Source organism: Bradyrhizobium sp. AUGA SZCCT0176 (assembly GCF_018130145.1).
Classification (GTDB): Bacteria; Pseudomonadota; Alphaproteobacteria; order Rhizobiales; family Xanthobacteraceae; genus Bradyrhizobium.
Genome location: NZ_JAFCMB010000001.1, coordinates 395,457 through 510,799 on the forward strand (window position 1 = coordinate 395,457; position 115,343 = coordinate 510,799).

Here is a 115,343-nt window from a genome sequence, read left to right on the forward strand (position 1 = left end):
CCCGAAATGAAAAGGCGTCCGGGATGGCGTCCGACGCACGACGCGCCGAACGCCATCTCGTCTCTTGATCGATTCAGAATAGAACCGTCTTTGTGGGCACCGGCATCGTCGGCGTCGGAAATCTGCCGAAGATGGTGATATCCTTGATGATATCGCCCAGCGATCCGCGGTTGATCGCAGCCCTGAAACCGGCTGCGACGATTTCAAGCTGTTCCGGGGTGAGCTGAACCGGTGCTTCGAGCTCGGACTTCGCAGGCTCGACTGCGTTGATGTCGGACTTCTTCATCTGTCTTCTCCTTGTCGCGAGACGAAGGGGCCATCCGCTTCGGCTGCTACAGGAGGCTAGGGACAGATTGGATGAGTTACCGTGATTTTGCTCACGGAACCCTCGCGCCCCGGCGAATGGGGGCGCGAGGAACTCGTGCGGTTGCATTCAGGCCCGCTTCTTCTCGCTGTCCAGATGCGCCATTTGCTCCGTCGCATAACGCGTGCCGGCGGCTGCATCCGGCGGGAATGCCTTCGCGAGCTTGTCCAGATGCGCCGCCGAGAGCTTCACATCGAGCGCGCCAAGCGCTTCGGTCAGCCGGTCGCGGCGGCGGGCGCCGACCAGCGGCACGATGTCATTGCCCTGCGCCGCCACCCAGGCAATCGCGACCTGCGCCACCGATACGCCGAGATCGGCGGCGACCTCGCGCAGCGGCTCGACCAGCGCCAGATTGGCGTCGAGATTGGCGCCCTGGAAACGCGGGGTCATCTGCCGGAAGTCCTGTCCGCCGGACTTGTCTTTCGACCAGTGTCCGCTGATCAGGCCGCGCGACAGCACGCCATAAGCGGTGACGCCGATACCGAGTTCGCGGCAGGTCGGCAGGATATCGTCCTCGATGCCGCGCGAGATCAGCGAATATTCGATCTGCAGATCGGCGATCGGATGCGCGGCATGGGCGCGACGGATGGTGTCGCAGCCGACTTCGGACAGGCCGATATGCCTGACATAGCCAGCCTTGATCATGTCGGCGATGGCGCCGACCGTGTCTTCGATCGGCACCGCCGGATCGAGCCGCGCCAGCCGGTAGATGTCGATGTGATCGACGCCGAGTCGCTGCAGCGAATAGGCGATGAAATTCTTCACCGCCGCGGGGCGGCCGTCCATTCCGATAAAGCCGCGCGCGGGATCGCGCAACGCGCCGAACTTGACGCTGATCTGCACATCGTCGCGGCCGCGGCCGGCGAGCGCCTCGCGGATCAGCAATTCGTTGTGGCCCATGCCGTAGAAGTCACCGGTGTCGAGCAGGGTGATCCCCGCGTCGAGCGCGGCATGAATGGTGGCGATGCTCTCGCCGCGGTCGGCCGGACCATAAAAGTCCGACATGCCCATGCAGCCGAGACCGATGGCGGCGACGTTGGGGCCGGTTTTGCCGAGTTTGCGGTGTTGCATGGTGGTGCTCCTCGTATTGGCGGCGGGATTCCCGTGCCGGGTTGACGAGGCTGGTATGGCCGATCGCGATTAGAGCGATAAGCTGGACAATGCTAAATAGTTTGTTCAGTATACCGAACAATGAACGATGTTGATCTCCGCGATCTCGATGCCTTCGTCGCCGTGGCGCGCACCCGGAATTTCCGGCGCGCCGCGATCGAGCAGCGCGTCTCCGTCTCGAGTCTCAGCCAGCGGCTGCGCGACATGGAGGAGCGGCTTGGCGTCCGTCTGATGAACCGCACCACCCGCAGCGTTGCGCTGACGGAAGCCGGCGAGCTGCTGCTGGCCCGGGTCGGGCCGGCGATGTCGGATGTCGGCGCCGCGCTCGATCAGGTGCGCGGACTGCGTGACGTGCCGTCGGGCCGCCTGCGCATCAATGCGCCGCCGCCGGCGATCGATCTGGTGCTGGCGCCGATGGTCGCGCCGTTTCTTGCAAAGTATCCGCAGATCGAACTGGAGATCGTCGGCGAGAGTGCATTCGTCGATATCGTCGCCGGCGGTTTCGACGCCGGCGTGCGCTACGGCGAGCATCTGGCACAGGACATGATTGCGGTTTCGCTCGGGGCGCCGCAGCGCTACGCGGTGGTGGCATCGAAGGAATATGTGGCGCGACACGGCAAGCCGATGCATCCGAAGGATCTGCTCGATCACGCCTGCATCCGCACCCGGTTCGGCAGCGGCGCCATGCTGGATTGGGAATTCGAGAAGGCGGAACGTGTCGTGGTGGTTTCGCCGCCGGCAAAACTGGTCGCAACCTATCTCGGCCTTGCGCTGCGCGCCGTCCACGATGGGATCGGCTTCTGGTTGACGTTTGAAGGTTATGTGCGCTTTGGCATCAAATCGGGTGCGCTGGTCAGCGTGCTCGACGACTGGTGCGCGCCGTTTCCCGGACCGTTTCTGTACTATCCGAGCCGCCGCCAGCCGCCGCCGGCGCTGGGCGCGTTCGTCGCGTTTGTCGGGGAATGGCGCAAGCAGGAGAGACGGAAGGGCCGGGGCGGCTCAACTGGGTGAAGCACGCCACTTCAGTATTTTTGGCTCCCGCAGATCATTGTAGCCGATGACAATATCGGCATGCTCTTCCGGGGCGCACTCACGCAGATATCGCTGCTGGCCGCCGACATAACGCTGGTTCGGCGGCGCAGCAGGATCGGGCGCGCCAAAATCCGGGCCGCGCTGCGCGCCGCGCGGCACGGAGACATTGAAGTCGACCTTCAGAAAGATCGAGATGTCCCAACAGGCCCGAAGCTCGGGGCGGTGCAGGAAGATGCCGTCAACGATCAGCGCGGCGGTTGGCGGCGCCTGCTGCGTGACCGGTTCGAACGGCCGGTCGTTGTCGAGATCAAAATGCCCTGCGACGTATCGACCGGAGCCACCGGGACTCAAGGGATCGAGCAACAGTGTCCGAAATGAATCGTAGTCGTACGAGTCGAGAAAAAAGCCATCAGGTGAATACCGGCCACGCGCGTATCGTACCGAGCGTGGATGATGGAAATCATCGACGGAAGCGCGGATCGTCGGGCGGCCTTGTGCTGCCACGAGCGGCGCCAGCGCATCCGCCAGCGTGGTCTTTCCCGCGCCATCGACGCCATCGATCGCGACGCGGATGATCCGCGTGGGATGTAGTGCGACGACGGTGGCGGCGAGGCGGTTCAGCAGCGATGCGTGGGCTTCGCTCACATCATCCTCGGTGGCCGCCTCACAGCATGCTGGGCAGCACGCGGTCCGGCGGCTTGTGGTTGTCGAGGAAGGTCCTGATGTTGATGATCACCTTCTCGCCCATCTCGACACGGCCTTCGATCGTGGCCGAGCCCATGTGCGGCAGCAGCGTGACCTTGCCGGCCTTGGCCAGCCGAACCAGTTTTGGATTGACGGCGGGCTCATGCTCGTAGACGTCGAGCCCGGCGCCGCCGATCTCGCCACCTTCGATCAGCTTGATCAGCGTGTCCTCGTCGATCACCTCGCCGCGCGCGGTGTTGACGATATAGGCCTCTTTCCGGATCAGTTTTAAGCGCCGCGCCGACAGCAGGTGGAACGTCGCTGGGGTGTGCGGACAGTTCACCGAGATGATGTCCATCCGCGCCAGCATCTGGTCGAGGCTTTCCCAATAGGTCGCGCCCAATTCGTCGGCGATCACGGGCGCGACGGGACGGCGGTTGTGATAGTGGATCTGCAGGCCGAAGGCGCGGGCCCGGCGCGCCACCGCCTGGCCGATGCGGCCCATGCCGATAATGCCGAGGCGTTTGCCGCCGATGCGATGACCGAGCATCCAGGTCGGCGACCAGCCCGGCCAGTGCTTGCCATCGGTGAGAATCGAGGCGCCCTCGATCAGCCGCCGCGGCACCGCGAGAATCAGCGCCATGGTCATGTCGGCGGTGTCTTCGGTCAAGACTTTCGGCGTGTTGGTCACGGTGATGCCGCGCGCATGCGCCGCCGTGACGTCGATATTGTCGACGCCATTGCCGAAATTGGCGATCATCCGCAGCTTGCAGTCGGGCTGCTTGAGAATTTCCTCGTTGACCAGGTCGGTCACGGTCGGCACCAGCACGTCGGCGGTACGGACCGCCTCGGCGATCTGTTCCGGCGTCATCGGCGTATCGTCGAGATTTAACCGCGCATCGAACAGTTCGCGCATCCGGGTCTCGATCGAGTCCGGGAGTTTGCGGGTGACGACGACGAGAGGCTTTTTCTTAACCGACATGTCCTGCTCTCATGAGGCAATGGCTCGTCCAACCTTTGACGAGTCAGAAGCTTCGCCGTTGAGGCCTCATTAACCTGGTTGTTCGACACTGCATTCGCTGCGCGGTTCGAACGGCTACCTGGTCGTTTCCTTAGGTTTCCTTAGCGCTTCCTCGGGTTCCCCGATCCTTACCTCGGGGTTGCCAAGGGAAGGGTCAAGGTAATCAGGGAAATTCGGGCGTTCTGGTTCTCAAGCGTTCCGTCCTCTCTAGCAGAAGGCCGGGCCAAGACAAGAACCCCTCGGGAACGACAATCCGAGTTGCGACCGAGGCGGGCACAGGGGGACTCAGGTTTAAGGGTCTTGGGTTTCAGGCGTTGAGTGGATTGTTTCAACTCGAAGAATTCGAGTTGAGAGGTTCTCGGCAGGAGACGAGTTGATGGCGTTGGGGCGTTTCTGTTCGATGGCGGTGCTGGCAGGGTGCATGCTGGGTGCGTCGGTCAGCACAGGTTTTTCAGCCAAGGAAGCAGGCTCCACCACCAGCGGCCTCCCGGTGCCGCGTTATGTCAGCCTCAAATCCGATCATGTGAATGTCAGGGCCGGTCCGACCAAGGACAATGACGTCGCCTGGGTTTACACCCGCTCCGGCCTGCCGGTCGAAATCACCGCTGAATTCGAGAACTGGCGCCGGGTGCGCGATTCCGAAGGCGCCGAGGGCTGGGTCTATCATTCCCTGCTGTCGGGCCGCCGCACCGCCGTCGTCACCATGAAGACCAAGGACGAACTCGCGCCGCTCTACGATCGCGCCGATCCGTCCAGCGCGGTCGCCGCGCGCCTGCAGGCCGGCGTCGTCGCCCAGGTCAAGAAATGCGCGGCCGGCTGGTGCCGCGTGATCGGCAACGGATTTGACGGCTGGATCGAACAGCAGCGGCTGTGGGGCGTCTACGCCGACGAGAAGGTGGATTGATTGCGCCGTTGACGACCAATTGTCGTCGTCCCGGCCTAGTGCGCAATTGCGCGCGGGGGGCCGGGACCCACCCATACCCCGCGGCTCCGCGTTAGCCACGAATGGCCGACGCCGTCCTCAACAATAAACATTTGTGGTTATGGGTCCCGGCTCAAGGCCGGGACGACGGGCTGATAGAGCTCAGCGCTTCTTGCGCAGCCGCACGACCATGTCGACGCGGGCGATTTCGTAACCTTCCGGCACGTCGGGCATCCGCGACAGCACCAGATGCGGATCTGGAATGTCGACCAGCTCGTGGTTGTTCTCGAGATAGAAGTGGTGATGCGCCGTCACGTTGGTGTCGAAATAGGTCTTGGTGCCGTCAACGCTGACCTGGCGCAGCAGGCCGGCATCGGTGAGCTGGTTGAGCGTGTTGTAGACGGTGGCGAGCGAGACCGGCACCTTGGCCAGCGTCGCTTCCTCGTAGAGCATTTCAGCGGTCAGATGCCGCGCGCCCTTGCCGAACAGCAGCCAGCCGAGCGCCATGCGCTGGCGGGTCGGCCGCAGGCCGGCAGCTTGCAGCATTTCGTTGACGTCATGCCAGGGACAGCCGGTCAACGCCGGTTGATGTCCGGCGGCATGGGCGGCCGGATCCATCGCGGCTAAGTCAGCGGCGTCGTCGTTCACAGTCGAGACCTGGTCGTTCATTTCCACTTCGGTACCACGCTGACAAACTTGGGCAATATTCTTGCCCAATATAAAAGGAAATCCTTTAGATGCAAGTTTTTCGCAACTAGAACGATCCCAAGGTAAAGGCGGAACCCGCGATGGGACAGGGTGCTTTTAGGCCCTATCCAGTGCTTTGCCGCCCGCCAAGGCCTATGTTACAGAGCGCGCGGACCACATATGCATATTCGGCAGGGACATTTGCCGGTGGCACCCAAGTAGCGCCAATTTGCGGGAAACAGGCATTCTTCCGCGGGAAACCGGTCCGGTTCGCTCGAAAGCGCGACCAGGATACTTTTGCGGGACATCTTAGAGAGGCTGAAACGATGCTGGATCGCCGCGGCGGTTACGAATACGAGGATTTGCTGGCGTGCGGCCGTGGCGAGCTATTCGGCCCGGGAAATGCGCAATTACCGCTGCCGCCGATGCTGATGTTCGATCGCATCACCGAAATTTCCGAAACCGGTGGGGAATACGGCAAGGGCATCGTTCGCGCCGAACTCGACGTGAACCCGGATCTCTGGTTCTTCGGCTGCCATTTCAAAGGCGATCCGGTGATGCCGGGCTGTCTCGGCCTCGACGCGCTGTGGCAGATGGTCGGCTTTTATCTCGGCTGGACCGGCGGCGAGGGCCGCGGCCGGGCGTTGGGCCTCGGCGAACTGAAGTTCTCCGGTCAAGTGATGCCGAATGTCCGCAAGATTGTGTACAACGTCGATATCAAGCGCGTGATGCGTCTAAAGCTCTGGCTGGGTATCGCCGACGGCTGGCTTTCGGCCGACGGCGAGATTATCTATCGCGCGAAGGATCTGAGGGTGGGGCTGTTAAAGCAGGGTGCCGCATTGCCGGGAGCGTAAGTTACCCGCTCTCCAATAGGCGGAATTCGGTTTGACGGCGGCCATCACACAAAACGCAAACGACAGGACGAGGCGATCATGAGGCGGGTTGTCATCACGGGGATGGGCATCGTCTCATCCATCGGAAATAACACCCAGGAAGTGCTTGCGAGCCTTCATGAGGCGAAATCGGGGATCACGCGCGCGGAAAAATACGCCGAACTCGGCTTCCGCTCGCAGGTGCAGGGCGCTCCGTCCCTCAATCCCGCCGATGTCATCGACCGGCGCGCGATGCGCTTTCTCGGCGAGGGCGCGGCGTGGAATCACATCGCGATGGAGCAGGCGATCCAGGATTCCGGTCTCAGCCCGACCGAGGTTTCCGACGTCCGTACCGGCATCATCATGGGCTCCGGCGGACCGTCCGCGCGCACCATCGTCGAAGCGGCCGATATCACCAGGACCAAGGGTCCCAAACGCGTGGGGCCGTTCGCGGTGCCAAAGGCGATGTCGTCGACCGCCTCAGCCACGCTGGCGACCTGGTTCAAGATCAAAGGCGTGAACTATTCGATCTCGTCGGCCTGCGCGACCTCCAACCATTGCATCGGCAACGCCTATGAGACGATCCAGATCGGCAAGCAGGATGTGATCTTCGCCGGCGGCTGCGAGGAACTCGACTGGTCGCTGTCGGTGCTGTTCGACGCCATGGGCGCGATGTCCTCGAAATACAACGCCACGCCCGCCACCGCGTCGCGTCCCTATGACGTCAGCCGCGACGGCTTCGTCATTGCGGGCGGCGCCGGCGTGGTGGTGCTGGAAGAGCTCGAACACGCCAAGGCGCGCGGCGCGCGCATCTACGCCGAAGTGGTCGGCTATGGCGCGACGTCTGACGGCTACGACATGGTGGCCCCCTCGGGCGAAGGCGCCGAGCGCTGCATGCGGATGGCGATGGAGACCGTGAAGACGCCGATCGACTACATCAATCCGCACGCCACCTCGACGCCCGCCGGCGATCCGCCGGAAATCGAGGCGATCCGCAGGGTGTTCGGCACCGGCGAAAAATGCCCGCCGATCTCGGCGACCAAGGCGCTGACCGGACATTCGCTCGGTGCCACCGGCGTTCAGGAAGCGATCTATTCGCTGTTGATGATGAACAATGGTTTCGTGTGCGAGAGCGCCAACATCACCGAGCTCGACCCGGTGTTTGCCGACATGCCGATCGTGCGCAAGCGCATCGACAACGCCAAGCTCGGCACCGTGCTGTCGAACTCGTTCGGCTTCGGCGGCACCAACGCCACGCTGGTGTTCAAGCGCATGGATGCGTGAGCGTTTGTCATGCCCCGCGTATGCGGGGCATCCAGTACGCCGCGGCTTGTCGATTCAAGCACTGATGTCTCTGGAATACTGGGTCACCCGCTTTCGCTTTCGCGGGTGACGACAGTTGGGCCTATCCCGCCGCGATCTTCTCTGCGCGCTGGAACGCCGGGCGGGCCGCGCATCGATCGATGTAGGCGTCGAACGAGGGCCGTGACGGCACCATCTTGAACAGCCGCACGGCGAAATTCAGCCCGGAGCCAATGATGATGTCGGCTGCGGAAAAATTCTCGCCGAGAATCCACGGACCTTTCTCCAGTGCGTTGTCGAGCACGTCGATCACGCGTTGCGAATCGCCCCAGCCGGCCGCGACCGGATTCATTTCGATCTTGGTCGCGAGCTGCACGATCGCAGGCTCGATACAACCGGGGCTGAAGAACAACCAGTAGAGATACTTTGCGCGCAGCGGATCTCCGAGCGGCGGCGCCAGCTTCGCTTCCGGATAGCGCTCGGCGACATAGGCCGCGATCGCGGCGGCTTCGGCAAGCGTGGCCTCGCCATCCCGGAGCGCCGGCACCTTGCCCATCGGATTGATCGCCAGATATTCGAGCTTGCGCTGTGCGCCGGTCGAGATGTCCGTCAGCACGCGTTCATAGGGTTGTCCGGTCTCTTCGAACAGCCATAGCGAGGAAAACGAACGCGAGCGGGGCGACCAATAAAGCTGCATCATGGCGGAACCTTTCATCGGCGGGGGCGGACAATGCCATCTTCATTGCGCGTCTGACGCGAATTGGCAACGCACTACGCCTAGGACGAACGGTTCAACGTCGAGCGATATGTTGGTCAACTTTATTTCGTGCGGTCGACTGGCCGGCGATTTCGGGCGAATCGCGGAGAGCCACGCTCAATTGTCTTTGAGGTAGTTGGGCAGCAGGAGGCATGGCTAGCAAAAAACTAAGCGCGGCCGTGAGGCCTTCGCTCATCACGCCCGCGATTCGCGGCGAGGGTTTCGGCTTGCGCTGTTCGCGCATCCTTTGCGTTATTGTCCAAGCGTGGCCGACAATGCCTTGTCGAGATGCGTAGCAAGCAATGCCCGGGTACCGTCGCGCAATGTCGCGCTCGTCGCCGCCGCTGCTGCCGGCTCTGGAAACGCAGAATTTTCGAGTTTGGTAAGCGGGTCCTCGACTCCAAAACCCCTGGCAAGTGCCAAGCCAAGATTGAGGTTAAAAGGCTTTTTGCTGACCTCGTAGGTCTGTCCGTCAAACACCGTGACCTGAATGTTGGAGTACAAGCGGGTATGGCCGACGAGGCTGCCGATGCCGCGGTGATAAACGCCGATGCCGCGCAGGGTCTGGTTGGTTCCGTCCAACTTGCTGTCAAGTTTTGTAACCGCCACATAACGCGCGCAACCAGCGTTCGCGGTGATCTGCCGCACAATGGTGGTCAGATCGCTCTCAGGATTGCGAAACAGCGCCGGGGCAGGACGGTCGTAAGGCGCGAACGCCTGCTTCGAGTAGGCTATTCGCCGGACACCGGCGCCGGAACCCGTCACGGCGCGAACGCGCGCGACCACGAGATCGTCGAGACCCCAGCTCTCGATCGGTACATCCGCATAATCGTTGTTGAATACGGTGAGGCCGATTTTCTGAACCGCGAACTGGTCGCCGACCGCTGGAATAACGCCGATCTGACAAGGACCGCTTTCCGTCGGCGCGGCTTGCCTCGCGCTGGTCTTGGTCTTTGCCGCCGCCTTCTTGGCGGGCTTCGGCGCGGATGGCGCGGCTATAGGCGCGGGCTGGGCTTGCGCCCATGCGGGTGTGACGGAGCACGACAGGATAAGTGCAACGGCCAGGACGCGGATCATGAAAACTCGGGAACGGGATTGGTGCGCAGGGATGCGTCTAACTAGAGCGCACCGCGGGCATCCGCAAGTTGTTTTGCGCCTCTTCGTCTATCGTGCGGAGCTCTTCCATCGATAATACTTCATCACATATCCCGTCATCGGCGGGACCTTGTCGCGTTGCTGATCACCCCCGCGATTTCCGCGGCGAGGGTTTCGCCTTGCGCTGTTCGCGCAAGGCATCGGCGGCGAGGCAGACCACTTCCGAGATTTGCTGCAGCTGTGCGGCCAGCGGGCTTGTCTTGCGCCAGACCATGCCGATGGTCCGCGACGGTTGCGGGTTGCTGAACCGCGCGACCGAGACCTGTGCCGAACGGGTTTCCACCGTGACCGCCATTTCCGGAATCAGGGTGACGCCGATGCCGGCGCCGACCATCTGAACGAGCGTGGACAGCGAGCTTGCGTCCAGCACCTCGCGCGGCGGCGACTGCATGTTGCAGAACGACAGCGCCTGGTCGCGGAAACAATGCCCCTCTTCGAGCAGCAGCAACCGCATCTCGCGCAGCGTCTCGTGGCTTGGCACCGGTGTGCCCTCGTCCTCGCCCGGCCGCACCAGCAGGAAATTCTCGGAAAAGCAGGCGACCTCGGTCAGCGATGGCTCCGATACCGGCAATGCCACGATCGCCGTATCGAGCCGGCCTTCGGTCACTTCCTTGATCAGCTTCGGCGTCAGCGTCTCGCGCACGTGGATGTCGAGTTCCGGATGCATGCGCGCGAGGTTCTCGATCACTTTCGGCAGCAGATAGGGCGCGATGGTCGGGATCATGCCGATGCGCAGCCGTCCGGCAAGCCGGTCCTGTGCCGCGCGCGCGAAATCGCCGAGTTCATCGACCGAGCGCAGGATGTCGCGGACACGCTGGACGATCTCTTCGCCGAATTCCGTCAGCGTGATCTGTCGCGCGCTTCGTTCCAGCAGCGCGCCGCCGAGCGCTTGCTCCATTTCCTTGATTTGCATCGACAGGGCCGGCTGCGAGATCGAGCAGGCTTCCGCCGCGCGCCCGAAATGGCCGTGACGGGCCAGCGCATCAAAATAACGAAGCTGTCTGAGCGTCATCTGTATCATCAGAATATCTTATCGGTTCGATCATTAAAATCAACTTCCCCTGATGGAAAGCGGCTCTTAGAGTGCTTCCAATCTGACTGGAAGCGGCCCTTAGGAGGCAATCATGGACGACAAAACAAAATGCCCGTTCTCGGGCGGAAAAGGCGGACACTCGAACCGCGATTGGTGGCCGGACGCGCTGGACGTTTCGCTGCTCCACCGCAATTCCACTCTGTCCGATCCGATGGGCGAGGCGTTCGATTACGCCAAGGAGTTCAAGACCCTCGACCTCAATGCCGTGGTCAAGGACCTGACCGCGTTGATGACGGAATCGCAGGAGTGGTGGCCGGCCGATTTCGGTCACTATGGCGGTCTCATGATCCGCATGGCGTGGCACAGCGCCGGCACCTACCGCATCACGGACGGCCGCGGCGGCGCCGGGGCCGGTCAGCAGCGCTTCGCGCCGCTGAACAGCTGGCCTGACAACGCCAATCTCGACAAGGCGCGCCGGCTGCTATGGCCGATCAAGCAGAAATACGGCCGCAAGATCTCGTGGGCCGACCTGATGATTCTCGCCGGCAACGTCGCGCTCGAATCGATGGGCTTCAAGACGTTCGGCTTCGCCGGCGGCCGCACCGACGTCTGGGAGCCCGAGGAGCTATTCTGGGGCCCCGAAGGCACCTGGCTGGGCGACGAACGCTACAGTGGCGAACGCGAACTCTCCGAGCCGCTCGGCGCCGTGCAGATGGGTCTCATCTACGTCAATCCGGAAGGCCCGAACGGCAACCCGGATCCGCTCGCAGCGGCGAAAGACATCCGCGAAACGTTCTTCCGCATGGCGATGAATGACGAAGAGACCGTTGCGCTGATTGCCGGCGGCCACACCTTCGGCAAGGCCCATGGTGCCGGCGATCCGTCGCTGGTGGGGTCAGACCCGGAAAGCGGCGCTCTCGAGGATCAGGGCCTCGGCTGGAAGAGCAAGCACGGTACCGGCATCGGCGCCGATACCATTACCGGCGGTCCGGAAGTCACCTGGACGCAGCAGCCGACGCAGTGGAGCAATCTGTTCTTCAAGAACCTGTTCGAGAACGAATGGGAGCTGACCAAGAGCCCGGCCGGTGCCAAGCAGTGGAAGGCGAAGGGCGCGGAAGCGACGATCCCGGACGCCTTCGACAAGTCGAAGAAGCATGTGCCGATGATGCTGACGACCGACCTGTCGCTGCGCTTCGATCCGGCTTATGAGAAGATTTCGCGGCGCTTCTACGAAAACCCGGACCAGTTCGCGGACGCGTTTGCGCGTGCCTGGTTCAAGCTCACGCACCGTGACATGGGTCCGGTCGTGCGTTATCTCGGCCCGCTGGTGCCGAAGGAAACGCTGATCTGGCAGGATCCGATTCCGGCGGCGGATCATCCGCTGATCGGAGACGCGGATATCGCCGCGCTGAAGACCAAGATTCTCAGCTCGGGTCTGTCGGTGTCGCAGCTCGTTTCGACCGCATGGGCGTCGGCGTCGACGTTCCGCGGCTCCGACAAGCGCGGCGGCGCCAATGGCGCGCGTATTCGTCTCAGCCCCCAGAAGGAGTGGGAGGTCAACCAGCCCGCCGAACTGAACACGGTGCTGCAGAAGCTGGTGGCGATCCAGAAGGAGTTCGGCAAGAAGGTTTCGCTTGCCGACCTGATCGTTCTCGGCGGCTCCGCGGCGGTCGAAAAGGCCGCAAAGGACGCCGGCGTCGACGTCAAGGTGCCGTTCACGCCGGGGCGCATGGATGCGTCGCAGGATCAAACCGACGTCGCTTCCTTTGCTCCGCTCGAACCGCGTGCCGATGGCTTCCGCAATTATGTCAACGGCAAGAAGCATCAGTTCCTGGGGCCGGTGGAAGCGCTGATTGACCGCGCGCAATTGCTGCGGTTGACGGGACCCGAACTGACGGCGCTGGTCGGCGGCCTGCGCGTCCTCGGCGCGAATGCCGGCGGATCAAAGCACGGCGTCTTCACCAGCAAGGTGGGGACATTGACGAACGATTTCTTCGTCAATCTGCTGAGCATGAGCACGGAGTGGCAGCCGTCGGGCGATGCCTACGAGGGCCGAGATCGGAAGACAAAGGCGGTCAAGTGGACCGCCACCGGCGTCGACCTGATCTTCGGTTCGCATGCGCAGCTTCGCGCCTTCGCTGAGGTCTATGCCTGCGCGGACTCCAAGGAGAAGTTCGCCAAGGACTTCGCCGCCGCCTGGACCAAGGTGATGAACCTCGATCGGTTCTGATCAGCTGAGCGCTGGACGAACGCTACACTGACAAAAAAGGGCGGCTCAAGAGCCGCCCTTTCGCTTTTCAAGATGGAGCGCGCGATCAAACGCCGAGCGTACCGGCCTTCGCCGCCGCAAAACGCTCGGCGACCTTGGTCCAGTTCACCGTGTTCCACCACGCCTTGAGATAATCGGCGCGGCGGTTCTGGTAGTTGAGATAATAGGCGTGCTCCCAGACGTCGTTGCCAAGCAGCGCGCGCTTGCCGTCCATGATCGGATTGTCCTGGTTCGGACGGGTCTCGATCGCGAGCTTGCCGTCCTTGGCAACGGTCACGAACACCCAGCCGGAGCCGAACTGACGTCCGCCCGCGGCATTAAAGTCGTTCTGGAACTTCTCCAGGCCGCCGAGGTCCTTGTCGATCGCGGCCAGCACCTCGCCTTCCGGCTTGCCGCCGCCCGGGGCCATGATTTCCCAGAACATGGTGTGGTTGGCATGGCCGCCGAGATTGTTGCGCACACCGAATTTGATGTCGTCGTTCAGGGCGTTCAAATTGCCGAGGATGTCCGTCACCTTGCTGGTGCCGAGCTGCGCATTGGTCTTGGCGAGGGTGTTCAGATTGTTGACGTAGGCGGCATGATGCCGACCATGGTGGATTTCCATGGTCTTGGCATCGATATGCGGCTCAAGCGCGTTGAAGGCGTAAGGGAGCGGCGGCAGCGTGAACGGGCCTGCCGCGGCCGGGGCAGGCGCCGGTGCGGCGGCCTGGGCAAAGACGACACGCGGTGCCGCCGCGACGGCTACGAGGCCGGCGGCGGCGCTGAAAAAATGACGGCGCGAAAGTGCGGACATAAGTCTCTCCCTGCGTGACGAGCCTGCTGCTCGGTTCGGACGATCGTAACGGGTCCAGCTTCCAGCTGCGAAGTCAGCCCCATTCCGGTTTCATTTTAAATGGGTTAGGCGCTGCGGCGTAAGAGCGCACGATCACATCTGCGGCAAATAAAAAGGGCGGCTTTGCAGCCGCCCCTTCTGATTTTCGATGTCGAGGCGCTTACTCGCCGGCCGCTTCGCGGGGCGCCGAGGCCTCCGCCGCCTTCTGCTTGGCTTCGAGGTCCTCGCCGGTCGCCTGATCGACCACCTTCATCGACAGCCGCGTCTTGCCGCGATCGTCGAAGCCGAGCAGCTTGACCTTGACCTTGTCGCCTTCCTTGACGACGTCGGAGGTCTTCTGCACCCGGGCCCCGGCGAGCTGGCTGATGTGGACGAGGCCGTCCTTGGCGCCGAAGAAGTTCACGAACGCGCCGAACTCCATCACCTTGACCACGGTGCCTTCGTAGATCTGGCCGATCTCCGGATCGGAGGCGATCGATTTGATCCACTTGATCGCGGCCTTCATCGCCTCGCCGTCGTTGGAGGCGACCTTCACGGTGCCGTCGTCCTCGATGTTGACCTTGGCGCCGGTCTTCTCGACGATCTCGCGGATCACCTTGCCGCCGGTGCCGATCACTTCACGGATCTTGTCGGTCGGGATCTTGAAGGTCTCGATGCGCGGCGCGTACTCGCCGAGCTCGGCGCGCGCATTGGTGAGCGCCTTCGACATTTCGCCGAGGATGTGGATACGCCCATCCTTGGCCTGGCCGAGTGCCACCTTCATGATCTCTTCGGTGATGCCCTCGATCTTGATGTCCATCTGCAGCGAGGTGATGCCCTGGTCGGTGCCGGCCACCTTGAAGTCCATGTCGCCGAGATGATCCTCGTCACCGAGAATGTCGGACAGGACCGCAAAGCGCGAACCTTCCAGGATCAGGCCCATCGCGATGCCCGCGGTCGGCCGCTTCAGGGGAACGCCCGCATCCATCAGCGCCAGCGAAGCGCCGCAGACCGACGCCATCGACGACGATCCGTTGGATTCGGTGATCTCGGACACCACGCGCACCGTGTAGGGGAATTCGTGGTGCGGCGGCAGGACCGGATGGATCGCGCGCCAGGCGAGCTTGCCGTGGCCGATTTCGCGGCGCTTGGTGCCGCCGAGGCGTCCGGTTTCACCGACCGAGTAGGGAGGGAAGTTGTAGTGCAGCAGGAACTGCTCCTTGTAGGTCCCTGACAGCGAGTCGATGTACTGCTCGTCCTCGCCGGTGCCGAGCGTGGTCACGACCATCGCCTGGGTTTCACCGCGGGTGAACAGCGCCGAACCGTGGGCGCGGGGCAGCACGCCGACTTCGGCGATGATGCTGCGCACGGTCTTGGAATCGCGGCCGTCGATGCGCTTGCCGGTGTCGAGGATGTTCCAGCGGACGATCTTGGATTCGAGTTCCTTGAACACGCCGGCGATGCGCAGCTTGTCGTATTGCGGCTCCTGCCCTTCCGGGAAGTAGTGAGCCATCACCTTTTCCTTGGCCTTGCCGACCGCCGCGTAGCGGTCCTGCTTGATCGGGATAGCGTAGGCCGAGCGCAGCTCCTGCTCGATCAGGCCGAGCATTTCCTTCTCGAGCGCGCTCTCGTCGACGACCTTGACTTCGCGCGGCTCTTTCGCGGCCTTCTCGGCCAGCTCGATGATCGCCTTGATCACCGGCTGGAAGTGCCGGTGTCCGAACATCACAGCACCGAGCATGATGTCTTCGTTGAGTTCCTTGGCTTCCGATTCCACCATCAGCACGGCGTCGGCGGTGCCGGCGACGACCAGATCAAGCTGGGTCTCGAGCATTTCGTCGAGCGTCGGGTTGAGCACATATTCGTCGTTGGCGAAGCCGACGCGGGCCGCCCCGATCGGGCCCTTGAACGGCGCGCCCGAGATCGTCAGCGCCGCGGAGGCCGCGACCAGCGCCAGAATGTCGGGATCGTTCTCCATGTCATGCGACAGCACGGTGACGATGACTTGGGTTTCATTGCGCCAGCCGTCGACGAACAGCGGACGGATCGGACGGTCGATCAGGCGGGAGACCAGCGTCTCCTTTTCGGTCGGCCGGCCCTCGCGCTTGAAATAACCGCCGGGAATGCGGCCCGCGGCATAGGTCTTTTCCTGGTAGTCGACGGTCAGCGGCAGGAAGTCGACGCCTTCGCGCGGGTTCTTGGCGGCGACGACCGTGGCGAGCACGATGGTCTCGCCATAGGTCGCGAGCACGGCGCCGTCGGCCTGACGGGCGATCTTTCCGGTTTCAAGCTTGAGGGGACGTCCACCCCAGTCGATCTCGACTGAATGAGCATTAAACATTTCGATTTCTTTCATGGTTTAGCGAAAGCAGGGACGCCTGAAACACAAAGACCATGCGCAAGATTGCGAGACACTGATCGCAACACGAGATCAGCGTCCGGCGATCCTGCCATGGTCTTTATATTTCGGATGGCGTCCATCCTCTCGGTAGTCCGGGCACCTTGCCCTGCCCAGCGGCCGGATTGCTGCTGGACGTCTATTGAGCATGAGTTTCTTCATGCCCTTGCGCATGATCGTCTCCGAAAATCCGGAGTCCGGGTTTCTTCCGGAAGACCATACGAAAACGCGCGCAACAGGCGCGCGCGTACTCTGGGATCAACGACGAATGTTGTGCTTTTCGAGCAGCGCCTTGTAGCGCGCCTCGTCCTTCCGCTTGATGTAATCGAGCAGGGAACGGCGCGTGGCGACCATCTTCAAAAGACCCCGGCGCGAATGATTGTCCTTCACGTGGGATTTGAAGTGCCCGGTGAGGTTGTTGATGCGTTCCGAAAGGATCGCAACCTGAACCTCGGGCGAGCCGGTGTCGCCGGTCTTGTTGGCATTCGTCTTGATGACTTCCGCTTTGCGTTCGGCGGTAATCGACATCGTCAAACTTTCTCGTTGTTACGACCGGAACTGGCAGTCAGTCCGGTCAGGTTGAACACACGCTTGGGGATGAGTTCGCCATTGCCAATTTCGGCGAGGGCCAGAAGCCGGCCTGCCACCGTGACATAGACTGTGCCGCTACAATTGGGCGCATCCCGTCCGCGCAACAAAACGGCCTGGCCCCGGTGGAGCCTTGCCGCATCAGCCCGTGTGACGGCCAGTGCCGGGATGTCGTCCAGCGCGGTCTCAACGGGCAAAAGCGCGTCGGCGAGGCTGCCCTCGCCCGACGCGGCTCTATTACACAAAGCCTCCAACTGTTCCAGCGGAATCATGTCCGTTTCGCGGAATGGACCGACCAGGGTCCGCCGCAAGGCGCTGATATGGCCGAAACAGCCCAGAATCCGGCCGATATCGCGGGCCAGCGCCCGGACATAGGTTCCCTTGCCGCACTCGGCCTCGAACACGGATTGGCCGCTATCTGTATGTTCTACAAGGGTTAATTCGTGAATCTCGACCGGTCGCGGCTTCAATTCGACGGTTTCGCCGTCTCTGGCCAGGTCATAGGCCCGTTCGCCCTGGACCTTGATCGCGGAATATTGCGGCGGGATCTGCTCGATCAGGCCGGTGAATTGCGGCAGCAGCGCCCGGATCGCCTCGGCGGAGGGCCTGAGATCGCTGGTCCTGGTCGCCCGGCCCTCGGTGTCGTCGGTATCGCGTTCCTCGCCCCAGCTCACGGTGAAGCGGTAGCGCTTGCGGCCGTCCATCACGAACGGGACCGTCTTGGTGGCTTCGCCCAGCGCGATCGGCAAACCGCCGGAGGCGAGCGGGTCGAGGGTACCGGCATGGCCGGCGCGCTTGGCCTGGAACAGGCGCTTGAGCACCGCGACCGCGTGCGTCGAGGTCATGCCGATCGGCTTGTCGAGAATCACCCAGCCATGGACGTCGCGCTTGTCGCGGCGCGGCTGATTATTCTGCCGCTGCTGTTTGCCTTGATGCTTGTTCTGGCGCGGATCGTTATTGCCGCGCCGCGTATCGTCGCCGCGTCGGGAATCTTCGTTGCGTGTTTCGGTAAAAATATTTTTTTCGGCGTCATGCGATTCGGCATTTTGCGAATCGATGACGCTGTTTGCAGTGTTCACAACCATCACTTGTCGTCCGAATCGGGTGCGAGGTCTCTTTGCACCGCAGGTGTTCTCAGTAATTTCTCGATCCGTTCCGCTTCATCGAATCGTTCGTCGACGCGAAAGCGAAGGTCAGGCGCAAATTTTAGGTTAACGCGGTGCGCGATCTCGCCGCGCAGGAATTTCTTGTGGCGCGCGAGCGCTGCGATCACGACATCGGTGTCGCGTCCGCCGAGCGGCATCACATAGACGGTTGCAAGCTTCAGGTCCGGTGACATGCGCACCTCCGGAACCGTGATGATGTGACCCTCGAGATCGGGGTCATGCACGCTACCTTGCGACAGAATATCGGCGACCGCATGGCGCACGGTTTCGCCGACGCGCAATTGGCGTTGCGAGCCGCCGGGGGCGGAACTCTTGCTGTGGTGGCGGGGCATGGCCGTCTCTCAAAAACAAATCCGTCATGGCCGGGCTAATCCCGGCCATCTACGTCTTTCTTGCTGCTGAATTCTCTGGGACGTGGATGCCCGGAACACTAATGCGAAGACGCGCTTCGCGCTTTTGTCCGGGCATGACGTCGAACTATTACAATGTCTTCCGACGAAGCCGTAAGGTTCAGACTTACAGGCTCCGCTGGATCGTCTCCACGCGATAACACTCGATAACGTCGCCGGCGCGCATGTCGCCGTAATTCTCGAACGCCATGCCGCATTCCTGGCCGGACTGCACTTCCTTCACTTCGTCCTTGAAGCGCTTCAGTGTCGAGAGCTTGCCTTCATGCACAACCACGTTGTCGCGAATGAGGCGTACATTGGCGCCGCGTTCCACGGTGCCGTCGGTGACGCGGCAGCCGGCGACCTTGCCGACCTTGGAAATGTTGAACACTTCCAGGATCTGCGCATTGCCCAGCATGGTTTCGCGCAGCGTCGGCGCGAGCAGGCCGGACATCGCCTTTTTGATGTCGTCGACCAGATCGTAGATGATGTTGTAATAGCGGATCTCGATGCCGTTGCGCTTGGCGGCGGCCGCCGCTTCCTTGTTGGCACGAACCGAGAAGCCGATGATGGCGGCGTTGAAACCTTCCGCCAGCGTCACGTCCGATTCGGAGATGCCGCCGACGCCCGCATGCAGGATGCGCGCGGCAACTTCGTCGGTGCCGAGCTTTTCCAGCGATCCCAAGATGGCTTCGAGCGAACCTTGCACGTCGGCCTTGATGATCAGCGGGAATTCCTTGCGGCCCGACGTCTTGAGCTGCGACATCATCTGTTCGAGCGAGCCGCGCATGCCGGAAATCGAGGCAGCCGCGTTTTCGCGCTTCTGGTGGGCGCGATAGCTCGTGACCTGGCGGGCGCGGGCTTCGTTCTCGACCACCGCGAGGCGGTCGCCGGCTTCCGGCGGACCGTTGAAGCCGAGCACCTCGACCGGCACTGAAGGTCCGGCCTCGTCGATGTTCACGCCCTGATCGTTGATAAGGGCGCGGACGCGGCCCATTTCGGCGCCGGCCACGATGATGTCGCCGATGCGCAAGGTTCCGCGCTGCACCAGCACGGTCGCAACCGGACCCCGGCCGCGATCGAGCCTGGCTTCGATCACGGTACCTTCGGCGGGACGTTCCGCGTTGGTCTTGAGGTCGAGCAGTTCGGCCTGCAGCGCGATCATTTCCAGCAGCTTGTCGAGATTGGTCTTGTTCTTGGCTGATACCTCGACGTCGACGACGTCGCCGCCGAACGACTCGACCTGAACCTCGTGCTGCAACAGCTCGGTGCGCACGCGCTCCGGCTTGGCGTCGGGCTTGTCGATCTTGTTGATCGCGATGATCATTGGAACCTTCGCCGCCTTGGCGTGGTTGATCGCCTCGATGGTCTGCGGCATGACGCCGTCATCGGCCGCCACCACCAGGATCACGATATCGGTGACCTTGGCGCCGCGCGCACGCATCGCGGTGAACGCGGCGTGGCCGGGCGTATCGATGAAGGTGATCTTCTTGCCGCTTTCCGGTGAAGTCACCTGATAGGCGCCGATATGCTGGGTGATGCCGCCGGCTTCGCCCGAAACCACGTTGGCATGGCGGAGCGCGTCGAGCAGCGAGGTCTTGCCGTGATCGACATGGCCCATCACGGTCACGACCGGCGACCGCGGTTCGGTGTCGGTGGAATCGTCGACGATGTCGAACAGACCCTCTTCGACGTCGGACGCGGCCACGCGCTTGACGGTATGGCCCAGTTCCTCGGCGATCAGCTGCGCGGTGTCGGCGTCGATCACGTCGGTGATCTTGTGCATCGCGCCCTGCTTCATCAGCAGGCGGATGACGTCGACCGCGCGTTCCGACATGCGGTTGGCGAGTTCCTGGATGTTGATCGCTTCCGGGATCACCACTTCGCGGATGATCTTTTCCTTCGGCTCGTTCGAGGCGTGTCCCTTCAGGCGCTGGGTGCGGCGGCGGAACGAGGCGATCGAACGCTCGCGCACATTGTCGGCGTCCAGGGCGGTGACCAGCGTCAGGCGGCCGCGTTCCTTTTGCGGTCCGGGCTTGTGGGTCGTCTTCGGCGGCACGGCGGGGCGCATGGCGCCGCCGGGGCCACGGCGGATCTGGCGCGGACCTTCATCCTCATCGGAGGCGTCGGCGGCAACGCCCGGCGCGCGCGCGGGCGGCACTGCCGAGGCCGTCGGCCGGGCCGCGGGGCGCGCGGTGGTAGTGGTGGTGCCGGGTGCTGCGGTTGTTGCGGCCTTGGCTTCGGCCTCGCCAAAACGCTTCTTGGCTTCGAGTTCGGCCTTGCGCTTGGCTTCTTCTTCCAGGCGGTGACGTTCTTCCTCGGCCTTGCGGCGCGCTTCGGCGGCTTCGCGTTCAGCCTGCTCGATGCCTTCCTTGCTGCTGCGGCGCTTGGCTTCTTCTTCCGCCAGCCGACGTTCCTCGATGTCACGGACCTTGGCATCGGCCAGCGCGCTGGCGCGCGCGGAACGTTCGTCCTCGGTCAGCGTGCGCAACACCACGCCGGAGCCGGCGCGGGGCGCGGCTGGCGCTGAGGGGCGGCTTGGCGCTTTGGCGACGACCGGCGCCGGCTTGGCGACCACAGGTTCGGGCGCATGGGTTTCGCCGGCGGGCGCGTCGCCACCGAGGCGGCGCTTGCCGCGCTTCTCGACCACGACCTGCTTGGTCCGGCCATGGCTGAAGCTCTGGCGTACGGTGCCCGTCTCGACGCGCGGCTTGAGCGTCAAGGTCTTGGTCGGGACACTCAAAGTCTTGTCGCCAGGCGTTTTGGTATCAACCATTCAGCAGTCCTAATCTTGTTGCGTAGTGCGCATTCGCACAGTCGTTAAAGCACATCTTGTTAGTCAGAATTTCTGGCCGCTTCCTTCGGTCTTGTCGTCATCGGCCATCCGGTATCGGACCAGGATCTGGCAGCGCGACAGGAACGTCTTGCTCGCCGGGCCCGCGAGCAGGGCAGCATGTATCACATTTGACCGCCCCAGTGCCAAATCCAATTCTGCCGACGTCAGAACATTGACGATCGGAAATCTGGTCGAAAATTCCTCCGATTCATCCGCATTTCCGCGCTTTTGCCGCACGATCGCGTCCAATTTGCGGATTCCGTCGGCCGCACCGTCCGAAGCGTGGATCAGGGCCTGGGCCTCCCCGTCCCGGAGCGCGCCCTCGACCTTGCTGAAACCGGAGACGACCTGGCCGGCCTTGGCGACCATCGCCAGCGCCTCGGTCGCGCTGCGAACCAGCAAAGCCTCGGTGTCGGCGGGGAGGGTCGCTGCGGCCCGGATGTCGCGCTTGAAACCCCTGCTGAATTGGTTACGCCGCACCGCTTCCGCAACGGTCCGGCGCGATGCCGAGACCCACAGGCCACGGCCGGGGAGCCTGCGCTTCAGATCCGGAACGACCTCGCCCTGGGGCGAGACCACGAATCGGATCAGTTCGTCGATCGGGCGCACCTCACGGGTGACCGCGCACATCCGCATCGTCGCGGACCTGTCGGTCCGCGGTCCGTTGTCGAGATCGGGGTCAGCCATGGCGAGCATGCGCGGGGCATCTCCTTACGCCGTCTGGTCTTCGGTGGCTTCCGCCGCCTCGGACTGCTTGGCAAGGTCGGCCTCGGTGATCCAGCCGGCGATGACGCGGGCCTGCATGATCATGCGCTCGGCATCGTCGCGCGAGATTTCGTTGGCGTCGAGAATGCCGGGGAACTTGGTCGGCTCGGCGCCTTCCTTGCGCTCGGTCCAGCCAACCAGATCGTCGGTGGCGCAACCGGCCAGATCCTCGACCGACTTGATGTCATTCTCGCCGAACTTGACCAGCATCTTCGAGGTCACGCCGGGTACTGTCTTCAAAGCGTCATCCACACCGAGTTCCTTGCGTTTGTTTTCCAGCTCGGTCTCGAGCTGCTCCAGGTATTCTTTTGCACGGCTCTGCAGTTCGTTGGCGGTCTCCTCGTCGAAGCCCTCGATGCCGGCGAGTTCCTTGACGTCGACCAGCGCGAGTTCCTCGACCGAGGTGAAGCCTTCCGATGCCAGCAACTGGCCGACCACTTCGTCGACATTCAGCGCTTCCATGAACACCCGCGTCGAGTTCTCGAAATCGGCCTGGCGGCGCTCGGATTCTTCCTGCTCGGTGAGGATGTCGATGTCCCAGCCGGTGAGCTGCGAAGCGAGCCGCACATTCTGTCCGCGGCGACCGATCGCCAGCGACAGCTGGTTGTTGGTGTCGGGCACCACGACCTCGATACGCTCGCGGTCTTCGTCGATCACGACCTTGGCGACTTCGGCGGGCGCCAGTGCGTTGACGACGAAGGTCGCGATATCGGGCGACCACGGAATGATGTCGATCTTCTCGCCCTGCAGTTCGTTCACCACCGCCTGCACGCGCGAACCGCGCATACCGACGCAGGCGCCGACCGGATCGACCGAGGAATCCCGCGAAATAACGCCGATTTTGGCGCGCGAACCGGGATCGCGGGCGACCGCCTTGATCTCGACGATACCGTCATAGATTTCCGGCACTTCCTGCGCGAACAGTTTTGCCATGAACTGCGGATGGGTGCGGGACAGGAAGATCTGCGGCCCGCGGGTTTCGCGGCGGACGTCGAAGATATAGGCGCGGACGCGGTCGCCGTTGCGGAATACTTCGCGCGGCAGCATCTCGTCACGGCGCACGATGGCTTCGCCGCGGCCGAGATCGACGATCACGCTGCCATATTCGACGCGCTTGACGATGCCGTTGACGATGTCGCCGATGCGATCCTTGAATTCCTGATACTGCCGGTCGCGCTCGGCCTCGCGCACCTTCTGCACGATCACCTGCTTGGCGGATTGCGCGGCGATGCGGCCATATTCCAGCGGCGGCAGGGTGTCGGCGATGGTGTCGCCGACCTGGGCGCCCGGATTGGCGCGCTGCGCATCGGCCAGCGAAATCTGGTTCGACGAATTCTCCACCACGTCGACGACCAGCATGTGGCGCGACAGCCGGAGCTCGCCCTTCTTGGCGTCGATCTCGGCGTGAACATCGGTCTCGCTGCCGTAGCGGGCGCGGGCCGCTTTCGCGATGGCGTCTTCCATCGCCGCGATCACGATACCGCGGTCGATCGACTTTTCGCGGGCAACCGCATCTGCGATCTGCAGCAATTCGAGTTTATTGGCGCTGACAGCTGCCATGGCTCAGTCTCCTTCGGTGGGATCGAATTCGCCGCCGGGCAAACCTTGCGCGGCGAGGCGATGTTTCTTGGTATTCTTCGGTAACGGCTTCTTCAGCGGCTTGTTCAGTGTCTTGGGCTTCGGCTTGTTGCTCTTGGCCGGATCGCTTTTTTTGGCGTGCGGCGGCGGTGGTGGCTCAAGCCCGAGATTCTGCCGCAGCTCGCGCTCGGCGGCCTTGCCGCGCCGCATCGATTCCGCGATCAGCTCGTCGGTGAGAACCAGACGGGCGTCGGCGATGTCTTCCATGACCAGCAGCACGTCGGCATCTTCGTCCGCGCGGATGTCATCGCGATGAAGCCGCACCGCGTCGCCCTCGACGCTCCGCAGCGTACCACGAAAGCGCTTGCGGCCCTGATAGGCGAGCGCCATCTCGATCTTCACGAGATGACCGACATAGCGTTCGAAGTCCGAACGGCGCACCAGCGGACGATCGATGCCGGGCGATGAGATCTCCAGCCGGTAGGCGCGCTCGATCGGATCGGCGACGTCGAGCACCGGCGACAATGCCCGCGAAATCGCCTCGCAATCCTCGATCTGCATGGTGCCGTCGGGCCGTTCGGCCATGATCTGGACCGTGCAGCCGGCCTCGCCGGAAATCTTGATCCGCACCAGCCGGTAGCCCATGCCCTGCAATACCGGCCCTGCCACGGCGGAAACCCGCGCGGCGACGCCCGGCTCGACCACGAGCCGCGGCTCGGCGAGCAGGTCAAGATCCTCTGAAACAGCAGTTGGCTCGGTCATGTCCAGGGTCAAAAGCGTCTTTACTTACATGAGGTTAGGCCGGGTCTAACCCGGATCCAGCCGGTTCCCTGAACCGTGCCGTGAGGCCCTTCTGGGCTGGGCTCGTTCAGGTAATAAAAAAGAGCGGGTCCCGAAGGGCCCACTCTCAATACGCGATCGTATGAGAACCATAAGTTGCGGCGGATATAGCGGTTTTCCCGCAATCCGGCAAGGCCTTGCACGCCTCGTTAAGGGAGATTTTGAGTCCTGTCCGAGCGGGCCAAAGCCTAACCCTTCATTCACGAACGGTACCTAGATTGCCGAAAACCAGCCAATTCGGCCGGTTTGGATAGGTTTATGACGCCAGCGACAACGCTGATCCCAGGACTGGACGACATCGTCAGGGGCGGCGATCCCAAGCGCCGTGCCGATGCGGCGCGCCGGATCAGTGAATTATTCCTGCAGGGGGCTGCCAATTTCGGCGCCGATCACGTCGATCTGTTCGACGGCGTATTGAGCAGCCTGGTCCCCCATGCCGACATTGCCGCGCGAGCCGAGCTCGCCGAGCGGCTGTCGCTGCTTGTCAACGCGCCGCGTGGGCTGGTCGGGCAGCTCGCCCATGAGGACGAAATTGCCATCGCCGGTCCGCTGCTGCGGCGTTCGCCGGTGATCGACGAACAGATCCTGATCGAAATCGCTGGCGTGAAGGGGCAGGGCCATCTGCTGGCGATGTCGGATCGGCCGACGCTCTCTCCCGACCTCACCGATGTCATCGTGCGCCGCGGCGACCGCGATGTCGTCAGGCGCACGGCGGGCAATGCCGGTGCAGCGTTCTCGTCGGACGGCTATTCGACCTTGATCAAGCGCGCCGGCCAGGACGGCGTGCTGACGCTCAAGATCGGCCAGCGCGACGATCTTTCTACCGAACAACTGAAAGACCTTCTGGCCGGAACGATCGATGTGGTCCGCCGCCGCCTGTTCACAGTCGTCAAGCCGGCGCGGCAGGTGGCGATCAAGCGGGCGATCAACGAAATCTCCGGCGCCGTCGAACGAACAGACAGCGGCCGCAACTTCGAGGCGGCGCAGCGCACGGTCCTCGCGCTGCACCGCGACGGTCAGCTGGTTGAAAGCGCGCTGCTCAATTTCGCCAAGGCAAACAAATACGAGGAATCCGTCGCCGCGCTGGCGGCGATGACCGGCGTGAAGATCGCGACCCTCGACCGGCTGATTGCCGGCGACCGCTACGATCCGATCCTGATCGCCGGCAAGGCGATCGGCCTCGAATGGGCCACCGTGCGCGCACTGATCCTGCTGCGGCTGGGCCCGAACCGGACGGCGTCGCCGGCCGATATCGAAAGCGCGCGCGTGAATTTCGCGCGCCTGATGCCCACGACTGCCGAGCGCGTCGTCGGCTTCTGGAAGACCCGCCCGACGGTTTGAGTTCTCAGGCCTTAGCCCACCCGCCGAAACCGCAGATACGCCGCGACACGTCCCTCGCGCTCGGCCTTCCGCCCATAGCGCGTCATCGTGTAACCGGCCCACGGCTCGCGCCAGTCGATGGCGCGTTCCGCCATCCAGGAAAAATCCGGCGAACGCAGCAGATGCGCCAGCGTCCACGCGCAATAATCGTCGATGTCGCTGACGAAACGAAATTCAGCCCCGGGCTTGAGGATGCGGGCCATCGCGGCCACGGTGGCATCCTGCACGAAGCGCCGCTTCCAGTGCCGGCGCTTCGGCCAGGGATCGGGATGGATCAGATCGATCCGCGCCAGAGATCGCGGCGGCGCCCATGCCAGCAATTCGGCGGCGTCGCCGGCGTAGAGCCTGATATTGCCGATGTTGTGGGCTTCAATCTGCGTCAGGATTTTCGCCATGCCGTTGACATAGGGCTCGCAGCCGATGAATCCGATATCGGGAAAGGCCTGCGCTTCGGCGATCAGATGTTCGCCGCCGCCAAATCCGATTTCCAGCCTGACAGCATCAGGCTTCGACTCGAAGATGTCGGTGAGATCCTCAGGCGCGGGCATGCTGATATCGAGCGCCAGATGCGGCAGCAGATTGTCGATCAGGTCGGCCTGATGGATGCGCAGCTTGTGGCCCTTGCGGCGGCCGAAGAACGAGCCGTGCGCATGCGCGGCGGCGCCGTCATCCGGCGGCGCGTCGTGATCGCCGATGTCGCGGGGTGAGACCGTCATCGCAGCGTCTGGTACAGCCGGTGCAGCAACCGCGCCCTCGGCTCGATCGAGGAGATGTACATCTGCTCGTAATGGGTATGCGCGCCCTTGCCGTCGACCCCGAGGCCGTCGAGCGTCGCCGTGTGGGGCGCGGTGAAATTGCCGTCGCTGCCGCCGCCGGTGAAGGTGTCGACGAGATCGAAACCGATTTCGGCCGCCAGCGTTTTGGCGTGCTCATAAAGCGCCGCACCGGCGTTGCTCTTTTCGTAAGGCGGGCGATTCAGTTCGCCGGTGACGGTGATGCTGACGCCCTCGGTGCGTGATTTCAGGCCGAGGATCTTCGGCACCAACTCGTCGGATTCGGCAATACCGGGCACGCGCATGTCGACCTCGGCATAGGCCTCCTCCGCGATCACGTTCGGCTTGGTGCCGCCCCTGACGACGCCGACATTGACGGACACGCCACGCTTGAGGTCGTTCATCGCCTCCAGCGTCTGAATGACGTTGCCGAGTTCGCGGATGGCGCTGCGGCCGTCCTCGGGCCGCGTGCCGGCATGCGACGGCACGCCCTTGATGAAGACTTCGAAGCGCGCGACGCCCTTGCGTCCGGTGACGATTTTGCCGCCGTCGCGGGCGGGCTCGGTCACCAGCACATACTTGGCCTTGCGCCCCTCGGCCTCGATCAGTGCGCGCGACGTCGGGCTGCCGATTTCTTCATCGGAGACGAACATCTGGGTGATGCCGAGCGGCGGTCGCGCGCTGTCGGCACAAATCTGGCGAAAGGCATGGTAGGCGAGATAGGCGCCGCCCTTCATGTCATAAATGCCGGGACCGAAGGCGCTGTCGCCCTCGATCTTGAACGGCAGCCGCTCGATGAATCCCAGCGGATGCACGGTATCGAGATGGCTCAGCACCAGGATGCCCGGCGCGTCCTGCCCCCATGACGAACGCGCGACCAGATGATCGCCGCATCCGTCTTTTCCTGCGATCCGCTCAACGGTCACGGGCAGGTCGCGGTAGCCATCAGTAACGAGGTCGGCGAGCTTGTTGACCTGTGCGGGCACCTCGGTCGGCGTCTCGATTTCGACCCAGCGGCGGATGCCGTCGAGGATTGAACTGGGATCAAACGGATTGGCGGTGGTTCCGATCATCAGCGCTTTGCCTTCATGGAATTCGGCTAGAGCTTCGGTTCTGATTGAATCAGAACCGAAACTCTAGATTCTTGCTTTGACGCGTTTTCTACCGCAGATAAGTCTACGCAATCTGCGTAAACTTGATTGCTTTGCGAACCGGTTCCCACTTCGCTCAAAAACGCTCCAATGTCATGCGCTCGCGCCGGCGGGCGCGTCAATCGGAACATCCGGTTATGGCAGCTGATATCAGCGCTGGTCGGGACCTTCGCGCGCGGCGATCTGTTCGACCAGTTCGACGATACTGCGGCGCATTTTGGCGTCGGTAATGCGCGTGAACGCTCGCGTCAGCGCCAGGCCTTCGGAGGTGGCGAGAAAGTCGGAAACGTAGGCAGGCGAACTGGATTCGCTGAAGCCGTCGGCATTGACAGCACCGCTCGGCCCGCCGTCGAACAAAAACGATACCGGCACCTGCAAGATTTCCGAGATCCGCTGCAGGCGGCTGGCGCCGACCCGGTTGGTGCCCTTTTCGTATTTCTGAACCTGCTGGAAGGTGAGGCCCAATGCCTCGCCGAGTTTTTCCTGGCTCATGCCCAGCATGATGCGTCGCATGCGAACGCGGCTCCCGACATATTTGTCAACAGGGTCTGGCGCTTTGGTGGACATCTCCAACACTCCTGGGATTACGCGCCGGGGAATGAGGCATAAGCGGACTATGCCTCAGGCGCCGGTACCGTCAAATCCTGCTCGGAGGATCGGGTTGAACTGCGGACAATTTGAGCAATGAACTGACTGGTTCTTGTTTTTGGTTGCGGAACCCAGAATGCGAATTGCGCGGTCGGTCTGTCAACTAGTTAGTGGATTCGCGCGGGCCGCTTTTTTCCGCGACAGCAACAACCAGCAACATGCAAGTCTCAGGACTTTCGCCTTGCAAAGCGGCGCCGGATGACCAGCAGCAACGCAACAGCCAGAATCATGCCCGTTGGAATGTCTCTAACACGGGCATAAATCGTCGGCGGCAAAGCCGATGGCAGGTTGGCATCCAGGACGCCTTCAATGCCAAGGCCGAGCCGTGCGACAATACGCCCCGAGGGATCGATCACGGCTGAAATGCCGGTGTTGGCTGCACGAACAACGGGCAAGCCTTCTTCGACGGCGCGCAGGCGCATCTGCTGCAGATGCTGATAGGGGCCGGTCGAAATTCCGAACCAGCCATCATTGGTGACGTTGATGATCCAGCCCGGGCGATCGTCGCGTGTCGTTATATCACCGGGAAATATCGCCTCGTAGCAGATCAGGGGCAGCGCCCGCGGCGCGTTCGGGATGTCCATGGCGCGGCGGCGGGTGCCCGGAATGAAGCCGCCCTGGACTCTCGTTAGCTGCACGAAGCCGAGTTTTTCCATCCAATCCTGAAACGGCAGATATTCGCCGAAAGGCACCAGATGAAGCTTGTCATAAACCGACAACACGCTGCCGTCGTGGTCGATCGCATATATCGAGTTGTAGGCGCGCGTGATTCGCACGCCGGGCGGGAGGTCGGGCGCGCGCACCGAGCCGGTGATCAGCACGGTACCCCTCGGCAGCAGGTCGGCGATCTGCGCCATCGCATCGGCTTCGCGGGTCAAAAAGAACGGGAACGCCGATTCCGGCCAGATCAAAATCTGTGCATCGCTCACGCCGGTCGATTGCGGCCCCGAAGCCCGATCGGACAGTGTCAGATATTTCTGCATCACCTCCGCCTTGGCGGCGTAATTGAATTTGACGTCCTGCTGCAGATTGGGCTGCATGATGCGCAGCTTGACCTTTGCCAGCACGGTCGGCTGCATCGACAGCCTGACGGCGCCGAACACGGCCATGACCGCGAGCAAGCCGAGCGCCGCCACCGGCGCGAGCCAAGGTTTTCGGCCCCGCGAGGTGCCATCGATCAGGACCGCCGGGCTTGCGAAGATCGCCACCGTGAGGAACGTCATCCCCCACAGCCCGATCAGCGATGCAGTCTGGGCCAGCGCCAGCGGCTCCGACAGCGCGTAGCCGAACGAATTCCAGGGAAATCCCGACAGCAGGTGGCCGCGCAGCCACTCTGTTATCGTCAGGCTGATCGCGAGCGCGAGCAGGCGCGAAGCGTCGCGGGTCCAGAGCAGGCGCGCCAGCGCAAAGCCTGCCGCGGTGAACAGCGCAAGATAGGCCGGCAGGCCCAGCACCGCGAACGGCATCAGCCAGGCGAACGTTGGCGCATCGACCAGGAAGGCGTACCCGATCCAGTAAAGTCCAACGACGAAATAGCCGAGCCCGAACCAGAAGCCCGACATCGCCGCCGCCGGCACGCCGCGCCATCGCCCCGCACCGGCGCCGTCGATCAGCCAGACCGCGACCGGAAAGGTCAGGAACAGCAGCGGCCATGCATTGAACGGCGCCATTGCCAGTGCCGACAATGCGCCGGCCACCAGCGCAAGAGCGGCGCGCTTCCATCCCCAGGCCAGGATGATCGCAAGACCGGCGGCGCGAAGTTTGCTGGCGGGAATCACTGCGAACCGGCTCCATCGCTGGACGATGGCGGCGCGTTGTCATTGGCCTGCGGCGCATTGGTGTCGGGCGCAGCTTCACGGCGGCGGCTTTCGCGCTGCGTGCGGGGGGCGGGCCGTTCCTTGCGAACCGCAATGCGCAGCCGCTTGACCCGCCGCGGATCGGCGTCGAGCACTTCGATCTCGTAAGTACCGGGCCCTGAAATGACTTCGCCGCGCACCGGCAGGCGGCCGACCTGCGACACCAGATAGCCGCCAAGGGTCGCGACCTCTTCGCCGGCCTCGCCGGTGATGAAGTCCTCGCCGATCACCGAACGGGCGTCCTCGAGGCTGGCGCGGGCATCGGCGATGAATGAATTATCCGCCTGCCGCACGATCGCCGGCGGCTCGTCGCTGTCATGCTCGTCGTCGATTTCGCCGACGATCTGCTCGACGATGTCCTCGATCGACACCAGCCCGTCGGTGCCGCCGTATTCGTCGACCACCAGCGCCAGATGGATGCGCGAGGCCTGCATCTGCGCCAGAAGGTCGATCGCCCGCATCGACGGCGGCACGTAGAGCAGCTTGCGGATGATGTTGGCGTCCGCCAGCGGCTGCGCCAGGTCGACCGCGCGCAGATCGAGGCCCGCGGGGAAAGGTTTCTTGCGCTTCGCCTTGGTGGTGTCGCCGACCCGCGCCTTCGCGGTCATGAACGCCAGGAGGTCGCGGATGTGCACGATGCCCTCGGGGTCGTCGAGGGTCTCGTTGTAGACGACGAGGCGCGAATGCGCCGCGCTCTCGAACAGGCTCATCAATTCGCCGAGCGGGATGTCGCGCTTGACCGCGACGATGTCGGCGCGATGCACCATCACGTCGGCGATGCGCCGTTCGTGCAGCCCGAGGATATTGCGCAACATGGTGCGCTCGATGGCGGAAAAGCCCACCTCGTCCGGCGTCGAGGCATCGAGCACGACCTGCAGATCGGCGCGGACCGATCCCGGCTTCCAGCCGAACAGCGTGCGGATCGCGCGGGTCAGCCAGTTCTCCGCTGTCGGGCGCAGCACCTCGCCTTCCTGCACCACGGCCGGAAGGTTGGACGTGTTGCGCGGATTGTCGTGGGTAGGGTCGGAGTCCGGCATGTCAGTCCATCCGCTCCCGGTCCGCATGGGGATCGCGATCCGCATACGGATCCGGAATGCCGAGCTGCGCGAGGATCTCCTGCTCGAGACCCTCCATGGCTTCGGCGTCGTCGTCTTTTTCGTGATCGTAACCGATCAGATGCAGGAACCCGTGCACCGCAAGATGGCTGAGATGGTGATCGAACGGTTTTTGTTCGTCGTCGGCCTCTTTGCGCGTCGTCTCATAGGCGATGGCGATATCGCCGAGCATGCGCGGTGCATCGTCGGGCGTTCCCGCACCGGTCGGCTGCAACGCCGGAAACGATAGCACATTGGTCGGCTTGTCGATGCCGCGCCAATTGCTGTTCAGGGTTCGGATCCCGGAATCGTCGGTCAGCATGACTGCCAGTTCCGCTTCGCAGACATCGGCATCGGCGATTTCGGCGGCCGCGTTGATGGCGCGATGGATCACCGCCTCGGCGTCGGGCTCGGTCTGCCAGCAATCGGCGACCACGAGGACTTCGGTTACGGGGTGGACGGAAGACAATTTCGTTCCAGGGTTTTGCAGTCCAGCATTCGGGTTGCGGCCCGAGCCCGCCTGCTGCGGGCCCAAAGCCAAAGGTCTGGCCATCAGGATCTGCCGGTCGCCGGTTTTTGCGGCAAGCCCTCATAGGCGGCGACGATCCGCGCCACCAGTTCATGGCGGATGACGTCCTCGGCGGTGAACTTCACCTGCGCGATCCCCTCGACGCCGTCGAGCAGCTTGACGGCCTCGGCAAGTCCCGAGGTCTGGCCATTCGGCAGGTCGACCTGCGAGGGATCGCCGGTGATGATCATGCGGCTGTTCTCGCCAAGTCGGGTCAAAAACATCTTCATCTGCATCGAGGTGGTGTTCTGCGCCTCGTCCAGGATGATGACGGCGTTGGTCAGCGTGCGGCCGCGCATGAAGGCGAGCGGCGCGATCTCGATTTCGCCGCCCTGCAGCGCGCGTTCCACCACCCGCGCGTCCATCAGGTCGTATAACGCGTCGTAGATCGGCCGCAGATAGGGATCGACTTTTTCGCGGAGGTCGCCGGGCAGGAAGCCGAGCCGTTCGCCGGCTTCGACCGCGGGTCGCGTCAGGATGATGCGATCGACTTCCTTGCGCTCGAACAATTGCGCGGCATGCGCCACCGCAAGCCAGGTCTTGCCGGTGCCGGCCGGGCCGACGCCGAACACCATCTCGCTGCGTTTCAGTGCGCGGATGTAGGAATCCTGCGCGGCGGTGCGCGCCCGCACCGGGCGCTTGCGCAGATTGATGGTCTCGAACGCGGTCTTGGCGGCCTTGGGATCGAATTCGAACAGCGATCCCTGCGCGATCACGGCGCGGATGGCGCCTTCGACGTCGCCCTGCGCCAGATCCTGTCCCTGCACCGCCTGGGCGTAGAGCGTCTCGAGCACGCGCCGCGCCGCGTCGCAGCCGTCGCGCGATCCGGCGATGGTGATGTGATTGCCGCGCGAATCCACGACGACGCCGAGACGGCGCTCGATCAGCGCGAGATTTTGGCCGTAAGGGCCGACCAGCGCGGAAGCGGCACGGTTGTCGTCGAAGTCGATGACGACTTGGGTTTCGGGCGGAATTTGCATGTCGCGATCAAATTTGCGGCTGGGAGCAAGCGAAGGTGAATCCGATGCGCTTTTGGGCAAGGGTTCAGGCTCCCGTTGTTATTCGAGAAGAATCGGTCATGGGTGAAAGCGTCGATAAAGAGGGGCGCGCGGAGGCGCCTGCGAGTTCGCCGAGCAGGCTGTAGCGCTCCAGGCTGTCGATGGAGACCGGCAGCACTTTTCCGATGATGTCAGGTGATGCCATCACATGCGCGGGCTGCAGATAAGCGGTGCGGCCGACGATCTGGCCGGGGTTGCGGGCCGCGCGTTCGAACAGCACATCGACAGTCTTGCCAATCATGGCCTTGTTGAAGGCCGATTGCTGGCTGTCGATCAATTCCTGAAGCCGCCCCAATCGCTCGTCCATTTCTGCCGCTGACACCGTCTCCCGCATGTCCGCCGCCGGCGTGCCGGGCCGCGGCGAATATTTGAACGAATAAGCCCCAGCGTATCCGATTTGCGTGACAAGCGCGAGGGTGGCGGCAAATTCTCCCTCGGTTTCGCCGGGGAAGCCGACGATAAAATCCGATGAAAATGCAATATCTTGGCGGCTCTCGCGAAATCGGTCGATGACGCGGCGGTAATCATCGGCGGTATGCTTCCGGTTCATGGCAGCCAGAATGCGGTCGGAGCCGGATTGTACCGGCAGATGCACGAACGGCATCAGTTCGGGCAGGTCGCGATGTGCCTCCAGAAGCGAATCATCGACGTCGCGGGGATGGCTGGTCGAATAACGCAGGCGCACGATACCGGGGATTTCGGCGAGACGAGTGAGCAGCCTGCCAAGCGGCCAGGTCCGTCCGTCCGGACCTTCGCCGTGATAGGCGTTGACGTTCTGCCCGATCAGCGTGATCTCGCGCACGCCATTGTCGGCGAGCCGCATCACGTCGTCGATGATTTTTGCAACTGGCCGGGAGACTTCCGCACCACGCGTGTAAGGCACCACGCAGAAGGTACAGAACTTGTCGCAGCCTTCCTGCACGGTGACGAACGACGAGATGCCGCGCGCGCGGATCGCCGCGGGCTTCGGCGGCGGCAGAAAGCCGAACTTGTCCTCGACCGGGAATTCAGTCTCCAGCGCGCGGCCATGGCTTTTGGCGCGGGCGAGTAGCTGCGGCAGATGATGATAGCTCTGCGGGCCGACCACGACGTCGACGGTCGGCGCGCGGCGGATGATCTCTTCGCCCTCGGCCTGCGCGACGCAGCCGGCGACCGCGATGCGCATCTCGCGTCCCTGGCGCGCGGCTTCATCCTTGGCGACGCGCAAGCGCCCGAGTTCGGAGTAGACCTTTTCGGAAGCCTTCTCGCGGATATGGCAGGTGTTGAGGATGACGAGATCCGCATCCTCGGCACTGTCGGTCTCGACAAAGCCTTCGCCCGCCAGCGTGTCCACCATGCGCTGCGCATCGTAGACGTTCATCTGGCAGCCATATGACTTGATATGCAGCTTGCGCGGCGGCTTCATGGAACCTGAATGCGGGCTTGGTCGGCGCCCATGCGGCGCCCGCTCTGGGGGTCAATTATAGCCTAAATGGCCGAAAATCCAGCGACTTGCGCCGGTCATTCCGGGCCTAATCGGCCCCAATCCGGGCAATTAGATCGGGCAATTGCCGCATATCGTCGAAAGTGACCGCGGCGCCTGCGGCACGCAGCGTATCTGCGGTGTCCGGACGGCAATGGCTGCCGCCGTGAAACCCGAGCACGGTCATGCCGGCGGCCCAGCCCCCGGTGACGCCGGCCACGCTGTCCTCGATCACGAGGCATCGCGCCGGCGGGACTTTCATCTGCCCCGCCGCGAGCAAAAACAGATCCGGTGCCGGCTTGCCGTTGCGCACCTGCGATCCCGAAAAAATATGCGGGGCAAAGCGCTCGTACAGTTTCACCCGTGACAGGCTCGCGAAAATCTTTTCGTGCACGGCACTGGAGGCGACGCATTTGCGCAGGTCGATGGCGTCGAGCGTCTCGTGAAGATGCGGAATTGGTTCAACAGCCTCCGCGAGCGCTGCAAACAATGTCGTTTGCCGTTCATGCTCGTACGTTTCGGCCAACGGCCGCCCGAGTTCCCGCTCGACTTCGGTGGTTGCATCGAGCGATGTGCGTCCGAGAAATCGCTGATGCACCTGCTCGGCGGTGATCGGATAGCCGTGACGCGTCAGCACCTCGGCATGAACGCGGCACGAGATCACCTCGCTGTCGACCAGCACGCCGTCGCAATCGAAAATGATGAGATCGAAATTGGCGTTCAACGTTTGCACGCGGCCTCATCCTTGGCGATTCATGGAACCGGAGTGCGGGGTTGGTCGGCGCCCATGCGGCGCCCAGTCTGGGGGTCAATTATAGCCTAAATGGCCGAAAATCCAGCTTATTAGCCCCGTCATTCCGGGTCCGCGCTTCGCGCGTCCCGGAATGACCATGTCTAATCGGCCCCAATCCGGGCAATTAGATCAGGCAATTGCCGCATATCGCCGAAAGTGACCGCGGCGCCTGCGTCGCGAAGCAATTCAGCGTGACCTGCGCTGCAATGGCTGCCGCCGTGAAAGCCGAGCACGGTCATCCCGGCGGCCCGGCCACCGGTGACGCCGGCAACGCTGTCCTCGATCACCAGGCATTGAGCCGGCCGGATATTCATCTGTTCGGCAGCGAACAGAAACAGATCCGGGGCAGGCTTGCCGCGCGTGACCTGCGTGGCGGAAAAGATGTTGGGCGCGAGGACATCGTAGAGCCCGGCGCAGGTGAGGCCATGGCGAATCTTCTCCGGCGTACCGCTCGATGCCACGCATTTCGGAAGATCGATTGCGGCAATCGCTTCGCCGATATGGGGAATGGCTCCCAGCTCGTCAGCATATCGTTGCAGCGCGGCCTGTTTCATCTGCGCTTCGAAATCATCCGGGAGACTGCAACCCAGTTCGGCCTCGACGGTCAGGCGCGCCTCACGATCGGAGACGCCGAGGAACCGCTGCAGCACCTGATCCGCCGTGATCGGATAGCCGTGGCGCGTCAGCGTCTCCGCATGCGCGCGGCATGAAATGACCTCGCTGTCGACCAGCACGCCGTCGCAATCGAAAATGACGAGCTGTGGAATCTGCATTTTATTTTGACGCGTTTTCTTCACGCGAACCGGTACCCACTTCGCTTGAAAACGCTATGACGACTTATCTTCGTCCAACGGCACGCAATACAGTTCGAGCCGGTGATCGACCAGTTTGTAGCCGAGCTGGCGGGCGATTTCGGCCTGCAGCTTCTCGATTTCTTCCGAGGTGAATTCGATCACCTTGCCGTCGCGCAGATTGATCAGGTGATCGTGATGGCTGTCCGGCATCTGCTCGTAGCGCGCCCGGCCCTCGCGGAAATCATGCCGTTCGATGATGCCGGCGTCCTCGAACAGCTTTACGGTGCGGTACACGGTCGAGATCGAGATCTTGTCGTCGACCTCGACGCAGCGCCGGTAGAGTTCCTCGACGTCGGGATGATCCACCGAATCCGCCAGCACCCGCGCGATGACGCGGCGCTGCTCGGTCATGCGCATGCCGGTGGCGGCGCAGCGTGCCTCGATACCGGTATTCTTGTGCGCGGGCGGGGATTTCAGAACAGACATGATCTCGGGCCTCATAGCGTTTTCAAGCGAAGTGGGTACCGGTTCGCGTAAAGAAAACGCGTCAAAACAAAGAGCTAGAGCCTGTTCGGTTCTGATCCCATCAGAACCGAACAGGCTCTAGAGAGCAGGGGGTGTTTTGCCACCCCGTGCAGTTTACGACAAGTCGCGCCGCATCAGAAGTGCATTCAATTGCTCCCCGCCGGGCTGCTGATAATAGCGCTCGCGGCGCCCAATGACGCCGAATCCGGCCCATTCATACAGCCGCCGCGCCGGCTGATTGTTTTCTTCCACTTCCAGGAAGATGGAACGCACGCCGCGGCCGGCGAGATGGCCAAGATGGGTCAGCAGCAAATTGCGCGACAGGCCGCGGCCACGCTCGCCGGCATCGATCGCGATCGACAATATTTCGGCTTCGTCCGCGGCCATGCGCGAGACCGCAAAGCCGATCACCTTGCGCCCTTGCCGGAGGCGATGAACCAGCGTGTTGCGTTCGGTCAGCATCGCCTCGAACTCGCCTTCACCCCAGCCACGGTGAAACGAGGCGCCATGCAGCTGCGCCAGCCGCGCCGCGTCGCGCTGGCTGGCCGGTTCGACCACCGGCGCGCCGCCGCGCCACCATTTTGAAATCAGGGATCCCAAGGCTATTGTTACGGCCATTATCCCGGCCATTATGATGCGGGCTGTGAGGCTTGCGGCAGCGGGTCCTTTGGCGGCTTGGCGTCGGGCGCGCGCAGATAATAGGGACTGGCCGGCGACATCTCCGGGCTGACGGCGGCGCCCAGCCAGGCTACCCAGGTGATGTCGGGCGCCGGCTGTGCGTCGACCCGGAACGGCGGCGGCGCATTGGCCGGCCAGCGATCGGCGAGGATTTTGGCGGCGTTGCCGACCAGGTGCGGCGCGCCGAAGCGGGAGGCGTCGAGTGCTTCCGATATCGGCGCCACTTTCGGCTTGACCAGCGAGCCACCGTCGCCGCTGACAACCTGGAAATACACATGATCGTGGCGCGCATCGATCGCGGAAATGATCGGATGCTCGCTGTTCTCGCCGACGAAAGGCGCCGCGTAGGCGGTCAGCGTCGTCAATCCCACCACCGGCTTGCCGGCCGCCAGCGCAATGCCGCGGGCGGCCGAGAGGCCGACACGCAATCCGGTAAAGCTGCCGGGCCCCTTGGTCACGGCGACACGGTCGAGCGACGTGAACGCGATGCCGGATGCTTTCATCACCCGCGCGATCAGCGGCATCAGGGCTTCGGCGTGGCCGCGCTTCATCGGCTGCGATTCCTGCGCGATGATCTTCGTCGTGTCGGTATCGAGCACGGCCGCAGCGCAGGCATCAAGCGCGGTATCGATGGCTAGGATTAACATGGACGATTGGTAACATTTTTCACGATGAAAGGCGCGGTGTTCTTGCTGTCATGGCCGGGCATAGCCGTCCAGAAGGACGGCGTCGCTTCCACTCGCCATAGCCGTCCGGAAGGACGGCGTCGCTTCCGCTCGCCATAGCCGTCCGGAAGGACGGCGTCGCTTCCGCTCGCCTATGTCCCGGCCATCCACGGCTTTGTCGCAGCTCATAAAATGTGAATGCCCGGGAGGGCCCGGGCATCACGTAGAGACAAATCGCGTATTTTCGACGCCCGGCTTACATCGGCCGGACTTCGACCACGTCGGGCACGAAGTGCTTGAGCAGGTTCTGAATGCCGTGCTGCAGGGTTGCCGTCGAGGACGGGCAGCCGGCGCAGGAGCCCTTCATGTTGAGATAGACGACGCCGTCCTTGAAGCCGCGGAAGGTGATGTCGCCGCCGTCATTGGCGACCGCGGGGCGCACACGCGTCTCGATCAAATCCTTGATGGTCGCCACCGTGTCGGCGTCGGCCTCGTTGAAGAACTCGTCTTCCTCGTCGAGCGCCTCGTCATTGCCGGCCGTGCCGTCGGCCAGCAGCGGTGCGCCGGACATATAATGTTCCATGATGGCGCCGAGGATTGCCGGCTTGAGATGCTGCCAGTCGCTGTCGTCCTTGGTCACGGTGACGAAATCGGCGCCGTAGAACACGCTTTTCACGCCCTGCACGTCGAACAGCCGTTCGGCCAGCGGCGAGCGGGAGGCTGCTTCGCGGTTGGCGAATTCCATCGTGCCGGTGTCGAGCACGGTACGGCCCGGAATGAATTTCAGGGTGGCGGGGTTAGGGGTCGCTTCGGTCTGGATAAACATCTGATTTCTCCGGCGTCGCCGGTTCAAGGCCGGCGCGTGGGTTTCCCTTTAGCAGATGGCGACGGCCAACGCACGATCAAGGGGCGCAGGGCAGCCCTTCCAAGCCCCTATTCCCTTAATTCCGCTCAGGAAAGCGCGTCGATTTCGGCGTCCTTGAGGTCGCCGGAAACGATGGTGACCGGGATCGGGAACGAGCCGGCGGCCTGTGCGATCAGGGCGATCAGCGGGCCGGGGCCTTCGGCGCCCGGATTGGCCGCCAGCACCAGCATCGAGATATCGACGTCCTTGTCGATCACGTCGAGGATCTGTTCGGTCGGATTGCCCTCGCGAATCACCCTCTCCGGCGTGATCGCGGCAATGCCGTTGGCGCGGCCGGAGGCGCGGTCGAGCGCCTCATTGGCAGCGTCCTCGGCTTCGGCGCGCATGATGTCGGCGACCCCCAGCCATTGCTGGTTCTGGTCCTCGATCTCGATGATGCGCAGCATCACCACGCCGCCGCCGACCCGGATCGCCCAGCGGCTGGCATAGTAAACCGCGCGGTCCCACTCCGCGGTGTCGTCAACGATGACAAGACATTTTGGCTTGTGACCCGTCTCGTAGCTTCGTCGCTGGGTGGTCATGCATGTCCCGGTGCTGCGCCAAACCGACGCATGCTGCCACGGCGCAGCCGTGTCAGACAAGCGCCGTCGCTGGTTCAAGCAGCGATGGAGAACTTACCCGCCCCTGGAGGGGGAGGGTCGACGCGAAGCGGCGGGGTGGGGTGACAGTCTCTCGTTTCGATCAGTGCCCGAGTTGAGAGACTGTCACCCCACCCCGTCTTGCATTTCGCGGCGCTCATGCAAGCCGACCCTCTCCCTCCAGGGGAGGGTGAAGACGTCAGCGCTTGCGGATGAAGCCGACGATGTCCTTGGCGGCCTTCATGGTTTCGGCGGCGATCGCCTCGGCGCGCTCGGCGCCGTCGATCAGGATCGAATCGACGTGGCCGGGGTCGGCGACCAGCCGTTTCATTTCCGAGGCGATCGGCGCGAGTTTGGTGACGCAAAGTTCCACCAGCGCGTTTTTGAAGTTGGAGAACTGTCCGCCGCCGAACTCGGCCAGCACCTCGGCTTTGCTGCGGCCCGACAGCCCCGCATAGATGCCGACGAGATTGTCGGCCTCCGGGCGGCCTTCCAGCCCCTTTTCTTCCGACGGCAATGGTTCCGGATCGGTCTTGGCCTTGCGGATCTTCGCCGCGATGGTCTCGGCGTCGTCGGTCAGATTGATCCGCGAATTATCCGATGAATCCGACTTCGACATTTTCTTGGTGCCGTCGCGCAGGCTCATCACCCGCGTCGCGGGCCCGGTGATCACGGGCTCCGGCAGCGGAAAGAACAATCCGTCGTTGAAGCCATGGCCGCGGATCGAGTCGCCGAAGTCGTTGTTGAACTTCTGCGCGATGTCGCGGGAGAGTTCGAGGTGCTGCTTCTGGTCCTCGCCGACCGGCACGTGGGTGGCGCGATAGACCAGAATGTCGGCGGCCATCAGCACCGGATAATCGTAAAGCCCGACCGAAGCCGCTTCGCGATCCTTGCCGGCCTTGTCCTTGAACTGCGTCATGCGGTTGAGCCAGCCCATCCGCGCCACGCAATTGAAGATCCAGGCGAGCTCGGCATGACCGGTGACCTGGCTCTGGTTGAACACGATGTGCTTTTTCGGATCGATGCCGCTGGCGATAAAGGCCGCGGTCACCTCGCGGGTGCAGCGCGTCAGTTCGGCCGGACCGCCCCAGACGTCGATCCCTTGCGTGATCGCGTGCATGTCGACGACGCAATAGATGCAGTTGTGCGTTTCCTGCAGCTTCACGAAGTTGACGAACGCGCCGAGGTAATTGCCGAGATGCAGATTGCCCGTCGGCTGGACGCCTGAAAAAACCCGTTCAACCATGGCCATGGTAATGCTTCCTGCGAATTGTCGGTTTGGCGCGCTCGTTTGCCACGCAAGCCTTAGTCGCGCAAGTCGCTGACGTGGTTCTGCCGGATCGCCTTAACCGCTTGACGCCAGTCCGTGATGCCGAAAAGCCGCAGAAACAGGCCGTAAATCGCAATACCCGCGATAATCAGGAGGAGCAGGATGATCGCCTGCACCAGGCCGTGGGCATCAGGCGCGAGGGCCGGCGTGAACCGCGTCGCCAGCCACAAGGCCGCGCCCATCGCCAGTGCAGCCGCGAGAATGCCGGGCAGCCGCCGCCGTGCGGCGGCGTCGATCGAAAATCCGAACGTTCCGCCGCCCCTTACGATCAAGCTGAAGGCCGTGCTCCAGGCCCCGATCGAGAGGCTGGCGGCGATACCGCCGGCGCCGAACCAACGGCCGAGCAGGAAGGAAAGGACGATGGCAAGGACGACGCCCCAAAGCGTCGCGAGTAGCGGCGTCAGCGTGTCCTCGCGCGCAAAGAACGCCGGCGACAGCGCTTTCACCAGCACATTGGCGGGCAGCCCCAGCGCCAGCCACATCAGCGCACGAGATGTCGCGGTGGTGTCTACTGCGGTGAAGGCGCCGTGTTCGAACAGCATGCGCACGACAGGCTCGCTCAGCACGATCAGCCCCAGCATCGCCGGCAGGGCCAGCCCGACCGCGAGTTCGAGGCCGCGCGATTCCGCATGCGCGACCGCGGCCTGATCGCCGCCGCGCAACGCGCGCGTCATTTCCGGAATCAGGACCGTGCCCATGGCGACGCCGACAATGCCGAGCGGCAGCTCGACCAGGCGGTTGGCGAAATAGAGCCACGACACCGCCGAGGGCGATGACGATGCGACGATCGCACCCGCGACCATCAATAATTGCGGCGTGCTGCTCGCGATCATGCCGGGGATCGCCTTGCCGAGAAAGTCGCGGATTTCCGCATCGAACGAGACCCGAAGCGGCGTTGCGATGTCACCGCCTCGCCGCAGCACCAGAACGGAAAGCTGCAGCAGGCCGGCGACGCCGACGGTGGCGGCGAGGATCTGTGCGGCGAGCACCGCACCCGGCCGCGATGCCAGCAGCACGGCCATGACCGCGATCAACGCGATATTGAACAGCAGCGGCGAGAACGCGGTAAGTGCAAAGCGGCCTTGCGCGTTCAATAGCGACATCATCACGGTCACCGGCCCGGCAAAGGCGAGGTACGGCAGCATCAGGCGGGCATTGTCGACGGCGAGCTGCAGCGTCTGATGGCCAGAAAACCCCGGCGCCAGCGCCATGATCACCAATGGCATCAACAGTCCGAGCAGCAGGGTGGCGACGAACAAGGCGGCCGTGACGGTGCCGAGCACGCGGCCCGCATATGCGGCCGCCGCCACCGCGCCACTGGTCTCGCGCACGCGCAGCCACGCCGGCACCAGCGCCGCGTTCAGCCCGCCTTCGGAAAGCAGGCGCCTGATCACGTTGACCAGTTGAAAGGCCGCCAGGAACGCATCCGCGACAGCGCCGGCGCCGAGCAGCGCCGCGACCAGCGAGTCGCGCACGAATCCGAGCAGGCGCGAGGCCAGCGTTCCCGTCGACACCGTGAGGAAGGAGCGGATCATGACTGCTCTATAGCAGCGGTTTGCGGTGCTGGCGCTAGCCCCGGCGAACGAAACAAAGCGGACCTGGCGATGCTGTCGCTAAAGTCCTGCCCTGGGCGATCGAAAGCTTTTCGGGCGGATCGCACGCGTGGTTTCGGCGGGGCTCTTTGCAGCCGCCTGCTGCAGCTCGCGTCGAAATTCATCGCGCTTCTCGTGAATGGAGGCAATCACCGGTCCGATCGCCTGCTCCAGTCCGATCAGCGCCGCCTCCGACAGTTGCAGGCTGGCTTCGATGGTCTCGGGCACGGCGTCGGTCACGCCGATCTCGTAAAGGTGGCGTGCATGGTCGGCATCGCGGGCGCGCGAGACGATAACGATATCCGCTCTCAGCGCGCGTACCTGCCGAACCACCTCGTCGATCGCGGCCTTCGCGGCTACCGTCACGATGACGGCTTTCGCGTCCATCAGTCCGCAGCTCTTCAAAAATTCCGGGTCAGTCGCGTCGCCGTAATAGACCTCGCGGCCGCTCCTGCGGTGGGTCGGGACCACATCGGCGTCGCTGTCGACGGCGATGTAGGTGCAATTGTGCCGGCCCAGCAACGAGCAGACGACTTCGCCAACCCTTCCGTGCCCGACGACGATGGCGTGTCCGGTGCTTGCACTTGGTGCGACGCTGAGTTCCGGATCGAGCGCCTTGAGCTCGCGAAACTTCGGCGCCAGCCGCCGTGCGACCAGGGCCAGCACCGGAATCAGCGCCATCGTGATCGATGTCACCGCCAGGGTGAAGCTCGACACATTGGCGCTGATCAGGCCGAGCGAGGTGGCAAGGCCGATGCCGACGAAGGCGAACTCGCCGCCGGGGCCCAGCAGCAGACCGGTTTCGATCGCCGCATGCCAAGGCAGTCGAAAGGTCCGGGCGAGGCCGGCGAGCAGGATGGCTTTGATGCCGATCAGGCCGATGACGGAGGCAACGAGCCAGAATGGTTCGCGTGCGATTTCGCGCACATCGATATTCATGCCGACGGTAAAGAAAAAGAAGCCAAGCAGCAGTCCCTTGAAAGGGCCGATGGTTGTTTCGATGGCCTTGCGGAATTCCGTCTCGGCGAGCAGCAACCCCGCGATAAAGGCGCCCAGCGCCATGGAAAGCCCGGCCACGGCGGCGGCGACACCGGTCCCGATAATGACGAACAGGGTGGCCGCGACAAACAATTCACTGGCGCCGGTGGCGGCGACCAGCCGGAACAGCGGCCGCAGCAACAGACGTCCGAGGATGACCATCGCGACAACGGCGACGGTGGCATTGACCAGCGCGAGGGCGAGGCTGGCCATGACCGAACTGCTCGAGCCTTTGCCCAGGATGGAGATGAAGACCAGGACCGGAATCACCGCGAGGTCCTGCGCCAGCAGAATGGCGAAGCTGGTTCGGCCTGCCGTGGTGCCAAGCCGGCCCTGGTTGGAAAGGACCTCGATGACGATCGCGGTCGAGGATAACGCAAGGCAGGCGCCGAGGATGATCGATACGGCGGATGGGTTGCCGAAAAGGGCCGCGATGCCGGCGATTACGGCCGTCGTCAGGATGAACTGCAGGCTTCCGAGGCCGAACACCAGCCGGCGCATCGCCTTCAAACGTTCGTAGGTCAGCTCCAGGCCAATCAGAAAGAACAGGAAGACAACGCCGAGTTCGGCGATGCCGGCCACGTTCTTGGCATCGACGACGGTAAGCCAGTACAAGAACGGGAGCGCGTGGATCAGCGAGCCCAGTCCGAGCGGGCCGAGCAGCGCGCCTGCGGCCAGAAAGCCGAGCACGGGGCTAAGCCCAAAGCGGCGCACCATGGGAACGACAATGCCGGCCGTCCCCAGCAAGACGAGCGCGTCGCTATAGGCATCGATGTTGAACTGCGCCGCCACTCATTGCTCCCTGCGCTGGTCCGATGCGCTCGCCGTACTGGATCAAATGGGGTGTGCATGTGCAAGCACCGGCGGGCGTGAAAGCCGGCGGCGATGGCGCTGGGGTCCGGCTTTGAGTCCGTTCGGCGCTTCCAAGCGGACGTCGGCCGGCCCATCTGAAGTTGTATCGTTCGCGACCGGGTGGCTGACCTGATGACGATCCGGACACCGGTGTCCAACAGCATCGATCGTCTTGGGTCTGCCGGTTCCATGCAATCCAGCGCTAACTCATTCGATGGCTGTCCGCCGGAGTGAGTGGTGCGCGCGGAAGCAATGGTGTTAGCCTCGCGGCGAAATGGCTCAGACCGGTGCAGGATATGAGCGTCGTTGCGCGAAATAACGTCCGCGTCCGCGGGACGGGTGAGAAGGCGATGGTGTTCGCCCACGGTTTTGGCTGCGACCAGAACATGTGGCGGTTCGTGGAGCCGACGTTCGCCGGGGACTTCAAGACCGTGCTGTTCGATCACGTCGGCGCCGGCGGCTCCGACCTCAAGGCTTACGACAGATCGAAATATGCCACGCTTGCCGGTTATGCCGACGACGTCGTCGAGATCGGTCGCGAACTCGGCCTGAAGGATGCCGTCTTTGTCGGGCATTCCGTGAGCAGCATGATCGGCGCGCTGGCGGTGCAGAAGGCGCCCGGCATGTTTGGCAAGCTTGTCATGGTCGGGCCTTCCGCCCGGTACATCGACGATGACAATTACGTCGGCGGATTCAGCGAACAGCAGATCGAGGAGCTTCTGCAGTTTCTTGATTCCAACCACATGGGATGGTCGGCCCAGATGGCGCCGGCGATCATGGGCAATCCCGATCGCCCTGAACTCGGCGAAGAGCTGACCAACAGCTTTTGCCGAACCGATCCCGAAATCGCCAAGGCGTTCGCCCGCGTCACGTTCAAGTCGGACAATCGCGCCGATCTGGCCAAGATCGATATTCCAACGCTGGTCTTACAATGCAGCGAGGACGTCATCGCCTCAAAGGAGGTTGGAGAGTTTGTTCACCGCGGAATTCCGGGCAGCGAACTCATCATATTGGAGGCTACCGGGCATTGTCCCAATTTGAGCGCTCCTGATGAAGTGATCGCCGCCATGAAGACGTTCGTCTGAGCGGCGCGGTGGACAGTCGCCGCATCGACGATTTCCAGGACATGTTCGACAACGCGCCTTGCGGCTATGTCACGCTGCTGACCAATGGCCGTATCGCGCGGGTGAACCGGAAGCTTCTTGGCTGGACCGGCCACACACCAGATCAAATGATCGGCAAGCCGTTCTCTGGCTTCCTCAACATGGCGGGCCGCATCTACTACGAAACCCACATCGCGCCGCTGTTGCGGATGCAGGGCTTCTTCGACGGCTTCGCCATCGACATGGTGACCGCGGCCGGCGAGCATCTGCAGATGATTGCAAGCGCCACCGATGGCCGGGACGCCGGCGGAAAAACTCTGTTCACGCGGATTGCCCTGATCAAGGCCGTCGATCGAAGACTATATGAGCGGGGACTTCTGGAAGCGCGCGACACGGCCGCGATGGGCCTTGCGCGCGAGCGCGAGAATTCCGAATTGCGCGAACAGTTCATCGCGGTGCTGGGGCATGACCTCCGCAACCCGCTGGCGTCGATCAGCGCCGGCGCGCGCATTCTGGGACGGGATGCAACAACGGAAAAACAGCACCAGATCCTGGCGATGCTGGAGACCACCGTGATGCGGATGGCCGGGCTGATCGACAACGTGCTGGATTTTGCGCGAGGCCGGCTCGGTGGCGGCATTATTCTGGACCGCAATGCCAACGCACCCGTGGAACGGATGCTGCATCAGGTGATCGACGAACTGCGGCTGTCGTCGCCGGGACGCCAGATCGAAGCCGAGTATGCCATCGACGCTCCCGTGAATTGCGATCGAATCCGGATTGGACAGCTGGTTTCCAATCTGGTCGGAAACGCGCTCAGCCACGGCGCGACCAACGAACCGGTGCGCGTCCGCGCCGTGACGGAGGACGGGCTGTTCAAATTGTCGGTCGCCAATGGCGGGGAGCCAATACCCGAGGCCGCGATGGAGAAGTTGTTTGAGCCTTTCTTCCGCGGCGAGGTTCGCGCCAGCCGGCAGGGGCTTGGCCTTGGGCTCCACATCGCGTCGCAGATCGCAAAGGCGCACGAGGGTTCGCTTAACGTGACATCGACGGTTGAGGAAACCCGCTTCACCTTTGTCATGCCGCTGCGATAGCGCCCTCATGGTGGCAAAGCGGACCTGGCGCGATGTCCGGCTTGTGTCGGTCCTGCGCGCGAGGCGGACGTCGGCCGGCCAATCTGAATCTATCGATTCACGCCATTTATGGGTTCACGCCTTGCGCCGGCCGTGATAGGCCCCGCCCTTCATGATGGCTGCAACAGGACGGTGAGATGGCCGACGCAAAATATGACGTTCTCGGGATCGGCAATGCGATTTTCGACGTGCTGGTGCAGACCGACGAGGCCTTTCTCGGCCGCCATGGCATGACCAAGGGCGGCATGGCGCTGATCGACGAGGCGCGCGCCACGGCGATCTACGCCGATATGGGCCCGGCCACCGAAATGTCCGGGGGCTCCGCCGCCAACACCATCGTCGGCATCGCCAATCTCGGCGCGCGCGCCGCCTATGTCGGCAAGGTTCGCGACGACCAGATCGGCGGCCTCTACACGCATGACATCCGCGCTGCCGGCGTCGCGTTCGAAACCAGGGCGGCAAGCGGCGGCCCCGCCACCGGCTGCTCCTACATCCTAGTGACGCCGGACGGCGAGCGCACCATGAACACCTATCTCGGCGCGGCGCAGGAACTGATGCCCGACGACATCGACGCGGCGCAAATCGAAGCCTCCAGCATCATCTATCTCGAAGGCTATCTCTGGGATCCGAAGAACGCCAAGGAAGCCTTCGTCAAGGCCGCGACCATCGCGCACGGCGCCGGCCGTCAGGTCGCGCTGACTTTGTCGGATTCGTTCTGCGTCGGCCGCTACCGCGACGAGTTTCTCGATCTGATGCGCAAGGGCACGGTCGATCTCGTGTTCGCCAACGAGGCCGAACTGCAATCCCTGTACGAGACCGCGGATTTCGACGTCGCGCTAAAACAGCTGCGCGCCGACACCAAACTCGGCATCGTCACCCGCAGCGAGAAGGGCTGCGTCGTGGCGTCCAGCGACGGCGTCGTCGCGGTGCCGGCCTTCCCGATTCAAAAGCTCGTCGACACGACAGGCGCCGGCGATTTGTTCGCCGCCGGCTTCCTGTTCGGCCTCGTCCGTAACGCCGGCCATGAAAATTCCGGCCGCCTCGGCGCGCTCGCGGCGGCTGAAGTGATCCAGCACATCGGGGCAAGGCCGCAGGTGTCGCTGAAGGAACTGGCGAAGAAGAATGGACTGCCGGTTTAGGGGCGAGAGAGGGGTCAACCTCTCACCTCGTCATGCCCTGGGCTTGACCCGGGCATCCACGTCTTGATCCAACAATCCTGCGTCGTGAAACCCAGATATCGCGAGCACTTTGGGCGTTAGCTCTATCCTCTGTTGGCTCAGCTCCCCGGTTACGGGTGGCCGGCAGCTGGGCTGAGAGGTGCTAGAGTTGGAGTGTGAGGGAGTGCTGCCAGCGGTGTCGTCCCAAGCTTTGCGGAATAATCATTCTGAACGGCCACGATACGGTCTAAAAGAGGAACAAAGCCGTTCCAAGAGATTGCCGCTGCGTTAGGCGAAACGACCTTTGTTGCAAAAGGTGCTTTTCCGATGTGCTTAGTCGGATCGAATCCTGCCTTTTCAGTATGAAACGTCTTACCGTCGAGTGGCATTGCTTTCGTCGCAGCGTCGAAGAGATCCTCGATGCATGTCATCGCTAGGATTCCGACTAACGGCGTTTTCACCAGATAAAGGTTGTCGGTCAAATGAAAGAAGGAGCTTGGGGAGTGATGCGTTACGTCGACGCCAAAGTGCTTCTTCAATGAATTGCAAACTTTTTGTCCGAGCGCCGTGTCGTTGTCGACGAGGACAATGACCGGGTGTGCCATGGGTCGGAACTTGTATTCCTTAAGTTGTTTTTTGTACCCGTGTACGAGGGTGAGGAGTGGACCAATTCCACCTGAAATGCCCAAGATTTTGTGGATTTGGTTCGTGTAACTGAACAAGGCGACGCCGTACTTGAATCCATGCGGCGTCATATTGCCGAGCTTAGGATGGTAGGCAGTTAAGCGTCGAATAGCGTTACGCAGATAGATGTTGTCGGTTGGTCCTTCGCAGACGATGAGCGGCCGCGTTGGCGCGACAAACGCTTTGTAAAACCAGAACCGACGATGATCCGTTTGGCCAAAGACCACGTCCTCTTTTTTCTCGTCCGGGAACCTCAGGCTCTTTCGCTTCACGTGATACGCATGGCTCAACATGCCAGCTAATGGCTCTAGGCTGTTAATCATTACGAGGGCTGAGCCAGGCGGAGTTCCGGCTTTTGGCGCAGGGTGGTGGTACTCGCCCTTTTGGAAGAGCGCATGACACATCGATCTGATTGAACGCCAATACCGCTGTGAGATGTTAACCTTCGTGTTCACGGTTAGACCGGTTACTACTTGGCGACTTCCGCGAAATTGCATGCGCGTCTTCGTAGGATTGACCTTGAAAGCGGCGCCTTCGATTTTCTTGAGAAGCTCATCGCCAACAATCCACGGGTCCGCTGGCCCAGCACCTGGTTTGGCGAGATCCTCGGGAAAATCTTTCTGGTTCGTAGAAAACGTCAGATCGTCGGCATATCGCGAGTACGTCACTCTATTTTTCTTAGCGAGACCTACGAGGCGCACGTCAAGCACGTGAGCAATCATATCCGCTATAACTGGGGAACAAGGACTTCCTTGTGGCAGGGTATTTTCAAAACAAGCGATTTGAGCGAGCACGGTTGCGGCTTTCTCGTTCAGGAAAAAATCTTTGTCTTTGAGGAAGAATCCGCGAACGCGGCCAAAATTGAAGGTCGGGAAAAAGTCGGCCAAGTCGACGTTGAGAACGTGCCGTCTGGCTGTGTGGTTTTGTGCGTTTGTAATAATGGACAGGGATTCCCGAAACCCATGTGAAAGCGGGCGGCGTGGGGTCGCTTCTAGGATTTCGGCCCGACAGGCATTCAATACCGTGGCAAGCTCGCGCTGGATTGCCTTCATGGCGCCAATGGGAGCGCAGATGTCGCGGGTGCCGCCGGTCTTTTTATGGATTTCGAATTTCTTGTACTTGGCCAGCGCGCTCTGTTTGTAGAGAACGAAGGACAAGCCACTCGGGGAGAAGCCCAGTAGGTCTGCGACATCGGAGAGCGAAGACGCACTCTTGAGCAACGAAAGTTTCGACAAAACCGTCCCCAAAAAAATGAGCTTACAGGCACTCTTATGCGTACGACGTGCAATTATACCAGCGCGCCGTCCAGGAGCGTCGAGGAGCGACAGCCCTCAACATTGGTTCATATGCCTCAATAACGAGACAACAAGTCTGCCTGTAAGCCTAGGAACGCTATCAGGTAGTTGCTGTCTGTGTCGAGCTATGGTTGTAGAGTACATGCGTTTTGAGCGAGGCCGAATATCGAAATAATTTCTGTTTTACGGAAGTTTCTCTTGACGCCACCCCCGACTCACCGGTTACATCCTCCGCATCCCGTCCCACTCAGAGGGGCGTTGGCCATCGTCACAACGAGGGGCGGGTTGCGGTGGACGCTGATGTTGCGATTGACGGTCGCGGCAAAGGCGTACGGCGAAAGCGTGTGGTCCTGGCGCCCGTAACGGCGTCAAGTCTTGCGGAGTAATCTGCGAGGCGACGGTGGCAATAGAGGCCGTCTCACCGGGGAGAGCGCGTCATAAGTCGTAAAGCCACTGCGCAGGGAATGTCGGATGCTCTCCGCTGCCCTGTATGCTCGTGTGCAGCTTCTTTGCACAATTCGCACACGAGACCGCGGGTGCAGCGCGCATCCGGCATTCCCCGCGCCCTCTGTTCACGGAAGGCGCGAAACGACATGTACAACTCGGGCGCATTGCGTTGCGGGAACGTGACGCTATATCCACGTCGTCCCTGCGAACGCAGGGACACATAACCACAGGCAGCAATTGTCTGGTATGTTTGGTCGTGATCTTCCGTTTTCGACAAAGTTGGCCGCGGCGTATGGGTCCCGGCGCAAGGCCGGGACGACGAAGATACTGCTAAATTGCGTTTCCATCCCCATCTCGATATTTTGTTCACCCATTGGTATTGCGGCACGGAGGTCGGCTCTGGTTCCTCCCAAACAAAAGCAAGTCGCTCTCCGCAATTGGTTTCTCGCGGCCATTGCGGCGGCTGCGTTGTGCCAGCCACAGGCGTCGGCAGTTGCGGATGATCTGGCGGATTGCAACAGCGGGCCGCCCGCCAGGGTGGAAGCTGCGTGTGCAGCCATCATCAACGATACCGCGCGTCCGCCGGAAGACCGCGTCAAGGCGCATCTCGGCCGGTCGCGGCTCTATCTCAATACGTCGAAGATCGATCTGGCCCTGGCGGATGCCGAAGCGGCGCTGAAGATGGATTCCAATTCCGTTCAGGCGCTGCTGCAGCGGGGCGTCGCCTATCAGCGAACGGGCAAACTGGATCTGGCCAAGGCCGATTTCGACCGCGCGCTGGAGATCGAACCGAAGAACGCGCTCGCGCTGCTCTCGCGCGGCAATCTTCGTTCCCAGCAGCGGAACTGGCCGGAAGCGATCAGCGATTTCGACGAGGCCATCGCGGCGCGTCAGGATTTTGCGCAAGCCTATGTCAGCCGCGGCCGTGCCTATTCGGAAAGCGGTCAGCTCGACAAGGCGCTCAGCGACCTGAACGCGGCCATTGCGATCAACGTCAATGTGCCGGCAGCGTTCTACTGGCGCGGGCAGACCTACCGCCGCAAGGGCGACATCGATCGCGCCATCGAGGATTTTTCGCGGGCTATCGCGCAGGGGCCGAAGAACGACATGGCGCCCTATTTCGCGCGCGCCCAGCTCTACAGCTCCAAAGGCGATTACACCCGTGCGCTGGCCGACCTCGACGCGCTCCTGGCGGTGGCGCCGGACAGTGCGGCGGCGAAGCAACTGCGCCAATCGACGCTGGCGATGCAGACGGAACTGGCGAAGGTTCAAGGCAACGACAAAGGCAGCGACAAGGACAAGCCGAAGGCGCTGCCGGCGCCGTCGGCATCCGAGTTGGCCGACCAGATCACCCCGCCGCTGCCGCAAGCCGCGCCATCAGGCAATGCCGCCGGCAAGCCGTTGATCGATCGGGCGCGGCAGCTCATCGTCCAGGCCAAATACGCCGATGCGGTCGGGCTCCTGAACCAGGTGCTGACAGCCGATCCGCGCGACGAGGCCGCGCTGCAGCTCCGTTCCAGCGCGCGCACTAGGCTCGGACAACTCGCCGAGGCCCGCGCCGACCTCGATGAACTGATCAAGCTCCGGCCGAATGACGCGACGGCGCTTTCGCTGCGCGGGGTGACGTCGGCTGCCATGCGACAGCCCGACCAGGGCCTCGTCGATGTCGAAGCGGCGCTGAAGATCAACCCCAACAGCGCGCAAGCCCATTACAGCCGCGGCGTCGTGCATCGACAGTTGGGGAAGGTCCCGGAGGCGCTTGCCGATTTCGATCGCGCGATCGCGATCGACCCCAGGATGAGCCCCGCCTTCTATGAGCGCGGCATCACCCAGATGTCGCTCAATCAGCTCGACAAGGCCTTGACCGACTTCGACCAGGCGCTGGCATTGGCGCGGGTGTACGATCTGGCCAAGGCCGCCCGCGGCGTGGTGCTGCTCATGAAGGGCAACTCGGCCGAGGGGCTGGCGGATATCAACGCCGTGCTCGAGCGAAATCCAACCAACCAGACCGCCGTCTTCGGCCGCGGACTTGCCCTGGTCAACTCGGGCCAGTTCGATCGCGCGATCGTCGCGCTCGATACCGTGGTGGGAAAGACGGCGGACGACAGCATGGCGCGCACGCTTCGCGCCCGCGCCTACCTTGGCAAGGGCGAGACGCGCAACGCGCTGGCGGACCTCGATCTCGTCCTCAAGGCGCGGCCTTCGGATGCGTCGGCGCTGACGCTGCGCGGCAGCGTCTTCTCGGCGCTGCGCGATTATCCGAAGGCCCTGAACGATCTCAACGAGGCGATCGAGCGCCGCGAAACCATCGAGAGCTATGTTGCGCGGGCGCGCGTCTACGAGGCGCAGAACGATTCCGAAAAGGCCGCCGCCGATTATCGCCGTGCGACCGAGCTCGCGCCGCGCAGCGTTTTCGAAACCAACGCGCAGGCCAATGCAAAGAAAAAAGCTCAGCAGCTTTCCAAGCGCGTCCCCTGCGGCGACATGGCAGGCAGCGGCACGTGTCTGTGATTTGGATTGGTGGCGAAACCATATCCTCGTCGTCCCGGCCTGCGCCGGGACGACGCGCCCTCAAACTCACGCCGTCGTGGCCGCCTTCAACCCAAGCCTCGCCTCGACCGCGTCGCGCATCAGGAATTTTTGAATCTTCCCCGTCACCGTCATCGGAAATTCGTCGACGAACTCGACATAGCGCGGAATCTTGTTATGCGCGATCTGCCCGTGGCAAAAGGCGCGGACCTCCTCAGCGGTCAGGGTCTCGCCGGGCCTGACGCGAACCCAGGCACACAGCTCCTCGCCATAACGCTCGTCGGCGACGCCAAAAATCTGCACGTCCTGGATCTTGGGATGGCGATAGAGGAATTCCTCGATCTCGCGCGGATACAGGTTCTCGCCGCCGCGGATCACCATGTCCTTGATGCGGCCGACGATGTTGCAATAGCCCTCGGCGTCGATGATCGCGATGTCGCCGGTGTGCATCCAGCCATTGGCGTCGAGCACGTCCGATGTCTTCTCGGCCTCGTCCCAATAACCCAGCATGATGCTGTAGCCGCGGGTGCAGAGTTCGCCGCGCATCCCGCGCGGCACGATGCGGCCCTCGAGATCGACGACCTTGACCTCGACATGCGGATGAATCCGCCCGACGGTGGAAACGCGGCGTTCCAGCGGCTCATCCGTCGAACTCTGGAAACTGACAGGGCTGGTTTCGGTCATGCCATAGGCGATCGTGACCTCGCCCATGTTCATCTCGTTGTTGACGCGCTTCATCACTTCGACCGGGCAGGGCGCGCCGGCCATGATGCCGGTGCGCAGCGATTTCAGGTCGAAGCGCGAGAATTCGGGATGATCGAGTTCGGCGATGAACATGGTCGGCACGCCATAGAGCGCGGTGCATCGTTCCTTCTCGATGGTCTGCAACGTCGCCAGCGGATCAAAACCCTCGCCGGGATAAACCATGGTGGCGCCGAGCGTCACCGCGGCGAGATTGCCCATCACCATGCCGAAGCAATGATACAGCGGCACCGGGATGCAGATGCGGTCCTGTTCGGTCAGGCGCATGGCGCGGCCGACGAAATAGCCGTTGTTGAGAATATTGTGATGCGTCAGCGTGACGCCCTTGGGCGAGCCTGTGGTGCCGCTGGTGAACTGGATATTGACGGGATCATCGAACTGCAGCGTTTTGACCAGTTCCGCCAGCGTCTCGCGGTGCCGCGCGCTGCCCATCCGCGTCACGTCCTCGAACGCGATGGTGCCGGGCGAGGGCGGTCCGCCGATCTGGATCACCGCGCGCAGCTTGGGCAGCCGCGCCGCCTGCAATTCGCCGGGCGTCGATTTGGCAAGTTCGGGCAGCAGCGTGTTCAGCATCTCCATGTAGTTCGAGGTCTTGAACGCGGTCGCGGTCACGATCCCTGCGCAGCCGACCTTTGCCAATGCGAATTCGAGTTCGCTGAGGCGATAGGCCGGGTTGATGGTGACGAGGATGATGCCGGCCTTGGCGGCGGCAAACTGCGTCAGCGTCCATTCCGGGCGGTTGAGCGACCAGACGCCGATCCGCGCGCCGCGTTCGAGGCCCAGCGCGAGAAACCCGGCCGCCAGCGCGTCGACGCGTTCGGCGAATTCCTTCCAGGTCCAGCGGACATTATGGCTTGGCGAAACCAGCGCCTCGCGGTCACCCCAGCGCCGCACCGCATGATCGAGGCTTTGTCCGATGGTATCGCCCAGCAACGGCGCATCGGCGGTGCCGGAGACGTAACTGGCGGTTGGTTCGGTCATCGTGCCACACCCTCGGTGTCATCCCCGCCTTGTGCGCAATTGCGCACTGGAGCGGGGATCCAGTATTCCAGAGGCGCCGATGATAGCACGACAGGCCGCGGCGTACTGGGTCCCCCGCATGCGCGGGGGACGACAATTTGTGGATGGGTCGGACCGCGTCCCGACAGTTCGCGTTCAAGCCGCCCTCTGGCCACTCCCTGCATCAAGCCCGGCATAGATGCCGCGCTCGAAGCCCGCAAAGGCTTCCAGGCACTTGTGATCCACGAACGGCAACATCTGCATCAGGATCACGCCGGAGACATTACGCGCCGGATCGATCCAGAAATAGGTATTGGCAAGGCCGGCCCAGGCGAGGCTGCCCGCGCTGCGGCCCTCCGGCGTCTTGGCGGTGTTGATCAGGAAGCTCAGCCCCCATTTTTTCACCATGTCCGGATAGAGATCGACATCGTTGGTGTACATCGGCGCCATGGTGGGCATCTTGCCTATGGTGAGATCGCCGATGTGGTTCTGGCCCATCAACGCGACGGTTTCCGGCTTCAGCAGCCGGTTGCCGTTGCCCTTGCCCTTATTGAGAATCATCTGGGTGAACCTGATGTAATCAGCCGCCGTGCTGTAGAGGCCGCCGCCGCCCATATGAAATTCCGGATTCTGTTCGAGCTCGAACGGGATCGGCGCCAGCGCGCCGTCTTCGCCGCGCGCATGCATGCCGACCAGCCGCTGGCGCTGGGAATCCGTAATCTTGAAACTGGTGTCGCTCATGCCGAGCGGCGTGAACATGTGGTCGCGCAGGTAAGTGTCGAGGCGCTTGCCGCTCGCGGCTTCCACCGCCTTGCCGACGAAATCGATGTTGATGCCATATTCCCAGCGCGTGCCGGGATCGGACATGATCGGCCCCTTCAGCGCGGCGTTCAGGCAGCTGAAGATATTCGGGGTTCCGGTCTTCTCCTGATACTTGCCCATGTCGCCGTTCCACACGTCGTAGCAGTAGCCGGCGATGTGGGTCATGAGATGGCGCAGCGTGATCGGCTTTTTGGCCGGACGCAGCTTCGGTTCGCCCTTGGCGTCAAAACCTTCCAGCACCTGCGGGTTGGCCAAATCCGGCAGCAGCTTGCCGATCGGTTCGTCCAGCGAGAGCTTGCCTTGCTCGACGAGCTGCATGCCGGCGGCGCACGTGATCGCCTTGGTCATCGAGGCGATCCAGAACACGCTGTCGGCGGTCATCGGATCGTCCTTGGAGAGGTCGCGTTTGCCGAACGCGCCCTGATAGATCACCTCGCTGTCGGTCGCCGCGACAGCGACCACGCCTGGAATCTCCTTGGCCTCGCATTTCTGACGCAGAACCTGGTCGATCTGAGCTTTGCTTTGCATGGGTCACCTCCCGTTTGTTGTTATGGAGTGCCGCGATCTTCCCCCCGCCATCGCGATCCCGCAAGCGCTCGCGGCGCCTTGCCGTTGATGTCGCGATCTCGTGATGGGTTGATGGCTAGCGCAGGGAGAGGGGAAGGAGAGCGACACAAAACTGCAACACTGCGCCACAATTCGCGGTGGATCAGCAGCAATATCGGTGACCGCTCCGGGCGCAAACGATAAGTTGATTCCATAATGATTTCCGGTGCTGATTCTTTGCAGTAAGACATTCAGATTCCAGCGGAAACGCTGCCCCCGAACTGAATGATTTGATGAAAATGGTTTTAGTTTTTCCCATTGTGAGGATGCCGCGATGATCTCGACCTGGAGTGAGTGGAAACGATACCCCCGCCCCGGCCGCGCTGAAAACATCGAGGCCCCGATCAGCCCCGGCATCTATGAGGTCCGTGTTGCCGGTACCGGCGCGCTGCACTCGTTCGAGGCGGTCGACAATGTCGCGGTGGCGCTGGCGCAATTGCAAGTCGGTTCCAAATCCTGGTTCTCGCGCCGCAACGCCAAGCTGCCTGATCTCGAATACCGCACCTGTGCGACGTCCTCGCGGGCCGACGCCAAGGCCGCCGCCGAACGCATGATCGGCCGCCGCGAAACGTATATGAACGGCACGGCGTGAGTTGAGGCTGTCATTCCGGGTTCGCTTTACGCCCCGTAATGACGATCAGCAGCCCTGCCTTTGCGGCCGATGCAATGCCGGCTGAATAGGCCTATACTCGGATCAATACCCCAAAAAATCCGAGGAGTTACGCCATGAACCCGCCCGTCGCTGCACGCGCTTCGCAATCCGCCCCCTCCCTGCGCGACCGCCTGAAGGATCCCTCGCTGCTGCGCGAGCAGTGCTATATCGACGGCGCATGGACCGGGAAGGCGTCCAAGCCGGTGACCAATCCGGTCAATGGCATTGAGCTGGCAAAAATTCCGGTCATGAGCACCGCGGAGACGACGCAAGCGGTCGAAGCCGCCGAGCGCGCGTTCCCGGCCTGGGCCAAGCTGACTGCCAAGGCGCGCTCCAACATCCTGCGCAAATGGTTTGACCTGATCATCGCCAATCGCGAAGACATCGCGCTGATCCTGACCTCGGAGCAGGGCAAGCCGCTGACGGAAGCGCTCGGCGAAGTCGATATCGGCGGCGCCTATGTCGAATTTTTCGCCGAGGAAGCCCGCCGCGTCTATGGCGAAACCATCCCGACCCAGCGCGCCGATGCGCGGTTGCTCGCGATCAAGCAGCCGATCGGCGTCTGCGGCGCGATCACGCCGTGGAATTTCCCCTGCTCGATGATCACCCGCAAAGTCTCCCCGGCGCTGGCCGCGGGTTGCACGGTGGTACTCAAGCCTGCCAATGAAACGCCGCTGACCGCGCTGGCGCTGGTGGCGCTCGCCGAAAAAGCCGGCGTGCCGAAGGGCGTGTTCAACATCCTGACCGGCAATTCCTCGGCGATCGGCAAGGTGCTGTGCGAACACCCGGCGGTGCGCTTCGTCGGCTTCACCGGCTCGACCGAAGTCGGCAAGATCCTGTACCAGCAGGCCGCCGTCGGCGTGAAGAAGCTCGGCCTCGAGCTCGGCGGCAACGCGCCGTTCGTGGTGTTCGACGACGCCGATATCGATGCCGCCGTCGAAGGCGCCATCGTCTCGAAATATCGCAACATGGGCCAGACCTGCGTCTGCGCCAATCGCATCTACGCCCAGGACAAGATCTACGACACGTTCGTCGAAAAACTCTCGGCCAAGGTCGCGGCGATGAAGATCGGCGACGGCACGGAAGCCGGCGTGGTGCAGGGCCCGCTGATCAACATGGAAGCGGTCGACAAGGTCGAGAAGCACATCGCGGACGCGGTCAAGGGCGGCGCCAAGATCGTCACCGGCGGCAAGCGTCATGCGCTCGGCGGCAGCTTTTTCGAGCCGACAGTGCTCGCCAACGTCAAGCCCGACGCGCTGGTCGCGCACGAGGAGACCTTCGGGCCGCTGGCGCCGGTGTTCCGCTTCAAGGACGAAGCCGAGGTGATCGCGTTGTGCAACGCCTCGCCGTTCGGCCTGGCCTCCTACTTCTATTCGCGCGATCTCGGCCGGGTCTGGCGGGTCGCCGAAGCGCTGGAGTCCGGCATGGTCGGCGTCAACACCGGGCTGATCACAACCGAAGTAGCCCCCTTCGGCGGCGTCAAGGAGTCTGGCCTCGGCCGCGAAGGCTCGCATCACGGCATGGAAGAATATGTCGAGATCAAATACGTGATGATGGCGGGGATTTGATCGCGTCGCCCCGGCGAACGTCGGGGCCCATAACCCCGGTCGTCTGTTGCAGGAGCGGGATGCTTCAGCAAGGCCACTTGCACTTCCCGTGACCATTGACGGCACGGCGTATGGGTCCCGGCTCAAGGCCGGGACGACGGTGGTTAGATACGTGACGTTCAGAGCCCATCCATAAACTGCTTCAGCCGCGGCGCCCATTTGTGGGCGTCGAGGCCGGAGGCGGAGTGGCCGAGTTCGCTGTCGAGCAGGAAATAATCGGCATCGACACCGGCGGCCTTCAGTCCCTGCATCACGCCGGGCGCGATGTCAGGCGGAAACAATTTGTCGGTCCGCGACAGCACGAACAGTACCTTCGATTTGATCTGGCCGAATTGTCCCGTCACGTCGAAGCCGCGCAGCGCTTTGGCAAGAATGATCAGCGAATTGGCATCGAATCCCTCTGCCCAGCGCGCCGCCTCGTCGCGGATCGCGGCCTCGATCTCCGCGGGATCCGACATCGTCGCTTTCAGGCGGGCCTCGATGCCGTAGGTCTTCAGCGTCGCCATGCGGATATCGGTCATGGTCTCCCGCACGCCGCCGCGATCATAATAATCGCCGCCGTTCCAGTTCGGGTCCTTCGACAGCGCTCCGAGCAGGCGCGCGACATTCCCCTCGGATCGTTCGCGGGGCACCACTGGCGAGGTGACGACGGCGGCGATCCCCTTCATCGCGTCGGGATAGTTGACGGCCCATTGCAGCGCCTGGAAGCCGCCATAGGACGGGCCGACGATCGCAACCAGTCTGTCGATGCCGAGATGATCGAGCAGCAGCCGCTGCGTGCCGACGATGTCGCTGACATTGATATCAGGGAATCGCGGCCCGTAAGGTTTGCCGGTTGCGGGGTCGATACTCCCAGCATTGGTCGATCCGTAGGACGAGCCCAGCATGTTCGGGCAGATCGCAAAATAGCGGTTGGTATCGACGGCCTTGCCGGGGCCGACGATCTCACTCCAGCTGCCTTCGCCCGTCGTGCCGCCGGGATCGATGATGTGCGGGCCGCTGGTGTTGCCATGTGTGATCAGCACAGCATTGCTGCGATCGGGCGCCAGCATGCCGAGCGTCGCATAGGCGATCGTCACCTCTGGGATCACGATGCCGCTTTGCAGGCGAAAGTTGGTGGTCGAAAATGTCTTCGCGTCAGCCTGTGCGGTCATGTGCTCTAACCCGGGAGGAGGAAGCTCAAAAAGCAGCGTTCTATCGCCGTAACACTGCAATGGTGCGATTGGCAAAAGTAAGTCGTTCGGCCATAACCGATACGAAATAGGTCAGCAGCTTCTGGCTGAGCGAGGGATCGTCGATCTTGAGCGCTTCAAACTGATGCGCACTGAGGACGTACAGAATACTTGCGACCTCGGCTTGAATCGTCGCGCTGCGTTGCGCCTGCGACACCAGGCCCATTTCGCCGATCGTCGTGTAGCGGCCGAGGCTTCGTACCCGCGTGGTGCGGCCTTCGTCAGCGGGCACCATGATGCCAACGCGGCCGTCCAGGATGAAATGCATGGAATCGGCGACGTCGCCGGCGCTGACAATGATCTCTCCGGCGTCGATCTCGACACGCTCGCAGCGATGCATCAGCGCCACGGCGTCGCGCGGGGTTCCGAGAATCTGCGTGAACCAGTCACGCAGATTGGCCTCCTCCTGCTCGTGCCCCTGATGCTTCGCGATGATCTCGTTCTCGCATTGCTCCAGCGCATGATCGAGCTCCGGCACGATACGAACCCGGCCGGAGATGAAACCGCTGGACCGCAGCGCCTTCTCGGCGAGCTTAGGCAAATGAACCAGCACCAGTTCGATGTGACGCTCGTCGGCGCTGCGCTTGATCTGGGCAAAACTGTAGGCCGCCGATGAATCGAATCCGGTGACCAGCTTGAAGTCGAACACCAGATAGCGGCATTCCGGACGCTGCGCGAGCAGCGCCTTGACGTGCTGGTAAAGCCGGTTGGCGGAACCGAAGAACAGATAGCTTTGCAGATTAAGGCCCTGGATTTGTCCGCCATGGGCCGTCAGAACCGTCTGGTCGTCGCGCGAACGATCCAGCGAACTGCGATATTCGGAGCCGTCAAAGCTGAATTTGATTGGATCGATCCGCGCGGCCGTGAACGCGAATGTCGCGCAGCCGATCACGACGCCGATCAGCACGCCCGCGACAAAACCCCATTGCAGGATGATGACGATGATCGCCAGCAGGGAGACATATTCGGTCTTGGTCAGGCGCCGCCGCGATTCGATGATCCATTTGTGCAGCTGATCGGCGCCCAGATAGATCAGCAGACCCCCGAGCACGAATTTCGGCATATAGCCGAGCAGCATCGGAGCAACCGCCAGCATCAGAACCGAGATCGCGGCCACCGTCAGGCCGGCGAGCCGGCCGGTCCCGCCGCTGCTGAAGTTGAGGATGGTGCGGCTGACCGAGATGCAGCCGGTATAGCCGCCGAACGCGCCGGACAGGATGTTGGCCAGGCCCGTGACGTTCAATTCCCGCTCGAGATTGGCTTCGCGGTGCGCGACAACCTCGATGCCTGCGGTGTTGAACAGCGTACTCGACGCCGTGACGAAAATGACGGCGACCAGATTGCCGAGCAGATCCGGCACGGCATGCCAGGGATAGCGGGCCATATCGGCCGTGTTCCACGGCAGCATGATGCTGACGCTAGGGGGTGGCTGAAATGTCCATCCCGAGGCCTGCGCTTCTGCTGACGTGAATCCCGCCAGCCAGAAAGCGATATGTCCAACGACCACGCCCCCGACCAGCATGGCGGGTAGGCCAAACGAGGTGCGCGTGCGATGCCAGGTCAGATACAAGGCCAGCGCCATGGCGCAGGCCGCCGCCAATTCGGACAGGGTCAGGATGTTGGCGAACTGATCTAGCGTCGTCAGTTGAAGGCGATGGCCGGTGATGACGCGGACCGCGCCCAAAAGGATCAAACAGGCGGTGGCGCCGAGGAACCCGCCCACGACGGGATAGGGCACATAACGGATCGCGCGGCCCATTCGCGTCACCCCGAAGCCGCACAGCACGATGCCGGTGACGATGGCCGAAAGCCCAAGCGTCATTAGCGCCGGGGCGAGCAACGATGCGGAGGGATCGCTGGCGACAACGTGCTCGACCAGCGACGCTGCCAATATTCCGGTCATCGCCGCCGTGGAACTCTCGGGCGCCGCAATGGCGAACGGGAATGAGCTTCCCCACGCGATGACAGCGGCGAGGATGGCCGAGGAGATGAAGGTCGCGGCGAGGCCGTAGGACAGATATGGCGCCAAGGGCCCGGTAAAAATCAGAAGCGAGTACGACAGGCCAAATGTAATCGTCAGGACACTGGCGGCGCTGCCGCCGAGAATGTCATTGAGGGCCTTCCGAATTAACTCCGGCTCGCCTTTGAGAGATCGACTGACCACGCCCCACTTGCCCCCGGCACCCCTGCCAGTGGTAGAGACCGCAGACAGAGATCACAACGTTATTCTTATGACAGGGGACGTGTGACGGTGCCGTCAGCCGTTCCCCACGATATCTCCACCAAACGCGCCATGGCGGCCGACGCCGGACGCAAATCGTGCAGCGCCTGAGAGTGTCTCGCCCGAGGCGATCACCTTCAGTCCGCCGCGCATTTCGTTGGCGATGGCGTCTTCCTCAGCGAGATCCCATTGCCGCAGCGCCGACAGCCGGTCGGCGCGCATGCAGGTCTGCGGGAAGGCCGCGATTTCCCTGGCCAGCGCAATGGCCTGTGCAACGGCTTCGCCTCTTCGGACCAGACGATTGGCAAGGCCCATGCGCAACGCCTCCGGCCCGCCGACCGGGCGCCCGGTCAGGATCAGGTCGATGGCCTGGGAATGGCCGATCAGCCGCGGCAGGCGGATGGTGCCGAGATCGATCAGGGGTACGCCAAACCTGCGGCAGAAGATGCCGAAGGTGGCGTCCTCGGCGACGACCCGCATGTCCGCCCAGAGCGCCAGTTCCATGCCGCCGGCGACGGCAAATCCCTCGACCGCGGCGATCACGGGTTTTGACAGCCGCAACCGGCTCGGCCCCATCGGCGCAATCGAGTCATGGCCGCCGATCTCGCGCTTCTTGTTGGGATCGCCCGCCGCCACCGCCTTGAGGTCGGCGCCGGCGCAGAAATAACCGCCGGTGCCGGTGAACACCGCAACAGATGCTGCTTCATCGGCGTCGAACGCCAGAAACGCATCGTAGAGTTTGCGCGCGGTCGCGCCGTCGACGGCGTTGCGGCAATGCGGACGGTTGATGGAAACGATGGTCACCGGCCCATCGCGTTCGACAAGCACGCTATCGGTCTCGGTCATGTCTGCGCTCCCGCGTTAGGTTGAAGTAGATCCCACAGGTTGCCATAGAGATCTTCGAAGACGGCAACCGTGCCGTAGCTCTCTACCTTTGGCTCCCGGACAAAGATGACACCTTTGGACGTGTAAGCGCGAAAGTCGCGCCAGAAATCGTCGGTGTGGAGGAACAGAAATACGCGGCCTCCGGTTTGATTTCCAATACGAGACGCCTGCACGTCATCTACGGCCCGCGCAAGCAGCAGGCGTGATCCGGTCGAACCCCGCGGGGCCACGACAACCCAGCGCTTACCTTGCGCGGGAATCACCCTGTCTTCGATCAGGGCAAATCCGAGTACATCGACATAGAAGGCAATTGCTTCGTCGTAATCGCGCACCACGAGAGCCAATTGGCCAATCGTCTGTCCTGCTACGACGGGTTGATCGCCTGCTCCGGTCATATTCATCCTCAATCATGCGGAGGATCATTTCGTCGTGTCGGATCGGGTGGTGTCTAGCCGATCTTCAGCTGCGTAGGGTGGGCAAAGGCGCGCTTGCGCCGTGCCCACCATCTATCGGTTATCAGAAATGGTGGGCACGCTGCGCTTTGCCCACCCTACGAGAAGTCATCATATCTTGAGTTCCGCTCCCGTCACGCGTCGATACGCTTCCAGATAGCGCTTGCTGGTGGCGTCGACCACGCTCGCCGGGAGCGGGGGAGGCGGCGCGTCGCCGTTCCAGCGGCCGGCGCGGCGTTCGGCGTCGAGGTAATCGCGCAGCGGCTGCTTGTCGAAGCTCGGCTGCGGCTGGCCCGGCTTGTAGACGTCGACCGCCCAGAACCGCGAACTGTCTGGAGTCATCACTTCGTCGATCAGGATGATGCGGCCGTCACCGTCGCGGCCGAACTCGAATTTGGTGTCGGCGATGATGATGCCCTGCTTGCGGCTGACCTTCTCGCCGAAATCATAGACGGTGCGGGCCATGCCCTCCAGCGTCTGCGCGACGTCGGCGCCCAAAATCTCGCGGACGCGCGCGACCGTGATGTTCTCGTCATGGCCGGTCTCGGCCTTGGTCGCCGGGCTGAAAATCGAAGGCTCCAGCTTCTCGCTTTCGACCAGACCCGCCGCGAGCTTCTCGCCGGCCAGCGTGCCCGATGCGGCATATTCCTTCCAGGCCGATCCCGAGATGTAGCCGCGGATCACGCATTCAACCGGGAAGACGGTAGTGCGCCGGCAGAGCATCGCGCGTCCTGCGATGTCGGCGCGGTGTGCCTTCAGCGCCGGCACCTGCGCGATGATCTCGTCGGCATCCGCGCTGATCATGTGATGCGGCACGACGTCCGCGAGCTGCCTGAACCACCATGCGCTGATCTGGGTCAGCACCGCGCCCTTCATCGGGATGGTTTCGGCCATCACGACGTCGAACGCGCTGATGCGGTCGGTGGTCAGCAGCAGCACGCGGTCGTCGCCGACGGCATAGATATCGCGGACCTTGCCGCGCCCGATCCGTGGCAGGGGCAAATCGCTGGCGAGCATCGCGTTCATGGTGTCATGCTTTCAAGAGGCGCGCCCGCGGGTGAAGCGCGGGTAGCGGAGCTTTGGTAGCCGAGGGATAGCTCACTCCGGCAGCGGAATGAACTCGTGTTCCTGGGGAACATGGGCAAAACGGCCGGTTTTCCAGTCCTGTTTGGCCTGTTCGATCCGCTCCTTGCTGGAAGAAACGAAATTCCACCAGATATGGCGCGGGCCCTCCAGCGCGTCCCCGCCGAGGAACATCATCCGGGTCGGCTTGATCGCCTTCACGGTGATGCGGTCGCCGGGCCGGAAGATCAACAGGCGCGGCGCCTCGTAGCGCTCGTTCGCGATCTCGACTTCGCCGTCCACCACATAGATCGCGCGCTCCTCGTGGTCAGGATCGAGCGGCACGCTGGTGCCGGCGGTGGCCGTCACCTCGGTATAGAACCAGGGCGATACCATCGTGACCGGCGATTTCACGCCAAAGCCGCTGCCGGCGATGATGCGGGCGGTAAAACCACCGTCGTTCACGGTCGGCAGGCTTTCGGCGGAGTAGTGCTGGAACGATGGCGCGATTTCCTCCGAGCCTGCCGGCAGTGCGATCCAGCTTTGCAGGCCCAGCATCTTCTGGCCGTCGCGGCGCTGCACGTCGGGCGTGCGTTCGGAATGGGCGATGCCGCGGCCGGCGGTCATCAGATTCATCGCGCCGGGCTGGATCTCCTGAATGTTGCCCTCGCTGTCGCGGTGCATGATGCTGCCGTCAAACAGGTAGGTGACGGTGGCAAGCCCGATATGCGGATGCGGGCGTACGTCCATGCCGTTGCCGGCGATGAACTGCATCGGGCCGAAATGATCGAAGAAGATGAAGGGGCCGACCATCTGCCGCTTGCCGTGCGGCAATGCGCGCCGAACCACGAATCCATCGCCGAGATCACGGGTGCGCGGCACGATGATGAGTTCAAGCGCGTCGCAGGTCTTGGGATCGCCGAGCACGGGATCGTTGGAGGGTTGCCAGCTCATGAGAAGCTCCTTTGCATCTGTGGCGACCTTAGCAACAATGGCAGGGTTGCGTCCAAACACGTATTGAGGAACCGATGATCCCTCCGCTCAAGCCGGGTGCGAAACTGTTGCAGACCGACGGTCCGGTGATCGAGACCGCGCGGCTGATCCTGCGGCCATGGCGCAGCAGCGATATCGCCGCGAATACGGCGATGCTGTCCGATCCCGGTACCGCACGCTACATCGCCCCCGACGGCAAGCCGGTCACGTCAGAGATCAACGGATGGCGCAACGCCGCCGTTATTTCCGGGCACTGGGCGTTGTATGGCTTCGGCATGTTCGCGGTCGAGGAGAGGTCGAGCGGCCGATATATCGGGCGCGTGGGACCATGGTCGCCGCCGGGTTGGCCAGGCCTTGAGGTCGGCTGGGGCATCGCCTGCGAATGCCGCGGCAAGGGCTATGCGGTGGAAGCGGCGCGGGCGTCGATCGACTGGGTGTTTGCGACCTTCGAGATCGAGGAGATCATCCATTGCATCAGGAGCGACAACGCGCCGTCACAAGCGGTGGCGCGAAAATTGGGGGCCAGGAACGATCGCGAAGGTGACTTGCTCGGCAAGCCTGTCGACATATGGGTGACGTCGCGTAAATTCTGGGCGGACCAAAATTGAATCGTTCATCGATCTGCACTAAAATCAGCGGGCGCGGCTGATCGCGCTTCTGGACCGATCGATGCTGCTTTCCACAATCGACATCGCCTTGCGCGGCGCCATTGTGGCGCTGCTGCTGGTGCTCGCGGCATCGCTGTTTCGCGGGTTCGGCACCGTGCTCGCGGGGCGGCTGGCAGCGGCGTTTGCCCTGGGATCGGCCGCGCACGCCGTGAGCTATTCGATCGGCTGGACGTCGCCGGTCTCCCTTCCGTATGCGCCGTTGATTGCGCTGTCGACCGGCAATGTCGTGGTGTTCTGGCTGTTTACCCGCGCGCTGTTCGACGAGGCGTTCAGATTGCGCTGGTGGCATGTGCTGATATGGGTCGCGGTCACCGCGTTCAGCTTCGTCAATTGCATGTGGACCGGACCGGCATTCAGTGCGCGGGTTGCCATCGTCGCGGTCAATCTGGTGGCGCTCGGATTCATTGCATTGGCGGTGGTTCAGACGATCGCCTCATGGCCCGCGGATCTGGTCGAGCGCCGGCGTGGCGTTCGCGGCTTCATCATCGGCGCGGCCGCGCTGTATGGCGGCATGAACGCGGTGCTGCAGATATTTTTGCCCGGTAGCGAGGTCGTCAACACGGTGAACTCAGCCGTTCTGGCCGGCGTGGTGGCGGCGATCTGCTACGCGATGATGCGCGTGGACGGTGCCGATCTGTTTCCCGTGGCATCTCCAGTCGCACCGGTTACGTTTGCGCCGGCTCAGACGGCCGCGGCGGAGGATGCGCACGACCAAAAGCTGGTCGATGCGCTGATGCGCCTGATGGCCGATGAGCGCATCTACCGCCACGACAACATCACGATCGGCACGCTTGCGACCAAACTTGGAATACCCGAGTACAGATTGCGGCGGCTGATCAACCAGCGGCTCGGCTACCGCAACTTCAATGTCTTCCTCAACAACCACCGCATCGAGGAGGCCAAGGCCGCGCTGTCAGACCCGACGCAGCTTGAAGTCCCTGTCATTACTATTGCCATGGATGCCGGCTTCCAGTCGCTCGGTCCGTTCAACCGTGCCTTCAAGGCCATCACCGGCGTGACCCCGACCGAGTATAGGCGGCAAAACGCTTCGGCGGCGTGATCCATAAATTGTTGTAAGTTCTACATAATTCCGAAATCGGCGAGGCGCCCGTCAGTTTCGGCCAGTCCGATTTTCAAATCCGGCGAGCAGCCAGCAGCCCCTTCGCCAACATGCCCGGCACGCGCTCATGCGTCATGCCGGAGGCCAATGTGTTCAGACGAAACCTGCTGCTCATCCTCGCGACCACCACCGCGCTCGGCGCGCTGGCGCTCTCCGCGGCGCGGGCACGCGATGTCCCCAAAATTGCCACCGGCTTTGTCGCCAACATCCTCTGTTCGGAAACGTTTGTGTCCGGCCAGCAGCCGGACCGGATCTTTCGGGAAACCACGGCCGCGATGCCCGGCGTCAGCCTGATCACCTGGGCGATGGACTATCGCGTCGATCGAGCGCGGAAGGAAACGACGGTGACGTTGCTCGGCCTCGGCCGCAGCCACGCGGTCTATCGCGAAGGTTTGGGCTGCTATCTCGATCACGGCGGTACGGTCGCCGAAATCGCGGTGCCATCAGACGATGTCAAATCATCACAGGCGCTATTGCCCGACATCGCATGGCCTTCGGTGGTCGCGAGCGCGAATCCCCAACTGGCCGCCGCGCTCGATCGCGCCTTTGCCGAGCCTGAGCAGCCGCCGAAGCGTGCGACCAAGGCGATTGTGGTGCTCAGGGACGGCCGCGTCGTCGCCGAGCGTTATGCCGAAGGTTACGGCATCGACACGCCGATCCTCGGCTTCTCTGCGACCAAGTCGGTGATGTCGGCGCTGACCGGCATCCTCGTGCGCAAGGGCGCGCTGACGCTCGATCAGCCGGCGCCGATCGCGGCGTGGCAAGGCGCCAATGATCCCAGGCGTGCGATCACGGTGGATCATCTGCTGCGTCACACCGCAGGGCTGGCGCTCGGCAGTTCGCTGCAGGCCTCGTTCGGTTCGGTGTTCGAGCCGGTCAACCGGATGAAATTCATGGAATCAGATATGGCCGGATATGCCGAGAGCGTCCCACTCGAGACGCCGCCCGGCAGCCACTGGAATTACAATGACGGCAACACCGTCATCCTCTCGCGCGTGGTCCGCGAAGCGGCGGGCGGGAAAGCGGCGGATATGCTGCGGTTCGCGCGCGCTGAATTGTTCGCACCGCTGGGCATGCGCAACGTCACCATCGAGTTCGACGCCGCAGGCAATGCGGAGGGATCGAGCCAGATGCTTGCGACCGCGCGCGACTGGGCGCGCTTCGGCCAGCTCTACCTCAATGACGGCGTAGCCGGCGGCAAGCGCATCCTGCCCGAGGGATGGGTGAAATATTCGGCCTTGCCGACATCAAATGCCTGGGTCGGAATGGGCGCCGGCTTCTGGACCAATCTCGGCGACAGTTTTGGCGCCAACTATCGCAGCCAGCACGGCTGGCCGCGCGATGCGTTCTTCGCCAAGGGCACGATGGGGCAATACGTGATCATCATCCCCAGCGAAAAGCTCGTCATCGTACGGCTCGGCCGCTCGCCGAACGGGCCGCCGGAGGCGGATGGGGTGTTCAGGCTGGTGGCGGACGTCGTCGCGGCGGCGGGCGACAAGGCGAAGTTGGCGCGCGGTAATTGAATGCGTCATGAGGCAGCGCCAGCTTCTCCCTCTCCCCGTCCTTCACGGGGAGAGGGTTGGGGTGAGGGGCTCCATCCGCGAGTGAGCTCTATCGATAGACCTGTACCCCCTCACCCGGATTGCTTCGCAATCCGACCTCTCCCCGCAAGCGGGGCGAGGAAAGAAGCGGCCCTACTGCCTTCCCAGCTGCGTGGCCTTCGCGACGCGATCGAATCGCTCGAGCGAGAGGATCGCGTCCGCAAGCTGGTCGGCGCGGCCGTTCAGCACCGGGCGGGCGAGGGTGAGGAATTTCTGCTGCATCGCCTGCGCGTCGGGGAATGAATCCGGCTCGCCGGAGGGATCGGCATAGAGCCGCTCATGCACGGCGTCATCGGTGGTGATGGAGACGCGCGCGCCAAAGGGATGGGTGCGGCCGATCTCGAGGCGATCGTCCTGCACCACGTCGAACTTGTCGGCGAGCGCGTTGACGGCGGCGTCGCCGAGCCGTTCGTAATCGTCCCAGCCGAAACGGCCCTGGTCGAGCGCCAGCGCGCCGGTGAAGAACATCGAGAACTGCCCGCCGACGATCGAGGTCGGGTGACGCTTGGTGGCGGCATCGCCGGTCAGCGTGATGCCGTTGCGGTGCAAGCCGATCTCGACGCGCTTGATCTGGTCCGGCGTCAGATTGTGCTCCCGGCGCATCGCGATCAGCGCATCGAGGGCCGCGTGGGTGTAGCGGCAGCTCGGATAGGGCTTTACGCCGATCCTGAGCGTCTCATAGGTCTTGCCGAGACCGGCGGTCGCCTTGTCCGGATGCGCGTTGTCGCTGTAGCCGACGAGCAGCCCGTGCTTGCCTTCGACCGACTCGCTCGAACCGACAAAATCGTTGCGTGCCAGGGTCGCCGCGATCACGCCGTTCATCGCGGCGGCGCCGACCTGATAGCGTTTGTTCCAGGCGCCATTGACCAGGAATTGCAGCGAGCCTGCGGCCTGGCTGCCGGAGACGCCAAAGGCCGAGATGATCTGGTCCTTTGACAGGCCGAACAGTTTGCCGGCGGCGGCGGCTGCGCCATAGGTTCCTGCGGTCGCGGTCGGATGGAAGCCGCGCGCATAATGCGAGGTGGGGTCGAGCGCGTTGCCGAGCCGGCAGCACACTTCATAGCCTGCGACGATGGCGGTGAGCACGTCGCGGCCCGATGCGCCGACCATCTCGCCGACCGCGAATGCCGCCGGCACCACGGGCGCGCTCGGATGCAGCGAGGAATCCGCGTGGGTATCGTCAAAATCCAGCGAATGGCCGAGCGCGCCGTTGAGCAAAGCGGCGACCGCGGGCGTCCAGGTCTTAGCATCGCCGAACACGGTGGATTCGCCCTTGCCGTCCAGCGCCAAGGCTTCCAGCATCTTGAGCAGCGAGGCGGTGGATTCCGCATCGCGCCGCGCCCGGATCGTGCTGCCGAGGAAATCGAGCGTCAGCACCTTGGCGCGCGCCAATACCTCCGGCGGAATATCCTCGAATTTCAGGTTGGCGACATAGGAGGCGAGCGTTGCGGTTTCGTTGGCCATCGTGTTTCCTCGTTTTGGCCCGCAGGGTAGGCGGGCTGAATCCACCTTTCAAGCCGTCTCCGGGTCGCGGGCATCAGCTATGCTAAAGCTCATTTACAGGCAGGATCGCCTGCAGGTTGCGGAATGGGGCGCATGGCCGGCTTTCTGAAGCGCGTGGCCGGTCGTTTGCGGTCGCGCAGGACGCAGCTGGCGCTCGCCGTCAGGGTGACGGTGGCGGCGGTTGTCGCCTACACCATCGCAAACGCCTTGCATCTGACGCTGCCGCTATGGGCTGTTCTCACCTCCCTCATCGTCACCCAGATGAGCGTCGGCCGGTCGCTGAAGGCGACCACGGACTATATGCTGGGAACGATCGGCGGCGCGATCTATGGCGGAGCGCTTGCGGTGCTGATTCCGCATTCGAGCGAAGCGGCCCTGCTGGCGTTGCTGGTGCTGACAGTGGCGCCGTTGGCCTATCTCGGATCGATCAACCCCAGCCTGACCGCGGCCACCGTGACAGGTGTGATCGTATTGCTGATCCCGGAGATGCACCACACCAGTCCGCTGGATTCCGTGATCGATCGTCTGATCGAGGTCACCGTCGGTGCGTCCACCGGGCTAGCCGCTTCCTTTTTGGTATTGCCGTCGCGGGCGCATCGTCAGATCCGCGCCAATGCGGCGCGCTTGATCGAACTGATCGCGGGCGCGTTCTCGCAATTGCTGGTTGGCCTGACGCATGGCCTCGACAACGACGCGGCGCACCGGATCCAGGACGGCATCGGTGCTGCGGTGACGGCCTTGCATGCAATGGGCCAGGAAGCCGAGCGCGAGCGCGCGGCGCGTTTGTCATCGGGACCGGACACCGGCCCACTGCTGCGGACCATCCTGCGGCTGCGTCATGACGTCGTGATGATCGGACGGGAGTGTTTGGTGGCATTGCCTGCGAATGTGCAGGCGCGGCTGGATACGCCCTTGTCCGGCGTGCGCGAGGCGATTGACGCCCATCTGCGCGCGTCGGCGGCCGCATTGCGCAGCGGCGCCAGCCCGCCGGTGATCGACCCCGTGCAATTCGCGCTGCAGGGCTACGCGGAGGAAGTCGCCTCGGTCCGCCGCGACGGCCTGATCCGCGGCCTGCCGGGCGATGCCGCCGAGCGCTTCTTCGCGCTCGGATTTTCGCTGGAACAGATGCGCCAAAACATCGGCGATCTCGATCGCTGCGTCGCGGAGTGGTCGGAAAAGTCGCCCGTGAAGGCAACCGGAATCGAAAGCTAGACCAATGTCGCGTCGTTGACGGGCCTCGTGGTTCGAGACGCGCGGCCTTGCCGCGCTCCTCACCATGAGGGTCTAAGACGCCATCCTGAATTGCTAGACCCTCATCCTGAGGAGCCGCGGAGCGGCGTCTCGAAGGATGTGGCCACCGACCCTAATCGAGATACACGCCCAGAAAGTTGAGAACGGTGGCATCGCGTTTCGCGATGCCGTCGGTCAGCGCCTTCAATGCGGCTTCGAAGCTGGGCGCGGCCTGTGTGAGTTCCCAACTGCCGTCATGGTCCCACTCAAAACACCAGCCAAAGCGTTCGCCCTGCCCAAGATTGATCACCAGGCAGCGGCTGTGCTGCGAGGGCGCGGCGACCGGCAACAGATCGCGCGCGGCCACGCCGTACTGCTCGCGGAAGTAAGCGTCGACTTTTTCCGGATCCTTCTCGAAGCGCGTGATGTAGTTGAACAGATTGTTGCGCTGGGTCGCCAGTTCCGTCGGCCGGTAGAAGCACAGTTCGGCCGACTCGTCCGGCAGCCGGACCTGCAATTCGGTCGACCCGTATGTCGTGAGGAACTCCCTATAATCCCTCGGCAGTGTGGCGCCGAGCGCTTGCTCGGCCTGCAGCACGTCGCTTTCGCTTGCCGGCTTCCTGGTGTGCCAACGCCAGCCCTTGTCGGATTTCGATTTGCGCTTTCTCCGTGCGACATAGTCGGCATAGGCCGGCAGCGCGATGATGTCTTCGTAGCCGCCAAACTCGTGGTACTTGAAGGCGTCATCGAAAGCCTCGTCCTGCCGCTCCGGAAAGTGCTCGACCAGAATCGTCGCGAGCTGCGCGCCGCGGTCCTGGCTTGCGTCGATCCGACAGGCCTCTTCGATCGCCTCCAGCGCGGCCTTTGGGTTATCGGCGCGCAGATGCGCCCAGCTCAGAACCTCCAATATTCGAGCCTCGAGGTCGCGATCCTCCATCGACCAGAAATAATGCGGCGTCTTGGCGGCGCGGTGGGCGGCGATGGTGTCGCGGCCGCGTTCGGCAAGCGCAATGATTTCGTTGCTGTCCTGATCGTCGGCATAGAAGTGATGGGCGGCGAGCCAGAGATAGAGCGGCTGGCTTGCCGCGGGCGTATCCTGAAGCGCGGCAAGGTATTTGGCCTGCTCGTCGAGCGGTTCGCCCAGCGCGGCCAGCATCAGATCGTCGAGGCCCTTTTGCCAGTCGGGCTTGGGCTGCGGATCCGGCAGCAGATTCCGCAGCATGTAATCCGTGTGCGTGGTTTCGATATACCCGGCTGCGGTGAGTTCGGCGACTTGCCGGCGGAACGTGGCGACGGCGGTCTTGGGTTTGGAATATTCCTTGCGCAGGAACTCGTCTTTTTTCCGCGCGCCCGGCGCCTCGTTCATATACTTGCCGACAACTGTCGGCTCGTCGCCCGGGATGAACAGCAGTCCTCGGTCATCATCGCCCGGCGGACGGTGGAAGAATTTTGCCAGCTTCATGAGGGTCTCCGAACACGCGGGCGCGAGGCTGCGTGTAGGAGCCTGCCGCTAACGCAAAAGGGTCGTGCGACCGCGGCCGTCAGTCACGGACTTAACGTTTCAGTCGCATGCTCGGAACAACAGGTTCACGACGGAAAACGGGCCTACGGAGGCCCGCGGATCGGCCCGATTCAGGCCGCAACCTGACGCAGCAGGCTGCGGACGATCAGCCGGTGAAACGGCATGATGACGGCCAGATAGGTCCGCCCCAGCCAGTTGTGCGTCAGCACCAGCGTGGTTGCGGTGACCTCCCGGGCGGCACCTGAAGTCGCGACGTCGACGACGATGCGGAAATCCAGATGTTTGTCGTTGAAGCCGGCGACCAAGCGGTCGGGCTGCTCGCTCACGATCGGGAATATTCCGACCATCTCTCTGGGTTTAGAACTGGCGCCTGACGTCTTGAGGCCAAACGGCGTCACCAGAATGTTGCGCAGGGTCAGCAGCGCTTCGGCCCATCCCGGCTGCCGCGCCATCATGCGCTCGGCCGCCTGCCGCGCATTGAGGGCGCGATCTTCGACTTCAACGCGGTAGGCGTCGGCAAACTGCGCGCCGGGCAGCAGCGTGTTCGGGTCAATCGCGGGTGTGACTTCGTGAACGGTCATTGCAGCGCCAGCCTGTTCGAGAGCAGGCGGAAGCGCAAGATCAGCAGAATAGCAAACACGACGGTGCCGACGGACAATCCGACCCAGACGCCACCGGCGCCAAGCGATGTCCGAAATCCGAGCGCCCAGGCGCAGGTAAAGCCGACCAGCCAGTAGCTGAAGGTCGCGAACAACAGGGGTATGCGCGTGTCGTTCATCCCGCGCAGCGCGCCGTTGGCGACGGTCTGAATACCGTCGGTGATGAAAAAGGTGGTTCCGACCAGCAGCAGCGTTGCCGTCAGCGTCGCCGTGGCGTCGACGGCTTCGCCGAGGAACAGTTCGGCGATCGTGAACCGTCCCAGGATCACGGCAAGCGTCATCGTCGCCATGAACACCGTCCCGAGCAGGATCGCGACATAGCCGGCGCGCCTGACGGCGTCGCGGTCGCGGCGCCCGACCGCATGCCCGACCCGGACGGTCGCCGCCATGCTGATCCCGAACGGCACCATGTAGAGGATGGCCGCGATCTGCAGGGCGATCTGGTGCGCGGCGAGCGCGGTGGTGCTGATCAGGCCCATCAGCAGGCCGGCCGCGCCGAACAATCCGTATTCGAGCATAAACGCCATCGAGATCGGCGCGCCGATGACGACGAGCTTGCCCATCAACGGCCAGTCGATCCGCCAGATGCGGCCAAGCACGTGATATTTGCGGAACGGCCGGCGGCGCGCGGTGAACCACAGCCCGGCGAGGAACGTTCCGAGATTGACGATGCTGGTCGCAAGGCCCGCGCCGAACAGCCCAAGCTCAGGCAGGCCCCATTTTCCGTAGAGCAGCGGATAGACCAGCAGCGCATTGGCCGGGATCGCGGCCAGCGTGATCCACAGCACCGGCTCGGGCCGGTTCACGGCGCTCATGAAGCCGCGTATCGCGATAAACCACAGCGCCGGCAGGATGCCCCAGGCGAGGCCGAACAGATATTGTTGCGCAAGCTTTGCGGCAGCCGGCGCCTGGCCGAGCGCGATCAGGATCGCCTCGCCGCGGAACGGCAGGATCATCAGCGGCGCCGAGATCAACACCGCCGCCCACAGGCCGACGCGCAGCGCGCGCCGCACCATGCGCGGGTCGCGCGCGCCGAAAGCCTGCGCCGCCAGCGGCGCCACGGCAGACACGAGGCCAAGGCCGAACGTGAAGATCACGAAGAAGACCGTATGCGCGAGGGCAGCCGCGGCGACCGCTTCACCGCCGAGCCGGCCGATGAACGCCAGATCGGTCGTCATCATTGCGATCTGCCCGAGCTGCGTCAGCGCCAGAGGCACCGCGAGCTTCAGTGTTTCGGCGAACTCCTCAGCCAGATGGCCGCGCGCCCGCGCCGCCGGGGCAGGCGCGACTGCGTGTGCGTCGATTTTGTCGAGCGAGGTCATGGAGTAGGACTAACACGGCGACGGGCCGAAAAAGTGACGGTGGCTTGCGGTAGATTTTGGTTTGACGCGTTTTCTACGCAGATAAGTCTACGCAATCTGCGTAAACTTGATTGCTATGCGAACCGGCGTCCGCTTCGCTTGAAAACGCTCTAGCCGCCGTCTCGCGCCGGCACCCGCGTAATCCTGGCGCCGAGTGCATTGAGCCGTTCCTCGATCCGCTCATAGCCGCGTTCGATCTGGTCGGCGTTGTTGATTGTCGAGGTGCCTTCCGCGGCCACGGCGGCCAGCAGCATCGCCATGCCGGCGCGGATATCGGGCGACGTCATCAACGCCCCGCGCAATCGGCTCGGGCCCGCCACGATGGCCCGGTGCGGGTCGCACAGCACGATCCGGGCGCCCATCGAGATCAGCTTGTCGACGAAGAACATCCGCGATTCGAACATCTTTTCGAACATCAGGATCACGCCGTCGCATTGCGTTGCGGTGACGATGGCGATCGACATCAGGTCGGCGGGAAATGCCGGCCATGGCTGGTCTTCGAGCTTCGGCACATGACCGCCGAAATCATCCTGGATCTTCATGGTCTGGCCGGACGGCACCACGAGATCGTCGCCTTCGACGCCGCAGACGATGCCGAGCCGCTCAAAGCCCATCCGGACCGAGCGCAGATGCTCGACACCGGCGCGCGCGATGCGCAGCGGCGAGCGGGTCACGGCGGCGAGCCCGATCAGCGAGCCGACCTCGATGTGGTCGGGCTGGATCGCGTAGCTGGTCCCGCCCAGCGTCGCCGGTCCGTGGATGATGATGGTGTTGGTGCCGATGCCCTCGATCTTCGCCCCGAGCGCCACCAGGAAGTTGGCGAGGTCCTGCACATGCGGCTCGGAGGCGGCGTTGCGCAGGTGCGTCGTGCCGTGGGCGGCGACCGCGGCGACCAGCGCGTTTTCGGTCGCGGTGACGCTGGGCTCGTCGAGGAAGACGTCGGCGCCCTTCAGCCGCGAGGCGCGGAACTCCAGCCGGTGCGTCGCCGTGACGGTGGCGCCAAGCTGTTCGAAGGCCAGAAAATGCGTATCGAGGCGGCGGCGGCCGATGACGTCGCCGCCGGGCGGCGGCAGCGCCACCTCGCCGCAACGGGCGAGCAGCGGGCCCGCCAGCAGGATCGAGGCGCGGATGCGCGCGCAGAGCTCGGGATCGAGATCGGCGGCGCGAATTTCCTTGGCGTGGATTTTCAGCGTGTTGCGCTGTACCCATTCGGCCGAGGCGCCGACCGAGCGGATCAACTCGACCAGCGTCTCGGTATCGCGAATCCGGGGAACGTTCTCCAGCGTGACCGGATGGTCGGTCAGCAGCGCCGCCGCGATGATCGGCAGCGCGGCATTCTTGTTGCCCGACGGCTCGATCGTGCCCGCAAGCCGGTGGCCGCCTTCAACGATGTATTGGATGGGCGCCACTGAAACTCCGTGCATCACACGTCGACATTGGCGCTGAGCGAGTTATCCTGGATGAATTCGCGGCGCGGCTCGACCACGTCGCCCATCAGCTTGGTGAAGATGTCGTCGGCCTCGTCGACCTCCTTGATCTTCACCTGCAGCAGCGAGCGCTCGTTTTTATCGAGCGTGGTTTCCCAGAGCTGCTCCGGATTCATCTCGCCGAGACCTTTGTAGCGCTGCAGCGCCACGCCCTTGCGGCCGGCGTCGGTCACCGCGTCGAACAGGCTGATCGGCCCGTGAATCGCGATCTCGGCGTCCTTGCGGCGCAACAGGCCCGGCTTCGGATAGGCCTCCTGCAGCTTCGCCGCGTAATCGTCGAGCTTGCGGGCGTCGGCGGAGCCGAGCAGCGCGTCGTCGATAATGGCGGCATCCTTGACGCCGCGGACGGTGCGTTCGAACAGGAACCCTTCACCCTCCGTGAAGCGTCCGCTCCAGCCGCGCTCGACTTCGTCGGTCAGTGCATCGAGCCGCTTGGCGATGTAATCAGCGGCGGCATTGGCGGTGTCGATGTCGCTTGTGATCTTCGGGCTCAAGACGCCGGCGATCGCGGCCTGCTCGACCACCATGCGGTTATAGCGGCTGTGCAGATTGTGCAGGATGCCGCGGATGATGCGGGCGTCCTCCACCAGTTGCAGCAGATCACGGCCGGCGCGCTCCGAGCCGGTGGCCGGCTTGAAGACGCAATCGTCGAGGCCGGTTGCGATCAGGTAATCCTCCAGCGCGCGCTCGTCCTTCAGGTATTGCTCGGACTTGCCGCGCGTTACCTTGTAGAGCGGCGGCTGGGCGATGAAGAGATGGCCGCGGTCGATCAATTCGCGCATCTGGCGATAGAAGAACGTCAGAAGCAGCGTGCGGATATGCGAGCCGTCGACGTCGGCGTCCGTCATCAGGATGATCTTGTGGTAGCGCAGCTTGTCGGCGCTGAAATCGTCGCTGATGCCGGTGCCGAGCGCTGCGATCAGCGTGCCGATCTGTTCGCTGGACAGCATCTTGTCCATGCGAACGCGCTCGACGTTGAGAATCTTTCCACGTAGCGGCAACACCGCCTGGAATTCGCGGTTGCGGCCCATCTTGGCGCTGCCGCCTGCGGAGTCACCCTCGACGATGAACAGTTCGGACTTGGCGGGGTCCCGTTCCTGGCAGTCGGAGAGCTTGCCGGGCAGCGAAGAACTGCCAAGCGGACTCTTCCGGGTCAGTTCGCGCGCCTTGCGGGCGGCTTCGCGCGCGGCGGCGGCCTGGATCACCTTGCCGACGATGACCTTGGCCTCGGACGGGTGTTCCTCGAACCACGCCGCCAGCGCTTCGTTGAGCACGTTCTCGACCACCGGGCGCACTTCCGAGGAGACCAGCTTGTCCTTGGTCTGCGACGAGAATTTCGGGTCCGGCACCTTGACCGAAAGCACCGCGGTGAGGCCTTCGCGGCAATCGTCGCCGGTCAGCGCGATTTTTTCCTTTTTCGCGTTGGCCTCGGCATAGCCGTTGACCTGGCGCGTCAGCGCGCCGCGGAAGCCGGCCAGATGGGTGCCGCCGTCACGCTGCGGGATGTTGTTGGTGAAGCACAGCACGTTCTCGTGGTAGCTGTCGTTCCACCACAGGGCGGCCTCGACGCCGATGTCGTTCAATTCCGCGCGCACCATGATCGCCGCGGGCACGATCGCCTTCTTGTTGCGGTCGAGATATTTGACGAATTCCTCGACGCCGCCGGCATATTGCATCACCTCGCGCTTCTCGACCGCGTGGCGCATGTCTGACAGCACGATATTGACGCCGGAATTCAGGAACGCGAGCTCGCGCAGGCGATGCTCCAGCGTCGCGAAATCATACTCGACATTGGTGAAGGTTTCGGTCGACGCAAAGAACGTCACCTCGGTGCCGCGCTTGCCACTGGCTTCACCCACCACCTTGAGCGGGGCAACGGAATCGCCGTGGGCGAACTCGATGTAATGCTCCTTGCCGTCGCGCCAGACCCGAAGCTGCAGCTTGCTCGACAGCGCGTTGACGACGGAGACGCCGACGCCGTGCAGTCCGCCGGAGACCTTGTAGGAGTTCTGGTCGAATTTTCCGCCGGCGTGCAGCTGGGTCATGATGACCTCGGCCGCGGAAATGCCTTCGCCCTTGTGGATGTCGACCGGAATGCCGCGGCCGTCGTCGCGCACCGTCACCGAGCCGTCGGCATTGAGCACGACTTCGACCGCCGTGGCGTGACCAGCAAGCGCCTCGTCGATCGCATTGTCGACGACCTCGTACACCATGTGATGCAGGCCGGATCCGTCATCGGTGTCGCCGATATACATGCCCGGCCGCTTGCGCACGGCGTCGAGGCCCTTCAACACCCGGATCGATTCCGCGCCATATTCAATCGGAATGGGATGCTCAGTGTCGGCAGGTGACTGCCGGGCAGGTTCTGTCATGTAAGGCCTTCGAGGTGTCCCGAATCAGCTGCGCAATATGAGGCGCTGATGGATCTATTTGTGCCATGAAAGAGGCCATGCGCCTAGCGCAAAGTCTCCTTCCGCAAGCTATTGAATAAATAGTGCTTTTTGACGCTCTTTCAAGGCGCTCAAAGGGCGATTCGGCGGCCTCTGAAAAGGCGGATTCGGGGGATGATTCCGCGCCTCGAAGTGCCTGTTTTTGAGACGTGGTCGCGGCAGGAAATAGCAGGCTGCAACGGATCTGCTGGAGAACGGCGCAACAGGCGGGTTCGTTGCCGGAGAACCGATTCCCCTCACCGGGAAGGGCTCGGCTACCTGATCTTGTCCGTCATCGGCCGCGTGCTCGGGACGCAAGCGCCCGCGAGCACGCCGCCCTTGGTCTTCTCTGGGCTTCTCCAGAGCGATCGTGTCAATACATCTGCAGCGACAATGCCTCGCCGCTCGGCGCGATGATCAGGCCCCAGGCGTCATCAGCGGTGACCTCGACGGTATCGTTTCGTGCCGGACGGCCCGCGACCTTCACCGAATAGGTGTATTTGCCCGGCGGCAGGTCGAGCATCGGAGGCTTCTGCGATTGCGGCCCGCCGGCGCCGGCAGCGAGCTTGATCGTCTGCTTGTTGATGGTGACGGCAGCCTCGCTGCCGCCCATGTTGCCGAACACCAGCCTGGCCTGACCCGGTTTCGGGATCACGTCAGCCTTCGCGGCGACATCAGTGTACTTTTGTGCGAGGCTGACGGTGGTCTCGTCCTTAGCTCGGCCGAGTTTCAGCTGTGCAGGCCCATCAGGCGAAGCAAATGCCAGTTGCACGCGGTCTGCCTGCATGACGGCGCGCTCCGCGGATTCCTTCCAGCCGCGTTTGCCGAGCTCGGTACGATAGAAGGCGAGCACGGAAGCGAGATCCGCGGGAACGCTGATTTCGAGTTCCCTGCGGAATGGAACGTTGCTGCCCGGCAGCTTTCCGCTTCCGCGGGAGACAGTCGAACCACGCTGCTTGGGCATCGGAAACGGCGCGTCGGCATCGGTTTCGGGGTCAACTTCGAGAACCTGCACCGTCGCCTTGGCGGCTGCGCCGCTGGAGGCCTGATCGCCTGCCGCGCCGGGCTTGGCCGCCATCTTGGCATCGGCCGTCACCAGAGCCGATCCATCGGCGCTGATCTTCGACCTCGGACCCATCTGCATGACGGTGAACGACATCGCCTTGCCGCCTTTGGAAAAGTCCATCACGACCATGCGGGGATTGTTGATGACCGAGGGCCGTTCTTTCCAGCCCTGGGCCTGCAGCGCGCCACGGTAGAACGCCGCGACCGCTCTCACGCTTGAGGGGGAATAGAAATCGAGCCGGCCTTTGGCGCCTTCGAACTGCACCTCTTCGGCATTCTCCGGCAGCGGCACGGGCTTCGAATTGTCGGCCAGCGGCCGCAGCGGCGCATCTGACATCTTGGCGGCCTGTTCCACCCGCCGCACTTCGTCGGCCGCGATGATTTCCTTTGCCATTGCCGCCGCATCGCTGAAAAACTTCGCGTCGGCTTCTTTCTTGGCCTTGGCGCGTGCCGCCATGCCGGCTTCGGTCACCTGCGTGGTGAGGTTGATGATCGTCAGATCGTATTGGGGCTTGAGCCTGAGCGTGGCGGTTTGATCGGGAGACGAGAAGTTGAGGACGATCTGGTCCGGCGTCTCAACGGCGCCGCGGGTTTCCTCTTTGCAGTTCCGCACCCCTAGTTCGCGGCGGAAGAATGCGAGTACCACCGGCAACTCAGCCTGAACGGCGCCGTGTACCTTGCGCGAGTTCGAACTCGAATCGCCCTCGCTTCCGAAGCCCGCTGTCTGGTTCGGTACCGGCAGGCCGGCGGTTTCGCGCGCAAGCTCAAGGCTCTGCGGATGCGCGAAGGGCGCAATCCGGACGTCGACACTGGTCTTGCCGTCATCGCGACGCTGCAGCGTCAGCATGATCGGCTGCTGCTGGTAGCCGTCACGTTTTGGAAAGCTGTAGAAGGCGCGTGCGCCGTTGCTGATCGATGCATCGATCGTGGCGCCGGGATAACGCGCCGCTGCGTCCGCCGCCGACAATGGCGACCAGCCGGCCGCGATCAGTTCCTTGCGGAAGAACTCCAGGCTGGTCTCGACGCTCGCAGCGGTCGTGCAGCCAAGATAGGGCCGGCGCTCGTTGAATATGATGTCGGTCGCATCGTCCGGAAACGGCACGTTCGCATAGATCCTGTCCGCGCCGTAATTCACCTCGGATTGATTGGGCTGGATTTGCCTGAAAGACACGTTAAGTCCGTGCGGACCCCTCTTGAAGTTCAACGTGCTCCTGACGTTTTCGAACGGGCGCACGTATTGCACCCAGCCGTCTGCGGCCAGTAATTTCTTCGTCGCGAGGGTGGTGGCTGCGACGGTGCCCGGAACGTAGTAGTTCACTGTAAAAGTTTCCGGACGGCCATCCACGGCGCCTTCCAGGCGCGGCACGGTGCGGACATTGACCATCGTGGGGTCGGCGCTGGCAGCCACCGGCACGCTGGCGAACACCGCAAGGGTGACCGCAAACAGATGTTTCCGTGCCGGGACCAGCATCCCGCGCGTCGTTCCAAACATGGGTATCTCCGGTATTTGCCGACGCCTGACCCGCGCAGCGGCGATAGAAGCTCGCGCCGATGGCGCGGTTGCTGAAGTCTAGTCGCGCGGGTGGACGTCGAGGTTCAACCGGACGCCCGCCGGCTCAGACGCGCATCGTTCAATACATCTGCATCGACAATGCCTCTCCGCTCGGGAGAATGATCAGACCCCAGCCGTCGTCGGCGGTCACCTCGATCGTATCGTTTCGGGCGGGGCGGCCCGCGACCTTCATCGAATATCGGTACTTGCCCGGCGGCAGTTCGAGGATCGGGGGCCTGGGCGATTGCAGTCCACCTGCGCCGGCGGCGAGCTTGATCGTCTGCTTGTTGATGGTGACGGCCGCTTCGCTTTCACCGACATTGCCGAGCATCAGCTTGGCGTGACCCGGCTTCGGTACGAAGTCCGCTTTTGCGGCAACGGCCGGATATTTCTGCGCGAGGATGACCGACGTCTCGTCGTCGCTGCGGCCAAGCTTCAGCATCGCCGGCCCGTCGGGAGAGGTGAATGCAAGCTGCGCGCGGTCCGCCTGCACAACGGCGCGCTCAGTCGATTCCGTCCATCCGCGTTTGCCGAGTTCGCGACGATAGAAGGCGAGCACGGCATTCAGCTCGGCGGGAATGCTGGCGTCAAGTTGCCTGCGGTACACGGCGTTGCTGCCCGGCAGCTTTCCGCTCGCCGACGTGCTCATCGCGCTGTGCTGCTTTGGCACCGGAAAGGGCGCGTCGGGATCGGCGTCGGCCTCGAGAACCTGCACCGCCGCCGCCGCTTTGGCGCCAGCGCCGGCAGCCGCCTGAGCGGGTGCTGTTGCGCCTGGCTTGGCGGCCATCTTGGCATCGGCCGTCACCAGACCCGATCCATTGGCGCTGATACTCGCCCTCCGACCCATCTTCATGATGTTGAACCGCACCGCCTTGCCGCCTTTGGAAAACTGCATCACGACCATGCGGGCATCGTTGATGACCGAAGGCTGTTCCTTCCAGCCTTGGGCCTGCAGCGCGTCACGGTAGAACGTTGCGACTGCTCTCACGCTCGAGGGGGAATCGAAACTGAGCCGGCCGTCGGCGCCTTCGAACTCCACCTCTTCGGCGTTCTCCGGCAGCGGCACGGGCTTCGAATTGTCGGCAAGGGCGCGCAGCGGCGCATCCGACGGCGGCGCATCCAACAGCTTGGCGGCCTGGGCCACCTTGGCGGCCTGGGCCGCGTCGGCTTCCTTCTTGGCCTGGGCGCGTTCGGCGAGGACGGTTTCCTTCATTTGAGTGACGATATTGACCATCGTCATGTCATATCGGCGGCTGAGCTCCAGCGTGGCGGTTTGCTCGGCCGAGGAAAAGTTCGCCGTGACGTTATCAGCCGTGACCACAGCACCGCTGGTTTCTTCGGTCCAGTTTCGCGCCGCGAGTTCGCGACGATAGAAGGCGAGCGTTGCAGGAATTTCGGCAAGGACCGCCACGTCCAGCTGCCGCCGGGCCGAATCGGAATCGCCCGAGCTTCGCGTCGTCCAGGTTAGTTTTGGCGTCGGCAGGTCGGCCGTGTCGTCACCGGCTTCGAGCGTTTCCGGCATCGCAAATGGCGCGACCCGAATTTCCACGTCGGTCCGTCCGTCGTCACGGCGCTGCAGTGTCAACATCACCGGCTGCTGCCGATGAAAGCCATTGTCGAAATCATGGGTGTAATAGGCCCGCACGCCATTCTCGATCGTCTCGCTGAGCTGCACGTTCGGCCAGCGCGCGGCCGCCTCCGCGGCTTTGAGCGGCTTCCAGCCGCTCGCGGCCATCTCCTTGCGGAAGAAGTCGAGCGTTGCGTCGAGCGCAGTCGGGGCAATGCAGCCGAGATAGGGCCGCCACTCCTCGAACACGATGTCGGCAGCATCCGGCGGGAACGGCACGTTCACATGCGCTGCGTTGGCGCTATAAATCACGCTGGATTGATTGGGCTTGCCTGGCGGGACCGACACAAACAGTCCTTGCCGTCCCTTCTTGAATTTTGACGAGAACTTGTCGTTTTCGAGCGGGCCCGCATATCGCACCCAGCCGTCGGCGGCCAGCAATTGCCTCACCGCAGCGGTGGTCGCCGCGAAGCCGGTCGGAACGTCGTAGGTCACTTGATAGGTTTTGGATTGATGGGTCTTGGCAAGGGCCGTTTGTTCCACGGCCCCCTCGAGACGCGGCAGGGTGCTGACATCGACCATGTCGGAGTTGGCACTGGCGGCAACCGGCGCGCAGGCAATCACCGCGAGGGTGACAGCAAACAGATGTTTCCGTGCCGGGACCAGCATCCCGCGCGTCGTTCCAAACATGGGTATCTCCGGATATTGCCGATGCCTGACAGGCGCAGCAGCGATGGCCGCGCGTCGTGGCGCGATTGCTGGAGTCTAGTCGCGCGGGTGGGCGTTGAGGTTCAACCGGGCTCAGGCGCGGCGGGTGACGTGGCCGGAATCCACGTCGAAAACCTCGCCGGATGCGCCGATATCGGCGAATGCCGCCGGATCGGCGCCGGTCATCCAGACCTGCGCGCCGAGTTTTTCCAGCTCATTGAACAGCGCCTTGCGCCTGCCCGGATCGAGATGTGCGATGACCTCGTCGAGCAGCAACAGCGGCACGATGCCGGTCATCTCGGCGACCAGCGTGGCATGGGCCAGCACCAGCCCGATCAGCAGCGCCTTCTGTTCGCCGGTGGAGGCATCGCGCGCCGGCATGTTCTTCGGCGCGTAGACCACTTGCAGGTCGGTCAAATGCGGGCCGTCCAGCGTACGGCCTGCCGCGGCGTCGCGCGGGCGGCTCGCGCGCAGGATCTCGCGGTAGCGATCTTCCACGGCCGTCGCGGGCTCGCCCACCAGCGCATTCTCCATCCAGCCGTCGAGCATGATCTGCGCCGACGGAAACGCGGAAGCCGCGCCCCGTTCGCGCAGCATCGCTGCGAGTTTTGTGACGGTCTGGCCGCGGGTGGCCGCGACCGCGACCGCAAGCTCGGCGGTTTCGCGCTCGATCGCGTCGCACCAATGGTCGTCGTAATTGCGAACTTCGAGCAGCCGGTTGCGCGAGCGCAGCGAACGCTCCAGCGCCGACACGCGGCTGGAATGTTCGCTGTCGATCGCCAGCACCAGCCGGTCGAAGAAGCGCCGCCGTTCCGAGGCTGCGCCAAGAAACAGTCCGTCCATCGCCGGCGTCAGCCACACCATGCGCAAATGATCGCCGAACGCGGTCGCCGAGCCGACCGGCTCGCGGTCGATCCGGCAGCGGCGGCCAGTGGAACTGTTTTCATTTCCGGGCGCATCGATCCCGGTGCCCAGCGTCGCCAGCCCCAGCGCGCCCTCGACTTCGGCGGAGACGGCCCAGGAGCCGTTGCCCTGATTGTCGGCGACATCTTCCAGCGTCGCGCGCCGCAAGCCCCGTCCCGGCGACAGAAACGAGATCGCCTCGAGGCAATTGGTCTTGCCGGCGCCGTTCGGCCCCACCAGCACCACGACGTCGCCGCGCGTCTGCACGCTCCCCGCCCGATAATTGCGAAAATGCGTCAGTGTCAGCTTGTGGATGCGGGAGGGGGTCATAACGAAACTCTTTCGTCATGCCCGGCCTTGTGCCGGGCATCCACGTCTTTACTGCGCCTAAGACGTGGATGGCCGGGACAAGCCCGGCCATGACGCAATTTGGGCAGCAAGCCCGGCAATGACAAGTGGACCGTCACACCCGCATCGGCATCAGCACGTAGAGCGCGCCTTTGTTATCCTTGTCCTGCACCAGGGTCGGGGAGCCGGGATCGGCCAGCCGCAGCACCGCGACCTCGCCTTCGATCTGGGCGGCGATATCAAGGAGATAGCGCGAGTTGAATCCGATATCGAGCGCGTCGGAGGCGTATTCGACTTCGAGTTCTTCGGTGGCGCTGCCGGAATCCGGGTTGGTCACCGAGAGCACCAGCTTGCCGGCCGACAACGCCAGTTTCACCGCGCGGCCGCGTTCGCTCGAAATGGTCGAGACGCGGTCGACCGCGGCCTCGAAATCCTTCTTGTCGACGATCAGTTCCTTGTCGTTGTTCTGCGGAATGACGCGGCCGTAATCCGGGAAGGTGCCGTCGATCAGTTTCGAGGTCAGCACCACATTGCCGAGGGTGAAGCGGATCTTGCCCTGCGACAATTCGATCGAGACTTCGGCTTCATTGTCCTCGATCAGCCGCTGCACTTCGCCGACGGTCTTGCGCGGCACGATCACACCGGGCATGCCGACGGCGCCCTTCGGGAGAGCCAGATCGATCTGCGCCAGCCGGTGTCCGTCGGTCGCTACCCCGCGCAAGGTCGCAGCCTTGGCGCTGCCGGCCGAGTGCAAATAGATGCCGTTGAGGTAATAGCGGGTCTCTTCGGTCGAGATCGCAAATTGGGTGCGGTCGATCAGGCGCTTGACGTCGGCGGCGGCCAGCGAGAACGAATGCGTCATGTCGCCGGCGGCCAGATCGGGGAAATCGCTTTCGGGAAGGGTCTGCAGCGTGAAGCGCGAACGGCCGGCGCGGATCGCCAGCACCGAACGGTCGCCGTCGGCCTCCAGCACGATCTGCGCGCCATCGGGCAGCTTGCGGACGATGTCGTAGAACATGTGCGCCGGCACGGTGGTCGAGCCGGCGGTTCCGGTTTCCGCTGCCAGGGTTTCCGTCACCTCGAGATCGAGGTCGGTCGCCTTCAGCGACAGTTTGGCGTTCTCGGCACGGATCAGCACGTTGCCGAGGATCGGGATGGTGTTGCGGCGCTCGACCACGCGATGGACGTGGCCCAGCGATTTCAGGAGTTGCGCGCGTTCGACGGTGACCTTCATTGCAATACCCGCCTGATCCCTAAGATGGAAAAGCCGGGCGGCCCTGAAGGCACGCCGCGGCCATTGAAACCCGAAAAGCCGGATCAAGATGGGACTTGATCAAACCTTCGGGGGGACCGCAAGGTGGCGCGGATAGGGTTTAAGCGCAAGGGATTACGACGCCGTTTCCCACGGTTTGCAGGCAAATTCACCGTCGTCCCGGCCTGGTGCGCAATTGCGCACCACGGGCCGGGACCCATAACCACAGGCGTTCGTGGCTGCATAAGCCGTCAGCCAGGGTGCCCAAAAGCCCGGCCGCGGAGTATGGGTTCCGGCGCCCGTGCGCAATTCGCACTAGGCCGGAATGACTGCGTTCATTCCTGCAATTGGCGCTTCAGCGATTCCACTTCTTCCGACAGCGCCGTATCCCGGGACACCAGTGCCTCGATCTTGCGCACGGCGTGCAGCACCGTGGTGTGGTCGCGTCCGCCGAACCGGCGGCCGATCTCGGGCAGCGAGCGCAGCGTCAGCGTCTTGGCCAGGTACATCGCGACCTGGCGCGGGCGAACCACATTGGCGGTACGCCGGGAGGACAACAGGTCCGAACGGCTGACGTTATATTGGCGGGCCACCACGCGCTGGATGTCCTCGATCTTGATCCGCTTCGGTTCCTGCGGACGGATCAGGTCGCGGACTTCGCGCTCGGCCATTTCCAGCGTCACCGGCTGGGCGTTGAGCTTGGAGTGCGCGAGCAGCCGGTTGATGGCGCCTTCGAGATCCCGGCCGTTATGGGTGATGGTGCGCGCGAGATAATCCAGCACCGGTTCCGGTACGTCGAAGCTCGCATGATGGGCACGGGCCGCGGCGACGCGCGATTTGAGGATGCCGAGCCGAAGCTCTTCGCCGAGCGAACCCATTTCCACGACGAGGCCGCCGGCCAGCCGCGAGCGCACGCGATCATCGAGGCTTTCGAGATCGGACGGCGGGCGGTCGGCCGCGATCACGACCTGGCGGCCGGCATCGATCAGCGCGTTCAGCGTATGGCAGAACTCGGCCTGGGTCGATTTGCCCTGCAGAAACTGCAGATCGTCGATCACGAGCACGTCGATGCCGCGTAGCGCTTCCTTGAAGGCCAGCGCCGTCTGCGTCTTCAGCGCCGCGACGAAGCCGTACATGAACTTCTCGGCGGTGAGATAGAGCACCTTGCGCTCGTTGCCGGAATTGCCGGCCCACGTGACGGCCTGCAACAGATGGGTTTTGCCGAGGCCGACGCCGGCGTGAATATAGAGAGGATTGAACATCACGGCATCGCCGCGCCGCCCTTCGGCGACCTGGCGTGCCGCCGCATGCGCCAGCGTGTTGGAGCGGCCGATCACGAAACTTGCAAAGGTGAGGCGCGGGTCGAGCGGCGAGCCGCCGAGCGCATCATGGCTCGCGGACACCGGCGCGGTCGCGGTGGCGCGCAGCTCGGGCGCGGGGCGACCGTTGGCATGCTCGACGCGGCGCTGATCGGCCGGCGCGGGAGCTTCCTTCGCGGGTGCGGCGCATCGCATCGCCGTGCGCACGGTGAGGTCGATCCGGTGCACTTCGGGCATCTCGGCCTGCCAGCAGGCGAGAACGCGATCGGCGTAATGCGCCTGGATCCAGCTCTTGAGGAACCGGGTCGGAACCGACAGATGGACGTTCTCGTCCTGCACGCCTTCCAGATCCATGCGCGCGAACCAACTCGAATAGACGTCTTCGCCTACCGTCGTCCGCAACCGACCCTTCACCCGCGACCAGCGATCCTGTTCGATATTCGTCATTGCCTGATAACTTTTCTGAAAGAGTAATGTTCGTTGCTAATTCGCCTTGCAGGGTTCCTGCCAACAGGGGTGCTGCAAGGCGCGACCTCACGCGGGGCTTCAACTCCGGACATAGATCGACCGTTCGGCGCGAACGCCGCTGGTCAGATTTTCAGTTGGAGAAGAAGGTTTCCCGCGAGGTCAGCGCGTACTCGACGGCCCGTCCGGAGTTCGCACCGAGGAATGGTTGGAAAAGAAGGCTGGAGCAACCAATACGGTCTGTTGTGAAATGCGTCCGTCTAATGCCGCGATTCCGTAAAGCATAGTGCCTCCCCCTCTCGCCGCGAGAACGCGGCGAGTTGTCATGTCGAAAGTGTTTTCAAAGTCAGTCTGCCGCTACCGGACATCTGCCCGGCGCTGCGCCGCCGCGTAACCTCAGTCTGTCGTCTTCAACACGTTCACGCACTCCGCGTTCCCAACGCTGCGGTTGCCAACACTTGCCTTATCTCCCTAGTCATCGACACGCGAAACCTGCACGCCACGCCTGAGAAATTTAGACACAGAACAACCATTCTCATATTGCTATGAGTTACCAACTTAGCATCGCTTGGAAAGCGTCGCTAACGCGCACACCGCCGCCGATTTGCACGTCCACCCTTGGGTCTCAAACCGCGCTGGTCTGGAGAGCCGTGGGCGTCGCGAACGACACTAGATGTACACCAAGCGGAAATTCTGACAATCCGTGAATCGACGTGTGTGACCGAGTCCTCGGCTGTGTGGCCGGGTTGCAATTGTGACACTCGAAAGCAACGTTTTGGATTCGTGAACAGATTCGCGCGCGCTTGCGCATCGTGACAATTTTCGACGCACTCGAGAAAAATTTTAAGAAACCGTTACAATCGCGCTTGCGCAGACCATTTTTCAAACCGCTTGAAGTCGCTATGTGGATAAGTGATTAGCGAGACGAAGTTTTTCGCGATTCTTTTTTAGGGTAACTCTCGCGTGGCTGTTGCGGGCAAACAGCGGGAATCTTTTGGAACCTCGCGCAGCAAAACTCGCTGTGCATCTCGCGTCTGCGCACAGCATTGCCGTTGCAACAAACTGCACCGCGTAAAACTACGGGGCCGAAGAAATATGACACGCGCTCTGCTGTGCAGCAACGGGACAATCGAACTGGAAAAAGAAAAAGCCCGGCCAAGGCCGGGCTTCTTTGACGAATATTTTTTTTCGTCAGTTCATTTCGCGAGCTTGGCGATCTGGTGCGTCAGGCGTGACACCTTCCGGCTCGCGTTGTTCTTGTGAATGATGTTGCGCTGCGCGGCTTGCATCAGTTCCGGTTCCGCGTGCGCCATCGCCTTCAACGCTGCATCGCGGTCGCCGCTCTTGATGGCTTCTTCGACGGTGCGAACCGCACCACGCATCTGGGTGCGGCGCGACTTGTTGATGATGGTGCGGCGGGCAATCTTGCGGGTCGCCTTCTTGGCGGAAGTGGTATTGGCCATGTTCTCAACTATCCTTCGGCTGTCATCGCTCGGGTGGTCGGGCTTGAGCGCGCCGGCCGTTCAAATTGCGCTGGTGTGTTTCAGGGTGTCCTTGAGGTCGCCATGCTCGGAAGCCAAAATGCTCCCACCGCGGCGCGGCTCAAAGAACAGCGGCGGCGGGATTGCGCCCGCCGCCATTGGGGGTCTTATAGAGGGCTGGTTCTGCACCGTCAACGCTTTCTGGACCCACCAAAAATCGGAAAATCCGGCCGGAAATGGCGCATAAGCTGCTGACGAGGTTGAATTTATTAGGGGAGCCCGGTATTGGGCTGACGGCCTTCCGGGCCCGACAGGTATAAGGTGACGCATGATCCGCGGTTTCTTCCGGCTAATTGGCCTGCTGCTCCTGGCCGGCGGATTCATCTTCATGGTCTATGACGGCGCACGTTATGTCGCCGACCAGACCCTGCGTTTCACCCGCTTCGGGCAGTTCTGGAACGACATCCATCAGTCCAGCCAGCTGGCGTTTCGCACTTCGGTCGAGGGTGCCGCGCCCTGGCTCTGGAACAGCGTCATCAAGGTCCTGCTGGACCAGCCGGTTTTCGCTGTGCTGGGCGTGTTCGGCATTCTCTTGATGATCCTGTTCCGGCCCCGCAAGCCGTTGATCGGCTATTCGCGGGACTGACAGGCTTTGGTTCAGCAAAGGCCGGGCGTTGCCAACGCTGCGTAAGGAGGCTTGCGTAACAGGGCTGCGGCAACCCGCGTAAAGCCTTATATAGAAGTCAGCCGGCTGCCGCCGTTTGCGCGCCAGCCGATGTTCCGCCTGGAGGCAATCCATGTTGTTCATGCGCAAGACCACCGCGTTGCCGAGTGCCGCCGAAGCGCTGCCGGGCCGCGCCACGCCGATCCCGACCGCGTCAACCCATTTCGTCAACGGCCGCAAGCTGCAGCCGCCTTATCCCGCAGGTCTCGAGCAGGCGGTGTTCGCGCTCGGCTGTTTCTGGGGCGCCGAACGCAAGTTCTGGCAACTCGGCGAGGGCATTTTTGCGACCGCCGTCGGTTACGCCGGCGGCCACACGCCCAATCCGACCTACGAAGAAGTTTGCTCGGGCCGCACCGGTCACACCGAAGTGGTGCTGGTCGTGTTCGATCCGAAGAAGTTCTCCTACGAAGCGCTGCTGAAGACGTTCTGGGAAAATCACAACCCGACGCAGGGCATGCGCCAGGGCAATGATGTCGGCACCCAATATCGTTCCGCGATCTACACGCTCAGCGATGCGCAAGCCAAAGCCGCCGATGCGTCGAAGGCGATGTACCAGAAGGCGCTGGCGGCCAAGGGTCTTGGCGCCATCACTACCGAGATCGCACCGTCAGGCGAATTCTATTTTGCCGAGGACTATCACCAGCAATATCTCGCCAAGAATCCGGCCGGCTATTGCGGGCTGGGTGGCACCGGCGTGTCGTGCCCGATCGGCGTCGGTGTGACCGCTTGATTGACTAGTTCTTTCTTCACCTCTCCCCGCCTGCGGGGAGAGGTCGGATTGCATCGCAGATGCAATCCGGGTGAGGGGGTACAGGTCTAACGATTACACCACCCTCGCGGTGAGAGCCCCTCACCCCAACCCTCTCCCCGTAAGAACGGGGAGAGGGAGTCTCACCGCTTCCTCTCGCCCGCACCGCACCCCAAAAAAACGCTTTGTTAACCATAACCGGTGCAAGACTAGAGCTGTCTCGCTTTGAGGGATGGCTCCGGTGCGAGTTGCGCGCGCGTTTCGATTTTCGATCACTGCGATGATGGCCGCGCTCGCTCTGTCGGGGTGCATGCGCACGGCTGGACCCGTCGCGGTCGCGCCGCAAGCCGATCTCGACGCCATGACCTATGGCGCGGCGCCGGCGCCGGTCGTCGTCGTGGACAATAGCGGCGGCGGCGCCATCAGCGCGATGCGCGCGTCCTTTGCCAGAACGCCGCGTCCAGTTTACGCGCCCGCTCCCGTGGTTGTCGCGGCGCCCGTCGCCTACGCCGAACCGGTCCGATATGACACGTCGTATCATCTCGATGCCGGCGACAGGCTGCGCGTCGTGGTCTACGGCCAGGAAGGCCTCACCAATACTTACGCGATCGATGCCGGCGGCTCGATCACGATACCGCTGATCGGCTCGGTGCCGGCGCGCGGCCGCACGCCCGCCGGTCTCGCAGCCGAGATCGCAGCCAAACTGCGTGCCGGCTTCATCCGTGATCCCTCCGTCGCGGTCGAGATCGAAGCCTACCGGCCGTTCTTCATCCTCGGCGAAGTGGCGGCGCCCGGACAATATCCTTACGTGCCCAACATGACCGTCGAAAGCGCGGTTGCGATTGCCGGCGGTTTCTCGCCCCGCGCGCGGCGCGATCGGGTCACGGTCACGCACACCGATGGCTCGGGAACCGCGCGCTACATCGTTCCGCCCGGCACTTCGATCAGCCCGGGCGATACGGTGCTGGTCGGCGAGCGCTGGTTCTAGCGGCGCTGTTCGGATCATTCCGTGCTGCGGCATTACCGGGCTGTGGTGAATCAGCGCATTCGGCGCGAAGCGCCGGATCGGAACTTGCCTCGCACAGGCCAGCGGCATATGCCGCCGTCAACGCAATCCATTTAAATCAACCAGGGGAAGAGATGAGCATCCGTTTGCCAACCAAGCTCGTGCGCACTGCAATTTCAGCTGCCATGATCGCAGGCATTGCCATGACGGCCGTGTGCGTGTCCGCGGAACAGGCGGCGGCGCAGTCCTATCCGGAGCGGCGAATAACCTTCGTGGTGCCTTATCCCGCGGGAGGAGCCACCGACGTTTCGGCGCGCCTTTTGGCCAACAAACTGTCGGAAGCGTGGAAGCAGCCCGTCGTCGTCGAAAACAAGTCGGGCGGCGGCGGTGTGGTCGGCAATGATTACGTCGCCAAGGCGCAGCCCGATGGTTACACCGTGCTGGTCGCCATCACCCAGATCATCCAGGCGCCGAGCCTAGTTGGGAAATTGCCCTACGACGTCTTCAAGGATCTCGCGCCGGTGACCCAGGTCGGGCTGTCGACGGTCGTGCTGACGGTCCCCGAGGCGCAGCCGATCAAGACGGTCAAGGAACTGATCGATCACGCCAAGGCAAACCCCGGCAAGGTGCCGTACGGCTCGTTCGGCAACGCGACGACGTCGCATCTCTACGGCGAACTCCTGAAGAAGAACGCGGGCATCGACATGACCCATGTTCCCTATCGTGGCGCGGCGCCGCTGGTGAACGATCTGCTCAACAACACGGTGACCGCAGGCTTCGTCGATCTGACCACGGCCGGCCCGCAAATCCAGGCAGGCAAGGTCCGGGCGCTGGCGGTCGGCGGCGAAAAGCGCAGGACCCAGTTGCCGAACGTGCCGACGATGGCCGAACTCGGCTTCCCCGGCTTTGAGGCCGAAGGTTGGGTCGGTGTCTTCGTGCCCGCTGCAACGCCCAAGGACATCGTCACGAAACTGTCCGCGGAACTGGCCCGCATCATCGCATCCCCTGAGGGCACCGCGGGGCTCGAGACGGTCAGCCTGATGCCCGTCGGCGGCACGGCGGAAACCTTCGAAGCCACCCTGCGCCGTGACTACGCACGCTGGGCGGATGTGGTGAAAGCCACCGGCGTCAAGGGCGAGTAATCATTGTCGCCCCGGCGAAGGCCGGGGCGACGGGTGAATGACGCCGTTGCCGTCACTTCAAATGTTTTGCAAAGAAATCGAGGCTGCGCGGCCAGGCGATGTCGGCGCTGGCTTTGTCGTAGCTGGCCCGCTCGTCGCAGTGAAAGCCGTGCTGCGCGCCGGGATAGACAAAGACTTCGACGTCGGGCCGCTTGGTCTTGATGGTCTCGACGTCGGTCAGCGGAATGCCGGCGTCCTTTTCGCCGAAATGCAGTTGCGTCGGCACTTTCGGTTTGTCGTCGGCGAAGCGGACGACGGCGCCGCCGTAATAGCCGACCGCGGCCGATAGCCCCGTCAGCTTGGTCGCAGCGGCGAAAGCGATGCTGCCGCCGAGGCAGAATCCGATGATGCCGACCGGGCCCACGCTCTTGACCGTATCGATCGCGGCCTGAGTGTCGAGCAACATCGCCGGCCAATCCGGATTGGCGATGAATTTGCGCGCGTTCGCGACCTCATCCGGCGAATAGCCGCATTGGAAGTTCGGGCTGATACGGTCGAAGATCGACGGCGCGATCGCGACATAGCCGGCGCCTGCAAGGCGATCGCACACCGAACGAATATGGTGATTGACGCCAAAGATCTCCTGGATCACCACGATGGCCGCCTTGGGCGCGCCCGCGGGATCGGCGCGATAGCCGCCGAGTTTGAAACCGTCCGAAGCCGTCAGTGTAATATCCTGTCCCACGGGTCATCCTTTTTGTTGCAGGTTTGCTTTTTGTTGAAGATTTGCTTTTCGTTGAAGGGTTGCTCGAAGCCTGTTGCAGGGCAGGCGGCGGTTACTGCCACATCCAGTTGTGACCCCAGTCGCCCTTCCAGCCCGCCAGCCGGCCTTTGCGGAATTGCAGATAGAGCCGGTGCTTGCTCGGAAACAATCCGCTGCCGCCGAGATCGCGGAAGGTGAGGAACACCTCATCGCCCGGCCGTCCCTTGACGTAATTGAGCGGAGTTCCAAGCGCGCGTTCGGCTTCCATCGCATCCATGCCGAACACCAGCGGCGTGGTGTTCGACAGGGTTTCGGTGAACGGCGGCGGGTAGGGGCCGCCGAACGGCGGCAGATGCTGTGCAAGCGCGGGTGCCAAAGTGCCTGACACCATCAGAAAGGCCGCGGCGGCAATCGCCTTCATGTCGTGGCCCTCGTGGCGGCCTTTGCATCTAGGCCATCAAGGAACGGCAGCACCGCTTCGATAAAGGCCTGCGGCTGATCGATGTTGACGGCGTGGCCGGCGGCCGGAACCACCACCTTCTTCGCGCCGGGAATTTTTGTCGCCATGTAATCGGATGCGGCCAGGAACGGCGTGTCGTCGGCGCCGACCACGACCAGCGACGGCACCTTGATGTCGGGCAGCGATTCGATCACGCGCGCGTCGCGCTGGATCAGCATGCCGCGCGCGGCCCGCGCCAGTCCCGAGGCATCGCGATGGCTGACGCCCGAGCGTTCGCGGCTGGCGGATTTCAGGACGTCCAGGCCCTCGCGATCGAAGCGGTTGCCGGTTTCACGGGCGCGCTTGTTCCAGACCTCGCGCGCATCGTCCTTCTTGAAGCCGGGTCCGGTGTCGATGATCAGAAGCGCCCGCACCCGCTCGGGGTGGCTGCGATAGAACGCCAGCGACATGTAACCGCCGAGCGACAGCCCGCCGACGATGGCCTTGTCCGCGCCGACCTCGTCGAGCAATGCTGCCATGTCGGCCACCGTCAGCGCTTCGCTATAGGCTGCGGGATCATCGGGATAATCCGACTGGCCGTGGCCGCGCATGTCCCACAACACGAGTTTGTGATGCTTCGACAGCGCCTCGATCTGGCCCTGCCACATCCCTGATGTCGAGGAATAACCGTGGGTCAAGAGCAGCGGTGGGCCGCTGCCATGCACCTCGTAATGGATGTTGACGCCGTCACGGTTGATCTTCGGCATTGCGATTTTCCGGCCAGGATAATGTGCGATTTCGATCCGGTGGTATCCTAGCGCGATCTTTCGGCGGTTGGGAAATGCGGAAATGGCGGACCGTGCCCACGCCGGCGCATTCCAAATCAAGGGCACGCGCAACATCTTGCCGCAGCGCACAACCAGATTTTTCAAAATTTTATTCTCTTCGAACGATTCCAAATTGCATTGCCTCTAATTCGGATCGGTATCATTCTGCGCGCCAACTGACATCGAGCCGGTGGGTGCCAGGAATACCCAACAGTGATTGCCGCCGTAAGCGGCTTCATGCACCGGAAGGGGAAGCGCAAATGCCAAATCTGAATATCAACGGGCGGAATATGTCCGTCGAGGCGGCGGGCGATACGCCGCTGCTATGGGTCATCCGCGAGCAATTGCAGATGACCGGCACGAAATTCGGATGCGGCGCCGGCCTGTGTGGCGCCTGCACGATTCACGTCAACGGCGAAGCCGTCAGGTCCTGCCAGACCCCGGTCAGCGAGGCCGTCGGCAAGAAGATCACCACCATCGAAGGCCTCAGCGCCAAGAGCGATCACCCGCTGCAGAAGGCCTGGATCCTCGAGCAGGTTCCGCAATGCGGCTACTGCCAGTCCGGCCAGATCATGCAGGCGGCTTCGCTGCTGTCCAAGAATTCCAATCCGACCAAGGAAGAAGTGGTTGCGCATATGGACGGCAATCTGTGCCGCTGCATGACCTATTCCCGCATCCAGAAGGCGATCCTGCGCGCCGCCGCCGACATGCGCACCGCGTCCAACGCCGGCACCGAGCGGAGGCCCACATGAACACTCACGTGAAAAAGATATCCGGCGAACCCGCCGACCTCAGCCGCCGTTCATTCCTCGTCGGCACCGCCGCCGCAGGCCTCGCGCTCGGCTACTCTGCCGTTCCCGGTCTGCTCGGCGCCGATCAGGCGCTGGCGGCACCGGCCAAGTTCGATCCCAGCGTCTGGTACTCGATCGGATCGGATGGATTGGTCACCGTGACGTGCGGCAAGGCCGATATGGGCCAGCACATCGCCTCGACCATGGCGCAGATCGTTTCCGAAGAGCTCGGCTCGTCCTGGAAGGACATGCGGGTTCAGCTTGCCTCCAACGATCCGAAGTTCAACGATCCCGTCCTGGGCGCGCAGATCACCGGCGGCAGCTGGTCGACGATGATGAACTTCGATGCGATGAGCCGCGCGGGCGCCGCCGGGCGGATCGCGCTGACGCAGGCGGCGGCCACGATCATGGGCGTTCCCGCCGGCGAACTGGTGGTGCGCGATTCCACCGTGTCGCATCCGAAGTCGAAGAAGTCGATGAGCTTCGCCGACATCGTCAAGAGCGGCAAGATCACCAAGACTTTCACGCCCGACGAACTCAAGGCGATCAAGCTCAAGACTCCCGATCAATACACCATGGTCGGCGTTTCCGTTCCGCAGCTCGACATTCCCCCGAAGAGCAACGGCACGGCCAAATACGGCATCGACGTCAATCTGCCGGGCATGGTCTACGGCGCTGTGGTGACCCCGCCGGTGCGCTTTGGCGCCACGGTGAAATCGGTCGATGATTCCGCGGCCAAGAAAGTGCCGGGCTTCATCAAGGCGGTGACGCTCGACGACAAGACCGGCAGCACGACTGGCTGGGTGGTGGCGGTAGCCAATACCTATGCCAATGCGAAGAAGGCGGCGGGAGCGCTGAAGGTCGCCTATGACGGTGGTCCGAACGCCAAGCTGTCGAGCGAGTCGCTGCTGGAAGAGGCGAAGCGGCTGCAGAAGCTGGATGATTCCGGGCAGTTCTTCGTCAAGGACGGCGATACCGCGGCCGCCTTCGGCACCGCGGCGAAAGTGCTGGAGGCGGAATACACCACCAGCATCAACATCCATGCGCCGCTCGAGCCGATGAACGCCACCGCGGAGTTCAAGGGCGACATCCTGAATATCTATTCCGGCAACCAGTTCGCGACGCGCTCCGGCGCGATCGCGGCGGGCGCCGCCGGTATAGATCCGAAGTTCGTCGTGATGCATCAGATGTGGCTGGGCGGCGGCTTCGGCCGGCGTCTCGATGCCGACATGATGGTGCCCGCGGTGCAGGCGGCGAAAGCCGTCGGCAAGCCGGTCAAGGTGATCTATTCCCGCGAAAACGACATGACCATGGACTATTCGCGGCCGCTGACCTTCCAGAAGGTCAAGGCGGGCCTCGATGGCGACGGCAAACTGATCGCGCTCAATCACGACGTGGTCAGCGCGTGGCCGACCCAGCGCTGGGGCATCCCCGATTTCCTGTCGCCTTCGGTCGACAAGAAGGGGCCGCTGGATGCGTTCACCGTGAACGGGGCGGATTTCTTCTATTCCGTGCCCAATCACAATGTGCGCGCCATCAAGAACGAGATGGCGCACAACGCCACCCCGTCGGGACAGCTGCGGTCGGTCGCACCGGGCTGGACCTTCTGGGCGGTCGAAAGCATGATCGACGAACTCGCCCACGCCGCCGGCAAGGATCCCGCCGAGTACCGGATCTCCCTGCTCGACGGCAAAGGCAAGAACGATGGTGGCGCGCAGCGTCTGCGCAGCACCCTGCTCGCGGCGATGGGCATGGCCGGCTACGGCACCGTCAAACTCCCCAAGGGAGAAGGCATGGGCGTGGCCTGCGTGTCGTCGCAGGAGCGGGCGACCGCGAGCTGGACCGCCTGCGTGGCCCATGTCGCGGTTTCGCCGAGCGGCGAGGTCAAGGTCAAGAAGCTGACCGTGGCCACCGACGTCGGCATGCAGGTGCATCCCGACAACATCCGCGCCCAGGTCGAGGGTGCGGCGCTGTGGGGCCTTTCGCTCGCGATGTATGAAAAGGCGACGCTGAAGGACGGCGGTATCGAGCAGACCAACTTCGATACCTACACCCCGCTCCGCATGAGCCAGATGCCGGAAGTCGCCGTCAACGTCATCGCCAACGGCGAAAAGCCGACCGGCGTCGGCGAGCCGGCGGTGACCGTGATCGCGCCCGCGCTGGGCAACGCCATCTTCAACGCCTGCGGCGCCCGCGTCCGCGCGTTGCCGATCACGGCGGAGGCGGTAAAGGCGAGCATGAAGGCGTAGGACTGCCTCAGGTTACGCAACAACAACGATCCGCCGGAGATTTCTCCGGCGGATTTTTTTGCGTTGTTGGCGCGAAGCTCCCACAACCGTCATTGCGAGCGCAGCGAAGCAATCCATAGCAGCCAAAAAAACAAGTGTGGATTGCTTCGCTCGCAATGACGGCGGAAGCTCCGTTGGCGGGTTCTCTTTAATCCGCCGCACGATTACGAGATGGCGTGTTAAAGAGAGCCCGCCCTACGCGAGCTATGGGTGGTAGCGGAGAGAAAAATGCAGCAAGCGATCAGCGCGCTTCTCGTACTTGGACCGCTTCCGAGCTCTGCGGCTGCTACCGTTCCAACGATGCAAGCATTTGAGGAGCAGATGTCGAAGGTTCAAACGCCTGTCACGGATGAAGAGGCTTGCGCGTTAGTGAAACTCTTCGGTCCAGACGGTTGCTTCGGACTTGCGTGGACCCTGTTGCATCTGATCGAGACAGCGCCCGGTTGGCCGGTTGAACGTGCATTGATTGGCTTCGAAGGCGAATGGATAGATCGCCTTCGCGAGCGAGCCGAGGGCCGGAGGGCGGATTCCCTTCAATCCGCCATCTCGTATGGGCCGGCGGGTTAAAGAGAACCCGCCCTACGCGACCTGCGCCAGCAATATCTCCGTCAGGGCCTCGGGCTGCAGCCGTGCTACATTGTGCCCGCAATCGAGGGCAAAGGTCGACCACTCCGGCTCGCCGCTCAGGCGTTGATAGAGGTCAAGGAACGGACTTCCCTCCCACCCATGCGCACCGATGTAGGTCTTGCGCGGCACCTCACGCCAGCGTCCGCTGAGATTGATCGATTGGAGAAACGTCGCCATCGGCTGCGGCCGGCATCGCGGGTCAAGCGTGGGAGGGGGCGCGCAGTTTAGTCCGTCAGCGTTGGCGCCCGCGACGAAGAGATCCCGAAAACGCGGCGTCGTCAGCGACCAGACCGAGTCGCCGGAATCAGGCACGTAGGCGTCGACATAGACCAGCGCCCGGATTTGCGATGGCGCAGCGTCAGCTGCGCCGCTCACGACCATCCCGCCGTAGGATTGTCCAACCAGGACCACGTCGCCCTGATGCAACTTCACGGCGCTGACGATCTCACCAATATGAGTTTCAAGATTGGCCATCGGGGCGGGCTCATCGCCGAGCCCTGAAAGCGTGATCGGCAAGGCCGTGTGTCCGTGCGCGGTCAGTATCTCTGCCACCTGTTGGTAGACCCAGCCGCCCTGCCAGCCGCCGGGGATCAGGATAAAGGTGGCCATATCATTCATCCCTGACGTTGACACCTGCGGAGATTCGACATCTCCTTGGCCGAAATCAAGACCACGTGCCGGCTGACTGTGCTGAATTGAAGCTCGTAGAGCGACGTCCCTTTAATCCGCCATCTCGTATCGATCGGCGGGTCAAAGAGAACCCGCCCTACGCTGATGTCATGAAGCTGTCGTCTCAAATTGAGATCAAGCGCCCCTGATCCGAGGGAGGCTATCATGAACCGGACCCCGCAGTTTTCCAGGCGCGGCGTGCTGGGTGGCACGGCGGCGGCCATCGTCACGGCCAGCAGCGCCAGCGCGCAAAATGGCGCATCGTCACTTCCGTCGTTCACGCGGACTGGCGACAGCATCTCGCAGGACCGGCCGTTCTGGGAGCAAGTCGCGTCGCTCTATGACGTCGATCGCGGCATGGCCAATCTGGAGAACGGCTATTGGGGCATCATGGCCAGGCCGGTTCTTGCCGAATTCGTTCGCCAGACGGAGAGGGTCAATCAACAGAATACCGCCTATGCCCGCACGAAATTTGGCGCGGATTCCGACGCGGTCGTCAGCGCGCTCGCACGTACGGCCGGTGTCGACAAGGATGAGATCGCCATCACCCGGGGGGCGACCGAGGCGCTGCAGAATCTCATTGTCAACTATAACCGCCTTCAGCCCGGCGATTCCGTTCTCTACGCCGATCTCGACTATGACTCGATGCAATTCGCAATGGAGTGGCTGAAAGACCGGCGCGGTGTCGGCGTTTTCAAGATCGCGCTGCCGGAACCCGCCAGCAGGCAGGCCATTCTCGATGCCTACGCCAAAGCCATCCGCGAAACGCCGAAGCTGAAGCTGATCCTGCTTACCCATCTCAGCCATCGCACCGGATTGATCATCCCGGTCAAGGAAATCGCCGCGATGGCGCGGGAGAAGAACATCGACGTCATTCTCGATGCCGCGCATTCATGGGGTCAGGTCGATTTTCAAATCGCCGATCTCGGCGTCGATTTCATCGGCTTCAACCTGCACAAATGGATCGGGGCGCCGGTCGGCATTGGCTTCCTCTATATCCGGAAAGGCCGCCTGGATGCGATCGACCGGCACTATGGCGACGGCAGTTTCGATCCGAACGACATCCGCACGCGCGTCCATACCGGTACCGCGAACTTCGCGACCATCCTGACGCTCCCGCTGGCGTTGAAGTTACACGAGACCATCGGCACGGCGGCCAAGGCCGCACGTCTGCGCTATCTGCGCGACCGCTGGGTCGCAAAGGCGCGCGCGTTGCCGAACATCGAGGTGCTGACGCCGGACGAGCCGGGTTTGGCTGCAGGGATCACGTCATTCCGGGTAAAGAACAAGGGATCGCGCGAGGACAACAATGCGTTGGTCGTCGCCTTGCGCGACAGACACAAGGTTCTCACCGTGCGCCGCGATGGCGTAGCCAGGGGGCAGTGCATCCGTGTCAGCCCCGCGCTGTATACGACCGAGGAAGAACTCGATCGCTTCGTCGCCGCTCTCGCGGTTGAGACGAGTATGGGTTGAAGCTCCGTTTCCCTTTCACAGCGGGGCTTGCATAGGGCATAGGGCGGGTTCTCTCTAACCCGCCATCTCGTATGGATCGACGAGTTAAAGAGAACCCGCCCTGCGAGCTTGCTCGAAATTCATTGCCCGTACAATTTGCTAAGTACGGTTAGCACAAGCAAAGTTAGTGGAAGCGCCACGATCATCGTGAGCAATCGTTGCTGAACAAACACTCTGGTCTGTTCATCCTTGGGAAACATCTCCCAAGTCATGTGCTCCCAAAAGCCAACTCGTTTTGACGGCTTAAGGCCGCGCATCCAAAGAGAGCATTGTGTGATCACTACGGCAATCGCCAAAGAGAGCAGCATAATCCAGGCCGTCCGTGTCATTTCGCAAGTCTCTCTTCAAGCAGCTTGCCAAGCTTTGACACCGCTAGTTCGAAGCATCTATTGCTTGTACAATTCGGCAAACGCATAGTGCGCAAGCACCGTCACTGGGAGCACTATGATCGCCGTGAGCAAACGTTGCTTGTAGTATTCCTTCGTCTGCTCATCCCTAGGAGGCATCTCCCATAACAGGTGCTCCCACAGGCTAATTCTTTTAGACGGTCTAATGTTGCGTATCCAAAGGGACGCTTGCGTGATCGCTGTTGCAATCAACAAAGAAAGCACCAAAAGCCACGGCACCTTCGCCATATCGAAAGTCCTCTTCTGAGTAGGTTGCCAAGCTGCCAAGGTACCCGGCGGTTTCCCTTTAATCCGCCATCTCGCATGGATCGGTGGGTCAAAGAGAACCCGCCCGACACCGCTACTAATCCTCAAGAACGATCTCGTCACCCGGGCGAACCAGTCCCTCCACCAGCACAGCGGCGTAGACGCCCGCTCTGTTGTCATGGTTCTTGGCGACATACTGCAAGATATCGGGGTTCTCTTCGAGCGACTCCGGATCAAGGTTGATCATGCGACAACGGATGTCGCGTTCCAGAACGTGGACCGTCAGTTTCGGACCGATCCGCAGCCTGCGGCCGACGAATGCGTCTTCGGCGAAGCTTTCACCGGAGTTGAGATCGACATAGAGGTTTTCGCGAAAGCGGCGCTTGTCGAGCCTCACACCCACCGCGCGGCCGATGCCGTCGATTGTCCGGGTCGCAAGCAGCGACAGCGGGCGGCAGTCCGTGATGGCGCGATCCGACCGTCGCATGGTCAGCGCGCCCGGCGAGGACTCGTCGGTCAGCGCGCCGAGCAACCTGTCATCATCAACCCCGAGAATTTCTCCCGACGGCGTCTCGACATCGACAGCCAGATCCTCAAAGCCCGGAAAAAGCGGGGTGATGCCAGGCCCGCGCGCCTCGGCCTCGGCAAGATTGCTCGGCAGCACGGAACGCGCCGGCTCCCGGAAAAACGGACGATAGCGCAGCATGTCCGGACGAGCCCGTGCCGTCAGATACGGAAATGCGGTGGGCGCGGCCGAGTTATGGACCGCGTAAAGGCGGTCGCCCAAAACTCCGGAGAAACTGACATAGGCTTCCGGCAGCATTTCGCCGCGCATGCTCTTCACAGGATAGCGCCAAACACTTTCGACCCGACCAACAACATTCATCCAAATCGACCACGGCTGATTGCATTACTTTTCACACCGTAGTTTCCTTTCAGATGAATTGCAAAAGCCTGACTGAGTCGCCTTGCACGCAAGCGCAATCTCGCGGCTCGCTTGCGACAAATCAACCCGACGGGCAAATCAATTCCGATTTACAGAAATCATGTCAAGTCCTAAATTTCCGAAAATCAAAAACATTTCTCTTCCCTTCCACCCCAAATCACCTGCACATCAATAGCCATCCCGTCCCACTCAGAGGGGCGTTGGCCATCGTCACAACGAGGGGCGGGTCGCGGTGGACGCTGAGGTTGCGATTGACGGTCGCGGCTGAGGCGTACGGTGAAAGCGTGTGGTCCTGGCGCCCGTAACGGCGTCAAGCCTTAAGGGAGCTAACGCTTCCGAGGGGCGACGGTGGCAATAGAGGCCGTCTCACCGGGGAGAGCGCGTCATAAGCCGTAAAGCCATTGCGCAGGGAATGTCGGATGCTCTCCGCTGCCCTGTATGCTCGTGTGCACCATCTTGTTGCACAATCGCACACGAGACCGCGGGTGCAGCGCGCATCCGGCATTCCCTGCGCCCTCTGGATTTTTGGGGGCGAAGAATTTGAAAGCCTCGGGCGCAATGCGTCGCGAGAATGCGAAACTATATCCACGTCGTCCCGGCGAAGGCCGGGACCCATACGCCGCGGCCTATCGGTTAGAGCGCCGGCGTTAGTGACCTTCGACAGCAACGACCGCCGCGGCGTATGGGTCCCGGCTCAAGGCCGGGACGACGAATCCCTAAAATTCTATCGATCCCGATCAATCAACATTCACGATACGTCTTAAGCCACAAGGAACTCCTTATCCGGTAGCTTGGCGGACGGTCATCACCGCAAGGCCCTGGGGTCCTATGACAGCATTAACCAACAAGACTCCGTCCAAGCGCCGGCTGCTGCTGGCGTCGGATCGGAGCGATCAAAGCAGCGAACTGGCCGGCATTCTGCAGTCGGTCGGCCAAGTGGACATGATCGCCACGACGGATATTCCCGACGCGCCGGCGCGCGATCTCTCCGGCATCGTGGTCGACATCAATTTGCGCTCGGCCGAGAGCGTGCAGATGGTGCGCAACAAGCTGCGCACCGAAGCCTATCGCGAAATGCCGCGGCTGTTCGTGCTGGCGGACGCGCTGCATCACGGGTCGATGCAGGCCTGGGCGCTCGGCGCCACCGACACCATCGCGCGCCCGTTCGACGCGCAGGGCATCCTGCAGCGCATCCGGGCGGCCTTTCCGGACGACAGTTCATACAACGAGACCGACCGCGGCAAGGCGCTGAACCGGGGCGTCGAAGCCGCGCACGGCGTCATGGTCAGGATTTTCAACGGCATGCGGGCCGGCGAGCCGCTGAAATTCAGCGACATCGTGCAGGCCGAAAACAAGATTCTGAAAGCCATCAAGCACACCTCGCTGCGTGAATGGCTGACGACCGTCGGCTGCCACCACACCGACAGCTATCGGCATTGCCTGTTCGTGACCGGCTTTGCGGTCGCCTTCGCCCAGCATCTCGGCATGCGCGAGGACGACCAGCGCCGTCTCGCCCGCGCCGCGCTGCTGCACGACGTTGGCAAGGCGTTCATCCCGGTCGCGATCCTCGACAAGCCGGATCCGCTGACGCCGGAGGAAATGGAAGAGATGCGCCAGCACCCGCGGCGCGGCTATGACGCGCTGGCGGCGCAAGGTGGTTTTCCGCCGGAAATGCTCGACGTGGTGCTGCACCACCATGAATTCCTCGACGGCACCGGCTATCCCGACGGCCTCTCCGGCAAGGAGATCAGCGACATCGTGCGCCTGACGACCATCGTGGACATCTACGCCGCCCTCGTCGAGAAGCGCGCCTACCGGCTGCAGTTCACCCACGTCAAGGCGTTCGGGGTGATGGAAGAGATGGGCGACAAGCTCGATCAGCACCTGCTGCAAGCCTTCCGCCCGATCGCGTTCGGGTATGGGTGAGCGCCCGTCATTCCGGGGCGCGCGAAGCGTGAACCCGGAATCTCGAGATTCCCCGGTGCGCAATTGCGCACCTGAGGTCTGGTCCTTCGGACCATCCCGGAATGACGTGCTAAGGCGCACGTCACTCCAGCAACTTCCGCAATTCCGCCTTCGCCACCTTCTCCAGCGTCGAGCGCGGCATCTCGTCGACGAAGATGATCTCGCGCGGCACCTTGAAATCGGCCAGCGCATTGCGACAGGCCGCCATCACGGCATCATGCAGATCGGCCGGCGCGGCCGCGACGCCCGCCAGCGGAATGATGAACACGACCGGCACCTCGTCCAGCATCGGATGCTTCTTCGCCACCACCGCGGCCTCGCGCACCCCGGGCACCAGCGCGACCACCTGCTCGATCTCGGAGGCCGCGACGTTCTCGCCGCCGACCTTCAGCATGTCCTTGGCGCGGTCGCCGAACTTGATGAAGCCGTTGTCCAGCAGCGTGACGCGGTCGCCGGTGATGAAATAGCCGTGCTCGTCGAAGCTCTCGCGCGTCGCCTTGTCGTTGTGCAGATACTCTGAAAACAGCGAGAGGCCGGGAATGCCCTTGATCAGGAGATTGCCGGTGTCGCCGACTTCGGTCTGCCGGCCGTCGTCATCGGTAATGCGGATCTCATATTCCGGCGCCGCGCGGCCGATCGACATCGGCGTGTTGGGCTGATCGACCTCGCCGACGATGCCGTGGGTGATGGTCTCGGTCATGCCCCACCAGCCGATGGTCTTGACGCCGAAGGCGGCGAAAGGCGGCGGATCGTTCACCGCCGTGCCCCAGAGCCGGAATTTGTGATGCTTCGGAATCTCGTGTTCCAGCAGCGCCTTCAAGCAGAACGGGATCGTCGAGGTCCAGGTGCAGCCATGTTCCAGCGCGACGTTCCAGAACCGGCTCGCGGAAAACCGCGGCTGGATCACGCAGGACGCGCCGACCCACAGCGTTGCGAGCATCGAATAGGCCAGCGCGTTGGTATGGAACAGCGGCAGATAGGTCTGGTGCACGTCGCCCTGATGCAAGTCCTCATGGGCGGCGTTGATCTTGCCGCCCCACAGCGCGTTGGCATGCGTCCACAGCACCGCCTTCGGGCGCGACGTGGTGCCGGAGGTATATTGCACGCTGCAGGGCGCAAACGGGTCGGTGGCGCGGCGCGGCCGGTCCGTGCTGTCGGCGAACAACGATTCGAAACTATCGCCGCGCGGCGCGCCTTTGCCTTGCGCGGGCACGGCGCCGGCGTCATGCGAGATCACGGCGATCCAGCGCAGATCGCGGCAATGGGCCGAAATCAATTCGGCATAGGCCGGCTGGGTGATCGCGGCGACCGCGCCGCAATGGCCGGCGAAATATTCCATTTCGGCGGCGGCTGAGCGGGTGTTGGTGGTGACGGCGATGGCGCCGAGCTCGACGCAGGCGAACCACGCCAGCATCGCCTCGATGCAATTGTCGAGATGAACAAGCACATAGTCGCCGGGCTTGATGCCGCGTTTGACGAGGCCCGCCGCGAGCGCGCCGACGCGTTCGTGAAATTCGCCGTAGGACCAGCTCCGCGCCGGGGCCTCGAACGGCGCCCAGATCAGGAAGGGATGATTGCGGCGGCTCTCTGCCCGCATCCGCAGCAGCCATGGCACGTCGAGGCCTGCGAATGGTCCGACGACGCCAGGTGCTGCCTGTGAAATAGACATATGTCCTCCCGGTGCAGCTTCGACCGCTGCCTTGGTTATTGCTTGGGAGCAGTTCTGCCATTGGATGGCGGGATGATCAAATCGTAGAAGCTCGTCATGCCCGGGCTTGTCCCGGGCATCCACGTCTTCACGGTATGGCGGCGAGAAAAGACGTGGATGGCCGGGTCAAGCCCGGCCATGACGGAAAAGCAAAACGTCTTACGTCACATCCCCCTCATACGACGAAATCTCAATCAAGCTTCCGTCCGGATCCCTGCAATAGACCGAACGCAGCGTGCCGCGCGCGCCCTGCTTGGCGACCGGGCCTTCCTCGATCGCGACGCCGTTCGCCTTGAGATGCGCGACCACCTGGTCCGGCGTGCTCGCGGTCAGGAAACACAGATCGTCGCTGCCGGCGGTTTCATGATCGGCCGTGAACCATTCGACCTTGTCGGCATCGCGCGGCCGCACGTTGATTTTCTGGTTCCCGAACACCAGCGATGTCCGCGGCGTTTTGCCCGGGCCGGGATCGAACACCTTGACCTCCATGCCGAGGATGTTCCGGTACCACTCGGCGGAACGTGCCACATCGGAGACATTGATCACGAGATGATCGAGCGCATTCACCTTGACGGACATGCCTAATCCTTTGGTCGCGCCTTGAGGGCGTTGCGTCGCACTGGTCGCATGGATGTTTGTTTGTTACAACGCGGCCCTTGCTCAGTTCAATAGAAACGGCCCGGGTGAACCCGGGCCCCAGGGAGATTAACTCATGATTTCACGCCGTACCGCGATCTGCCTGACGGCAATCGGCCTTTCGATGACCGCTTCGATCGGCACTGCCTTGGCGGCGGATTATCCGACGCGGCCGGTCAAGTGGGTGGTCGGATATCCGCCCGGCGGCGCCACCGACATCATTGCGCGCCTGCTCGGCCAGCGGCTGTCGGAGCGGCTCGGCCAGCAATTCGTGATCGAAAACAAGCCCGGCGCCGGCAACAACATCGCCACCGAATCGGTGATCAATGCCGAACCGGACGGCTACACGCTTCTGCTGGTCAATCCGGCGAACTACATCAACGCATCGCTGTACGCCAACCTGAAATTCAACGTCGTTCGCGACATCGCGCCGGTCGCGGCGTTCAATCGCGTGCCGAACGTGATGACGGTCAACAATAACGTGCCGGCGAAGACGGTTGCCGAGTTCATCGCCTATGTGAAGGCCAACCCGGGCAAGGTGAACCTGGCGTCATCGGGCAACGGCACCTCGGTGCATCTGTCCGGCGAAATGTTCATGATGATGTCGGGCGCCAAGATGCAGCACGTGCCCTACCGCGGCGCTGCGCCCGCGATCACCGACCTGCTCGGCGGTCAGGTTCAGGTGATCTTCGACAACATGCCCTCGATCCTGCAGCACATCCGTGCCGGTTCGCTGCGCGCGCTGGCGGTGACCTCGACGGTGCGGTCCGGCCTCCTGCCCGACGTGCCTGTCCTCGCCGACACCATTCCCGGCTACGAGGCGAGCGCGCTGTTCGGCATGGGGGCTCCGAAGAACACGCCCAAGGAAATCATCGAGAAGCTGAACAAGGAAGTGAACGCGGTGCTGGCGGAGCCTGCGATCAAGGCGAAGCTGGTCGATCTCGGTGGTGAGCCGCTGATCGGCCCGCCTGACGCGTTCGGCAAGATGATCGTGGAAGAAACCGAGAAGTGGAAGAAAGTGATCGACAGCGCCAATATCGAGAAGGTGCAGTAACGCGCCTCTCGGAACCTGCTCCGGGTCGCGAGGTTTTGAACCTGAGGCGACCCGGCGATGCGGTATGATCGCATGGAGGAGGATTCCACCATGCGCGATGTGAAACTGGCCATGTTGGTTGTGCTGGCGGCCGGATCGGCCACGATCGCTGGACCGACGCCCGCCGCCGCTTACGATTATCCCTACTGTGTTCAGGGCCGCGGCGTCGGCATTCCCGGCGACTGTTCTTACCAGACCTATCAGCAGTGCATGGCCTCGGCCGCCGGCCGCGGCGTGTATTGCAATGTCAATCCGCGCGCGGCGCTGAACCAGCAGCCGCGGCGCGGCCGGGTCTATCGGGATTACTGATCAGGGAAATCAGCAGCAGGCGCTTGACGTCTGATCTTTTGCGCGTATAGTAAACCATATGGTTAAGTATCAAGAAGACGTCCTGGACCGTACCTTCGCAGCCCTCGCCGATCCGACGAGGCGCGCACTGGTGGCGCGGCTCGGCGACCGCGAAAGCCTTTCCGTGAGCGAACTGGCGCAGCCCTTTGCGATGTCGCTGCCCGCGATCATGAAGCATCTCGACGTGTTGTCGGATGCCGGCCTGATCGCGCGCGCGAAAACCGGCCGCACCGTGGCGTGCCGGTTGACCGCCAAGCCTATGGAGCAGGCGATGGACTGGTTGAACCGCTACCAGCGCTTCTGGTCCGATAATCTCGACCGACTTGCAGCTTTTGTGGAGGAAGACCCATGGCCACCCAGTCAAGCATCCAGCCGGATTCCCGCCGCGACACCGGCCTCGCAACCAGCCCAAGCCTCACCCTCAAACGTCGTATCAATGCGGCGCCGGCGAAAATCTACGCCGCGTGGACCGACCCGGAAAAACTAGCGGCGTGGTTCGGGCCCTCGAAGGTCAGGGAAGGTTCGGTGCAGGCGGAGACGGATCTGCGCGTTGGCGGCCGCTACCGCATCAGCTTCAATGCCACCGACGGCGAGTATTTTCAGGCCGGCGGCGTTTATCGCGAAATCGTGCCGAACGAGCTGATAGTGATGAGCTGGGCCTGGCATTCGACGCCGGAACGCGAATCGCAGCTCACCATTTCGCTCAAGCCGGACGGCGCCGGCACGCTGCTGACGCTGCATCACGAGCAGTTCTTCAACGAGGCCGCGCGCGACGGCCATGAGAAGGGCTGGACTGAACTGCTCGGCAAGCTCGAACAATTTGTCAGTTGAACCCTCAACGCAGGAGCTGCCCATGCAGCCGCATAGTGTCGTCTCACGCGAAGCGTGGATCGCCGCGCGCAAAACCCATCTTGAACATGAGAAGGAGCTGACCCAGGCCCGCGAGCGCCTGAGCGAGGAACGTCGCGCGCTGCCCTGGGTCAAGGTCGACAAGGACTATGTGTTCGACGGGCCCGGAGGCCGGATGACACTGGCCGAGCTGTTCAAGGGGCGCAGCCAGCTTGTCGTGCAGCATTTCATGTTTGCTCCCGACTGGGAGGAGGGCTGCAAGCACTGCTCGTTCTGGGCCGACGGGTTTGAGCGCATCATCCCGCATCTCGCCGCGCGCGACACCACGCTGGTCGCGATTTCGCGGGCGCCGGTTGAAAAGCTTGCGGCGTTCAAGGCGCGGATGGGCTGGACCTTCGACTGGCTGTCGTCGGGAAGCAACGATTTCAATTACGATTACGAGGTGTCGTTCACGCCGGAGGCGCTCAAGTCGGAAGACAGCAGGTATAATTTCGGCACCACCCGCATCGGCATGGAGGAAGCGCCCGGCATCAGCGTGTTCTATCGCGACGAGGCCGGGAATATCTTCCACACCTATTCCTGTTTCGCGCGCGGCCTCGACATGATGAACGCCGCCTATCATTATCTCGACCTGACGCCGCTCGGTCGTCATGAGGAGGATCTGCCATATCCGATGGACTGGGTGCGGCTACGTGACCAATACACACCGGCGCCGGTTCAGGCATCCTGCTGCCACTCCTAACAGAAGTCGTCGCTTGCACTCCCTGCAATGACGCGAACAAACAGAGGGAACAAAACCCATGGCCTATGTCGACGGATTCATCGTCGCAGTTCCAAAGAAGAACATCGCGGCCTATCGCAAGATGTCCACCAAGGCCGGCAAGGTCTGGCGCGAATACGGCGCGCTGGATTATCGCGAATGGGTTGCGGACGACGTCAAGGTCGGCAAGCTCACCTCGTTTCCGCGCAGCGTCAAGCAGAAGCCGGGCGAGACCGTCGTGTTCGCCTGGATCACCTACAAGTCGCGCGCGCAGCGCGACAAGATCAATGCCAAGGTGATGGCGGATCCGCGGCTCAATTCGATGGGGGATATGAAGTCGATGCCGTTCGACCCGAAGCGGATGATCTATGGCGGGTTCACCAGCCTGGTAAAGGTCTGAAGCCGCCGCCAGCCGTCGCGCGTGCACAAGTCGATGAGCTAACCACGCAATTGCAGGCCTCGCACATCTCCCTTGCATTTACTTTGTAATCCGGTATACTTTGCGATACAAAGTAAGGGCAAGCGATGCGCGACCTCGACAAGGCGTTGGCTGATATCCTGGCGATCCGCAGCCAGATCGCGGCCGGCACCGCGTTTCGCGGCTATGGTCCGGCAACGGTTGCCGCCACCGGCGGCATCGCCCTGCTTACCGCGATCCTGCAATTCCTCTGGCTCAACGATCCGACCGGGCAACCGGTCATGTTCTTTGCCGGTTGGGCGGCCGCCGCGCTGTCTTCCGGCGCGCTGATCTGGATCGAGATGCTGGCGCGCTCGCGCCGGCATCATTCGGGCCTCGCCGACGCCATGATCCAGCAGGCGTTCGAGCAATTTCTCCCGCCCGGCGTCGCCGGCCTGCTGCTGGGGATCATGCTGTGGAAGTTCGCGCCCGAAACGCTGTGGATGCTACCGGGACTGTGTCAGGTGCTGGTCAGCCTTGGCGTGTTCGCCTCGGTGCGCACACTGCCGCGCAGCATCGCCTTCGGGGGTGCCTGGTATTTCCTGTCGGGCTTTACGGTCCTGCTGCTCGCTAGCCAAAACCATCTGCTGTCGCCCTGGATGATGGGCGTGCCATTCGCGGTCGGGCAGCTTCTGATGGCCGCACTGCTGCATTTTGCGTCCGGAGAGAATGATGCCGAAGACTGAAGCCAACAGCGCGCCGTTCTCCTATGACGGGCTCGATCGCGTGATCCACGAGAAGGCGCGGCTCGGGCTCCTGACCTCGCTGATGGCTCATCCCAAGGGATTGGCCTTCGCCGACCTCAAGCAACTCTGCGGCCTCACCGACGGCAATCTCTCTAGGCATCTGCAGGTTCTGCAGGAGGCGGGCCTGGTCGAGGTCACCAAAGGTTACGAAGGCAACCGTCCCCACACCACCTGCCGCCTGACCAAGAGCGGCCGCCGCCGTTTCCTCGATTATCTCGCCGTGCTGGAGCGTTTGGTGCGCGATGCCGCCAAGGCCGCCGGCAAGGAAGACGCCGCCATCGCCCGGCTCGGCATCCTGCCGGTCTGACCGCCATCCCCTTTTTTAATCGGAGACTTTGTGATGCAAAGTAATCTCTCGCCCAAACTTGAAGCCACACCCGACGCGCGGCTGCATGTCGGCATCATCATGGACGGCAATGGCCGATGGGCGACGAGGCGCGGGATGTCGAGGTTGCGCGGCCATGAGGCCGGCGTCGAAGCGATCCGGCGCGTGGTCGAGGCGGCGCCAGGGCAGGGCGTCGGCGCGCTGACGCTGTATGCTTTCTCCAGCGATAATTGGCGTCGGCCGAAGACCGAGGTCTCTGCGCTGATGGCGCTGTTGCGATTCTATCTCGCCAACGAGGTCGAGGCGCTGGTCCGCAACGGCGTTCGTCTCACCGTGATCGGACGCCGCGATCGCATTCCCGAAGCCATCGCCCATGCCATCGCCCGCGCGGAAGCGGCCACCGCCGCTGGAGACGCGCTGCATCTGCGCATCGCGATCGATTACTCGGCCCGCGACGCCATCCTCAACGCCGCAACGCGCGCGGCGGGCATTGTCGATCTCACACGAGAAAGGCTCGCCGAACTCATCACCGGCGAGAAAAACCTTCGCGACGTGGACCTCATCATCCGCACCAGCGGAGAAAAGCGGTTATCGGACTTTCTGCTCTGGGAAGGCGCCTACGCCGAGCTGCACTTCACCGAACGGATGTGGCCGGAGTTCGAGGCGCAGGATCTTGCCGAAGCCCTTGCCGTGTTCCATCGCCGCGAGCGCCGTTTCGGCGGCCTGCAGGCGATCGCGCCGGAAGAGGTACCGAGCCTTTAGTACATCGCCAAAGTACATCACCAAGCGCCGGCCGGGGGGCCGGAGTTTTCACAACATGCGGGGACGAACGATGACGCCAACAGAGCGGAGCGACGTCCCATGCGTATCCTTCTCGTCAACGTGCCGCATCCTTCGATCGGCAGCCGGATCCCCGATGACCATTTGCCGCCGCTCGGCCTGCTGTCGATCGGCGGCCCGCTGATCGACGACGGCCACGAGGTTCGCCTGATCGATGGCGAGTTCGGCCCGATGCCGGTTCGAGCGATCACGGTCGAGGCGCTGGCCTTCGCGCCGGATGCCGTGCTGTTCGGCCATTCCGGTTCGACCTCGGGACATCCCGTCATCGCCGAGATTGCACAGGCGATCGTGCACGCGATGCCCAACGTTCTGATCGTCTATGGCGGTGTGTTCCCGACCTATCATTGGCGCGAGGTCCTGCGCGAGGAGCCCTATGTCACCGCGATCGTGCGCGGCGAGGGCGAGGAGACCGCGCGGCAGCTGATGCGCGCGCTCGAATATGGCCACGACCTCGGCGATGTCGCAGGCATCGCCTTCCGCGACGGCAACGATGTCAGGGCCACTCAGCCCGCGCCCGTGATCCGCGATCTCGATGCCTACCGGGTCGGCTGGGAACTGATCGATCACGCGCGTTACAGCTACTGGGGCGGCCTGCGCGCCGTGGTGGTGCAGTTTTCGCGCGGCTGTCCGCATCTGTGCAATTATTGCGGCCAGCGCGGTTTCTGGACCCGCTGGCGCCACCGCGATCCCGTCCGATTCGCAGCTGAGCTGGCGCGCCTGCATCGCGAACAAGGCGTCAAGGTGATCAATTTCGCCGACGAGAATCCGACGGTATCGAAGAAGGCCTGGCGCGCCTTTCTCGAGGCGCTGATCGCGGAGAATGTCGATCTGATCCTGGTCGGCTCGACCCGCGCCGACGACATCGTTCGCGACGCCGATATTTTGCACCTTTACAAAAAGGCAGGCTGGAAGCGCTTCCTTCTCGGCATGGAGAACACCGACGAGAAGACGCTAGAACTGATCCGCAAGGGCGCCACTACCACCACCGACCGGGAAGCGATCCGCCTGATGCGCCAGCACGGCATCCTGTCGATGGCGACATGGGTGGTCGGCTTCGAGGAGGAGACCGATCGCGATCATTGGCGCGGGTTGCGGCAACTGCTGTCGTACGATCCCGACCAGATCCAGATGCTCTACGTCACGCCGCACCGCTGGACGCCGTATTTTCGGCTCGCGGCCGATCGCCGCGTGATCCAGACCGACCGCCGGCGCTGGGACTACAAGCATCAGGTGCTGGCGACGCGCCATATGGCGCCGTGGCGCGTGCTGCTCTGGTTCAAGTTCACCGAAATGGTGCTGCAATGTCGCCCGAAGGCGATCCTGCGCGTTCTGTTTCATCGCGACGCGGGCCTGCGGCACGCGATGCGCTGGTACACGCAGATGGGGCGCCGCGTCTGGCCGCATGAGATTTGGGGATTCCTGCGCGACATCAGGCTCAAGGATGGACCGACGGTGGCGCAATTCTGGGGCGCGCCGCAGGACAGCGAGGAAGAATCGATGTCATCAGCGCGGCCCGAGCGCCGCGTCGGCGTGCGCGAGGCGGCGTGAAAGCCCGCGCATGCCGCTCTGCGGAATTGCAGAGGCGGCTGCTTGCGAAAGCAAGGCCTAAGCCCTTCTCAAGACTGCGGATAACTGGCCGTGCCGGCTGGACGGCTGGCCCGCGAACCACATACTTTCGCACCCGATCGCAAAGAGCAAAAAGAACCGTCGCGGTCCGAGGCGTTGGCGTGAGCATACAGGTTGCTATTCTGAAGGTCCTGGCCAGTCACGGCAGCGGCCGGGCCACGCTTGCTTCGCTCAAGCGGGACATCGTCATTCTCTCCGCCAGCGGCCCGGACTGGAACGCGCGCATCAAACGCCTGGCCCGACGCGTTCCGGCGATCGACATCTTTGGCGCCGGCTATGTGCTGCGTGACGACGAGGGATGGCTGATCACGTCAGCAGGCCGCGATTTCCTCGCGGCGCTCGAAGCCGTGAGTCAGGATAACCAGCCGGCTGAAACGGATTTGCCTGCATCGCCCGCAGCCGATGGCGCCGGGCGTCGTCAAGGCGCCCTCATCGTCGTCGGTCACCGTTTCAAGAACCGGATCCGCAGGGATCGCGATCCCGCCCAGCGACAACGCGATCAGCGCCAGCGTCCGCGCCACGATTCAAACGTGTGACCGCCGCGGCAAGTGCCGGCGCCGTCAGTCCTTGTTCGAAGCGCCGCATGTCAGGGCCAGCATGGCTGCGATGAACAATCCTCGCGCCATCCTGCGCATCAGGACGCCTTCGCCACGATCTGTATCAGCGATGTGACGATCAGGAAGATGCCGGCGATACGGCAGGGCATGCCCCAGCGTTCCTGCCAGGCGATCCATTCGAGATGCTTCGGGCCGGCTGGGACCGGGCGCCAGCCGTAATAGGCCGCGAGGATCCCAGCGGCGAAGGTCATGCAGGCATCGATTGATTGGGCAAGTGCCATCGTACTATCTCCGAACGAGCCTCTTGGTCGGAGACCGTCCGCGACAGGTTCAATGGGTTTGCGGGTTGGTTCGGCGGGGGGGGGCCGGCAGGTCGGCGACCCGACCCGGGCCTCCCGGGGAAATCCGACCATCGAAGCCGCGCATAGGTAGTTGCCGGCACGCATTCCATCGTCAGGACGGTCTCGCCTGCGCTTCAAGGTGCCGGCTGTAGCGCGACATGGCAAAGCAGAAGGCAAAATAGATCAGGCTGACGAAGATGTAGACTTCGACGCTGAAGGATTGCCAGGCGGGGTCGATGATCGAGGTCTTGGCGGTCGTCAAGAGATCGAAGATGCCGATGATCAGGACCAGGCTGGTGTCCTTGAAGAAGGCGATGAACGTATTCACCAGCGGCGGGATCACGTGGCGGATCGCTTGCGGCAGGATGATCAGGCCGTTTTTCTTCCAGTAGGACAGCCCGAGCGCGTCGGCAGCGTCGTACTGCCCGCGCGGAACGGCCTGCAGGCCGCCGCGAATGACCTCGGCGAGATAGGCGCCGGCGTAGAGCACGAACGCGATCTGGGCCCTGAGCAGCTTGTCGATATTGACGCCGTCGGGCATGAACAGCGGAAACATCACGCTCGCCATGAACAGGAGGCTGATCAAGGGTACGCCGCGGATCAACTCGACATAGAGCACGCAGAGCGACCGGATCGCGGGCAGTTTAGAGCGGCGCCCCAGCGCGACGAGGATCCCGAGCGGGAAACCGAAAGCCAGCCCGAAGGTCGCGAGGATCAACGTCACCGGGAGACCGCCCCAGCGGTCCTGCGAAACGTAA

Annotated in this window: 101 protein-coding genes (1 of these 101 only partly in view); 36 read left to right on the forward strand and 65 right to left on the reverse strand. The window is 63.0% G+C overall.

Annotated elements, in window-relative coordinates; all coding sequences use genetic code 11:
* Positions 1–73: 73 nt before the first annotated feature.
* Both JQ600_RS01930 and JQ600_RS01935 read right to left on the reverse strand, forming a co-directional pair.
* Complete coding sequence (locus JQ600_RS01930) at positions 74–286, reverse strand: hypothetical protein (RefSeq protein ID WP_212264051.1); 213 nt, start codon at positions 284–286, stop codon at positions 74–76.
* 147 nt (positions 287–433) lie between these two features.
* Positions 434–1,435 (reverse strand): aldo/keto reductase, encoded by a 1,002-nt coding sequence (locus tag JQ600_RS01935; RefSeq protein WP_212386315.1) that lies wholly within the window; start codon positions 1,433–1,435, stop codon positions 434–436.
* Between the two features lie 120 nt (positions 1,436–1,555).
* Here JQ600_RS01935 and JQ600_RS01940 point away from each other — a divergent pair, with 120 nt between their 5' ends.
* Positions 1,556–2,485, forward strand: coding sequence for a LysR family transcriptional regulator (locus JQ600_RS01940; RefSeq protein WP_212386316.1), 930 nt, complete (start codon positions 1,556–1,558; stop codon positions 2,483–2,485).
* Here JQ600_RS01940 and JQ600_RS01945 read toward each other — a convergent pair.
* Together JQ600_RS01945 and JQ600_RS01950 are read right to left on the reverse strand one after the other, a co-directional pair.
* The gene (locus JQ600_RS01945; RefSeq protein ID WP_312017236.1) at positions 2,474–3,151 is read right to left on the reverse strand and encodes a uridine kinase; all 678 of its coding nucleotides are present in this window, start codon (positions 3,149–3,151) and stop codon (positions 2,474–2,476) included. The genes JQ600_RS01940 and JQ600_RS01945 overlap by 12 nt on opposite strands.
* Positions 3,152–3,170: 19 nt before the next feature.
* Positions 3,171–4,172 carry a D-glycerate dehydrogenase gene (locus JQ600_RS01950; protein ID WP_212264048.1) on the reverse strand — a complete coding sequence of 334 codons (1,002 nt, stop codon included), beginning with the start codon at positions 4,170–4,172 and terminating at the stop codon, positions 3,171–3,173.
* Positions 4,173–4,587: 415 nt separating this feature from the next.
* Between JQ600_RS01950 and JQ600_RS01955 the strand changes: the two genes are divergently transcribed.
* Positions 4,588–5,115 (forward strand): SH3 domain-containing protein, encoded by a 528-nt coding sequence (locus JQ600_RS01955; protein WP_192736259.1) that lies wholly within the window; start codon positions 4,588–4,590, stop codon positions 5,113–5,115.
* A 180-nt stretch (positions 5,116–5,295) separates the two neighbouring features.
* Here the strand turns inward: JQ600_RS01955 and irrA are convergent, their stop codons facing one another.
* Positions 5,296–5,751, reverse strand: coding sequence for an iron response transcriptional regulator IrrA (gene irrA / locus JQ600_RS01960; RefSeq protein WP_283813409.1), 456 nt, complete (start codon positions 5,749–5,751; stop codon positions 5,296–5,298).
* 395 nt (positions 5,752–6,146) lie between these two features.
* On the opposite strand from irrA, the gene fabA reads away from it, so the two are divergent.
* Both fabA and fabB read left to right on the forward strand, forming a co-directional pair.
* Positions 6,147–6,674, forward strand: coding sequence for a 3-hydroxyacyl-[acyl-carrier-protein] dehydratase FabA (gene fabA, locus JQ600_RS01965; RefSeq protein WP_192736260.1), 528 nt, complete (start codon positions 6,147–6,149; stop codon positions 6,672–6,674).
* A gap of 78 nt (positions 6,675–6,752) precedes the next feature.
* The gene (gene fabB, locus JQ600_RS01970) at positions 6,753–7,976 is read left to right on the forward strand and encodes a beta-ketoacyl-ACP synthase I (RefSeq protein WP_212386317.1); all 1,224 of its coding nucleotides are present in this window, start codon (positions 6,753–6,755) and stop codon (positions 7,974–7,976) included.
* A 121-nt stretch (positions 7,977–8,097) separates the two neighbouring features.
* On the opposite strand, the gene JQ600_RS01975 is transcribed toward fabB, so the two are convergent.
* The 3 genes from JQ600_RS01975 to JQ600_RS01985 all read right to left on the reverse strand — a co-directional run bounded on the left by JQ600_RS01975 (position 8,098) and on the right by JQ600_RS01985 (position 10,927).
* Positions 8,098–8,694, reverse strand: coding sequence for a glutathione S-transferase family protein (locus JQ600_RS01975; protein ID WP_212264045.1), 597 nt, complete (start codon positions 8,692–8,694; stop codon positions 8,098–8,100).
* A gap of 309 nt (positions 8,695–9,003) precedes the next feature.
* Positions 9,004–9,828, reverse strand: a complete 825-nt coding sequence (locus tag JQ600_RS01980) for a hypothetical protein (RefSeq protein ID WP_212386318.1) — start codon at positions 9,826–9,828, stop codon at positions 9,004–9,006.
* 163 nt (positions 9,829–9,991) lie between these two features.
* Positions 9,992–10,927 carry a LysR substrate-binding domain-containing protein gene (locus JQ600_RS01985; protein ID WP_212386319.1) on the reverse strand — a complete coding sequence of 312 codons (936 nt, stop codon included), beginning with the start codon at positions 10,925–10,927 and terminating at the stop codon, positions 9,992–9,994.
* Positions 10,928–11,030: 103 nt separating this feature from the next.
* Between JQ600_RS01985 and katG the strand changes: the two genes are divergently transcribed.
* On the forward strand, positions 11,031–13,169 hold the full coding sequence (katG, locus tag JQ600_RS01990) for a catalase/peroxidase HPI (RefSeq protein ID WP_212264042.1): 2,139 nt from the start codon (positions 11,031–11,033) through the stop codon (positions 13,167–13,169).
* Between the two features lie 85 nt (positions 13,170–13,254).
* On the opposite strand, the gene JQ600_RS01995 is transcribed toward katG, so the two are convergent.
* The 9 genes from JQ600_RS01995 to rimP form a co-directional block, all read right to left on the reverse strand.
* Positions 13,255–14,001, reverse strand: a complete 747-nt coding sequence (locus tag JQ600_RS01995; protein WP_212386320.1) for a superoxide dismutase — start codon at positions 13,999–14,001, stop codon at positions 13,255–13,257.
* A 199-nt stretch (positions 14,002–14,200) separates the two neighbouring features.
* The gene (gene pnp / locus JQ600_RS02000; protein WP_192736266.1) at positions 14,201–16,360 is read right to left on the reverse strand and encodes a polyribonucleotide nucleotidyltransferase; all 2,160 of its coding nucleotides are present in this window, start codon (positions 16,358–16,360) and stop codon (positions 14,201–14,203) included.
* A gap of 315 nt (positions 16,361–16,675) precedes the next feature.
* Complete coding sequence (gene rpsO, locus JQ600_RS02005; protein ID WP_212264039.1) at positions 16,676–16,945, reverse strand: 30S ribosomal protein S15; 270 nt, start codon at positions 16,943–16,945, stop codon at positions 16,676–16,678.
* A gap of 2 nt (positions 16,946–16,947) precedes the next feature.
* Positions 16,948–18,090, reverse strand: coding sequence for a tRNA pseudouridine(55) synthase TruB (gene truB, locus JQ600_RS02010; protein ID WP_212386437.1), 1,143 nt, complete (start codon positions 18,088–18,090; stop codon positions 16,948–16,950).
* The gene (gene rbfA / locus JQ600_RS02015) at positions 18,090–18,503 is read right to left on the reverse strand and encodes a 30S ribosome-binding factor RbfA (RefSeq protein WP_212386321.1); all 414 of its coding nucleotides are present in this window, start codon (positions 18,501–18,503) and stop codon (positions 18,090–18,092) included. Before rbfA ends, truB begins: the two co-directional genes overlap by 1 nt.
* A 184-nt stretch (positions 18,504–18,687) precedes the next feature.
* A complete protein-coding gene (infB, locus tag JQ600_RS02020; RefSeq protein WP_212386322.1) occupies positions 18,688–21,336 on the reverse strand; it encodes a translation initiation factor IF-2 in 2,649 nt (882 codons plus the stop codon).
* A 63-nt stretch (positions 21,337–21,399) separates the two neighbouring features.
* Positions 21,400–22,092 carry an RNA-binding protein gene (locus tag JQ600_RS02025; protein WP_212386323.1) on the reverse strand — a complete coding sequence of 231 codons (693 nt, stop codon included), beginning with the start codon at positions 22,090–22,092 and terminating at the stop codon, positions 21,400–21,402.
* 15 nt (positions 22,093–22,107) lie between these two features.
* Positions 22,108–23,721 (reverse strand): transcription termination factor NusA, encoded by a 1,614-nt coding sequence (nusA, locus tag JQ600_RS02030; RefSeq protein WP_192736271.1) that lies wholly within the window; start codon positions 23,719–23,721, stop codon positions 22,108–22,110.
* 3 nt (positions 23,722–23,724) lie between these two features.
* Positions 23,725–24,501, reverse strand: coding sequence for a ribosome maturation factor RimP (rimP, locus tag JQ600_RS02035; RefSeq protein ID WP_212386324.1), 777 nt, complete (start codon positions 24,499–24,501; stop codon positions 23,725–23,727).
* 336 nt (positions 24,502–24,837) lie between these two features.
* Between rimP and JQ600_RS02040 the strand changes: the two genes are divergently transcribed.
* On the forward strand, positions 24,838–25,920 hold the full coding sequence (locus tag JQ600_RS02040; RefSeq protein ID WP_212264033.1) for a DUF2336 domain-containing protein: 1,083 nt from the start codon (positions 24,838–24,840) through the stop codon (positions 25,918–25,920).
* 11 nt (positions 25,921–25,931) lie between these two features.
* Here JQ600_RS02040 and JQ600_RS02045 read toward each other — a convergent pair whose 3' ends face one another.
* From JQ600_RS02045 to JQ600_RS02130, 18 genes are all read right to left on the reverse strand, one after another.
* Positions 25,932–26,675, reverse strand: a complete 744-nt coding sequence (locus JQ600_RS02045; RefSeq protein WP_212386325.1) for a tRNA (guanine(46)-N(7))-methyltransferase TrmB — start codon at positions 26,673–26,675, stop codon at positions 25,932–25,934.
* Complete coding sequence (locus JQ600_RS02050) at positions 26,672–27,805, reverse strand: M20 family metallopeptidase (protein WP_212386326.1); 1,134 nt, start codon at positions 27,803–27,805, stop codon at positions 26,672–26,674. The genes JQ600_RS02045 and JQ600_RS02050 overlap by 4 nt, the downstream gene beginning before the upstream one ends.
* 228 nt (positions 27,806–28,033) lie before the next feature.
* Positions 28,034–28,450: a helix-turn-helix domain-containing protein gene (locus JQ600_RS02055; RefSeq protein WP_212386327.1), complete on the reverse strand. Its 417-nt coding sequence runs from the start codon at positions 28,448–28,450 to the stop codon at positions 28,034–28,036.
* 248 nt (positions 28,451–28,698) lie between these two features.
* Positions 28,699–30,309 carry an apolipoprotein N-acyltransferase gene (gene lnt / locus JQ600_RS02060; protein ID WP_212264029.1) on the reverse strand — a complete coding sequence of 537 codons (1,611 nt, stop codon included), beginning with the start codon at positions 30,307–30,309 and terminating at the stop codon, positions 28,699–28,701.
* Positions 30,306–31,424 (reverse strand): hemolysin family protein, encoded by a 1,119-nt coding sequence (locus JQ600_RS02065; protein ID WP_249133319.1) that lies wholly within the window; start codon positions 31,422–31,424, stop codon positions 30,306–30,308. Before JQ600_RS02065 ends, lnt begins: the two co-directional genes overlap by 4 nt.
* A 1-nt stretch (position 31,425) precedes the next feature.
* Positions 31,426–31,950 carry an rRNA maturation RNase YbeY gene (gene ybeY, locus JQ600_RS02070; protein WP_249135685.1) on the reverse strand — a complete coding sequence of 175 codons (525 nt, stop codon included), beginning with the start codon at positions 31,948–31,950 and terminating at the stop codon, positions 31,426–31,428.
* Between the two features lie 83 nt (positions 31,951–32,033).
* On the reverse strand, positions 32,034–33,089 hold the full coding sequence (locus JQ600_RS02075; protein ID WP_212264026.1) for a PhoH family protein: 1,056 nt from the start codon (positions 33,087–33,089) through the stop codon (positions 32,034–32,036).
* 4 nt (positions 33,090–33,093) lie between these two features.
* Positions 33,094–34,512 (reverse strand): tRNA (N6-isopentenyl adenosine(37)-C2)-methylthiotransferase MiaB, encoded by a 1,419-nt coding sequence (miaB, locus tag JQ600_RS02080; protein ID WP_212386330.1) that lies wholly within the window; start codon positions 34,510–34,512, stop codon positions 33,094–33,096.
* Between the two features lie 106 nt (positions 34,513–34,618).
* Positions 34,619–35,302 (reverse strand): HAD family hydrolase, encoded by a 684-nt coding sequence (locus JQ600_RS02085; RefSeq protein ID WP_312010892.1) that lies wholly within the window; start codon positions 35,300–35,302, stop codon positions 34,619–34,621.
* A gap of 161 nt (positions 35,303–35,463) precedes the next feature.
* A complete protein-coding gene (locus tag JQ600_RS02090) occupies positions 35,464–36,135 on the reverse strand; it encodes an HAD family hydrolase (protein WP_212386331.1) in 672 nt (223 codons plus the stop codon).
* 54 nt (positions 36,136–36,189) lie between these two features.
* Positions 36,190–36,642 carry a Fur family transcriptional regulator gene (locus tag JQ600_RS02095; protein ID WP_212264023.1) on the reverse strand — a complete coding sequence of 151 codons (453 nt, stop codon included), beginning with the start codon at positions 36,640–36,642 and terminating at the stop codon, positions 36,190–36,192.
* 153 nt (positions 36,643–36,795) lie between these two features.
* Positions 36,796–37,299 carry a ribosomal protein S18-alanine N-acetyltransferase gene (gene rimI, locus JQ600_RS02100; RefSeq protein WP_212386332.1) on the reverse strand — a complete coding sequence of 168 codons (504 nt, stop codon included), beginning with the start codon at positions 37,297–37,299 and terminating at the stop codon, positions 36,796–36,798.
* Between the two features lie 11 nt (positions 37,300–37,310).
* Positions 37,311–38,006 (reverse strand): tRNA (adenosine(37)-N6)-threonylcarbamoyltransferase complex dimerization subunit type 1 TsaB, encoded by a 696-nt coding sequence (gene tsaB / locus JQ600_RS02105; RefSeq protein WP_212489645.1) that lies wholly within the window; start codon positions 38,004–38,006, stop codon positions 37,311–37,313.
* Between the two features lie 274 nt (positions 38,007–38,280).
* A complete protein-coding gene (locus tag JQ600_RS02110; protein WP_212386334.1) occupies positions 38,281–38,850 on the reverse strand; it encodes a NifU family protein in 570 nt (189 codons plus the stop codon).
* 125 nt (positions 38,851–38,975) lie between these two features.
* Positions 38,976–39,470: a universal stress protein gene (locus tag JQ600_RS02115; protein ID WP_212264019.1), complete on the reverse strand. Its 495-nt coding sequence runs from the start codon at positions 39,468–39,470 to the stop codon at positions 38,976–38,978.
* A 256-nt stretch (positions 39,471–39,726) separates the two neighbouring features.
* Positions 39,727–40,779: a tryptophan--tRNA ligase gene (gene trpS / locus JQ600_RS02120; RefSeq protein ID WP_212386335.1), complete on the reverse strand. Its 1,053-nt coding sequence runs from the start codon at positions 40,777–40,779 to the stop codon at positions 39,727–39,729.
* Positions 40,780–40,832: 53 nt separating this feature from the next.
* On the reverse strand, positions 40,833–42,392 hold the full coding sequence (gene murJ, locus JQ600_RS02125) for a murein biosynthesis integral membrane protein MurJ (RefSeq protein WP_212386336.1): 1,560 nt from the start codon (positions 42,390–42,392) through the stop codon (positions 40,833–40,835).
* Positions 42,393–42,470: 78 nt separating this feature from the next.
* Positions 42,471–44,279: a cation:proton antiporter gene (locus tag JQ600_RS02130; RefSeq protein ID WP_212386337.1), complete on the reverse strand. Its 1,809-nt coding sequence runs from the start codon at positions 44,277–44,279 to the stop codon at positions 42,471–42,473.
* A gap of 356 nt (positions 44,280–44,635) precedes the next feature.
* On the opposite strand from JQ600_RS02130, the gene JQ600_RS02135 reads away from it, so the two are divergent.
* From JQ600_RS02135 to JQ600_RS02145, 3 genes are all read left to right on the forward strand, one after another.
* On the forward strand, positions 44,636–45,424 hold the full coding sequence (locus tag JQ600_RS02135) for an alpha/beta fold hydrolase (protein WP_212386338.1): 789 nt from the start codon (positions 44,636–44,638) through the stop codon (positions 45,422–45,424).
* Positions 45,425–45,465: 41 nt separating this feature from the next.
* Positions 45,466–46,536, forward strand: a complete 1,071-nt coding sequence (locus JQ600_RS02140) for a PAS domain-containing sensor histidine kinase (RefSeq protein WP_212489720.1) — start codon at positions 45,466–45,468, stop codon at positions 46,534–46,536.
* A gap of 176 nt (positions 46,537–46,712) precedes the next feature.
* A complete protein-coding gene (locus JQ600_RS02145) occupies positions 46,713–47,714 on the forward strand; it encodes an adenosine kinase (RefSeq protein WP_212386339.1) in 1,002 nt (333 codons plus the stop codon).
* Between the two features lie 149 nt (positions 47,715–47,863).
* Here JQ600_RS02145 and JQ600_RS02150 read toward each other — a convergent pair whose 3' ends face one another.
* Positions 47,864–49,651, reverse strand: a complete 1,788-nt coding sequence (locus JQ600_RS02150; protein ID WP_212489646.1) for a retron Ec67 family RNA-directed DNA polymerase/endonuclease — start codon at positions 49,649–49,651, stop codon at positions 47,864–47,866.
* 975 nt (positions 49,652–50,626) lie between these two features.
* On the opposite strand from JQ600_RS02150, the gene JQ600_RS02155 reads away from it, so the two are divergent.
* Complete coding sequence (locus tag JQ600_RS02155) at positions 50,627–52,669, forward strand: tetratricopeptide repeat protein (protein WP_212386342.1); 2,043 nt, start codon at positions 50,627–50,629, stop codon at positions 52,667–52,669.
* A gap of 66 nt (positions 52,670–52,735) precedes the next feature.
* Here JQ600_RS02155 and JQ600_RS02160 read toward each other — a convergent pair whose 3' ends face one another.
* A complete protein-coding gene (locus JQ600_RS02160) occupies positions 52,736–54,430 on the reverse strand; it encodes an AMP-binding protein (protein WP_212386343.1) in 1,695 nt (564 codons plus the stop codon).
* 174 nt (positions 54,431–54,604) lie between these two features.
* Positions 54,605–55,798: a serine hydrolase gene (locus JQ600_RS02165; protein ID WP_212386344.1), complete on the reverse strand. Its 1,194-nt coding sequence runs from the start codon at positions 55,796–55,798 to the stop codon at positions 54,605–54,607.
* Between the two features lie 352 nt (positions 55,799–56,150).
* On the opposite strand from JQ600_RS02165, the gene JQ600_RS02170 reads away from it, so the two are divergent.
* Together JQ600_RS02170 and JQ600_RS02175 are read left to right on the forward strand one after the other, a co-directional pair.
* Entirely contained in the window at positions 56,151–56,468 is a 318-nt protein-coding gene (locus tag JQ600_RS02170; protein WP_212263231.1) for a hypothetical protein, read from the forward strand.
* A gap of 134 nt (positions 56,469–56,602) precedes the next feature.
* Positions 56,603–58,096, forward strand: coding sequence for an NAD-dependent succinate-semialdehyde dehydrogenase (locus tag JQ600_RS02175; protein ID WP_212386345.1), 1,494 nt, complete (start codon positions 56,603–56,605; stop codon positions 58,094–58,096).
* A 158-nt stretch (positions 58,097–58,254) separates the two neighbouring features.
* Here JQ600_RS02175 and JQ600_RS02180 read toward each other — a convergent pair whose 3' ends face one another.
* The 6 genes from JQ600_RS02180 to JQ600_RS02205 all read right to left on the reverse strand — a co-directional run bounded on the left by JQ600_RS02180 (position 58,255) and on the right by JQ600_RS02205 (position 64,941).
* Positions 58,255–59,289, reverse strand: a complete 1,035-nt coding sequence (locus tag JQ600_RS02180) for an alpha/beta fold hydrolase (RefSeq protein ID WP_212386346.1) — start codon at positions 59,287–59,289, stop codon at positions 58,255–58,257.
* A 40-nt stretch (positions 59,290–59,329) separates the two neighbouring features.
* Positions 59,330–61,531 carry an SLC26A/SulP transporter family protein gene (locus JQ600_RS02185; RefSeq protein WP_212386347.1) on the reverse strand — a complete coding sequence of 734 codons (2,202 nt, stop codon included), beginning with the start codon at positions 61,529–61,531 and terminating at the stop codon, positions 59,330–59,332.
* A gap of 93 nt (positions 61,532–61,624) precedes the next feature.
* A complete protein-coding gene (locus tag JQ600_RS02190; protein ID WP_212263227.1) occupies positions 61,625–62,434 on the reverse strand; it encodes a crotonase/enoyl-CoA hydratase family protein in 810 nt (269 codons plus the stop codon).
* Positions 62,431–62,874 (reverse strand): VOC family protein, encoded by a 444-nt coding sequence (locus JQ600_RS02195; RefSeq protein ID WP_249135643.1) that lies wholly within the window; start codon positions 62,872–62,874, stop codon positions 62,431–62,433. The genes JQ600_RS02190 and JQ600_RS02195 overlap by 4 nt, the downstream gene beginning before the upstream one ends.
* Before the next feature lie 162 nt (positions 62,875–63,036).
* Positions 63,037–63,951, reverse strand: coding sequence for a phosphoribosylaminoimidazolesuccinocarboxamide synthase (locus JQ600_RS02200; RefSeq protein WP_192736300.1), 915 nt, complete (start codon positions 63,949–63,951; stop codon positions 63,037–63,039).
* Positions 63,952–64,023: 72 nt separating this feature from the next.
* Positions 64,024–64,941: a pirin family protein gene (locus tag JQ600_RS02205; RefSeq protein WP_212386348.1), complete on the reverse strand. Its 918-nt coding sequence runs from the start codon at positions 64,939–64,941 to the stop codon at positions 64,024–64,026.
* 74 nt (positions 64,942–65,015) lie between these two features.
* Here JQ600_RS02205 and JQ600_RS02210 point away from each other — a divergent pair, with 74 nt between their 5' ends.
* The 3 genes from JQ600_RS02210 (at position 65,016) to JQ600_RS02220 (ending at position 68,291) form a co-directional block, all read left to right on the forward strand.
* On the forward strand, positions 65,016–65,588 hold the full coding sequence (locus JQ600_RS02210) for a GNAT family N-acetyltransferase (RefSeq protein WP_212386349.1): 573 nt from the start codon (positions 65,016–65,018) through the stop codon (positions 65,586–65,588).
* A 61-nt stretch (positions 65,589–65,649) separates the two neighbouring features.
* A complete protein-coding gene (locus JQ600_RS02215; protein WP_212386350.1) occupies positions 65,650–66,708 on the forward strand; it encodes a helix-turn-helix domain-containing protein in 1,059 nt (352 codons plus the stop codon).
* A gap of 149 nt (positions 66,709–66,857) precedes the next feature.
* Positions 66,858–68,291 (forward strand): serine hydrolase, encoded by a 1,434-nt coding sequence (locus JQ600_RS02220; RefSeq protein WP_212386351.1) that lies wholly within the window; start codon positions 66,858–66,860, stop codon positions 68,289–68,291.
* Positions 68,292–68,462: 171 nt separating this feature from the next.
* On the opposite strand, the gene JQ600_RS02225 is transcribed toward JQ600_RS02220, so the two are convergent.
* The gene (locus JQ600_RS02225) at positions 68,463–69,833 is read right to left on the reverse strand and encodes an MmgE/PrpD family protein (RefSeq protein ID WP_212386352.1); all 1,371 of its coding nucleotides are present in this window, start codon (positions 69,831–69,833) and stop codon (positions 68,463–68,465) included.
* Positions 69,834–69,965: 132 nt separating this feature from the next.
* Between JQ600_RS02225 and JQ600_RS02230 the strand changes: the two genes are divergently transcribed.
* A complete protein-coding gene (locus tag JQ600_RS02230) occupies positions 69,966–71,084 on the forward strand; it encodes an FUSC family protein (protein ID WP_212386353.1) in 1,119 nt (372 codons plus the stop codon).
* Positions 71,085–71,235: 151 nt separating this feature from the next.
* Here the strand turns inward: JQ600_RS02230 and JQ600_RS02235 are convergent, their stop codons facing one another.
* The 11 genes from JQ600_RS02235 to rpsT form a co-directional block, all read right to left on the reverse strand.
* Positions 71,236–72,564: an SMI1/KNR4 family protein gene (locus JQ600_RS02235; RefSeq protein WP_212386354.1), complete on the reverse strand. Its 1,329-nt coding sequence runs from the start codon at positions 72,562–72,564 to the stop codon at positions 71,236–71,238.
* Between the two features lie 170 nt (positions 72,565–72,734).
* Positions 72,735–73,205 carry a DUF2867 domain-containing protein gene (locus JQ600_RS02240; RefSeq protein WP_212489647.1) on the reverse strand — a complete coding sequence of 157 codons (471 nt, stop codon included), beginning with the start codon at positions 73,203–73,205 and terminating at the stop codon, positions 72,735–72,737.
* On the reverse strand, positions 73,202–74,605 hold the full coding sequence (locus JQ600_RS02245) for an MATE family efflux transporter (protein ID WP_212386355.1): 1,404 nt from the start codon (positions 74,603–74,605) through the stop codon (positions 73,202–73,204). Before JQ600_RS02245 ends, JQ600_RS02240 begins: the two co-directional genes overlap by 4 nt.
* A 149-nt stretch (positions 74,606–74,754) precedes the next feature.
* Positions 74,755–76,053: a UDP-N-acetylglucosamine 1-carboxyvinyltransferase gene (gene murA, locus JQ600_RS02250; protein WP_192736310.1), complete on the reverse strand. Its 1,299-nt coding sequence runs from the start codon at positions 76,051–76,053 to the stop codon at positions 74,755–74,757.
* Positions 76,054–76,067: 14 nt separating this feature from the next.
* Positions 76,068–78,503, reverse strand: coding sequence for a DNA topoisomerase (ATP-hydrolyzing) subunit B (gene gyrB / locus JQ600_RS02255; protein WP_212263216.1), 2,436 nt, complete (start codon positions 78,501–78,503; stop codon positions 76,068–76,070).
* A gap of 430 nt (positions 78,504–78,933) precedes the next feature.
* Positions 78,934–81,117, reverse strand: coding sequence for a hypothetical protein (locus JQ600_RS02260; protein ID WP_212386356.1), 2,184 nt, complete (start codon positions 81,115–81,117; stop codon positions 78,934–78,936).
* Between the two features lie 139 nt (positions 81,118–81,256).
* Positions 81,257–83,434 carry a hypothetical protein gene (locus tag JQ600_RS02265; RefSeq protein ID WP_212386357.1) on the reverse strand — a complete coding sequence of 726 codons (2,178 nt, stop codon included), beginning with the start codon at positions 83,432–83,434 and terminating at the stop codon, positions 81,257–81,259.
* A gap of 111 nt (positions 83,435–83,545) precedes the next feature.
* Positions 83,546–84,685, reverse strand: coding sequence for a DNA replication/repair protein RecF (gene recF / locus JQ600_RS02270; protein WP_212263213.1), 1,140 nt, complete (start codon positions 84,683–84,685; stop codon positions 83,546–83,548).
* A gap of 133 nt (positions 84,686–84,818) precedes the next feature.
* Positions 84,819–85,937: a DNA polymerase III subunit beta gene (dnaN, locus tag JQ600_RS02275; protein WP_212032095.1), complete on the reverse strand. Its 1,119-nt coding sequence runs from the start codon at positions 85,935–85,937 to the stop codon at positions 84,819–84,821.
* Between the two features lie 353 nt (positions 85,938–86,290).
* Positions 86,291–87,721: a chromosomal replication initiator protein DnaA gene (gene dnaA, locus JQ600_RS02280; RefSeq protein WP_212263212.1), complete on the reverse strand. Its 1,431-nt coding sequence runs from the start codon at positions 87,719–87,721 to the stop codon at positions 86,291–86,293.
* A 1,214-nt stretch (positions 87,722–88,935) separates the two neighbouring features.
* Positions 88,936–89,202, reverse strand: coding sequence for a 30S ribosomal protein S20 (gene rpsT / locus JQ600_RS02285; RefSeq protein ID WP_212263211.1), 267 nt, complete (start codon positions 89,200–89,202; stop codon positions 88,936–88,938).
* A 346-nt stretch (positions 89,203–89,548) separates the two neighbouring features.
* On the opposite strand from rpsT, the gene JQ600_RS02290 reads away from it, so the two are divergent.
* The 4 genes from JQ600_RS02290 to JQ600_RS02305 all read left to right on the forward strand — a co-directional run bounded on the left by JQ600_RS02290 (position 89,549) and on the right by JQ600_RS02305 (position 92,840).
* On the forward strand, positions 89,549–89,866 hold the full coding sequence (locus JQ600_RS02290) for a hypothetical protein (protein ID WP_192736318.1): 318 nt from the start codon (positions 89,549–89,551) through the stop codon (positions 89,864–89,866).
* Between the two features lie 151 nt (positions 89,867–90,017).
* Positions 90,018–90,674 carry a peptide-methionine (S)-S-oxide reductase MsrA gene (gene msrA, locus JQ600_RS02295; RefSeq protein ID WP_212386358.1) on the forward strand — a complete coding sequence of 219 codons (657 nt, stop codon included), beginning with the start codon at positions 90,018–90,020 and terminating at the stop codon, positions 90,672–90,674.
* A 250-nt stretch (positions 90,675–90,924) separates the two neighbouring features.
* Positions 90,925–91,680 carry a polysaccharide biosynthesis/export family protein gene (locus JQ600_RS02300; protein ID WP_212386359.1) on the forward strand — a complete coding sequence of 252 codons (756 nt, stop codon included), beginning with the start codon at positions 90,925–90,927 and terminating at the stop codon, positions 91,678–91,680.
* 152 nt (positions 91,681–91,832) lie between these two features.
* Positions 91,833–92,840 (forward strand): tripartite tricarboxylate transporter substrate binding protein, encoded by a 1,008-nt coding sequence (locus JQ600_RS02305; protein ID WP_212386360.1) that lies wholly within the window; start codon positions 91,833–91,835, stop codon positions 92,838–92,840.
* Positions 92,841–92,892: 52 nt separating this feature from the next.
* Here JQ600_RS02305 and JQ600_RS02310 read toward each other — a convergent pair whose 3' ends face one another.
* The 3 genes from JQ600_RS02310 to JQ600_RS02320 form a co-directional block, all read right to left on the reverse strand.
* Complete coding sequence (locus JQ600_RS02310) at positions 92,893–93,564, reverse strand: dienelactone hydrolase family protein (protein WP_212263207.1); 672 nt, start codon at positions 93,562–93,564, stop codon at positions 92,893–92,895.
* A 91-nt stretch (positions 93,565–93,655) separates the two neighbouring features.
* Positions 93,656–94,003 carry a hypothetical protein gene (locus JQ600_RS02315; protein WP_212386361.1) on the reverse strand — a complete coding sequence of 116 codons (348 nt, stop codon included), beginning with the start codon at positions 94,001–94,003 and terminating at the stop codon, positions 93,656–93,658.
* On the reverse strand, positions 94,000–94,788 hold the full coding sequence (locus tag JQ600_RS02320; protein ID WP_212386362.1) for an alpha/beta fold hydrolase: 789 nt from the start codon (positions 94,786–94,788) through the stop codon (positions 94,000–94,002). The genes JQ600_RS02315 and JQ600_RS02320 overlap by 4 nt, the downstream gene beginning before the upstream one ends.
* Positions 94,789–95,108: 320 nt before the next feature.
* Here JQ600_RS02320 and JQ600_RS02325 point away from each other — a divergent pair, with 320 nt between their 5' ends.
* The 3 genes from JQ600_RS02325 to JQ600_RS02335 all read left to right on the forward strand — a co-directional run bounded on the left by JQ600_RS02325 (position 95,109) and on the right by JQ600_RS02335 (position 98,494).
* Positions 95,109–95,600: a (2Fe-2S)-binding protein gene (locus JQ600_RS02325; protein WP_212263204.1), complete on the forward strand. Its 492-nt coding sequence runs from the start codon at positions 95,109–95,111 to the stop codon at positions 95,598–95,600.
* Positions 95,597–97,888, forward strand: coding sequence for a molybdopterin cofactor-binding domain-containing protein (locus JQ600_RS02330; protein ID WP_212489648.1), 2,292 nt, complete (start codon positions 95,597–95,599; stop codon positions 97,886–97,888). The genes JQ600_RS02325 and JQ600_RS02330 overlap by 4 nt, the downstream gene beginning before the upstream one ends.
* 267 nt (positions 97,889–98,155) lie before the next feature.
* Positions 98,156–98,494 (forward strand): hypothetical protein, encoded by a 339-nt coding sequence (locus JQ600_RS02335; RefSeq protein WP_212386364.1) that lies wholly within the window; start codon positions 98,156–98,158, stop codon positions 98,492–98,494.
* A gap of 12 nt (positions 98,495–98,506) precedes the next feature.
* Here JQ600_RS02335 and JQ600_RS02340 read toward each other — a convergent pair whose 3' ends face one another.
* Positions 98,507–99,163, reverse strand: a complete 657-nt coding sequence (locus JQ600_RS02340; RefSeq protein WP_249135645.1) for an alpha/beta fold hydrolase — start codon at positions 99,161–99,163, stop codon at positions 98,507–98,509.
* 225 nt (positions 99,164–99,388) lie between these two features.
* Between JQ600_RS02340 and JQ600_RS02345 the strand changes: the two genes are divergently transcribed.
* Positions 99,389–100,696 carry an aminotransferase class V-fold PLP-dependent enzyme gene (locus JQ600_RS02345; RefSeq protein WP_212386366.1) on the forward strand — a complete coding sequence of 436 codons (1,308 nt, stop codon included), beginning with the start codon at positions 99,389–99,391 and terminating at the stop codon, positions 100,694–100,696.
* A gap of 789 nt (positions 100,697–101,485) precedes the next feature.
* On the opposite strand, the gene JQ600_RS02350 is transcribed toward JQ600_RS02345, so the two are convergent.
* Positions 101,486–102,274, reverse strand: coding sequence for an MOSC domain-containing protein (locus JQ600_RS02350; RefSeq protein WP_283814665.1), 789 nt, complete (start codon positions 102,272–102,274; stop codon positions 101,486–101,488).
* Positions 102,275–103,162: 888 nt separating this feature from the next.
* On the opposite strand from JQ600_RS02350, the gene JQ600_RS02355 reads away from it, so the two are divergent.
* Entirely contained in the window at positions 103,163–104,260 is a 1,098-nt protein-coding gene (locus JQ600_RS02355; RefSeq protein ID WP_212268690.1) for an HD-GYP domain-containing protein, read from the forward strand.
* A 121-nt stretch (positions 104,261–104,381) separates the two neighbouring features.
* Here JQ600_RS02355 and JQ600_RS02360 read toward each other — a convergent pair whose 3' ends face one another.
* Both JQ600_RS02360 and JQ600_RS02365 read right to left on the reverse strand, forming a co-directional pair.
* On the reverse strand, positions 104,382–105,968 hold the full coding sequence (locus JQ600_RS02360; RefSeq protein WP_212391436.1) for an AMP-binding protein: 1,587 nt from the start codon (positions 105,966–105,968) through the stop codon (positions 104,382–104,384).
* Between the two features lie 198 nt (positions 105,969–106,166).
* Positions 106,167–106,586 (reverse strand): VOC family protein, encoded by a 420-nt coding sequence (locus JQ600_RS02365; protein WP_212391438.1) that lies wholly within the window; start codon positions 106,584–106,586, stop codon positions 106,167–106,169.
* 133 nt (positions 106,587–106,719) lie between these two features.
* On the opposite strand from JQ600_RS02365, the gene JQ600_RS02370 reads away from it, so the two are divergent.
* The 11 genes from JQ600_RS02370 to JQ600_RS02420 all read left to right on the forward strand — a co-directional run bounded on the left by JQ600_RS02370 (position 106,720) and on the right by JQ600_RS02420 (position 114,223).
* A complete protein-coding gene (locus JQ600_RS02370) occupies positions 106,720–107,697 on the forward strand; it encodes a tripartite tricarboxylate transporter substrate binding protein (protein WP_212275753.1) in 978 nt (325 codons plus the stop codon).
* 90 nt (positions 107,698–107,787) lie between these two features.
* Entirely contained in the window at positions 107,788–108,045 is a 258-nt protein-coding gene (locus tag JQ600_RS02375) for a DUF3551 domain-containing protein (RefSeq protein WP_212391440.1), read from the forward strand.
* A gap of 58 nt (positions 108,046–108,103) precedes the next feature.
* Positions 108,104–108,571: a helix-turn-helix transcriptional regulator gene (locus tag JQ600_RS37355; protein ID WP_212391443.1), complete on the forward strand. Its 468-nt coding sequence runs from the start codon at positions 108,104–108,106 to the stop codon at positions 108,569–108,571.
* Positions 108,538–108,915, forward strand: coding sequence for an SRPBCC domain-containing protein (locus JQ600_RS02385; RefSeq protein WP_312011104.1), 378 nt, complete (start codon positions 108,538–108,540; stop codon positions 108,913–108,915). Before JQ600_RS37355 ends, JQ600_RS02385 begins: the two co-directional genes overlap by 34 nt.
* Before the next feature lie 22 nt (positions 108,916–108,937).
* Positions 108,938–109,675, forward strand: a complete 738-nt coding sequence (locus JQ600_RS02390; protein WP_212391445.1) for a thioredoxin family protein — start codon at positions 108,938–108,940, stop codon at positions 109,673–109,675.
* 58 nt (positions 109,676–109,733) lie between these two features.
* Positions 109,734–110,093 carry a DUF1428 domain-containing protein gene (locus JQ600_RS02395; RefSeq protein ID WP_212391447.1) on the forward strand — a complete coding sequence of 120 codons (360 nt, stop codon included), beginning with the start codon at positions 109,734–109,736 and terminating at the stop codon, positions 110,091–110,093.
* A gap of 125 nt (positions 110,094–110,218) precedes the next feature.
* Positions 110,219–110,836, forward strand: coding sequence for a hypothetical protein (locus tag JQ600_RS02400; protein ID WP_212391449.1), 618 nt, complete (start codon positions 110,219–110,221; stop codon positions 110,834–110,836).
* Complete coding sequence (locus JQ600_RS02405) at positions 110,823–111,203, forward strand: transcriptional regulator (protein WP_212391451.1); 381 nt, start codon at positions 110,823–110,825, stop codon at positions 111,201–111,203. Before JQ600_RS02400 ends, JQ600_RS02405 begins: the two co-directional genes overlap by 14 nt.
* A gap of 33 nt (positions 111,204–111,236) precedes the next feature.
* Complete coding sequence (locus JQ600_RS02410; RefSeq protein ID WP_212391453.1) at positions 111,237–111,983, forward strand: di-trans,poly-cis-decaprenylcistransferase; 747 nt, start codon at positions 111,237–111,239, stop codon at positions 111,981–111,983.
* Between the two features lie 99 nt (positions 111,984–112,082).
* A complete protein-coding gene (bchE, locus tag JQ600_RS02415) occupies positions 112,083–113,609 on the forward strand; it encodes a magnesium-protoporphyrin IX monomethyl ester anaerobic oxidative cyclase (RefSeq protein WP_212391455.1) in 1,527 nt (508 codons plus the stop codon).
* A 179-nt stretch (positions 113,610–113,788) separates the two neighbouring features.
* Positions 113,789–114,223, forward strand: coding sequence for an aminoacyl-tRNA deacylase (locus tag JQ600_RS02420; RefSeq protein ID WP_312011102.1), 435 nt, complete (start codon positions 113,789–113,791; stop codon positions 114,221–114,223).
* A 98-nt stretch (positions 114,224–114,321) separates the two neighbouring features.
* Here the strand turns inward: JQ600_RS02420 and JQ600_RS02425 are convergent, their stop codons facing one another.
* Positions 114,322–114,525 carry a hypothetical protein gene (locus JQ600_RS02425; protein WP_212268702.1) on the reverse strand — a complete coding sequence of 68 codons (204 nt, stop codon included), beginning with the start codon at positions 114,523–114,525 and terminating at the stop codon, positions 114,322–114,324.
* A 172-nt stretch (positions 114,526–114,697) separates the two neighbouring features.
* Positions 114,698–115,343 carry the 3' portion of an amino acid ABC transporter permease gene (locus JQ600_RS02430; RefSeq protein WP_212268703.1) on the reverse strand. It continues 476 nt past the right edge of the window, so only the last 646 of its 1,122 coding nucleotides appear in the window; its start codon lies off the right edge, out of view; the stop codon is at positions 114,698–114,700.

Coding starts and splice junctions, on each gene's coding strand:
- JQ600_RS02170 (WP_212263231.1), top strand. CDS start 56,151: ATGATCTCGACCTGGAGTGAGTGGAAACGATACCCCCGCCCCGGCCGC.
- JQ600_RS02140 (WP_212489720.1), top strand. CDS start 45,466: ATGTTCGACAACGCGCCTTGCGGCTATGTCACGCTGCTGACCAATGGC.
- murJ (WP_212386336.1), bottom strand. CDS start 42,392: ATGATCCGCTCCTTCCTCACGGTGTCGACGGGAACGCTGGCCTCGCGC.
- JQ600_RS37355 (WP_212391443.1), top strand. CDS start 108,104: ATGGTTAAGTATCAAGAAGACGTCCTGGACCGTACCTTCGCAGCCCTC.
- rpsO (WP_212264039.1), bottom strand. CDS start 16,945: ATGTCGATTACCGCCGAACGCAAAGCGGAAGTCATCAAGACGAATGCC.
- JQ600_RS02195 (WP_249135643.1), bottom strand. CDS start 62,874: ATGAATATGACCGGAGCAGGCGATCAACCCGTCGTAGCAGGACAGACG.
- JQ600_RS02315 (WP_212386361.1), bottom strand. CDS start 94,003: ATGAAGGCGATTGCCGCCGCGGCCTTTCTGATGGTGTCAGGCACTTTG.
- JQ600_RS01980 (WP_212386318.1), bottom strand. CDS start 9,828: ATGATCCGCGTCCTGGCCGTTGCACTTATCCTGTCGTGCTCCGTCACA.
- recF (WP_212263213.1), bottom strand. CDS start 84,685: ATGACCCCCTCCCGCATCCACAAGCTGACACTGACGCATTTTCGCAAT.
- JQ600_RS02320 (WP_212386362.1), bottom strand. CDS start 94,788: ATGCCGAAGATCAACCGTGACGGCGTCAACATCCATTACGAGGTGCAT.
- JQ600_RS02160 (WP_212386343.1), bottom strand. CDS start 54,430: ATGACCGAACCAACCGCCAGTTACGTCTCCGGCACCGCCGATGCGCCG.
- gyrB (WP_212263216.1), bottom strand. CDS start 78,503: ATGACAGAACCTGCCCGGCAGTCACCTGCCGACACTGAGCATCCCATT.
- JQ600_RS02135 (WP_212386338.1), top strand. CDS start 44,636: ATGAGCGTCGTTGCGCGAAATAACGTCCGCGTCCGCGGGACGGGTGAG.
- JQ600_RS01985 (WP_212386319.1), bottom strand. CDS start 10,927: ATGATACAGATGACGCTCAGACAGCTTCGTTATTTTGATGCGCTGGCC.
- JQ600_RS02050 (WP_212386326.1), bottom strand. CDS start 27,805: ATGATCGGAACCACCGCCAATCCGTTTGATCCCAGTTCAATCCTCGAC.
- JQ600_RS02305 (WP_212386360.1), top strand. CDS start 91,833: ATGAGCATCCGTTTGCCAACCAAGCTCGTGCGCACTGCAATTTCAGCT.
- JQ600_RS02370 (WP_212275753.1), top strand. CDS start 106,720: ATGATTTCACGCCGTACCGCGATCTGCCTGACGGCAATCGGCCTTTCG.
- JQ600_RS02210 (WP_212386349.1), top strand. CDS start 65,016: ATGATCCCTCCGCTCAAGCCGGGTGCGAAACTGTTGCAGACCGACGGT.
- JQ600_RS02025 (WP_212386323.1), bottom strand. CDS start 22,092: ATGCTCGCCATGGCTGACCCCGATCTCGACAACGGACCGCGGACCGAC.
- JQ600_RS02260 (WP_212386356.1), bottom strand. CDS start 81,117: ATGTTTGGAACGACGCGCGGGATGCTGGTCCCGGCACGGAAACATCTG.
- JQ600_RS02340 (WP_249135645.1), bottom strand. CDS start 99,163: ATGGCCACCTTTATCCTGATCCCCGGCGGCTGGCAGGGCGGCTGGGTC.
- fabA (WP_192736260.1), top strand. CDS start 6,147: ATGCTGGATCGCCGCGGCGGTTACGAATACGAGGATTTGCTGGCGTGC.
- rimI (WP_212386332.1), bottom strand. CDS start 37,299: ATGGCCGTAACAATAGCCTTGGGATCCCTGATTTCAAAATGGTGGCGC.
- JQ600_RS02095 (WP_212264023.1), bottom strand. CDS start 36,642: ATGTCTGTTCTGAAATCCCCGCCCGCGCACAAGAATACCGGTATCGAG.
- JQ600_RS02205 (WP_212386348.1), bottom strand. CDS start 64,941: ATGAGCTGGCAACCCTCCAACGATCCCGTGCTCGGCGATCCCAAGACC.
- JQ600_RS01995 (WP_212386320.1), bottom strand. CDS start 14,001: ATGTCCGCACTTTCGCGCCGTCATTTTTTCAGCGCCGCCGCCGGCCTC.
- dnaN (WP_212032095.1), bottom strand. CDS start 85,937: ATGAAGGTCACCGTCGAACGCGCGCAACTCCTGAAATCGCTGGGCCAC.
- JQ600_RS02395 (WP_212391447.1), top strand. CDS start 109,734: ATGGCCTATGTCGACGGATTCATCGTCGCAGTTCCAAAGAAGAACATC.
- JQ600_RS02390 (WP_212391445.1), top strand. CDS start 108,938: ATGCAGCCGCATAGTGTCGTCTCACGCGAAGCGTGGATCGCCGCGCGC.
- irrA (WP_283813409.1), bottom strand. CDS start 5,751: ATGGATCCGGCCGCCCATGCCGCCGGACATCAACCGGCGTTGACCGGC.
- JQ600_RS02365 (WP_212391438.1), bottom strand. CDS start 106,586: ATGTCCGTCAAGGTGAATGCGCTCGATCATCTCGTGATCAATGTCTCC.
- JQ600_RS02400 (WP_212391449.1), top strand. CDS start 110,219: ATGCGCGACCTCGACAAGGCGTTGGCTGATATCCTGGCGATCCGCAGC.
- nusA (WP_192736271.1), bottom strand. CDS start 23,721: ATGGCAGCTGTCAGCGCCAATAAACTCGAATTGCTGCAGATCGCAGAT.
- miaB (WP_212386330.1), bottom strand. CDS start 34,512: ATGAAGCCGCCGCGCAAGCTGCATATCAAGTCATATGGCTGCCAGATG.
- trpS (WP_212386335.1), bottom strand. CDS start 40,779: ATGGCCATGGTTGAACGGGTTTTTTCAGGCGTCCAGCCGACGGGCAAT.
- JQ600_RS02345 (WP_212386366.1), top strand. CDS start 99,389: ATGAACCGGACCCCGCAGTTTTCCAGGCGCGGCGTGCTGGGTGGCACG.
- JQ600_RS02090 (WP_212386331.1), bottom strand. CDS start 36,135: ATGCAGATTCCACAGCTCGTCATTTTCGATTGCGACGGCGTGCTGGTC.
- JQ600_RS02325 (WP_212263204.1), top strand. CDS start 95,109: ATGCCAAATCTGAATATCAACGGGCGGAATATGTCCGTCGAGGCGGCG.
- infB (WP_212386322.1), bottom strand. CDS start 21,336: ATGGTTGATACCAAAACGCCTGGCGACAAGACTTTGAGTGTCCCGACC.
- JQ600_RS01950 (WP_212264048.1), bottom strand. CDS start 4,172: ATGTCGGTTAAGAAAAAGCCTCTCGTCGTCGTCACCCGCAAACTCCCG.
- JQ600_RS02300 (WP_212386359.1), top strand. CDS start 90,925: ATGGCTCCGGTGCGAGTTGCGCGCGCGTTTCGATTTTCGATCACTGCG.
- JQ600_RS01940 (WP_212386316.1), top strand. CDS start 1,556: ATGAACGATGTTGATCTCCGCGATCTCGATGCCTTCGTCGCCGTGGCG.
- JQ600_RS02240 (WP_212489647.1), bottom strand. CDS start 73,205: ATGACCGTTCACGAAGTCACACCCGCGATTGACCCGAACACGCTGCTG.
- JQ600_RS02145 (WP_212386339.1), top strand. CDS start 46,713: ATGGCCGACGCAAAATATGACGTTCTCGGGATCGGCAATGCGATTTTC.
- rpsT (WP_212263211.1), bottom strand. CDS start 89,202: ATGGCCAATACCACTTCCGCCAAGAAGGCGACCCGCAAGATTGCCCGC.
- JQ600_RS02200 (WP_192736300.1), bottom strand. CDS start 63,951: ATGAACGCGATGCTCGCCAGCGATTTGCCCCTGCCACGGATCGGGCGC.
- JQ600_RS02335 (WP_212386364.1), top strand. CDS start 98,156: ATGCAGCAAGCGATCAGCGCGCTTCTCGTACTTGGACCGCTTCCGAGC.
- JQ600_RS01975 (WP_212264045.1), bottom strand. CDS start 8,694: ATGATGCAGCTTTATTGGTCGCCCCGCTCGCGTTCGTTTTCCTCGCTA.
- JQ600_RS02040 (WP_212264033.1), top strand. CDS start 24,838: ATGACGCCAGCGACAACGCTGATCCCAGGACTGGACGACATCGTCAGG.
- JQ600_RS02350 (WP_283814665.1), bottom strand. CDS start 102,274: ATGAATGTTGTTGGTCGGGTCGAAAGTGTTTGGCGCTATCCTGTGAAG.
- JQ600_RS02065 (WP_249133319.1), bottom strand. CDS start 31,424: ATGCCGGACTCCGACCCTACCCACGACAATCCGCGCAACACGTCCAAC.
- JQ600_RS02330 (WP_212489648.1), top strand. CDS start 95,597: ATGAACACTCACGTGAAAAAGATATCCGGCGAACCCGCCGACCTCAGC.
- JQ600_RS02360 (WP_212391436.1), bottom strand. CDS start 105,968: ATGTCTATTTCACAGGCAGCACCTGGCGTCGTCGGACCATTCGCAGGC.
- JQ600_RS01935 (WP_212386315.1), bottom strand. CDS start 1,435: ATGCAACACCGCAAACTCGGCAAAACCGGCCCCAACGTCGCCGCCATC.
- JQ600_RS02225 (WP_212386352.1), bottom strand. CDS start 69,833: ATGGCCAACGAAACCGCAACGCTCGCCTCCTATGTCGCCAACCTGAAA.
- JQ600_RS02115 (WP_212264019.1), bottom strand. CDS start 39,470: ATGACCACCCAGCGACGAAGCTACGAGACGGGTCACAAGCCAAAATGT.
- JQ600_RS02425 (WP_212268702.1), bottom strand. CDS start 114,525: ATGGCACTTGCCCAATCAATCGATGCCTGCATGACCTTCGCCGCTGGG.
- JQ600_RS02165 (WP_212386344.1), bottom strand. CDS start 55,798: ATGCAAAGCAAAGCTCAGATCGACCAGGTTCTGCGTCAGAAATGCGAG.
- msrA (WP_212386358.1), top strand. CDS start 90,018: ATGTTGTTCATGCGCAAGACCACCGCGTTGCCGAGTGCCGCCGAAGCG.
- rbfA (WP_212386321.1), bottom strand. CDS start 18,503: ATGCCCCGCCACCACAGCAAGAGTTCCGCCCCCGGCGGCTCGCAACGC.
- tsaB (WP_212489645.1), bottom strand. CDS start 38,006: ATGTTAATCCTAGCCATCGATACCGCGCTTGATGCCTGCGCTGCGGCC.
- JQ600_RS02180 (WP_212386346.1), bottom strand. CDS start 59,289: ATGACCGCACAGGCTGACGCGAAGACATTTTCGACCACCAACTTTCGC.
- JQ600_RS02215 (WP_212386350.1), top strand. CDS start 65,650: ATGCTGCTTTCCACAATCGACATCGCCTTGCGCGGCGCCATTGTGGCG.
- JQ600_RS02230 (WP_212386353.1), top strand. CDS start 69,966: ATGGCCGGCTTTCTGAAGCGCGTGGCCGGTCGTTTGCGGTCGCGCAGG.
- JQ600_RS02410 (WP_212391453.1), top strand. CDS start 111,237: ATGCAAAGTAATCTCTCGCCCAAACTTGAAGCCACACCCGACGCGCGG.
- JQ600_RS02045 (WP_212386325.1), bottom strand. CDS start 26,675: ATGACGGTCTCACCCCGCGACATCGGCGATCACGACGCGCCGCCGGAT.
- rimP (WP_212386324.1), bottom strand. CDS start 24,501: ATGACCGAGCCAACTGCTGTTTCAGAGGATCTTGACCTGCTCGCCGAG.
- JQ600_RS02235 (WP_212386354.1), bottom strand. CDS start 72,564: ATGAAGCTGGCAAAATTCTTCCACCGTCCGCCGGGCGATGATGACCGA.
- JQ600_RS02190 (WP_212263227.1), bottom strand. CDS start 62,434: ATGACCGAGACCGATAGCGTGCTTGTCGAACGCGATGGGCCGGTGACC.
- JQ600_RS02245 (WP_212386355.1), bottom strand. CDS start 74,605: ATGACCTCGCTCGACAAAATCGACGCACACGCAGTCGCGCCTGCCCCG.
- JQ600_RS02290 (WP_192736318.1), top strand. CDS start 89,549: ATGATCCGCGGTTTCTTCCGGCTAATTGGCCTGCTGCTCCTGGCCGGC.
- JQ600_RS02175 (WP_212386345.1), top strand. CDS start 56,603: ATGAACCCGCCCGTCGCTGCACGCGCTTCGCAATCCGCCCCCTCCCTG.
- JQ600_RS02265 (WP_212386357.1), bottom strand. CDS start 83,434: ATGTTTGGAACGACGCGCGGGATGCTGGTCCCGGCACGGAAACATCTG.
- JQ600_RS02110 (WP_212386334.1), bottom strand. CDS start 38,850: ATGTTTATCCAGACCGAAGCGACCCCTAACCCCGCCACCCTGAAATTC.
- JQ600_RS02055 (WP_212386327.1), bottom strand. CDS start 28,450: ATGTCCACCAAAGCGCCAGACCCTGTTGACAAATATGTCGGGAGCCGC.
- pnp (WP_192736266.1), bottom strand. CDS start 16,360: ATGTTTAATGCTCATTCAGTCGAGATCGACTGGGGTGGACGTCCCCTC.
- JQ600_RS02405 (WP_212391451.1), top strand. CDS start 110,823: ATGCCGAAGACTGAAGCCAACAGCGCGCCGTTCTCCTATGACGGGCTC.
- dnaA (WP_212263212.1), bottom strand. CDS start 87,721: ATGACGAATATCGAACAGGATCGCTGGTCGCGGGTGAAGGGTCGGTTG.
- truB (WP_212386437.1), bottom strand. CDS start 18,090: ATGGTTGTGAACACTGCAAACAGCGTCATCGATTCGCAAAATGCCGAA.
- JQ600_RS02355 (WP_212268690.1), top strand. CDS start 103,163: ATGACAGCATTAACCAACAAGACTCCGTCCAAGCGCCGGCTGCTGCTG.
- fabB (WP_212386317.1), top strand. CDS start 6,753: ATGAGGCGGGTTGTCATCACGGGGATGGGCATCGTCTCATCCATCGGA.
- JQ600_RS02375 (WP_212391440.1), top strand. CDS start 107,788: ATGCGCGATGTGAAACTGGCCATGTTGGTTGTGCTGGCGGCCGGATCG.
- bchE (WP_212391455.1), top strand. CDS start 112,083: ATGCGTATCCTTCTCGTCAACGTGCCGCATCCTTCGATCGGCAGCCGG.
- JQ600_RS01930 (WP_212264051.1), bottom strand. CDS start 286: ATGAAGAAGTCCGACATCAACGCAGTCGAGCCTGCGAAGTCCGAGCTC.
- katG (WP_212264042.1), top strand. CDS start 11,031: ATGGACGACAAAACAAAATGCCCGTTCTCGGGCGGAAAAGGCGGACAC.
- JQ600_RS01955 (WP_192736259.1), top strand. CDS start 4,588: ATGGCGTTGGGGCGTTTCTGTTCGATGGCGGTGCTGGCAGGGTGCATG.